Below are 94,465 nucleotides of genomic sequence, written 5' to 3' on the forward strand. Positions count from 1 at the left end.
GGCTGCGATCTTTTGATCTTGATCTTAAAAACAAATCAAAAGATCGCAGCCTGCGGCAGCTCCTACAGGGAAAGTTGGTATACGCAGAATAGCCATTGTCTGGCTTGCCAGCGATGGCGTGAGCTCAGGCACTATCACTCCCGGGATTCAACCCCCAACTCATCCCACACCGATTCGGCCAGATGGAACGTCGCATTCGCCGCCGGAATCCCGCAATAGATCGCGCTCTGCATGATCACTTCCTTGATCTCGCTCCGGCTCACGCCGTTATTGGCGGCGGCGCGCAAATGAAGTTTCAGCTCACCTTCGCGGTTCATGCCGATCAGCATGGCGATGGTGATCAGGCTGCGGGTATGCCGAGGCAAACCCGGGCGTGTCCAGATATCGCCCCAGGCGTGGCGGGTGATCATCTCCTGGAATTCCGAGTTGAACTCGGTCAGTGTGGTCAGGCTGCGATCGACATGGGCATCGCCCAACACCGCGCGGCGTACCTGCATGCCATCGTCGTAACGTTGTTTCTCGTCCACAAAAACTTCCTCACTTAGCCTGCAAAAACGCCAACACACGATCACTGAAATCAGCGCCGGCTTGCACGTTGGACAAATGCGCCGCATAGAACTCGGCATACTCGGCGCCGTGCACATGCTCCTGAATGAAATGCCCGCCGGACGGCGGTGTCACTGCATCTTCAGTGCCGGCGATCACCAGCAACGGCACGTTGATCGAGGACAACTGCTCGCGGAAATCCGCATCACGTACCGCCGCGCAATTGGCCGCGTAGCCTTCAGGATGAGTGGCCGCGAGCATGTCGGTAATCTGCTTGGCCGCGGCCGGATGGGCCTGCGAAAAATCCGGCGTAAACCAACGCGCAATCGATGCGTCACGCAGGGCAACCATGGCTGCCGCGCCGTCGCGCAGCACGGTTTCGATGCGCGGGTTCCACACCGATGGATCGCCGATTTTCGCTGCGGTGTTGCACACAATCAGCTTGTTCAGACGCTCGCCGGCATTGATCCCCAGCCACTGGCCGATCAAGCCGCCCATCGACAGTCCGCAAAAATGCGCGCGCTCGATGTGCAGCGCATCCAGCAACCCAAGCACGTCATGGCCCAATTGCTCGATGCTGTAAGGCCCCGGCGTTACCAGCGATTGGCCGTGGCCACGGGTGTCGAAACGCAGCACGCGAAAGTGCTCGGTAAACGCCGGCATTTGCGCGTCCCACATGTGCAGATCGGTGCCCAGCGAGTTGGACAGCACCAGCACCGGCGCATCGACCGGGCCTTCCAATTGATAGTGCAGTTCGCCATCGGCGAGTTGAACGAAAGCCACAGCCCTCTCCTTCAGACAGTCAACGCGTTGTGTTCGGCCACCGCTCGCTCGACCCAGACTTGCGCCTGGCCGAGGTAATGGGCGGGGTTCAAAAGATGATCCAGTTCAGCGGCGCTAAGCTCGGCGGTGACTTTCGGCTCGTCACCGAGTACGGCACGCAAGTGGCGCTGTTCGGCCACCGCACGTTTGCAGCATTGTTCGAGCAGGTGATGCGCGGTGTCGCGGCCGACCCGTTGCGCGAGGACGATGCTCACTGCTTCGGCCAGCACCAGCCCTTGGGTCAATTCGAGATTGCGCGCCATGCGTGCGGCGTCGACTTCCAAACCGTCGGCCAATAATCGCGCCTGTTGCAGCGATCCCGAAACGAGGCAGCATATTTCCGGCAGGGTTTCCCATTCGGCATGCCACAGGCCGAGGCTGCGTTCGTGCTCTTGTGGCATCGCACTGAACAATGTCGACACCAGCCCCGGCACGCGCGTCGCCGCGCCGATCAACACTGCCGCGCCCACCGGATTACGTTTGTGCGGCATGGTCGAGGAACCGCCCTTGCCCGGTGCCGACGGTTCGAAGACTTCCGCCGCTTCGGTCTGCATCAACAAACTGATGTCGCGACCCAGCTTACCGAGGCTCCCGGCGATCAAACCAAGCGCCGCGCCAAACTCGACGATGCGATCACGCTGGGTGTGCCATGGCTGTTCCGGCAGGGTCAGTTGCAGTTCCTCAGCCAAGGCCTGAGCGATCGGCAATGCCTGCTCGCCCAGCGCCGCGAGGGTGCCCGACGCGCCGCCGAATTGCAGCACCAGCAGACGCGGCTTGAGTTCGCGCAGACGCTGACGGCTGCGAGTCACAGCCCCCAGCCATCCGGCGATTTTCATGCCTAGGGTCACCGGTGTCGCGTGTTGCAACCAGGTGCGCCCGGCCAGCGGCGTAGCCGCATGACGCTGCGCTTGAGCGGCGAGTGAATCGGCGAGTTGCGCCAATTCCCCTTCGATCAAACCCAGCGCCTGACGCAATTGCAGAACCAGCCCGGAATCCATCACATCCTGACTGGTTGCGCCCAAATGCACATAACGCTCGGCCTCGGCATCGGTGGCAGCAATCTGCTTGCCCAGCGCCTTGACCAGCGGAATTGCCGAATTACCGGCTGTGGCAATTGCCTCGCCCAGCGCCGCGAAGTCGTACAGCTCAGCGCTGCACGCGCTGGCTATCGGAACGACAGCGGACGCTGGAATCAGTCCGACCCGAGCCTCGGCCCGGGCCAGCGCTGCTTCGAAGTCGAGCATTGCCTGGACGCGGCCCTGATCGCAGAACACCTCGCGCATATCGCGGGCAGTGAAGTAGGCATCAAACAATTGATTGCCCGGTCGCTGAGTCATAAACAGTCCTTGCCGGCGCGGGCCATGGCGACCCGCGCGCATCGGTTTAGAGATCGTGGTGCAAATATTTCGCCTGTTTCGGCAGACGCAGACTGAACAGGAACGCCACCGCCATCATCAGCGTGACGTACCAGTAAAAGGCGTTTTCCATGCCGCCGGCCTTCAGGCTCAGGGCAACGAATTCCGCCGAACCGCCGAAGATCGCGTTGGCCACCGCATAAGCCAGGCCCACGCCAAGGGCGCGGACTTCAGGCGGGAACATTTCGGCTTTCACCAGGCCGCTGATCGAGGTGTAGAAACTGACAATGGCCAGCGCAATGGTGATCAGTACAAAAGCCAGAAACGGACTGCTGACGCCCTTCAGGCTGAGCAGGATCGGCACGGTGAACAGCGTACCGAGCGCGCCGAACCAGAGCATCGAGCTACGTCGGCCGATCTTGTCGGCGAGCATGCCGAACAGCGGTTGCATGCACATATACAAGAACAGCGCGCCGGTCATGATGTAGCTGGCGGTCTTGGCGTGCATGCCGGCAGTGTTCACCAGATATTTCTGCATGTACGTGGTGAAGGTGTAGAAAATCAGCGAGCCACCGGCGGTATAACCCAGCACAGTGATAAACGCGGCTTTGTGATCGCGAAACAGCGCACGGATGCTGCCGGCATCCTTGTTCTCGCGCATTTCCTTGCTGGTGGTTTCTTTCAGCGAACGACGCAGGAACAGCGAAATCAACGCCGCCACCGCACCGACCACGAACGGAATCCGCCAGCCGTAGGCGCGCAGGTCATCTTCGGTGAGGAACTGCTGAAGCACCACCACCAAGGACACCGCCAGCAATTGCCCGCCAATCAACGTCACGTACTGGAACGAGGCGAAGAACCCGCGCTGGCCCTTGAGCGCAACTTCACTCATGTAAGTCGCAGTGGTGCCGTATTCGCCACCCACCGACAAACCTTGCAGCAGACGTGCGAACAGCAACAGCACCGGCGCCCAGACGCCGATGTCCTTGTAGGTCGGCAGACAGGCGATCAGCAATGAGCCGAAGCACATCATCAGAATCGAAATCAGCATCGAGTTTTTGCGCCCGTGCTTATCCGCCACGCGCCCGAAGATCCAGCCACCAATCGGTCGCATCAGAAACCCGGCAGCGAATACACCGGCGGTGTTGACCAGTTGTACCGTCGGGTTGTCGGAAGGGAAAAACGCCGGGGCAAAATAGATCGCGCAGAAGGCGTAGACGTAGAAGTCGAACCATTCGACGAGGTTGCCGGACGAAGCGCCGACAATGGCAAAGATGCGCTTACTGCGCTCTTCGCCGGTGTAATGGGCTGTGGTGGTTGTCATTGTTTTTCACTCGATAGGGACAGTGAGAGTCTAGACACACTTTGCAACAGTCCCGTTCCACAGGTACATCAGCAATGATCGTTCCCACGCAGAGCGTGGGAACGATCAGTAGACAGCGATCAATAATCGAAGAAAACCGTCTCGGCATCTGTGCCCTGCAGGATCACATTCCACTGGTACACACCCGACGCATCGGGCTTTGCCAGCAACGTCGTGCGGCGCTCGGCCGGCACACACTCCAGCAGCGAGTCATTCACGTTCGCCGGCTCGCCGTCAAAATAGATCCGCGTCAACAAGTGCTTCACCAACCCGCGAGCAAACACCAACACCACCAGATGCGGCGCCTGGGTCGAGCCCTTCAAACCCTCGACCGTGCCTGGCTTGATCGTGGTGAAACGGAAACGCCCTTCGGCATCCACCGGCACCCGACCAAAACCTTCGAAGTGCGGGTCCAACGGTTTGTCCTGCTCGTCTTCCGGATGGTCGTATTTGCCGGCGGCGTTGGCTTGCCAGACTTCGAGCATGGCGTCATTAACCACATCGCCGTTGCCATCGACGACTTGTCCGGTGATCGCCACACGCTCGCCGAGGGTCAGCTCATTGGCGAGGTTTTCACGGTTCAGCCAGGTCAGACCGATGTGGTAGTAAGGCCCGACGGTGTGGGACGTGGTCGCATTCAGGGTCATCTTATTTCTCCATCGGCGTGGCATCACGGCCGCGCAGCACGATGTCCCAACGGTAACCGAGGGCGTAGGACGGAATGGTTTTTTCCAGATCGAAAGCAGCGATCAGGCGTTCCTTGGCGGACGTATCCGGTACGCAGTTGTAGATCGGGTCGTAGGCCAGCAACGGGTCACCGGGGAAATACATCTGCGTCACCAAGCGGGTCAGTATGCTCGGCCCGAACAGCGAGAAATGGATGTGCGCCGGGCGCCAGGCGTTGTGGTGGTTACCCCACGGATAGGCGCCGGGCTTGATGGTCTGGAACTGATACCAGCCATCGGCGTCGGTCACGGTGCGACCGGTGCCGGTGAAGTTCGGGTCCAGCGGCGCATCGTGCAGGTCGCGCGGGTGGTTGTAGCGGCCGGCGGCGTTGGCCTGCCAGATTTCTACGAGAATCCCCGGCACCGGCAGGCCGTTTTCGTCGAGCACACGGCCGTGGATGATGATCCGCTCGCCCTGTGGTTCGCCGTCATGCTGGGCGGTCAGGTCGTTGTCCTTTTCGGCCACACGCTCGGCGCCGATGGTCGGGCCGGTGATTTCCGACAGCGAGTGGGGCAGAAACACCAACGGCTTGGAGGGCGAGCGCAAATTGGTGGATTGATACGTCGGGTGCAGGTACTCAGGCTGGGTGCCTTCCTGCGGACGACGGTAGCCAGGCTTGTCAGTCATTTCGCTTTCCTCTGTTCTTATTCGTCACGGCTTGCGTCAGACGCGTTCGATGGCCAAGGCAAGTCCTTGGCCGACACCGACGCACATGGTCGCCAGACCTTTCTTGCCACCGGTCTTTTCCAGCTGATGCAGCGCGGTCAGCACCAGGCGCGCACCGCTCATGCCCAACGGGTGACCCAAGGCAATCGCGCCGCCATTCGGGTTGACCTGCGCGGCGTCGTCCGCCAAGCCCAGTTCCCGCAGCACCGCCAAACCCTGGCTGGCAAACGCTTCGTTGAGTTCGATCACATCGAAATCGCTGACCGCCACACCTAGACGCTCGATCAGTTTACGCACCGCTGGCACCGGGCCGATGCCCATTACCCGTGGCGCGACACCGGCACTGGCCATGCCCAGCACTTTGGCGCGGGCGGTCAAACCGTGTTTTTTCACCGCTTCGGCCGAGGCCAGAATCAGCGCGGCGGCGCCGTCGTTCACGCCCGAGGCATTGCCGGCGGTGACAGTCTTGTCCGGGCCGTTGACCGGTTTCAGTTTGGTCAGCGCTTCGATCGTTGTGTCTGCGCGCGGGTGTTCATCCTGGCTGACCACCGTTTCGCCCTTCTTGTGGGCGATCCGTACTTCGACGATTTCTTCAGCGAAGTAGCCAGCGGCCTGCGCGGCGGCTGTCCGTTGCTGACTGCGCAGGGCGAAAGCGTCCTGATCCTCGCGGGAAACTTCGTAATCGTCAGCGACGTTGTCGGCGGTCTGCGGCATCGCGTCGACGCCGTACTGGGCTTTCATCAACGGGTTGATGAAGCGCCAGCCGATGGTGGTGTCTTCCAGTTTCATATTGCGTGAGAACGCTGCATCAGCCTTGCCCATCACGAACGGTGCGCGGGACATCGACTCGACGCCGCCGGCAATCGCCAGCTCCATCTCGCCGCTGGCGATGGCGCGAAACGCCGTGCCGATCGCATCCATGCCCGAAGCGCAGAGGCGATTGAGGGTCACGCCGGGCACGGTTTCCGGCAGGCCTGCCAGCAGCAGCGCCATGCGTGCGACGTTGCGGTTGTCTTCGCCAGCCTGGTTGGCGCAGCCGAGGAACACCTCGTCGATTGCACTCCAGTCCACCGACGGGTTGCGTTCCATCAGCGCCTTGATCGGCACAGCGGCCAGATCGTCGGCGCGAACGGCGGACAAACCACCGCCGAAACGGCCGATGGGGGTACGAATCGCATCGCAGATATAAACGTCACGCATCATGCTTCTCCCGGTGCCTGACCGTGCGCCGCAGCGGTGCGCGCTTCGAGATCACGCAACGCAGTCAGCTCGACCTCGGTCGGCTCGGCGGTTTGTTCAACATTGTCGGCAAAGCGGATCGCCCAACCGGTGGCGGCAACCACTTGCTCGCGAGTCACGCCCGGGTGCAGTGCGGTGACCACGAATTCGTGAGTGCCCTCCTCCGGTTCCATGATGCACAGGTCGGTGATGATGCCGACCGGACCGGCGCCCGGCAGGCCCAGACGCTTGCGCGAATCGCCGCCCTCGCCATGACCGACCGAGGTGATGAAATCGAGCTTGTCGACAAACGAGCGCGCCGACTGTTTAAGGATGATCAGTACACTCTTCGCCGAGCCGGCAATCTCCGGCGCGCCGCCGGCTCCCGGCAGACGCACTTTCGGCGAATGGTAATCGCCGACCACAGTGGTGTTGATGTTGCCGAAACGGTCGACCTGCGCCGCGCCGAGAAAACCGACGTCGATGCGTCCGCCCTGCAACCAGTAGCGAAAAATCTCACCGGTCGGCACGACGGTGTCAGCGGTTTCCGCCAACTCGCCGTCACCGATGGACAGCGGCAGCACGCTTGGTTTGGCGCCAATCGGGCCGGATTCGTAAATCAGCACCACGTCCGGCGATGAAGTCAGGCGCGCGAGGTTGGCGGCTTTCGACGGCAGGCCGATGCCGACGAAGCACACCGAGCCGTTCTTCAGGCGACGGGCTGCGGCGACGGTCATCATTTCATTAGTGGTGTAAGTCATTACTTGGCCTCCGAAGCAGCGGCCAACTTGGCCTGGAACTCGCTGAAATCAGCGCAGCCATGGATGTATTCGTTGATCCACGCGGTAAACGTCTCACGGTCGCGGGCAATCGGGTCCCACGCCTGATAGAAACGATTGTCACGCTCGGTGTAACCGTGGGCGTAGGAAGGATGCGCGCCGCCCGGGACGTGACAGACCGCGCTCAAGGCCCAGGTCGGCAGCACGCAGGCGTTCATCGGTGCGTTGAGGTTGTCGACGATTTCCTCGACGGTAACGATGCAGCGTTTGGCAGCCAGTGCGGCTTCTTTCTGCACGCCGAGAATGCCCCACAGCAACACGTTGCCTTGGCGGTCGGCTTTCTGCGCGTGGATCACAGTGACGTCCGGGCGCACCGACGGCACCGCCGCCAGCACTTCTCCGGTGAACGGGCAGGTGACGGATTTGATCAGCGGGTTGACCTTCGGCAGGTCGGAGCCGGCGTAGGCGCGCAGCACAGCGAACGGCAGGCCAGAAGCGCCGGCGACGTAGGCATTGGCCAGGTCGGCGTGGCTGTGTTCTTCGATTTCCAGCGGGTGCGGCCATTGTTTCTCGACAGCATCGCGCAGACGATGCAGCGAACCCACACCCGGATTGCCACCCCAAGAGAAGATCAGCTTGCGCGCACAGCCGGCGCCGATCAGTTGGTCGTAGATCAGGTCAGGCGTCATCCGCACCAGGGTCAGATCTTTCTTGCCCTGACGAATGATCTCATGACCCGCCGCCGTAGGGATCAGGTGAGTGAAGCCTTCGAGCGCAACGGTGTCGCCGTCGTTGACGAATTGCTTCACCGCGTCGTGCAGCGAAAGGATCTCAGCCATGGAGCGGGCTCCCGTTTTTGTAGTGGATCGCCAGTGATAAAAAAGGCGCGAGGTTCAGCGCCGGAGTCACTGCAGATTAAGCCTGGGAAATTTGCCAAACAATCCGATAATCGACTCAGTGTTCGTTTATCGAACGGATTGTTACCCACCTATCTTTGTGTGTTGGCTGCGATCTTTTCAATCTACAGCGCGATATCAAGTCGCATCCGCATGACTCACCATGCCTTTGATCACCACCGCCGTGGTCGCCAACGCTGCCGGAATCACCAGCGCCGTCAACACCTGCTCGAAATTCCAGCCCAACCCCAGCAGCGTCGCGCCCATCCACGCGCCGAGAATCGCGCCGAAACGGCCAATCCCCAGCATCCATGAGACGCCGGTTGCCCGACCCTGCGTCGGATAGAACCGCGCCGCCAACGAAGGCATCGCCGATTGCGCACCGTTCACGCACATCCCCGCCACCAACACCAAGGTCGCCAGCAATGTGATGTTGCCCAGGCTCTGCCCCACCGCGTAGGCAAAAAACCCGGCCAGCAGATAGAAAATGCCGATGACCTTGTGCGGATTGAAGCGATCCATCGCCCATCCCACACCGACCGCACTCAATACCCCGCCGAACTGGAACAATGCGCCGATAAACGCGGCCTGTTCCATGCTCGCGCCGCTGTCACGCATCAGCGTCGGCAGCCAACTGGTCAGCAGGTACACAATCACCAGGCCCATGAAGTACGTCAGCCACAGCAGCAGCGTGCCGGCGCTGTAGGTGCCGGAAAAGATCACTGCGAACACGTTACGCGCCTTGACGGTTTTCTGTTCCGGGACGCTGAAACTCGAAGCCTGCGCGACCACCACCGGATCAATCGGCGCCAGTGTCTTGCGGACTTTGTCAGTGCCACGGTTACGGACTACAAGGTAGCGCGCCGATTCCGGCAGCCAGAACAGCAGCACCACGGCGAGGATCAAAGGCAAAATGCCGCCGATCAGCAACAGGCTGTGCCAGCCGAACGCCGGGATCAACTTGGCGGAAATGAACCCGCCACCGGCCATGCCAAGGTTGAAACCACAGAACATGCTGGTCACCAGAAGCGACTTCTTGCGCTCCGGAGTGTATTCCGACAGCAGCGTCGTCGCGTTCGGCATCCCCGCGCCCAGACCGATGCCGGTCAAAAAGCGCAGCACCAGCAATTGTTCAACGTTGGTGCTGTACGCCGATGCCAGGCTGAAAGCGCCGAACAGTACTACCGCACCCACCAGTACGACTTTGCGCCCGAAGCGGTCAGCCAGAGGCCCGGAACCGAGTGCGCCGAAGACCATGCCGATCAGCGCGGCACTCATCACCGGGCCAAGGCTGGCGCGGTCGATGCCCCAATCCTGCGACAGCGCCGGGGCAATGAAGCCCATCGCTGCGGTGTCGAGGCCATCAAGAAACACAATCAGGAAACACAGGATCACCACCCGCCACTGATAGCGCGAGATCGGTTGGGCGTTGATAAAGGACTGCACGTCGAGGCAGTTACCTACAGCGGACTGAGGCTGGTTCATTGTTTTTATTCCACGCAAAAAACGCAGTCGAACGGCGACCGGCCAAGGAGCGGCACGGTGACAAGAATAGAAGGTTGCAATCAGGCGTTGCGGGGAACCCGGCAACAGGAACTGGGGCGGCGACAGTCGGGGAACGTGCGCATGGGGAGTTGCCTCTTGTCATTATTATGGGAGTCGGCAGTCCGGCTGACGCTTTCGCTCAGCGCCGGATGACGCTGCCGCGACATTAATGATCCGAGGGTTTTAGCGTCAATTCGATAAACGCAACACTGTGCGTTTATCGAACAGCTTCATCAGGCAAACAACTGCGCGCTGAGGTCGCGGCTGGCACTGAGCAGGCCCGGCAGAAAGCGCTGCTCCAGCTCGGTGCGGCTGACTCGGCCGGCGTGGGTGCTGACGTTGAGCGCGGCCACCACTTGCCCCGAGGCGTCGTAGACCGGCACGGCAATCGAGCGCAGGCCTTGCTCCAGTTCCTGATCGACAATGCACCAACCCTGCTGCCGCACTTCCTGCAGACATTCGAGCAGTGCGTCGGGGGTGTGAATCGTGCGGCTGGTCTTGGCGACCAGTTCGGCGTGATCGAGGTATTCGCGTAGCGTCGTGTCGTCCAGCGCGGCCAGCAGAATCCGCCCCATCGACGTGCAATAGGCCGGCAAACGTCCGCCCACCGAGAGATCCACGGAGATCAGTCGCTGAGTCGTCGCCGATCGGGCGATATAGAGAATGTCGTCGCCCTCAAGCGTGGCCATGTTGCAAGCTTCGTGCAGTTGCTCACTCATGCGGTCGAGGTAGGGCTGCGCGGAAACGGCCAACGGCGTCGAGGATAAATAGGCATGGCCAAGGGTCAGCACTTTCGGCAGCAGCGAATACGTGCGGCCATCGGTGGTGGCGTAGCCGAGTTTGATCAAGGTGTGCAGGCACCGGCGCACCGCAGCGCGGGGAATTTCCGTACGGTGGCTGATCTGGGCGATGGTCAAATGCCTTTTGCGCTCCTGAAATGCCTGCACCACCGCCAGGCCACGGGCCAGCGAGGTCATGAAATCCGGATCGCCTGTCAGCGCCTGGATCCGTTTGGCCGGCGAAGCGACGATCGGCGGCGCCACGGAGGTGAAGGAGTTGCGCATTTGGTCGTTCATTTCAGGTCCTTTATCCGGCTCGGATCACGGGCTATACAATCGGCTCACAGGGAGATGCACAAGGGCAAGGCCAACAACATTGGGCGATTATCGAACCGTCGACCGATAATCGCAATCGAGCACACAGCGCAGGTTCGGCCGCGTGAGCGGTTTGCGCAACTTTGAACGCACACTGAATCAGCGTTTTTAGTTGTTCGACTTAATGGCGCCAAAAACAGATCGCTTGGCAAATAACGGTTTGCCCGTGAGGCAACTACCGATAAAAGTTGTCAGTAACATAACGATCACACATCCAGAACCTTTTTTAACTTGGCAAAGATAGTCATTCCCGAATCGACCGCTATAATGCACCTCAGTGGGACCACCGTTCTTTACTTGCCGTGGTCGCCACCCGCTGACGCGATGTCCATCGCCGACAGCCCGGCCAGCGCCTGACGCGAATGACTCATGCAACGCCAGCGCTCGCTGAAACAGGAAGCTGATGCTACGTCAGTTTTAATCTGGTGCCGTAGCCCGCCTGCAACATGGAAGTCTTGATCGCCCTGCCGATTACATCAATGCCTGTTCAGGTATTGGCACTCGACGGACCCGCTCAATCGATTTGTTGCCGTGCGTTTCACCAGACATTTAACTCAACTCAAACAGGTAGCACTGTGACGAAAGACGAACTGCGCGCGGAACTTGAGCGCCAGGAACAACGTTACAAGGAAGTTTACGGCGGGGAAGTCACCACCTACGCCGCTCAGCCAGAACCGGAACGCAAGGCATGGCGTAAACGCCCCACCGTTCAGGATCAGGTCTTCAAGCAAGAAATTGAAAAGATCGAAAAGGAACTCAAAGCCGAAGAGCCATGAGCCACGGGTTTTGATCATTTCCAAGGCAGCCGTGCGCACCGTTACAAACGCGGTGTATCGACGATGCCATGCGCGCCCGCTACCCGCGGGCAGCGGCTATCTCCCCGTCCTGAACGCTAATGGGGAGCTTCAGAAAGGTTTCAAAGATATTTCAGACAAGCGTTTGAGCCTCCGATCTCCACGGAAAAGGGTGCGCTTCCGAATACTTTTTCATTGAAATCAACAGGTTGAAAAACCCTGCGCGACACTGGGTTTTAACGCGCTGCAACAAATTAAATCGAAGAAGAATGTTACCGATGAGCAGGGAGGGCATCGATTTCGAGACTTTTCTGGCATAATCGCGCCCCCTTACGACCGGGTCAGAAAACCTTCATGATCGATTTATTCAGCGGACTGGATGCTTGGGTGCTTGTGAGCCTCTTGCTCGCCCTGACGTTTGTCCTCGCCTTCGAGTTCATCAATGGATTTCATGACACCGCTAACGCGGTAGCCACTGTTATCTACACCAAAGCCATGCCGCCTCACCTGGCGGTGTTCTTCTCCGGTGTGTTCAATTTCCTCGGCGTGCTGCTGGGTGGCGTTGGCGTGGCGTATGCCATTGTCCACTTGCTGCCGGTTGAGCTGCTGATCAATGTGAACACCGGCCATGGCCTGGCGATGGTGTTCTCGTTGCTCGCCGCGGCAATCGCCTGGAACCTTGGCACCTGGTACTTCGGTATCCCGGCGTCCAGTTCCCATACCCTGATCGGCTCGATCCTCGGTGTTGGCCTGGCCAACGCCCTGATCAACGACATACCGTTGGCCGACGGCGTGAACTGGCAGAAAGCGATCGACATCGGCGCCTCGCTGGTGTTCTCGCCGATGGCTGGTTTCCTGATCGCCGCACTGATACTGATCGGCCTGAAATGGTGGCGGCCGCTGTCGAAGATGCACAAGACGCCGGAACAGCGCCGCAAGATCGACGACAAGAAGCACCCGCCGTTCTGGAACCGCCTCGTCTTGGTGATCTCGGCCATGGCCGTCAGCTTCGTGCACGGCTCCAACGATGGTCAGAAAGGTATCGGCCTGATCATGCTGGTGCTGATCGGTATCGTCCCTGCGCAGTTCGTACTCGACCTGAACAGCACGACCTACCAGATCGAACGTACCCGCGATGCGACCCTGCATCTGAGCCAGTTCTACCAGCGCAACGCCGACTCCCTCGGTGAGTTCCTGGCCCTGGGCAAGAGCGTAGAAGGCGATCTGCCGGAGAAATTCCGCTGCAACCCGCAGCAGACCGAACCGACCATCTCCGCCCTGCTCCACACCCTCAAAGGTGTAGCGGACTACCATTCGCTGTCGTCGGAAAGCCGCATTGAAGTGCGTCGCTACCTGCTGTGCCTGGACGACACCGCGAAGAAAGTCGGCAAGTTGCCTGGCCTGGAACCCCGTGAAAAGGCTGACCTGGACAAGCTGCGCAAAGACCTGACCACCACCACCGAATACGCGCCGTTCTGGGTGATTCTGGCGGTTGCACTGGCCTTGGGCCTGGGCACCATGGTTGGCTGGAAACGCGTGGTACTGACCATCGGCGAGAAGATCGGCAAGCAAGGCATGACCTACTCCCAGGGCATGTCGGCGCAGATCACCACCGCCACCCTGATCGGCATGGCCAACATCTTCAGCCTGCCGGTGTCCACCACCCACGTCCTCTCCTCGGGCGTGGCCGGCACCATGGTCGCCAACAAAAGCGGCCTGCAAGGCGGCACGGTGAAAACCATCCTGCTGGCCTGGGTACTGACCCTGCCGGCGACCGTGGCACTGTCGGCCGGGTTGTTCTGGCTGGCGTCGAAGGCGCTGGGTAGCTGATAGATAGCTGGAAATGAAAAAGGCGCGATTCGAGAGGATCGCGCCTTTTTTTTTTTGGATTTTGGGATTGGGATTGGGATTGGGATTGGGATTGGGATTGGGATTGGGGGCATATCCGTTGCTGCGGGTGTTGCCGCTGGCGGTTTCGCTCTTACAGCGACTCACTTTTCCAAACGCCGAAAAGTAAGCAAAAGGCTTTGCCCCCGGCGTACGGCACTTCGCTAAGGCTCAGTGTTCCCTCGCTACGGTGTCCATCCGGGGGCATCGCTTCCGGTTTGCTTCGCTGCACCTCCTTTCGATGGATGCGGCTTCGCCGCACGGCGCTGCGCGCCTACCCCCCGGATGAACACCTACGCTCGGCCTGCCGATGGGCTGAAGATCAAAAGCCAAAGCCAAAGCCAAAGCAGATCAAAAGATCGCAGCCTTCGGCAGCTCCTACAATTGGAATGGGTGCACCTGCCAGAGATTGGTCGGCTGTCAGGCTGGCTCCCACAGTTTAGATCTGCGTGCGCCCCACGCGGCGAAGCCGCCCCACTCATCACAATGAGCGCAAGCTCGAGTACCGCTCTTGATCTCAGAGCCCGTCGGCAGGCTGAGTGGAGGGGTTGATCCGGGGGTGGGAGCGCAGCGACCGTTTGGCGAAGCCAAACACATCGAAAGGAGGTGCAGCGAAGCAAACCGGAAGCGATGCCCCCGGATCAATTCCGGAGCGAAGGAACCCCGAGCCTCAGCGAGGGGCCGAACGTCAGGGTAAAGACTTTTTGGTTACTTTTTCGGCGCCTGGAAAAAGTGACCCGCCGTAAGGGCGGAACCACAAGACGCCATCACCCAAAAAACGGATATACACACAAACCGAAAGGCAAAAAAAAGGGCAACCGAAGTCGCCCAAAATGCCTTGCGTGCCCATCAATCCAGAAGAACTACTTCTTGCGCTTATTCGCATCCTTCCAGATAAAAAATCCAAACCCTGCAAAAAACAGAACCATGAGACCAACCGTCAGAACCCCGGCAAACACCACGTTATCGAAAAACATGACTGTGGCCTCCTGGCCCCTGCTCTGCTGCGATGGGGCTAAGTTAACCAATCACGCAGGCGCAGAAATTGACCAGGATCAAGTCCGGTCAACACAGCAAGCAAAGGCGGGAAAATAACTGACCTGCATCAACGGATGCAGGGGGAGATCAACGCTTTTTCGGTTTGTTTTTCGACTTTTTCTTGGCTTTTCCTAACGGCATGGCCTGTTCGAAGGCATTGCGCACTTCGTTCAGACGCTTCTCGTTGAGGTCATGCACACGCTTGGCGCGTTCGGTACTGAGGTCGATCAGTTTGTCGTCTTGGCTCATGGCGTTCGGTGCATCACTTGAGGAAATCACAACTGCCACAACATGGGCAGGACTGCGCCAATAATGCAGCCTGGCGCCTGCGCTGACCAGTCGGCACACCTCAAATCTCGATATCGACCCACAAGCCCTGACGCGGCTGATCTTCCATCAGCGGCACCACCGGCACCGTGTTGTCTGCATTGAGTGCCGTACCCGGCACGGCGAGGTGTTCCTCAGGGTCTTCATCGGCTTCGCGGCGCCGACGATCACGCTCCTGCTGACGACGCTGTTCTTCGCGCAGCAGCAGCCCGTCCTCTTCAGGATCGCGTTTTTGCAGATCGATCGTGCTTTCGTTGGAGCTTTCCTGCACCGGTACCACCGGAGGAATGTCCGGCCGCTGGCGGATCGGATCCTGCTGGGAAGTGATCGGCACGGCGCTCAGGGGGAGCATCGGTGGCAGCATATAAAGGGTCTCCTGTGAGCAGGCTATCGGCTTGGACGTGGACGGCTTGAGCCGCCGGTCGCAAACTTGTGACCGGGTTGGCACTCACTGGTGCCCTGCTCCCGCGCAAATCCGACGCATGACCTAATCTTCCCTTTGCAGTTAAAAGCCGGCCACGGCTCCTAATCCTTTGGCCTCGGGGCCTCATTCCGTTAAGATAGCCCGCTTTTTCAAGGTGGGAGTCAGGCAGCATGGCGCAGCAGTATCAACCGGGGCAACGCTGGATCAGTGACAGCGAAGCAGAGCTTGGTTTAGGCACCGTTCTGGCACAGGACGGCCGCTTGTTGACCGTGCTTTACCCGGCCACTGGCGAAACCCGCCAGTACGCGCTACGGAATGCGCCCCTGACCCGCGTGCGGTTCTCGCCGGGTGACAGCATTACCCACTTCGAAGGCTGGAAGATGACCGTGCAGCAAGTCGACGATGTCGACGGGCTGATGGTCTATCACGGTCTCAACGGGCAGAACGAAGCCGTCACCTTGCCGGAAACCCAGCTGTCGAACTTCATTCAGTTCCGCCTGGCCAGCGACCGTCTGTTCGCCGGTCAGATCGACCCGCTGGCGTGGTTCTCCCTGCGCTACAACACTCTCGAACACACCAGCCGCCAGTTGCAATCTTCGCTCTGGGGCCTGGGTGGCGTGCGTGCGCAACCGATCGCTCACCAGTTGCACATTGCCCGTGAAGTCGCTGACCGTATCGCGCCGCGGGTTTTGCTGGCGGACGAAGTGGGTCTGGGTAAAACCATCGAAGCCGGTCTGGTCATCCATCGCCAACTGCTGTCGGGCCGCGCCAATCGCGTGCTGATCCTGGTGCCGGAAAACCTCCAGCACCAGTGGCTGGTGGAAATGCGCCGCCGCTTCAATCTGCAGGTCGCGCTGTTCGACGAAGAACGCTTTATCGAAAGCGATGCCGCCAACCCGTTCGAAGACACTCAACTCGCGCTGGTTGCGCTGGAATGGCTGGTCGACGACGAAAAGGCCCAGGACGCATTGTTCGCCGCTGGCTGGGACTTGATGGTGGTCGACGAAGCGCACCACTTGGTCTGGCACGAAGAAAAGGCCAGCCCCGAGTATTCGCTGGTCGAACAACTGGCCGAAGTGATTCCGGGCGTGCTGCTGCTCACCGCCACCCCGGAACAACTTGGTCAGGACAGCCACTTCGCCCGTCTGCGCCTGCTCGATCCAAACCGTTTCCATGACCTGGCCGCCTTCCGCGCCGAGAGCGAAAACTATCGCCCGGTGGCCGAAGCCGTTCAGGAGCTGCTGGACAAAGGGCGCCTGTCGCCTGAAGCACACAAGACCATTCACGGTTTCCTCGGCAACGAAGGCGAAGCCCTGTTGACCGCGGTCAACGATGGCGACACCGAAGCCAGCGCCCGCCTCGTGCGTGAACTGCTCGACCGCCACGGCACCGGCCGCGTGCTGTTCCGTAACACCCGCGCCGCTGTGCAGGGTTTCCCGGAACGCAAACTGCATCCGTACCCGCTGCCATGCCCGGACGAATATCTGGAACTGCCGCTGGGCGACCATGCCGAGCTGTACCCGGAAGTCAGCTTCCAGGCCCAGCCGGACGCCAGCGAAGAAGAGCGCTGGTGGAAATTCGATCCGCGCGTCGAGTGGCTGATCGATCAGCTGAAAATGCTCAAACGCACCAAAGTGCTGGTGATCTGCGCTCACGCCGAAACCGCGATGGACCTGGAAGACGCCCTGCGCGTGCGCTCCGGCATCCCGGCCACGGTGTTCCACGAAGGCATGAACATCCTTGAGCGTGACCGCGCCGCCGCTTACTTCGCCGACGAAGAGTTTGGCGCGCAAGTACTGATCTGCTCGGAAATCGGCAGTGAAGGTCGCAACTTCCAGTTCGCGCATCACTTGGTGCTGTTCGATCTGCCGTCGCACCCGGACCTGCTTGAGCAGCGTATCGGTCGTCTCGACCGGATCGGCCAGAAACACATCATCGAACTGCACGTGCCATACCTGGAAACCAGCCCGCAAGAGCGTCTGTTCCAGTGGTACCACGAAGCGCTTAACGCCTTCCTCAACACTTGCCCGACCGGCAACGCCTTGCAGCATCAGTTCGGCCCGCGCCTGCTGCCGCTGCTTGAAGAAGCCGACGACAGCGAGTGGCAAGCGCTGATCGACGAAGCGCGCACCGAGCGCGAGCGTCTGGAAGAAGAGCTGCACACCGGTCGCGACCGTCTGCTGGAACTCAACTCCGGCGGCTCGGGTGAAGGCGATCAACTGGTCGAGGACATCCTGGAGCAAGACGATCAGTTCGCCCTGCCGATCTACATGGAAACCCTGTTCGACGCGTTCGGCATCGACAGCGAAGACCATTCGGAAAACGCCCTGATCCTCAAGCCGAGCGAAAAAATGCTCGACGCCAGCTTCCCGCTGGGCGATGACGAAGGTGTGACCATCACTTACGACCGCAACCAGGCGCTGTCGCGCGAAGACATGCAGTTCATCACCTGGGAACACCCGATGGTGCAGGGCGGCATGGATCTGGTGCTGTCCGGTTCGATGGGCAACACCGCCGTCGCGCTGATCAAGAACAAGGCGCTGAAGCCGGGCACCGTGCTGCTGGAGCTGCTTTACGTCAGCGAAGTGGTTGCCCCGCGCTCACTGCAATTGGGCCGTTACCTGCCGCCGGCGGCCCTGCGCTGCCTGCTCGATGCCAACGGCAACGACCTGTCGGCCCGCGTCTCGTTCGAAACCCTCAACGATCAACTGGAAAGCGTGCCGCGCGCCAGCGCCAACAAGTTTATTCAGGCCCAGCGCGATCAACTGACGCCACGGATCAATGCTGGTGAAGACAAGATCGCCCCGCGTCACGCCGAGCGCGTGGCCGAGGCCCGTCGCCGTCTGGCAGCCGACACCGACGAAGAACTGGCGCGCCTGACCGCGTTGCAAGCGGTCAACCCAACCGTGCGTGACAGCGAACTGGTTGCCTTGCGTGAACAGCGTGAGCAGGGTCTGGCGCTGCTGGATAAAGCGGCACTGCGACTGGAAGCGATTCGGGTGTTGGTGGCGGGTTAACGTTCCCCCTGCTGCACCGCTAAAAAAGAAGGCCCGCAGCGATGCGGGCCTTTTTGTTTGCCTGTTATTTATCCGGTGATGCTACTGGCCCTTTCGCGAGCAGGCTCGCGAAGGCGGTTATGCAGTCGCCGCAGCCACCTCTGGCTCAACCACCGCCACCAACCCCTCCTTCATCCGCTTCGCATCCTGCACAAAACACCGCGACGCCAGAAACAGAAACACCATGGTCAGAAACAGCGCCACCGGGATCAGGTACATCGCATCATGCAGCCCGACCGCCTTGAACGCCTCGGTCATCTGCTCGCCCCCCGCTGCAATCATCGCCGACTTGGCGAAGTGATCGGACAAACCACCCACCACCACCGGCCCCAGGCCACCGCCCAGCAGATACAAGCCGGCAAAGAACAAGGCCATCGCCGTGGCGCGCAGACGCGGTTCGACCACGTCCTGAATCGCCGTGTACACGCAGGTGTAGAAGTTATAGGCAAATAGCCAGCCGAGGCTGAACACCGCGACAAACACACCGATCTCGATACGCCCGGCATGCAGCGCCCACGCCGTGCACACCGTCGAGACAATCAGGCTGAATGCGGCAAACAGCAGCCGCCCATTGGCCACACGCTGGTGGATCTTGTCGGCGATCCAGCCACCCAGAGTCAAACCGACCAGCCCGGTGACGCCGACAATCACACCGGTCGCCACCGCCGCCTCCTGCAATGGCATCAGGAAATAGCGCTGCAGCATCGGCACCAGAAACGAATTGCAGGCATAAGTCGCGAAGTTGAAACACAACCCCGCCATCACCAGCCACAGGAACGTCGGCACGGCGAGAATCCGACGGATCGGCTTGTCGACCTTCTCTTGCGAGACCTGCACGGTTTCCGCCGCACCGCGCTTGGGCTCTTTGATGAAAAACATAAAGATCGCGAGGAACAGGCCCGGTACGGCGGCGATAAAGAACGGTGCGCGCCAACTGTCGAAAGCCTTGACCATCCAACCGATGGTGAAGAACGCCAGCAACAGCCCCAGCGGCAGCCCCAACATGAAAATGCCCATGGCCCGCGCCCGACGGTGCGCCGGGAACAAGTCGCCAATCAGCGAGTTGGCCGCCGGCGCATAACTGGCCTCACCGATGCCGATCCCCATGCGTACGATGAGGAAACTCCAGAAACTGCCCACCAGCCCGTTGACGGCGGTCAGCGCGCTCCAGGTCGCCAGACCCCAGCCCATCAGTTTGCTGCGTGAGCCGGTGTCGGCCATGCGCCCCAAGGGCAAACCGGCAATCGCGTAGACAATGGTGAATGCGGTGCCGACGATCCCCAGTTGAAAGTCGCTGAGGTGCCATTCCATGCGGATCGGCTCGATGATGATCGCCGGGATGGTGCGGTCGAAAAAATTGAACAGGTTGGCGAGAAACAGCAGGAACAGAATGCGCCAGGCATTCGCCGCTTGGGTCGAGTTCTGCATGGGTCCGTCTCTTTATTGTTATAGGGCTTCACTGCCAACGCATCCGAGCCCGGAACCTGCAATCTAGTCAGCCAGACAGGGGCTGTCTGTGATCATTCGTCTGCCTGATATCGGGCCATGGCACTGTAACGAAACGTAAGCCCTTGATAAGTCTGTAATCCCCCGAAAACCGGGGCTTTTGCGGCAAAACCTTGCCACAAAAAAATAGTTTCGCGCCCCCCTTCCCAAGTCCGTGGCGAAGCCTAGAATGGCCGCCGGATCCGTCCGGATCTCCCGATCAATCCCTTTGATGCCCTCGCCCATGTCCGAAGTCAGTCCGTGTCTGAATTGCGGTGCCTGCTGTTCCCATTTTCGCGTGTCTTTTTTTTGGGGTGAGTGCTCATCTTCCGGGGGGACGGTGCCCGATGAACTGGTTACACAAATCAGCCCCAGTCGGGTGGCAATGAACGGCACCGACTGCAAATCGCCGCGTTGCACGGCATTGGTCGGCGAAGTCGGGAGTACAGTGCACTGCTCGATTTATGAAAAACGTTCCAGTCCCTGCCGGGAATTCGAAGCTTCCTGGGAGAACGGCGAACAGAATGTCGATTGCGATAAGGCCCGCGCCCGTTTTGGTTTGCCGCCCCTGCAATCGGACTGGGCTGAAATCCCTTTCGATAAAAGCGCCTGACATTTAGCACCAATCGCTATGACGCTAATGACGAAATCGTTAGCGCCAATGTGCCACTACCCCTTGCACCCCGGAAACGGCCTCTATACTCCTGTCATTCGCCTGCGTTAACCGCGCGGTTAGGACGACTTCAGAGACGGGGCATGCTATGGAGTGGCTTGGTTTGCAGTTTGTTACCGAGCTGCCGGAGAGCGGGCAGGTCATTCTTGATTGCACACATAATCCCTTGCTGGTGCTGGTGGCCTATCTGGTGGCCTGCGCCGCGAGTTTCGCTACGCTCGATATGGCCGAGCGGGTCGGTCACGCCGAAGACCTTGGTTCGCAACGCCTATGGCGCTGGATTGGCGCGACCTGCCTGGCCGGCGGAATCTGGGCCATGCACTTTATTGGCATGCTCGCTTTCCAGGCGCCGATCGAAATCCATTACGACCTGCCGATCACCCTGTTCTCCCTGCTGATCGCCCTGCTCGCCTCGTGGCTGGCGATGCACACGCTGAGCGAGGCACAGCCGAGTCTGGTGCTTTACCTGAAAACCGCTGTGGTCATCGGCCTCGGTATCGCCGGCATGCATTACGTCGGCATGGCCGCCATGGAGTCGAGCGCCACCGCCTACTACCAACCGACCTTGTTTGCGCTGTCGATCGCCATCGCCATCGGCGCCAGTTTCGCCGCGTTATGGGTCGCAGGCTACTTGCGCGAAGGCAGTGGCCTGGCTCATCAGATGCTCAAGTACAGCGCCGCACTGATTCTCGGTGCGGGCATTTTCAGCATGCACTTCACCGGGATGGCCGCACTGCAATTGGTGTTACCGGAAGGCAGCGCACCGGACCTGTCGGCCGAAACCAGCCATTTGCAACTGGGCCTGACAGTGGCGCTGATCATCCTGCTGATTCTCGGCAGCGCGATCAGCGCGGCGCTGGCCGACAAGAAACTGCAGAGCAAGGAACACGATCTGCGCCGGGTCAACGCCCTGCTCAGCCAACTCGATCAGGCGCGCATGTCATTGCAACAAGTGGCCAACTACGACGCCCTGACCAATCTGATCAACCGCCGCGGCTTCAACCAGATCTTCGCCGAGAAACTAAGCCAGAAAACCACCGAGGGCGGCATGCTCGCGGTCATGTTTCTCGACATCGACCACTTCAAACGCATCAACGACAGCCTCGGCCACGATGCCGGCGACGCCCTGCTCAAGGTCATTGCCAATCACATCAAAAGCTCTGTGCGCAGCCATGAAGACGTCGTCGCGCGTTTTGGCGGCGACGAGTTCTGCATCCTGATCGGCCTGCGCGATCGCGAAGAGGCGCGCACCATGGCCCAGCGCATCATGCTGAAGATGAAGGAGCCGATAGAACTGGCCGGACGCCGGATGGTGATGACCACCAGCATCGGCATCAGCCTGTTTCCCGAAGACGGCACCACCTGCGAAGAACTGCTCAAGCACGCGGATCTGGCCCTGTATCAATCCAAAGGTGCCGGGCGCAATGGCCTGCACTTTTTCAATTCCAACCTGAAAAACCGCGCGACTCTGGAACTGCAACTCGAAGAAGAACTGCGCCACGCCCTGCGCGAAGAAAACGGTCTGATGCTGTATTACCAACCGATCTTCGAACTGAAAACCGGTCGGGTCACCAAGTTAGAGGCGCTGATCCGCTGGCAACATCCGCTTCACGGACTACTGACGCCGGATCGTTTCATCAGCATTGCCGAAAACAATGGTCTCATCGCCGAACTGGACAACTGGGTGCTGCGCCGGGCCTGCCGGGACCTTGGCGAACTGTCGAACCACGGCTGCGAAGAGCTGAAAATCGCCTGGAACTGCTCACCGCTGAATCTGGCCCGGGAAGAGTTGGCTGACGAAATCGAAAGTGCGCTGCGCACCGCCGGCGTCGCGCCGGAACGGCTGGAACTGGAAGTCACCGAAAACGCCCTGATGGGTAACATTGCCAACACTCTGGTGCTGCTGCGGCAGATTCGCGCCCTCGGTGTGTCACTGTCGATCGACGACTTCGGTACCGGCTATTCGTCGCTGGCCTACCTCAAGCGCCTGCCGCTCAACACCCTGAAGATCGACCGCTCGTTCATCCTGGACATTCCCAAAGCCACGGCGGATATGGAGATCGTCCAGGCAATCATCGTCATGGCCCACACCCTGCATTTGCAGGTGGTCACTGAAGGTGTGGAAAGCCTGGAGCAATACGAATTCCTTGAGCGTTCCGGCTGCGACTTCATCCAGGGTTACCTGCTCAGCCGTCCGGTGCCGCTGGACGAACTGCGCCCGGTGCTGGAAGAAATCAATCAGCGTAAACATTCACATGCGGTCAATCCGTTGATTCTGGCGCGCGGTACATTTGCACCAGTGTCGCTGGATCCTTCGCCAAAAAGCCCTGGGCCCCATGCAGGCGCATCAGTTGTGCGGCCAATCCGCTGATCGGCGTCGCCGAGCCTTGCTCGCGGGAGAATTTCACCGCTGTGTCGAGATCTTTGAGTAGCGTGCGTACGTGCCATTTGATCGGTTCGAAACGGCTTTCGGCCATTTGCGGAGCGAGGATCTGCAACGGTTTCGAATCGGCAAAACCGCCGGCCAGCGCTTCGGCGATCAGACTCGCATCGACACCCGCCTGCTCGGCCAGCGCCACCACTTCGGCAATCACCAACGCATTGCAGGCAACTATCATCTGGTTGCAGGCCTTGGTCACTTGCCCGGCGCCAATGCCGCCCATGTGCGTAACGCGTTGACCGAGATTGAGCAACACCGGGCGCACGCGCTCAAGGTCGGCTGCATCGCCCCCGACCATGATCGCCAGACTGCCGGCCTCGGCACCGACCACGCCGCCGGAAACCGGTGAATCCATCCAACTCATACCGGTTTCACTTTTCAGCTGCGCCGCCATCTCACGAGTAGCCGTCGGTTCAAGACTGGAAAAATCCACCAGCAACTGACCGCCCTTCGCACCTTCGGCAACACCGGCCGGGCCGAACACCACTTCGCGCACCACCGCCGTATCGGCCAGGCACATCATCACCACGTCGGCGTGCTTGCACAGCTCGGAGGGGCTCGCCACCTGCCGGGCACCGGCCTCGACCAGTGGCGCGCACTTCGCCGGGTTACGGTTCCACACGGTCAACGGATAACCCGCGGCCAACAGGCGCCGGCACATCGGCAAGCCCATCAGACCGATTCCGGCGAATCCCAACGATGGTAGCGTTGACATCATTTTGCCTCTTTTCGATTAAAGATCGCCGAATAATGGCCGATTCATCAACGATCAGGAAAGGATTCCCCCAAGCGACAGTCAGGCCAAGTCCCTGACGCTCGGGCCTAATTCGCGCAAAAAAGACGCGAGATCTTATTCCGTGAGGTTCGCTGACATCAGTCACCGAGCCAACCAGTCCAGGTATATGGCGCAAAATGACTTCTAAAAATAATCCCGCCACTGCGGTATCCGATCTGACCCTGAGCCCCGCTGCGAACAGCCCGTCACCGTCGAAGCCATTGCACCCCTCGCGTCCGCTGGGTACCCAGCAATACCTGTACTTCACCGAAACCAACACCGATCGCATCCTCGACAACCTCGATGGCCTGCGTGATCTGGTGTTCCCGCGTCCGCCGCACCTGGAAGGCGATAACGAACAGCACAACGATCAGGAATTCCCGTCGGTGTGCCTGATCGGCCTCGGTCGCTGCGGCTCCAACATCGCCCTCGACGTGGCGGAGTTGGTGTACAACGCGCGCAAGTTCTACCTCAACGAATTCAATAACGAAGATCGGGCAGCCGACCGGCGCCTGGCCGACAAGGGTTACAGCCCGGCACAGTGGATCAAGAACAACCTGCGGATCGGCCCGAACAAGTCGACCAAACCGGTGTTTCTGGTCGAGCCGCTGGTGATGCTCGGCGACCTAGACAAAGACATCGCCGGGCGTATCCGTTTCTCGCGCAAGGGTGAGAAAAGCGGTTTCCTGCGCGACTACAGCAAAATGAAGATCATGGACTTGTCCGAAGTCCACGCCGGTGGCGCCGGTAACGCACCGATCCTCGGCCAGTACCTGGCGAAGATCATCCTCAACAAGGACACCCAGCGTTTTTCCAGCCCCGACTGGAAAATGATCCACTCGTACCTGATCGACAGCTGCGGCATCAAGGCCAACCAGTCGCGTCTGTACTTCTCGATCTTCAGTGCCGGCGGCGGTACCGGTTCGGGCATGGCCTCGGAATTTGGTCTGGCCCAGCAGCACTCGTACATGAACAAGACGTTCGACACCAAGCCGATGGACGAACATGACGGCAAGAGCGGTCATTCGTTCGTGTTCGAACCGATCTTCACCAGCGGCATCTGCGTGCTGCCGAACATTTCCGACCACCGCAGCGAAATGTCCGAGGCGCTGCACATCAACGCCGGTCGCCTGCTGTGCAAATACCTCTCGGAAGAATGGGATTTCTCCTACAACTTCGCCAACGAAGACAGCAGCGAAGCCAGCGTCATGGGGCGTATCCGCCCGTGGAACGCAATGATGCTGATCTCCAACGACATCATGCGTTACGCCGAAGAGAGCGACGACGGCAACATCCAGAACATTGATGTCAATGCGATGGAGAAGCACGCCAACCAGTACATCTCGCAGCAGATCTTCAACATTCTGACGGCGCAGGCGGTCACCACCGACTACGACCAGAACTACTTCCGTCGCGCCGGCATCGACATCGGCGAAACCATTCGCCTGGACGCCAACGACCTGTTCATGAGCCTGGCCGGACCGGTGGCGATTGCCTACGCCGAATCGGTAGTGCCGGAAACGCCGCCGCCGAGCAGCGACAAGTTCAAGGTGTTCGATAAAGAGCCGCAGCGCCTGAACATCGACGATTTGTTCTTCCGCTCGATCGACCTGCCGCACTTCAACAAAGTGACCCAGGCCATCGAAGGCATCAGCCTGTTGCCAATCGAGTCCAAGCGCTATCGCGCCTCGCTTGAGCAGTACAAGAATTCCGGTTACGACGCCGCCGCCCTGCACGATCTGCATTTCTTCAAGAACTGCTCGTCGGTGGTCTCGATCGTTTCGCTGCCCAAAGACTACAAGTTGTCGTACATGGACCTGAACCGGTTGAAGACACACCTCAACAGCCTGTTCCCCAACACCACGCTCAAGCGCTATGCACTGGTGATCGGCGCCTCGGCCAACCTGTCGCTGACCACATTGATTGCGAAGAGCCCGTGCCTGTCGGACGACTTCCTGACCTTGATCGTCGCGTTCATCAAGCGCTGCTTCGCGAAGACCCCGTACCGTTTCGACGAGACGCTGGACAATTCGATCCTCGATTTCATCATCAACGAGGACTTCGACGAAGAACGCATTGATGATCTGCTCAACGAATTCGAAAACCCGGCGAAGATTCTCGACACCAACTGGTACGCGATCAAACCGATGTACGAGAAGAAGTACCGCGAGCTGATCAACGACAAAGAGAAGTTTGTCTCGATCAACGACATTCGCCTGTCGCGCGATTGCGTGAAGAAGTCGATCAAGTACCTGCGCGAGATCTATCGTCACCGGATTGGCAAGACCAAGGTTATTTCGCTGAATAACCATACCGGGAAGACGTTTTCGGTCTGACATTAAGACCGAGTCGCCCCAATCGCGAGCAGGCTCGCTCCCACAGGGGATTTGTGAACACCGCAGATCCAATGTGGGAGCGAGCCTGCTCGCGAAGAGGCCAACGAATTCCCTGAAAATTTCAGCCTTTCCAACATCCAGAAACAATTAAGCAGCCGTTAGGCTGCTTACTAAACTGTTCCCGTTACGTTTACGTCACCGTGAGCCACCCTCGCTTGTGGCGTTTCTCTACGGCAACGTGCCATCACGCTACTCGGCTACCCACTTTTCAACGATGATGACGCGCACTACAAAGGTGCAAGCCGTCAGACCTGCGCCCTTTCCTGGATCAGAATCCACGGCGAAACCACCACCGCCCACAGCTGCGGATCACGTTCAAAAAGATCCAGCGCCCGCGTTTCAGACAGCTTGGCGACCTTGTCTTCGGCCAGCCAGGCAGCGACTTTCTCGCCCTCATCCGACGCCACGGCCTCGGCAGCGGCGATCAAATCAAGGTCAGGGTCGACCCACAATAGGGCACCCTTGGCGAAGAACGGCTCCAGCTCTTTCCAGGTAATAGATGCGGTTTCACCAAGCAGCTTGGCATAGAGGGTGCTAGGTTCTTGATTCATGGGAACTGTCCGGAAAAGAAATCGACGCGAATGATAACGTCGGTGATCCGCCAGAAAAACCCGGTTGCAAATGGCTTTACCGAACGAAAAGAGCAGGAACGCCAGGGAATGCTGCTGATTGGGATATATGCCCACGAACGCCACGCCGCAATTCTGTCTTTTTCATTCAAAAATGCGACACCCCCAAGTTTTGCCCCTCGGCGCCCGCTTCCCAGGCTGACAACCGGCGCTCTACACTGTACCGGTACAGTTGCCGGGGGCATTTCCGGAGGGTATCGCAAAGATATCTGACCCGGTTCTGCTGCTACGGCGCCAGAACTCAAAAAAATTACAACAGTAAGAGTGGAGCACTATGACTAAGGCTACTAAGCAGATTTCCAAACTGTTTGCCGCTATGGTTCTGGCCGGGGTTGCCAGCCATTCGTTCGCAGCTGACACCATCAAAATCGGTATCGCCGGTCCAAAAACCGGTCCTGTAGCCCAGTACGGCGACATGCAGTTCAGTGGCGCGAAAATGGCCATCGAGCAGATCAACGCCAAGGGCGGCGTCGACGGCAAGAAACTCGAAGCCGTTGAATACGACGATGCCTGCGATCCGAAACAAGCGGTAGCTGTTGCGAACAAGGTCGTCAACGACGGCGTCAAGTTCGTGGTCGGTCACCTGTGCTCCAGCTCTACCCAACCTGCTTCGGACATCTACGAAGACGAAGGCGTGATCATGATCACCCCGGCTGCCACCAGCCCGGACATCACCGCCCGTGGTTACAAAATGATCTTCCGTACTATCGGTCTGGACAGCGCCCAGGGCCCTGCCGCCGGTAACTACATTGCCGATCACGTCAAACCGAAAATCGTAGGCGTCCTGCACGACAAGCAGCAGTACGGTGAAGGTATCGCCACCGCCGTCAAATCGACCCTTGAGAAGAAAGGCACCAAAGTTGCCGTATTCGAAGGCGTCAACGCTGGCGACAAAGACTTCTCGGCCATCATTGCCAAGCTCAAGCAAGCCAACGTCGACTTCGTTTACTACGGCGGCTACCACCCTGAGCTGGGTCTGATCCTGCGCCAGGCTCAGGAAAAAGGCCTGAAAGCCAAGTTCATGGGTCCGGAAGGCGTGGGTAACGACTCGATCACCCAGATCGCCAAAGACGCTGCCGAAGGCCTGCTGGTGACCCTGCCGAAATCCTTCGACCAGGACCCTTCCAACATTGCCCTGGCTGATGCATTCAAAGCGAAGAAAGAAGACCCGAGCGGCCCGTTCGTGTTCCCGGCCTACTCGGCCGTGACCCTGATCGCCGAAGGCATCAAGGCTGCCAAGTCCGAAGACCCGGCCAAAGTGGCAGACGCCATTCACGCCGGCACCTTCAAGACCCCGACTGGCGACCTGAGCTACGACGCCAAGGGCGACTTGAAAGACTTCAAATTCGTAGTCTACGAGTGGCACAACGGCAAACCTAAGACTGAAGTTTCGCCTCAGTAAGGCATTGTCGAACTGACTGCCAATAAAGCCCACGGCGTGCCGTGGGCTTTGTTTTACGAATGTATAGGGCCGCGCTGGCGTGATCCGCCAGTCTCCCCACCTGAAAATCTCAAAACCGTCATCAGCGGTTCGCTGGCAAAACCCGGATTCGAAGTGGATAAAGATCCACGGGGCCGGGCGGGAAAATGACTCCACCAGTGAAATGCGTATCAGGTTTTTAGGAGCGCTGTAATGCCTGACATCTATCACTTCTTCCAACAGCTGGTTAACGGCCTGAACGTTGGCAGCATGTATGCCCTGATCGCCATCGGCTACACGATGGTTTACGGCATCATTGGAATGATCAACTTCGCCCACGGCGAGGTGTACATGATCGGCTCCTACGTGGCGTTCATCGCCATCGCCGGGCTGACCATGATGGGACTCGACAGTGTCCCGCTGTTGATGACGGCGGCGTTCATCGCCAGCATCGTCGTGACCAGCTCCTACGGTTACAGCATCGAACGCATTGCCTACCGCCCTTTGCGCGGCAGCAACCGTCTGATCCCGCTGATTTCCGCCATCGGTATGTCGATCTTCCTGCAGAACACGGTTCTGCTGGCGCAAGACTCCAAGGACAAAGCTATCCCCAACCTGATTCCGGGCAACATTGCCTTCGGCCCAGGTGGCGCACAAGAAGTGCTGATTTCCTACATGCAAATCGTGGTGTTCGTGGTGACCCTGATCGCCATGCTCGGCCTGACATTGTTCATCTCCCGCTCTCGTCTGGGCCGCGCCTGCCGCGCCTGCGCCGAAGACATCAAGATGGCCAACCTGCTGGGTATTAACACCAACAACATCATCGCCCTGACCTTCGTCATTGGTGCTGCGCTGGCGGCCGTCGCGGCCGTACTGCTGAGCATGCAATACGGGGTGATCAACCCGAACGCCGGTTTCCTTGTCGGCCTCAAAGCCTTTACCGCTGCGGTACTCGGCGGCATCGGCAGCATCCCCGGCGCCATGCTCGGCGGGCTGGTGCTTGGGGTGGCGGAAGCCTTCGGTGCCGATATCTTCGGCGACCAGTACAAGGACGTCGTGGCTTTCGGCTTGTTGGTTCTGGTGCTGTTGTTCCGTCCGACCGGCATTCTGGGCCGTCCGGAGGTTGAGAAAGTATGACTAGGAATCTTAAACAGGCACTGTTCAGTGCTTTGCTGGTGTGGGCCGTGGCCTACCCGGTACTGGGTCTGAAACTGACCATCGTCGGCATCAATCTGGAAGTGCACAACACCAGCCCCGCTGTTCTGGCGACCATCGCCATCTGCTCGGTACTGATGTTTTTGCGCGTGCTGTTCAACCAGCAGATCAGCAAGGCCTGGCGTTCGTCGCCGGGCATGCCGCTGATCCCGGCCAAGGCCAGCAACTTCCTGACCCTGCCGACCACCCAGCGCTATTTCATCATTGGGCTGATCCTGCTTGCGCTGGTGTGGCCGTTCTTCGGTTCCCGTGGCGCGGTGGACATCGCCACGCTGATCCTGATCTACGTGATGCTCGGCCTGGGCCTGAACATCGTCGTCGGTCTGGCCGGTCTGCTCGACCTGGGTTACGTCGGCTTTTACGCCGTCGGCGCCTACAGCTACGCGCTGCTGTCGCACTACTACGGCCTGAGCTTCTGGATCTGCCTGCCGATTGCCGGCCTGATGGCGGCGACGTTCGGCTTCCTGCTGGGCTTCCCGGTGTTGCGACTGCGCGGTGACTATCTGGCGATCGTGACCCTCGGCTTCGGCGAGATCATCCGTCTGTTCCTGCGTAACCTGACGGACATCACCGGTGGCCCGAACGGTATCAGCAACATCGAGAAACCGACGTTCTTCGGTCTGACCTTCGAACGTAAAGCCGCAGAAGGGATGCAAACCTTCCACGAGTATTTCGGCTTGCAGTACAACTCGATCAACAAGGTGATCTTCCTCTACCTCGTTGCCCTGTTGCTGGCGCTGGCGGCACTGTTCGTCATCAACCGTCTGCTGCGCATGCCGATCGGCCGTGCGTGGGAAGCGCTGCGTGAAGACGAAATCGCTTGCCGCGCGCTGGGTCTTAACCCAACCGTGATCAAGCTTTCCGCGTTCACCCTCGGTGCTGCATTCGCCGGTTTTGCCGGCAGCTTCTTCGCGGCCCGTCAGGGTCTGGTGACGCCGGAATCCTTCACCTTCATCGAGTCGGCGATCATCCTCGCCATCGTCGTATTGGGTGGCATGGGCTCGCAGCTCGGCGTGATTCTCGCGGCCGTGGTGATGATCCTGTTGCCGGAAATGATGCGTGAGTTCAGCGAGTACCGCATGTTGATGTTCGGTGCCCTGATGGTGTTGATGATGATCTGGCGTCCACAAGGTCTGCTGCCGATGCAACGCCCTCACATGGAGTTGCGAAAATGAGCCGCGAGATTCTTAAGGTCGAAAACCTGAGCATGCGCTTCGGCGGCTTGCTGGCGGTCAATGGCGTGGCCCTGACCGTGAAGGAAAAACAGGTGGTTGCGCTGATCGGGCCGAACGGCGCGGGCAAGACCACGGTGTTCAACTGCCTGACCGGTTTCTATCAGCCAACCGGCGGCAGCATCCTTTTGGACGGCGAGCCGATTCAGGGCCTGCCGGGCCACAAGATCGCGCTCAAAGGCGTAGTGCGCACCTTTCAGAACGTGCGGTTGTTCAAGGACATGACGGCGGTCGAAAACCTGTTGATCGCCCAGCACCGTCACCTGAACACCAACTTCCTGTCCGGCCTGTTCAAGACCCCGGCGTTCCGCAAAAGCGAGCGCGAGGCGATGGAATTTGCCGAGTACTGGCTGGAGAAGGTCAACCTCAAGGAGTTCGCCAACCGTACTGCCGGCACCCTGGCATACGGTCAGCAACGTCGTCTGGAAATCGCCCGCTGCATGATGACCCGTCCACGGATCCTGATGCTCGACGAACCGGCCGCCGGCCTCAATCCGAAGGAAACCGAAGACCTCAAAGCGCTGATCGGCATGCTGCGTGAAGAGCACAACGTCACCGTGCTGCTGATCGAACACGACATGAAACTTGTCATGAGCATTTCCGACCACATCGTCGTAATCAACCAGGGCACGCCTCTGGCCGACGGCACGCCGGAACAGATCCGCGACAATCCTGAAGTGATCAAAGCCTACCTGGGGGAAGCGTAAATGCTGCAGTTCGAAAACGTTTCCACCTTCTACGGCAAGATCCAGGCCCTGCACAGCGTCAACGTCGAAGTCCGTCAGGGCGAGATCGTGACCCTGATCGGCGCCAACGGTGCCGGCAAGTCCACGCTGCTGATGACGCTGTGCGGTTCGCCGCAGGCGCACAGCGGCAGCATCCGTTACATGGGTGAAGAACTGGTCGGCCAGGACTCGTCGCAGATCATGCGCAAAAGCATCGCTGTGGTGCCGGAAGGCCGTCGGGTATTTGCCCGTCTGACCGTCGAAGAAAACCTGTCCATGGGCGGCTTCTTCACCGACAAGGGCGACTATCAGGAACAGATGGACAAGGTTCTCGGACTTTTCCCACGCCTGAAAGAACGCTTCAGTCAGCGCGGCGGCACCATGTCCGGCGGCGAACAGCAAATGCTCGCCATCGGCCGCGCGCTGATGAGCAAGCCGAAATTGCTGCTGCTCGACGAGCCGTCGCTGGGCCTGGCACCGATCATCATCCAGCAGATCTTCGACATCATCGAACAACTGCGCAAGGACGGTGTGACCGTGTTCCTGGTCGAGCAAAACGCCAACCAGGCGCTGAAAATCGCTGACCGTGCGTACGTTCTGGAGAACGGCCGCGTGGTGATGCAAGGCACCGGTGAAGCGCTGCTGACCGACCCGAAAGTGCGCGAGGCGTACCTCGGTGGTTGAGCGATTGCGGTAAATAAAAAACGGCCTTCGGGCCGTTTTTTTGTGCCCGAAAAAGCCCCCTTTAGGAGCTGCCGAAGGCTGCGATCTTTTGATGGTTAAAAAACAAGATTAAAAGATCGCAGCCTTCGGCAGCTCCTACGCTGGAGGATATTTCTGAAAAAACTTTCAGCCCGGCTGTAACGCATCGCCATGCCGTTTCTCTAGAGGGACAAGCAAGCGCACTTCGCTTGTAAAACCCAAGTTCAAATCGGAGAAACATCATGACTGCTACCACCCGCACCCTGTCCGCTACCGCCCTGGTTCTGGCCCTTGGTTCTGCCCTGAGCATCGCAGCCGTTTCCACCGTTCACGCTGCCGACGCCAACATGGAAAAATGCTTCGGTGTGGCCATGAAAGGCAAGAACGATTGCGCTGCAGGCGCAGGCACCACCTGTGCCGGCACCGCAAAAATGGACTATCAGGCCAACGCCTGGAAACTCGTTCCGAAAGGCACCTGCGCCACCACCGAAAGCAAAACCTCGCCGACCGGTTTCGGTCAAATGGAAGCGTTCAAAGCCAAGTCCTGATCAGTCGGCTGCCTGAGTGACGATCATGTTCACACCTAACGACCATGCCCACTCCTGCACTCAGGCAGCCCGCTCAGGGCTCCCGCCCCGTGCCGGGTTGGGGCTCAAGACCGGGCACTTGCGTGAAGTGCTCGGCTCATTACCGGACATCGGCTTCTTCGAAGTCCACGCCGAAAACTACATGGTGGCCGGCGGCCCGTTTCATCATTTTCTGAGATTGATTCGCGAGCAGTATCCGCTGTCGCTGCATGGCGTCGGATTGTCCATCGGGGCTGAAGGGCCGCTGGACGTTCAACACCTGCAACGCCTGAAGGATCTGACCGAGCGTTATCAACCCCACTCCTTTTCCGAACACCTGGCCTGGTCCAGCCACGGCCCGGTGTTCCTCAATGACCTGCTGCCACTGGCCTATGACGCGCCGACGCTGAACCGCGTCTGCGAACATATCGATCAGGTGCAGAACGCCATCAAGCGGCCAATGCTCCTGGAAAATCCGGCGACCTATCTGGCCTTTCAGCGTTCAACCCTCGACGAGGCTGACTTCATTGCCGAAGTCATTCGCCGCAGCGGCTGCGGTTTGCTGCTGGACGTCAATAACGTCTACGTGTCGTGCATCAATCATCAGCGCGATCCATTGGCCTATCTCGATGCCTTGCCATTGCACACCGTCGGTGAGATTCATCTGGCCGGTTTTGCCGAAGATTGCGACAGCCTCGGCGACCGTTTGCTGATCGACGATCACGGCGCGCCGATCGATCAAGCAGTCTGGCATTTGTACCGGCAAGTGCTGGAGCGCATCGGCCCGGTGGCGACGTTGATCGAGCGTGACAATCAGGTGCCGGCATTCGACGTCTTAATGGCAGAGGCGCAGCAGGCCGAAGTGCTGTTGAAGTGCGCGGGGGATCGATCATGAGCTCTCAAGCCGCGTTCACGGCAGCGTTGCTCAATGTGCAGTTGCCCTGCCCCGAAGGCCTTTACAGCGCCAACGGTGCCGATCCCGCCAGCCGTTTCGCGGTGTATCGCAACAACGTGCAGAGTTCGCTGATCAACGCACTGGGCGACAGTTATCCGGTGGTTGCGCAGTTGGTTGGCGAGGAATTCTTCCGAGCCATGGCGGCTGTGTTCGTACAAAGTCAGCCACCACAAAGTCCGTTGATGAGCCTTTACGGCGAAGGGTTTGCGGACTTCATCGCTGCGTTTGAACCGGCCTCAAGCGTGCCGTATCTGGCCGACGTGGCACGCCTTGAGCAGTTACGCACCCTCGCCTATCACGCCGCCGACGCAAACCCGATCCCGCCGGAACAGATCGCCGCTGCGCTGAGTGACCCGCAAGCCCTGAGCGAACTTGGCTTCGAACTTCATCCGTCCCTGTACCTGCTCGACTCAGGCTATGCCGTGGTTGCGATCTGGGCCGCACACCAGCGAGAGGCGACGCTGGAAGGCATCGAACTCAATCGTGGACAGCAGGCATTGGTGTTGCGCAATGGCCTCGATGTCGAGGTGTTTGCCCTGGATAACGGCGCCGGCGTTTTCATCCGCCATTTGCTCGGTGGGCGGCCGCTATTGGCAGCCGCAGAAAACAGCCCGCCGTTCGATCTCAGCCAGACCCTGGCCTTGCTGATCGCTCATAACGCCATCACCCATCTGAATTTCAAGGAATTGCCATGAATACGCTGATCACCCGCGCCATCTCGCTGCTGGAGAAAATCCCCCACAGCCTGATTGCCTTTATCGCGCGTTTTTCGATTGCCGCGGTGTTCTGGAAGTCCGGGCAGACCAAGGTTGAAGGCCTGGCCATCGACCTGTTCGACGGCAACTTTGAGTTGGGCTGGCCGCGTCTGGCCGATTCGACGATTCCGTTGTTCACCAGCGAATACCACGTGCCGCTGCTGTCGCCGGAAATCGCCGCGTACATGGCCGCGTTCGCCGAGCACTTTTTCCCGATTCTGATTCTGGTTGGCTTCGCCACACGATTTTCGGCGCTGGCGTTGCTGGGGATGACCCTGACCATTCAGTTGTTTGTGTATCCGGATGCCTACCCGACACACGGCACTTGGGCAGCGGTGCTGCTGTATCTGATGACGACCGGACCGGGGAAATTGTCGATCGATCATCTGATCGCCAAGCGCTACCGCTAAAGCCGATCCAGCGCCTCGCCGCTGCGTTTGAACCAACCCATCAGATAGTCCGCCAATACCTGAGTGCGTTTCGGTAATCCACCCTGATACGGATGCACCAGATACATCGGCATGCGCCGGGTCTGGTAATCGCGCAGGAGCCAGCGCAAGCGCCCGTCCGCCAATTCCGCTTGCAGCAGGTACGAAGGCAATCGAGCGATGCCGGCACCGGTCAGCGCTGCTTTCTTGAGCAGGTTGTAATGATTGCTGGCGAACGGCCCCGAGACGCGTACCCGTAACAATTCGTGCTGCTGGTGATACAGCCATTCCTCGCGACCGCTGTAGTGGCTGTTGAGCAAACAACGGTGCTCGGTCAACGCCTGCGGCGTCAGCGGCTCGCCGAAGCGCTCGAGATAGGCCGGGCTGGCGCAGGTCATTTCCTGCCAGGCCAGCAGCGGTTTGGCCACCAGCCGCTCATCGTTGGCCACCTCGCTGCGGATCGCCAGATCAAAGCCGTCCCGGGACAGATCGCGATAGCTGTTATTCAGCTCCAGCTCGATCTGCACCTCTGGATACTTTTGCGAAAACTCCAGCAGCAGACCATCGAAGAAGGTTTCCCCCAGCGAAACCGGAACCGTCATACGTACCGGCCCGGCTATATCGTCCTTCAATCGAGCCAACGCCTGACGCGCCCTTTCCACTTGGACTACAAGGGCCTGGGCCTGCGGCAATAACGCCGCGCCCGCTGCGGTCAGGCTTAAACGCCGGGTCGTGCGTTGCAGCAGCACCACGGAAAAGCGCACTTCGAGCTGGCTGATCCGCTTGGACAACTGGCCCTTGCTGCACCCGAGCTGCTGCGCCGCCAGGGTGAAACTGCCGGCCTCGATCAACACTGCGAACGCGGCCAGATCATCCATCTCGCTCATGGATTGTTTCCATTTGAAAACCAAAGGTTGCCCATTAGCGCGCTTATCCAAAGAAAAAACCACTCTAGACTCAAACCTCGTTCAATCACTTGAGGCACAGCACAATGAAAATTCTGTTGATAGGCGCGGGCGGCACCATTGGTTCGGCTGTGGACAAGGAACTGTCGCAACGCCACGAAGTTATTCGTATCGGCCGCAACAGCGGCGATTTGCAGGTGGATATCAGCGACAGCGGGTCGATCCGAAAACTGTTCGAACAAACCGGCAAGTTCGACGCACTGGTCTGCGCCGCCGGCAACGTGACCTTCGCACCGTTGGGTGAAATGAACGAAGACAGCTTCGCCCTGGGCTTGAAAGACAAGCTGATGGGCCAGGTCAACCTATTGCTGATCGGTCGCGAGTTTGCCAACGACGGTGCTTCGTTCACCTTCACTACCGGCGTGCTCAGCCACGATCCGATCCGCAGCGGCGCCTCGGCTGCAATGGTCAACGGCGCCCTCGACAGTTTTGTTCGCGCGGCCGCCATCGAACTGCCACGCGGTTTGCGCGTGAACTCGATCAGCCCGACCGTTTTGCTGGAAGCCATGGGCAGCTACGCCCCGTACTTCCGTGGCTACAAGCCGGTTCCTGCGGCGGATGTCGCGTTGGCCTACGCCAAAAGTATCGAAGGCCTGCAAACCGGTCAGACTTTTCACGTCGGCTAAACCCTTGTGATGAACGGTCAGCCTGCGTAACGTGGCGGCACTTGTCTGGAGAGCCGAAGATGCGTGTTGCCCGTTCGTTAGTCCTTGTTGCCCTGCTGCCGTTGTTTGCCGCCTGCCAGTTGTTCGATGGCCCGCGAGAAAGTGCCTCGCACGTGGGGCAGACGCGGATGCAGGGGCAACTGACCGCTGCCGACGGCAAACTGGTGTTCCAGCCGTGTCAGGATCAACGCCAATACGTGGTCAACGACATTGGCGGCACCAGCGTCTTGCAAGAGGCCGCGACCCTGGCCGATGACCAGGGCAAGTTGTTCGCCGACGTGCGCGGCAAGATCGCCGGTGACCGCCTCGATCTTGCCCAGCTGTATCGGGTCGAACGTTCGGGCACCGCGTGTGATGATCCGAATTTCAAGCTGCTGATTCTGCGCGCCGCCGGCCATGGCCCTGAGTGGAACGTCAAGGTCAGCGGCAAAGGCATGGTCATCGACCGCGACGGCCAGCCCCCGCTCGCCGTCCCATACGTTGAAGAGCAATTGGGCGACGGTCGCTTCAATCTCAGCAGCGAAGCCAACAACCAGCGCATCGAATTGTGGGTCGCGCCGCAACGTTGCGTCGACAGCAGCACCGGCAGCGTGCAGCACATGAGCACCGAACTGCGCATCGACGGCCAGGTGCAGCGTGGCTGCGGGTATTTCGGCGGCTCGCGTAACGACTGATCGTTTTACCCTCACCGGATCCGGTCTTTGCGGCTTATAATCGCGGCCTTCAAACGCCCTGGCGCAGTTGTGCGCCCCGCGAACCCGGATCCTCGCCATGTTACGAATCACTGAACTCAAGCTGCCAATCGACCATCCCGAAGAAGACCTGCGCGTTGCCATCGTGCAACGTCTGGGCATCGCCAGCGATGACTTGCTCGATTTCACCTTGTTCAAGCGCAGCTACGATGCGCGCAAAAAGTCCTCCGAACTGTGCTTCATCTACACCATCGACCTCACCGTACGCGACGAGGCCAAAGTGTTGGGCAAGTTCGCCGACGACCGTAACGTCAACGTGGCGCCGGATGTCAGCTACAAATTCGTAGGCGAAGCACCAAGCGACCTGAGCCAGCGCCCTATCGTCGTCGGATTCGGCCCGTGCGGGATCTTTGCCGGCCTGTTGCTGGCACAGATGGGCTTCAAGCCGATCGTCCTCGAACGTGGCACCGAAGTGCGTCAGCGCACCAAGGACACCTGGGGTCTGTGGCGTAAAAGCGTGCTCAACCCCGAGTCCAACGTGCAGTTCGGCGAAGGCGGTGCGGGCACGTTCTCCGACGGCAAACTGTACAGCCAGATCAAGGATCCGAAGTTCCTTGGCCGCAAAGTCCTGCACGAGTTCGTCAAGGCCGGCGCACCGGAAGAAATCCTCTACGTCAGCAAGCCGCACATCGGTACGTTCCGTCTGACCGGCATGGTTGAAAACATGCGCGAACAGATCCGAGATTTGGGCGGCGAAGTGCGCTTCCAGGAGCGCGTCAGTGATGTGTTGATCGAAGACGGCCAACTGGTCGGGGTCCAACTGGCCAGCGGCGAGACTCTGCATTCGAAACACGTGGTTCTGGCCCTCGGCCATAGCGCCCGCGACACCTTCCGCATGCTCCACAGCCGTGGCGTGTTCATGGAAGCCAAGCCGTTCTCGGTGGGTTTCCGCATCGAACACCCGCAGTCGCTGATCGACCGTGCGCGTCTGGGCAAATACGCCGGCCACCCCAAGTTGGGAGCCGCCGACTACAAACTGGTGCACCACGCCAAGAACGGCCGTTCGGTCTACAGTTTCTGCATGTGCCCGGGCGGCACCGTTGTCGCCGCGACGTCCGAGCCGAACCGTGTGGTCACCAATGGCATGAGCCAGTACTCGCGTAACGAGCGCAATGCCAACTCCGGCATCGTCGTCGGCATCACCCCGGAAGTAGATTATCCGGGCGGCCCGCTGGCCGGGATCGAGTTGCAGGAGCGTCTGGAATCCCACGCCTTTATCCTCGGCGGCAGCGACTACAAGGCCCCGGCGCAACTGGTTGGCGACTTCATCAACGACATTCCTTCGACCGAACTGGGTGAAGTCGAGCCGTCCTACAAACCGGGTGTGGCGCTGGGCGATCTGGCCCTGGCGTTACCGGATTTTGCGATTGAAGCGATTCGTGAAGCGCTGCCGGCGTTCGAGAAGCAGATTCGCGGCTACTCGCTGCACGATGCGGTGTTGACCGGGATCGAAACGCGCACGTCTTCGCCGCTACGCATTACTCGTAATGAGTCGCTGCAGAGCATGAACGTGAAGGGTCTGTTCCCGGCCGGTGAAGGCGCGGGTTATGCGGGCGGGATTCTGTCGGCTGGGGTTGATGGTATTCGGATTGCCGAGGCTGTAGCGCGCGACATCCTGGGTATAACCGACTGACACAAAACCCTATAGGAGTGAGCCTGCTCGCGATAGCGGTAATCCAGTCAACATTTCTGTTGAATGTTATTACGCCATCGCGAGCAGGCTCACTCCTACATTTAATTTCGGTGTGTCAGATATTGGCGCGCAGCACCGAAGTCGGCAGCATCTCTCCCCGCTCGGCACTCGCCGCCACAGCCTCGATCAATCCGCTCAACTCATAGCCCTGCGCCTTGAGCCAGTCCTGATCGTAATAGGTGTCGGCATAACGCTCGCCGCCATCGCACAGAATCGCCACGATCGACCCCGACTCCCCCGCCGCTTTCATCTGCTGCGCCGCCATCAATGCGCCAATCAGGTTGGTGCCGCTCGAACCGCCAACATGTCGACCGAGCCGCTGCGCAAGATAATGCATGGCTGCCAGTGACAGAGCGTCCGGCACCTTGACCATCGCATCGATTACCTTCGGCAGGAACGACGCTTCCACTCTTGGCCGGCCAATGCCTTCGATCCGCGAACCGCAATCCAGACGCAAACTGGCGTCGCCGGTCTGGTAGTAATCGAAGAACACCGAACGCTCGGCATCAGCGCACAACACGCGGGTGCAGTGCTGGCGATAGCGCACGTAACGACCGAGGGTCGCGGTGGTGCCGCCGGTGCCGGGGCTGGAAATCAGCCAGCTCGGTTCGGGATGTTTCTCGTAGCGCATCTGCTGGAAGATCGACTCGGCGATGTTGTTGTTCGCCCGCCAGTCGGTCGCCCGTTCGGCATAGGTGAACTGGTCGATGAAATGACCGCCATGCTCTCGAGCCAGACGCTCGGATTCGGCATAAATCTGCGTCGGATCTTTTACCAGATGGCTCTGGCCACCGTAGAAGGCAATCTGGGCAATCTTCTCTTTCGACGTGGTCGCCGGCATCACCGCAATGAACGGCAGCCCCAGCATCCGCGCGAAATACGCTTCGGAAATCGCCGTCGAACCGCTGGACGCCTCGATTACCGGCGCGCCGGGCTTGAGCCAGCCGTTACACAGCGCATAGAGAAACAGCGAACGGGCCAGTCGATGCTTGAGGCTGCCGGTCGGATGACTGGATTCGTCCTTGAAGTACAACTCGATGCCCGCAAAACCCGGCAGCGGCAAGGGGATCAGATGGGTGTCGGCGCTGCGCTGAAAATCCGCTTCGATGATACGGATGGCTTCGCGGGCCCACTGTCGATTGTCGCTCATGGTCATGGTTCTCGTTGAATCGGGCAGGAGATTGGCCTCCTGAAAAGGCTCATCCGTCAGCTTAGGAAAACACCTACATCGCGCACAGATACAGCTGAGTCTCAATATGTCCGGCAACTGCTAGGCTCAGCGTGGTTCGGGGTAAAGGCGTTGTAACGACATATAACAAAAAAGAATATAACTTTTGTTTTAACAACTAACCGTACGGGTTAGGGTGTCCCACCTTTTTGACTCATCGATGGAGAGCGACCTTGCCTCTGCGTAGCACTTTCACGCGTTTCTTTCAGTTGGAAGCTGCCAGCGGTCTGTTATTGATCGCCGCGGCCATCCTCGCTTTGATTATCAACAACTCGCCATTGTCGTGGCTGTACACCGGTTTGCTCGACACCCCGGTGGTAGCGCAGATCGGCGCGTTGAAAATCGCCAAACCCCTTTTGCTGTGGATCAATGACGGCCTGATGGCCTTGTTCTTCCTGTTGATCGGCCTGGAGGTCAAGCGCGAAGTGCTCGACGGCCAGTTGTCGAAGCCGTCGCAGATCGTCCTGCCGGGTGCGGCCGCTGTCGGCGGCATGCTGGTGCCGGCGCTGATCTACTGGTTCCTCAATCGCGACAATCCGGCCGCCCTGAGCGGCTGGGCAATCCCTACCGCCACCGACATCGCCTTTGCCCTCGGCGTACTGGCCCTGCTCGGCAAGCGTGTGCCGGTGTCGCTGAAGCTGTTCCTGATGACCCTGGCGATCATCGATGACCTCGGCGCCATCGTGATCATTGCGATTTTCTACTCCGGCGAACTCTCGACCCTGTCGCTGGGCCTCGCGGCCGCTTGCATTGCGGCGCTGGTGGCGATGAACCGGCTCGGCGTGGTCAAGCTCGGGCCATACATGATCATCGGCTTGATCCTGTGGGTTTGCGTACTGAAGAGCGGCGTCCATGCAACGCTGGCCGGTGTGACCCTGGCCTTCTGCATCCCGCTACGGACGAAAAACGCCGAGCCTTCGCCGTTGCTGACGCTGGAACACGCGCTTCATCCATGGGTCGCCTACGGCATCCTGCCGCTGTTCGCCTTCGCCAACGCCGGCCTGTCGCTGAGCGGCGTCACCGTCGAAAGCTTCACACACCATGTACCGATGGGTATTGCGGTCGGCCTGCTACTGGGCAAGACCGTTGGTGTGTTCGGCCTCACTTGGCTGGCCGTGAAGATCGGCATCGCCGCCCTGCCCCAAGGCGCCAACTGGGGTCAGGTGCTGGGCGTGGCGATTCTCTGCGGCATAGGGTTCACCATGAGCCTGTTTGTCGGCTCTCTGGCCTTTGTTCCGGGTGCAAGTGAATACGCGGGCATGGACCGGATGGGTATTCTGACGGGGTCGATTCTGGCGGCGCTGATCGGGTATGCGGTGACGGCGGCGGCGAGTCGTCGAAACACGGCACTTCCTGTTTGATAGAACATCTGTGGCGAGGGAGCTTGCTCCCTCGCCACAAGTTTCCTGAGTTCCTGTTACAGCGAACAATCCCCACGCCTTTAGAGACTCGTCCTACAGCCACCATTTTCCTGCTTCGTTAACGTTGCGCAGCCCTTTGCGAAGGGCTGTCGATGGATGAACGAAAGGACGATCAGTGGCTCGCAACAAGGACGATCCCCGGGTTCCGAACCCACCGCAAGGCGACGGACATCACGTCACCTACCGCTACATGACGGCCACTGAACTGGCCGAGCGCGAAGCCAGACAAAACGCTTACGACGCCATGCTGGCGCGGCAGGAGGCGTTTGAGCGCAATCGTGAGGTTGCAGCCAAAAAGCCTGATCCAGTGCGCGCCGGATGCGTGTTCGCCAAGTCCTGCAAGTTGCCGGACGCGATCATTGATTACTCCAATCCTTCGGGGATGGTGCCGACCGATAGTTTGAAAGACTACGGCGACCTGATTCTGCTCGGTGCTCGCGAAGCTGATGAGACCGGTGGATTTCATCTCAAGAAAATCGGTGCAACTGCCATCCCGGCAGGGTTTGGCAGTTTTGCATTGGCGGGGTCGGCTTTCGAAGCACTGCCCGCAATTGTATCCAGCGCAGTCATTACGCCATTGGTGGGCCTGGTGGCGCTGTTCATGCCATCAAACCTTGACGACAGTGCGCTATATACCGAGGAGCAATTGCGCAGACTTGAACAGGCGCGAACTCGTGTTCGGTTGAGAGTCGAGCAACAGGCTGATGGAAGCTTGAAGGGCTATGGTTTCTACACTGGCAAGAATCGCGATTGGGAAATGGTCGATGTCGTTCAGTTCACCGCGCGCGGTGACCGGTTCGTCGCCGACCTGAGTGAAGGCACCGAACTGCTCTGGACGCCTGCAGTGGATGGCTCAGACATCCTCGGTATTCCAGCGCTTGAGGCTGCACCGCAAGCACCGCATATCTGGGTTTATCCACCGACGAAAGCGGCGGATGGAATTCTGGTGAATCCGGTTTATCCGCCGGAGTACCGGGATTTCATTTTGGTTTTTCCGGTGAGTTCGGGGGTAAAACCGTTATACGTTGTACTGAACACAGCACGCAAAGGCTTGGCACCTGCTGGCCATAGCTACCATAAACCGCCGACTACAGAGCAAATCACCGCATTTCCAGACTTGAAAAAAGTTAAAGACAAAAATCCCGTTCAGGGCGGAGGTGGACTTCGCAAGCGCTGGACAGATGCCAAAGGAAAGAAAATCTACGAATGGGATTCAAGGCATGGAGAGTTAGAAATGTACCGAAGTGATGGAACTCACCTGGGAGCCTTCGATCCCTACACAGGTGAGCAACGCGAAGGGCCTATAAAAGAAAGAAGCATCAAAAAAAGATATCTGTGAGGAAGAGATGGGACTGGAACTGAGATTGGAGTGGTACGACACAGCAACCCTGCAATTCCAAGGCGAGGAGTCGTCAAAAGATCTGGGGGATGATGAATCAGTATTGAATGCCTTGGGCATTCCGGTGGAGGGCAACATCAATAATGGCAGCTTCAACGTCGTCGAAAAGTGGGTTGCTACTATTCAGCCGTACTTTCAACATCAAATCGCCCTGAGTAACAACGACTATCAAATTTCGTTTGACTACAGTTAATACCGACAATCAGGCTGATTGACCTTAATGCGCTACCTTTCGATCACCGGTTTTTTCCCTGATGAAGTTCAGGACGACTCCTTGCAGTTCGAGCTGGATATCACCGGTCGTGAGATGAATGAGAAAATTGCCCAACTCATAGAGTCCAAGCCCCTGAGCAAACTGGAACCCGGTGAGTTGTTGTTGAATCAGGATCAAGTAACGGCGTTGGAAGAACTTCTGAATGTCAGATTCCCGAAGGGTCTGGAGTATTTTATGGGCGTCTGTGCCGAGCAGTGAGTTAGTGAATTGAAAATGAAAAACCCCGACCAGTCACCTGATCGGGGTTTTCTTTTGCCGCTCGTTCCCGCTTAGTGCGAAACGCGGCTGGTCCCGCCAACGGTCGAAATCCGCACACGCTCACCAACGCGGAACACTTCATTCTCCTGAACCTGCTGCACATAGGCGCGCATGCTGCCGTCGTCTTCGCGCACGGTGATTTCCACACCTTGGGTACGCGTCAGGCCTTCTTCGGTCGCCGAGCCGATCAGACCACCCGCCACCGCACCGATCACAGCAGCGACGATGCTGCCTTTACCGCCACCGATGGCGCTGCCGCCGACACCGCCGACCACTGCGCCTGCTGCGCCGCCGATCGGGGTCTTGGTGCCTTCGATTTTCACCGGACGCAGGGATTCGATGGTACCCATGCGAATCGTCTGCACGCGACGCGCTTCGTCACGGGAGTAGGAGTCACCGGTCAGGCTCGATTGGCAGCCGGTAAGCAACATCGCCATCGTGGAAAAGGAAGCAACCAGCAGAACAGACTTACGCATAGCATCAACTCCAAAGGACAGGTATTCATTAAACTCCGCAGCTTGACGCCTGTCACGGCGCAGCTCGGATAAAATTGCTTTCATTCAGGCCCGGTACAGGCGCCCTTCGAACTCACCCAACATTAGCGCCAAATTCCATTTCTTGCGCCGCCGACCCAAGGATTTTCATGGATTACTTCATCATTGTCGTCACCACCGTCGCCGGTCTGTACTTCCATGGGTGGCTGTACGTACGGATCAAACGCTGGATGGATCGCGATCTTGCGTTGTCGCTGGCCGGCAAGGATGAAGGCAAACGCGCTTTTATGCTTGAACAATTGGCCCACGCACATTCGCAGAAGATCAAGCGTCGGGACCTGCCGAAGTGGCTTGAGGCCGCTGCGGCAGGGTATCCCGCTCGGTAGACTGCTTAAGGTGCCAGACGTTCAAGAATCCAGTCGGCGCCCTGCAAACGGTAGTTGAGGCGATCGTGCAGACGGCTCGGACGGCCCTGCCAGAATTCGATGCGCTCGGGCAGCAATCGGTAACCGCCCCAATGTTCCGGACAATCCGGCTGAGTATCGCTGAAGCGTTGCTCGGTCGCCTTGAGCAAATCCTCCAGTTCCCCGCGCCCGTTGATCACCCGGCTCTGCGGTGATGCCCAGGCACCGAGGCGGCTGCCCAGTGGACGCACCTGGTAATACGCATCGGATTCTTGCGTGGTGACCTTCACCACCCGCCCTTCGATGCGCACCTGGCGCTCCAGGGTCGGCCAGAAGAAGGTCATGGCGGCAAACGGATTGGCCGCCAGATGCTGGCCCTTGGCGCTGTCGTAATTGGTGAAGAAGGTGAAACCCTGCTCGTCCAGGCCCTTGAGCAGCAGAATGCGGCAATGCGGACGCCCCTCCGCATCGACCGTGGCCAGGGTCAAGGCGTTGGCTTCCACCGGCGCCTGCTCGGTTTTCACCGCGTCGGCGAACCATTGGTGGAACAGCGCAAACGGCTCGGCCGGGGCTTGTGCCTCGGTCAAACCGTCCCGGGTGTAATCACGACGCATATCTGCCAGAGCCTGGGTCATGGCGCATTCCTTTTCGTTAGCGGATCACTTCTTGGTGGCATCGGTCGCGGCGACTTTCTTGTCGGTCGCGGCGGCTTTGGCTGGAGCGGTTTTCTTCGCTGGAGCCTTCGCCGGTGCCTTTTTGGCTGGAGCCTTGGCGGCGGCTTTCTTCGCCGGGGCTTTCTTGGTGGCCGGTACAGCAGCTTTTTTCGCGGCTGGCGCCGGGGTTACCGGTTTGGCCACTGGCTTGGCGTCCTGCGCAGCAACCAGGGTCACTGGCTTCGGCGCTGGCATGTTGTATTTGCTCAGCAGCGCAACCATGGTGTTCTGCGGAGTCACCAGCATTTCAACGCGACGGTTGAGGGCACGACCTTCAACGCTGTCGTTGGCGGCACGTGGCGCTTCAGAACCCATGCCGCGCAGCATCAGGCGATCACGCTGCAAGCCGCTGAGACGGAAGATCGCCGCAATGGCTTGAGCACGTTCCTGACTCAATTTGATGTTGGCCGGCGCAGCGCCGCTGGAGTCGCTGTGACCGAGTACCAGAACGGCGGTTTTCGGGTCGGCTTCGAGGATTTTCGCCACGCGGGTAAACGGGCCAAGCGTGACTGGCAGCAGCATCGCCGGACGATCCGGGTTGAATGAGCCTTCGACCGGCGCGGTGACGACTAGCACATTGTCGCGGCGCTCGAGTTGCAGATTGCTGTCCTGAATGGCAGTACGCAGGCGCGGCTCGTAGTCGTCAAGCCAAGCCTGAGTGACTTTCGGATCCGGCATCGGCACCACTTTGGCGGTGTCCTGATCCTTGCCGCCAAACGGCCACCACCACTTGCCGCCCTTGTCAGCCTCGGCTTTGGCCACGGCGACCGGTTTGGCTTCAGGCTTCACTTCAGGCTTGGCATCTGCCTTGGCGGTCGAATCGTCGGAGCCGAACGGCCAATACCATGGGTTGCTGCTTTCAGTTTTGGCAACCGGCGCAGTAGCAGCAGGCTTCAACGGTGCTGGGGCCTGTGCCGGCTCTTTGGCCGCCACTTTGTCGGAAGAACCAAACGGCCACCAACTGCCGCCGTCCGCATCATTTTTAGGAGTCTGTGCACAACCGGTGATCGCAACACACAGGGCCAGGGCGAGTGTCTTTTTAGATGACATTGAAAATCCACAAAATGAAGTAATGAAAAATCAGAGCACTTTCGCCCGGATAAACTGTCGGTTTGAATCGAAAAACCTTTCGAGGTTCCGGCCCTGGAACCTCTGATGACGCTTTACAGACAAGTGGCAAGCACCCGCGCGAGCTTTTGCGCGCGCGGATCCATCAAGACGTACGGCCCAAGGGTATTTGTCACAAAACCAAACGCGACATCATGCTCAGGGTCAGCAAAACCGATCGAGCCGCCCGCGCCCGGATGCCCGAACGCACGCGGGCCGAGGCCGTAGGTGGCATTCGGTACGTCGGGTTGATCAAGCATGCAGCCCAGACCGAAACGGGTGCGAGTCAGCAGGGTCTTGTCCTCGCCGATACTGTGTTCGCGGGTCAGTTCTTCAAGCATGTCGCTTTCGAGCAGGCTGCCGTCGAGCAAACCGGCGTAGAACCCGGCCAGACTCCTTGCATTGCCGTGGCCATTGGCCGCCGGCTGCTGCATGCGCCGCCATTCCGGTTTGTTCGTGCTGGTCAGCACCGACGGTGGATTGGTAAAGGCGCGGGTGGTCATGGCGGTCGGCTCGCGCATCGTCACTTGCAGCAGACGCTGAGCGGCGGCGTCGCCGGCATTGCCCTTGCCGCGGGCGATGTGCGCCACACGATGGAATTCTTCGTCCGCCAGACCGACGTGAAAATCCAGACCCAATGGTTTGGCGACACGGGCAACGATCGATTCACCCGGCCCGCGACCATCGGCACGACGGAGCAGTTCGCCGATCAACCAACCGTAAGTGATCGCGGCATAGCCGTGACCGGTGCCCGGCGCCCACCAGGGTGCTTCGGCCGCGAGGGCGTCGACCATGGTTTGCCATTCATAGAGCGCTTCGGGGGCCAGCAGCTCGCGCAAAGCCGGCAGGCCGGCCTGATGGCAGAGCAATTGGCGCAGGGTAACGGACTCTTTGCCAGCGGCGGCGAACTCCGGCCAGTAGCGGGCAACGGGAGCATCCAGGTGCAACTTGCCTTCGGCGACCAATTGCAGAGCCGTGACGGCGGTAAAGGTTTTGGTGCAGGAGAACAGGTTGGCGATGGTGTCGCTGTGCCAGGCCTCGGCGCCGTCCTTGTCGGCGGTGCCGGACCAGAGGTCGAGGACGGTTTCTCCGCCGACCTTGATGCACAAAGCTGCGCCGCGTTCCTGGGGATCGTCGAACAGTGCGGCGAATGCCTCGCGCACCGCATCGAATTGAAGCTCGTAATGTCCCTGAATCTGCACCCGCAACTCCCCCGCGAAAACGCTCTACAAAGTGGCCCGCATTGTTCCAGCCCTTGAGGGTTTTGGGAACAGCTGTGGGCTAGGCGGTCGGATCAAAAGCAAGATCAAAAGATCGCAGCCTGCGGCGGCTCCTACAGAGAAGCGCGTCCCATGCAGGAGCTGCCGAAGGCTGCGATCTTTAGCGCATCACGCCTTAATGACCATTGCCCGAATGCCCACCGGCATGGCCATCGCCCTGCCCCGGGCCTTTGCCGGCCTCACCTTTCCTGCCGCCTTCGGCTTCATGGACCGCTGCGGCTTTCTCCGCCTGTTTGCCAAGTTGATCAACCGCCTGCAAATTGCTCTTGCGTACCGTCTCGACAAAGCCCTGATACGGCAGATCCGTCACCCCGACCAAACCGAAGTGGCCGTTCTCGCCATCCTGTAGACGCCCGGTCACCGGTTGGTCCAGATACTGGAACCAGTGCACGCCGACAATCGACGGCTCGCTCAGCGCCTGTTTGAGGAAGTTGGCGTACGCCGCACCGCGATCCTCTTCCTTGGCCAGTTGCGTCACGCCGCCCCAGAACGGGCCGCGATCAGCAGAGCCGAAGTTGAACTCGGTAATCAGCACCGGTTTGTCCATAGCGTTCAATGCGGCGAAGTCATAGCCGTCTTGCGGCTTGAGGGTGTACATGTTGAAGCTCAGCACATCGCAATACTGCGCGCAGGAGGCCACGGCTTCCGGGGTGCTGATGGCAAAACGGCCGCCGAGCAGCAGTTGATTCGGCGCGTGCCATTTCAGCGAGTCGGAGATGGTCTTGAAGTAGGTATCGGCGAAGACCTTCTGGAAGTATTTGAAGTCAGCCTCGATTTCCGGGTGCTCCGGATTCGGCAGCGGTGGCACGAAGCCCGGATCTTCCATCAATTCCCACGCCGGCAGGTCAATACCCCAGGCCTTCGACAGCCCCGCCTGGTTGCGGTACTTGTCGCGCAATTGCTTGAGGAACGCGCGTTTGGCCGGCACGTCGGTAGTCATTTTCAGGGTGCCGTAAGCCAGTGCGTAGCGCGATTGCGGATCGTTGCCCGCGCCCGCCCAGGCCAATTCGTTGTCGGCGAAGTAACCGATCAGCCAAGGATCGTCGCGGTGATCGCGGGCCGCGATGGCCACGGCGCGCTCGGTGGCCATGGCGAAACGCGGGTCGAACGGGTCAGGCATGGCGCCCCACCAGTCGTTGCCGGTACTGATGCTGGCGTAATCGCCGACGATCGCCAGCGGCAAGGTGTAGGGCACGCGTTCCGCGTCGCTCAGCGAGTCAGCACTCCAGTTGCCGACCGTGTTGAAGCCCCAGGCTTGCAGACGATCAAGGGCGTGGCTAGCCCACTTCTGCTCATCGACCGTGGCGGTGCACGGAGTAGTGACGGGTTGATCAGCGGCTTTTTCAGCCGTCGTCGCCACGGCGTCGGTTTTCGCCGCTTCGGCGACACCGGCCTTCGGTTCGCTTGACTGTGCCGCAGGCTCGGCGGCTTTCACTGCGGTTTCTTCAACTGCGCCAGCCTTGGCCGCTTCAGCGACCCCGGCCTTGCTGTCGCTATCCGGTTTGCAGGGCTCGCCGTAAACCCGCTGCAGGTTAGCGCCGTAGAAGTCATACCAGCGCCCATTGCCGTAGCCTCGGCCCTGATCGGCGCCGTTGCCGCCACGGTTGTCGCCCTCGCCAAAGTGACTGGCGAGCGGTTCGTCGGGTTTTGGCAGGGACTCGAACATCCACTCGCGCCCGGCCACGTAGGTCTGGTTGACGTCGGGGGTGACGGTGTTGACGCCAAGGGAATAGAACGGATGCCCCTCAGGCGTGACCAGATACCAACGGCCATCACGTTTTTCGGTGCGGAAGAAACCGCTGGCCTTGAACGCCGGGCCTTTGCTCCAGCCGCCGAACTTGTCCAGCGAGGACTTTTCGCGCTCGGCCAGCCAGGTTTTCAGCTGTTGCTGGTCCTTGGCGGCGGCGGATTTGAGTTGTTCGTCACTGGCAATTTTTTCCGGCCATTTGCTGCGGGTCGATTGCCCGTAAGCGTCAACCAGATTGCCGTACACCGCTTGCGTGACCGCCTCACCGTCCTGCACACCAAAGCGCTCGAGCAGCAAACTCTGGGCAACTTTCGGCTGTTCCATCGACAGGCTCACCGATACCACTTGGCTGCGATCGATTTCGCCGGTGCTGCTGGCGAGCAGAATCCGCTGGCCATCAACGGTCATTGGCATCGGTGGCCCGGCTTTCATGCCCTTGCTAAGCGGCGTAGTCGCCACCAACGGCACCAGCAAGGTTTGCGCAGGGCCGGCCGGCAGGTCGACGCGGCTGGTCAATGTCTGGCCATTGTTGCTCTGGATCTGCACGTAGACCGTCACGGCCCAGTTCATTGCGCTCTGAATGCGCAGGCTCATCATGCCGGACTGCGACCAGTCCCAGGCGCCGGTTTGCGGGGTCAGGCGCAAGGTCGGGCGGGCCGCCGGGTTGAAAGTCACGCGTCGCAGCACTTCACCTTCCGGGGTTTGCTCGGCGTTGGCTTGCGGCAGGTCGGCGTTTTCAGTGGCGATTTTCACCACGTCGGCGGGACGGACAAAGTTGAACAGTGTTTGCGGCGCAGCAGGCGCCGCCAGCAACGGGGCAGCGAAGATCAAGGCAAACACGGCAGGCAACGAACGGCGGATCATAAGAACGGAGTTCTCCCTAACGACCAACAATGGCCAATGGAAAAGCGATAACAGAGAGATAGACAACAAAGTGGGCAAAACTGCCCACCTATGTCTCAGGAAATTTCACGACGGAAAGGAGGCAACGCATTGAGGATCGCCTTGCCATAGCGCTGGGTGACCAGACGCCGGTCGAGCAAGGTGATGGTGCCGCGATCTTCTTCAGTGCGCAGCAGACGACCGCAGGCCTGAACCAGTTTCAGCGAGGCATCGGGCACGGAGATTTCCATGAACGGATTGCCGCCCCGGGCTTCGATCCACTCCGAGAGCGCCGCCTCAACCGGATCGTCCGGCACCGAGAACGGAATCTTGGCAATCACCACGTGTTCGCAGTACGCGCCGGGCAAGTCCACGCCTTCGGCGAAACTGGCCAGACCGAACAGCACGCTGGAATCGCCGCCATCGACACGAGCCTTGTGTTTGTTCAGGGTTTCCTGTTTCGACAGGTTGCCTTGAATGAACACTTGCTTGCGCCAGTCGCGGTCGAGGCCGTCGAATACGTCCTGCATCTGCTTGCGCGAAGAGAACAACACCAGCGTGCCGCGCGAGCCTTCCACCAGATCCGGCAACTCGCGAATGATCGCGGCCGTGTGAGCGGCGGCGTCGCGTGGATCGGCCTTCAGATCCGGCACCCGCAATACGCCAGCGTCGGCATGGTGGAACGGGCTCGGCACCACGGCGGTGACGGCTTTTTTCGGCAGGCCGGCGCGCATGCGGAAACGGTCGAAAGTGCCGAGCGCGGTCAGGGTTGCCGAAGTCACCAGACAACCGTACGCCACGTTCCACAGGCTGCGGCGCAAGGTTTCAGCCGCGAGGATCGGGCTGGCGTTGACCTCGATGTCGAACAGCGAACCGCTCTCCGCCAGGGTCAGCCAGCGGGCCATCGGCGGGCTGTCTTCCGGGTCTTCGGCGGTGAACGCCGTCCACAGTTCCCAGTTGCCCGACGCACGGGACAACAGGCTGCCGAACAGCGGATACCACTCTTCGGCCTGGTTGCTGGCGATGCCGATGTTGACCTCGCCATCCATGCCTTCCTTGAGCAGGTCGGTCAGACGGGTGAACAAATCGTTGAGACGGGAGAAGCCTTTTTTCAGCTCGATGCCCATTTCGCGCATGTGCTCGGGAATCACCCCACCGACAAAGCGATGGCGTGGCCGTTCGCGACCTTCGACGTCTTCACCGGGTTTGAAATCGGCGATCTGCTCACAGGCGCTGAACATGAACTGCTGCTGGGTCTTGATCTCCCGCGCCAGTTCCGGCACCTGCTCGATCAATTTGCCGAGATCGCCCGGCAGCGGATGCTGAGCCAGCAGTTTGGTGAGGTTCTTGGCGGTGGTTTCCAGCCAGTCGGCGGTGGAACGCAGGCGCGTGTAGTGAGCGAAGTGGCCGATCGCCTTGTCCGGCAGGTGATGGCCTTCGTCGAACACGTAAAGGGTATCGCGCGGATCCGGCAGCACGGCACCCCCGCCCAATGCGAGGTCAGCCAGAACCATGTCGTGGTTGGTGACGATCACGTCAACCTTGCCCATGCCTTCACGGGCTTTGTAGAAGGCGCACTGGCCAAAGTTCGGGCAATGGCGGTTGGTGCACTGGCTGTGATCGGTGGTCAGCCGCGCCCAGTCGGCGTCTTCCAGAGCATTGGGCCAACTGTCGCGGTCGCCGTCCCATTTATTGCCGGCGAGCTTCTCGATCATGCTGGTGAAGAGCTTCTGACTGGCCTCATCGACCTCGATCTTGAAGCCTTCTTCTTCGAACAGCTGGGCAGTGGCGGTCTGCGCGTGGCCTTCCTGCAACAGCATGTCGAGCTTGGACAGGCACATGTAACGGCCACGGCCCTTGGCCAGGGCAAAGCTGAAGTTCAGCCCGCTGTTGCGCATCAGGTCGGGCAAATCCTTGTAGACGATCTGCTCTTGCAGGGCCACGGTCGCGGTGGCGATGACCAGACGTTTGCCGGCCAGTTTCGCCGTCGGAATTGCCGCGAGGCTGTACGCCACGGTCTTGCCGGTACCGGTGCCGGCTTCCACCGCAACAATTGCGGGGTCGCCACTGCGCCGGCCTTCGTCGTCGGTATCGATATCACCGAGGACTTTGGCGATTTCAGCGATCATCAGGCGCTGGCCGTAACGCGGCTTGAGGCTCTTGGCCTCTAGAAAACGCGAGTAGGCGCCCTGGATCGTGGTTTTGAGTTCAGTGCTGATCATGGATTGTCGGGCGCAAAAAACGCTGGATAAATTTTCAGTGGTTTCGGATGGCGGCTATCATACCCCGCTAATTAATCCCGCGCAGAACGGAGTGCCCCAATGACACCTTTTAGCCTCGTTTATCCGCTGCATGTCCTGTCCGCTCTGGTCTGGGTCGGCGGCATGTTTTTCGCCTGGATGGTCTTGCGTCCGGCGGCTGTGAAGGCTTTGGACGGCCCTGCCCGGCTGACCTTGTGGGTGGAAGTGTTTCAAGGTTTTTTCCGCTGGGTCTGGGTCGCGGTGATTCTGTTGCCGATCAGTGGTGTGGGTATGTTGCATTTGCAGCAGGTCGGGTTTGAGACCGCGCCAAAGTATGTGCAAGTGATGATCGGGCTGTATGTGGTGATGACGGCGCTGTTTATCCGGATTCAGGGGTTGATGCTGCCGGAGTTGCGTAAGGCGGTTGAAGCGAACGACTGGCCGGCGGGTGCGGCGGTGCTTGGGCGGATTCGCCGGGTGGTGGGGATTAATTTGATTGTCGGGTTGGTGCTGGTGGCGATTGCCGCGGCGAGGCCGATGATTTGAAGATCGGGGATTAGATCAAAAGCCCCTCACCCTAGCCCTCTCCCGGAGGGAGAGGGGACTGAGTGGGGGATATTGAAGAGCTACGCCGACTTGAAAGATTGGCTTTGAATCCATAATCGACTCGGTTTTTCAGGTCGATGGATAGCGTGAGTCACCTCGGTCGGCCCCCTCTCCCTCCGGGAGAGGGCTGGGCGGGCGGCGTTCCGATGAGGGTCTGCTTTTACAAGCGCTGCACCGTCACAGCCCCCGCCGCCCCCACTGGCCCAGGCTGACCATCAGCCCCTGCCTTGCCATTCTTGCCACCATCGGCGCGATACACCAGGCAGCCCTTGGACTTGCCGCCCTTGCCTGCCTTGCCGCCAACACCCGCCGGGCCGCCAGCACCGCCGGCGACGTTGACCTTGATTTGCTCAACCGGGAAGTCGCGCGGCACTTCCAGCCGCACCAGCGCACCTGGAGCGCCCGGTTGACCGTCGCTGCCGTCACTGCCATCCGCACCGTGCCCGGCAGAGCCATAGGTGCAGCCCGGATCTTCACCGTTGCCCCCGTCGAGACCGACAAAACCCGGTGCACCGGTACCGCCACGGGCATCGACCAACAGTTGCGGCGCGTTCAGTGCCTTGAATTGCAGATTCAGATTGCGCCCGGCACGGGCGGCTTTTTCGTAGGTGCCCGGCGCACCGCGCGCGGTGATCTGACTGCCTTCGCTCAAATCTGCACGAATGACCTTCATCTCCAAAGCCTGTTCACCCGGAACGATGGCGATGCGTGCTTCATGACCGAGGCGCAATTCGCCGACACTCAGTTCGGTCACGTTGGCCGGAACCAGCAAGGTGCCATAATCGGCCACTTCCAGTCGTTCGAGCTGCAAGGTGCCGGCGGTGTTGGGCAGACGCATCAGGGAATTGGTTTCGACGCTGACCACCTGGGCGCAGGCCAAAGGGCTGATAAAAGCAGCGAGCAGACACAATTTACGCATGGGAAGAAGCCTCCGGAGCGGCCGGGGCCGGGATGGTTTGCAGATGGAATACGCCGAACAGCAGGATGCGGCCACGATCACGCCAAGGGTGCGGGCGCCCCTTGAGGCTGCGATTGCACAGCAGCACTTCGAACACATGGATCAGCAACAGCAGAGCGCCGGCCAGATTGACCAGCAGATGCAGCGGATGTACGAACGGCACCAGCTGATTGGCCAGTACCACGCAGCAGAACAGCAGGGTCAATAACCGCCCCAGCCCCCAGAACACTTTCATACGCTCCCCCGTGTTGCGAATTATTCTTTGGGCGCACAGTAACGGCTTCTGCGGGGGATAAGCCAGAGGGAAAAATGAAAAATCTTCGCCGAGCCGCTAAATGGCTGCCGGATCGACGATGATCGCCCCGGCAGCTCTAGCTCGCGGACTACAGACACCTCCTAACGATTGATGTGCAGCTCCACGCGACGGTTTTGCGCGCGCCCCTCGTCGGTTGCGTTATCGGCCACCGGCTCACTCTCGCCTCGTCCTTCACTGGTCAGTTTGTTCGGTGCCAGCCCCTGACTCAGCAAATAAGCCGCGACACTGCTGGCGCGCCGTTCCGACAATGCCTGGTTATAAGCATCCGAGCCTTTGCTGTCGGTATGACCGATGACCTTGATGCTGACCACGTCGGCATTGCGCAATTTGTCCATCAGCGTATCAAGTTGGGCTCTCGCGGCGGGCGTCAGGTCGGACTTGTCGAAATCGAACAGTACGTTGCCGGCATCGCTCAACGTGATGACTTCGGTTTGCGGGGCCGGTTCGACCGGTTTCTCAACAACCGGATATTGCGGCAGCGGGCAACCACGGTGATCGACCGGGGTATTGGCCGGAGTATCGGGGCAACGGTCGCGGCGGTCGAACACGCCGTCGTCGTCTTCATCGCCGTCCTGGGCATAACAGATCAGTCCGCCGGTAAGGATCCCCAGCGCAGCGCCGCCACCGGCCCAGCCAGCACTTTCAATAGCGCCGAGGCCGCCACCGACCAGCCCGCCGATAAGGCTGCAGATCGGCCACGTACGTTGATTGAGGGGTGCAGTGCCATCGCTGTGAGTGGCGCAACCGGTGAGCAAGCTGCCAAGCAGCAGCACCGGCAAGACGGACCTTGAGAAAACAGTCATTGTGAAAGCTCCTGTGTCACCGGCCCATACCGGTTACACAGGAGTAAAGACCCGCATCCGCGACTGCACAAGCCGCGGATGCAAGAGGGCTAGCGGTTGATTTTGATTTCGGTACGACGGTTCTGCGCACGGCCGTCGGCGGTTTTGTTGTCCGCGACTGGCTGGCTTTCACCGGCGCCGGTCACCGAAACGAAGCTGCTTTGCGGTACGCCGCTCTCCACCAGGTACTTGACCACCGAGTGCGCACGACGATCCGACAGTTTCTGGTTGTAGGCATCGCTGCCCACGCTATCGGTATGACCGGTCACGGTCAGTTGCGCGGTCGAGGACTCCTGTTTCAGGCGCGTAGCGACCTTGTCGAGCACCAGTTTGTCAGGGCCGGTCAGCGTGGCTTTGTCGAACTGGAAGTGAACATCGCGAATGACAATGGTTTCTTCCTTGACCACGACAGCTTCTTCAACCACGGGTGCAGGCGCTGGTGGAGGGCAACCGTCAGCATCGACCTGAACGCCTTTTGGCGTGCCCGGGCACTTGTCGCGACTGTCCGGCACACCATCGCCGTCTTCATCGCCATCACCGTGCACCCAGCAATAGGCCGCTGCCGTACCGCCGATAAGTAACGCACCATATCCGGCCCATGCCGAACTCTCGGTAGCGCCAAGACCGGCACCGACGACACCACCGACCGCCGCACAGGTCGGCCAGTCGGTTTTCTGCAAACCTGCGCAACCAGTCAACACACTGGTTAGCAGAACCAAGGGTAATGCTGTCCGAACTATGCTCATCTAGTTTTCTCCTGAGGGATCGGCTTAAAACCGATTCAGGGAGTAAAGACCGGAGTTTTAATCTCCGCCAGCAATAGGCCATTGCTGTTTGCGACCGTGTTCACAGGACTTTGGCGCATTTGCTGCAAACCTGCGTGGTCGGGCTCTTTGCCGCCGCAGTCAGGCAGGCTAGTCTTGGCGGTCTGATTGAGGAGCTTCGATGAACGTCGCCATTTCTTCCCGCACGCCGCAACAGGCGTTGGCCGCTTTGCTGGACCGTTACGCCCCGGCGCGTCTGCTGTTGATCGGCGCCAGCGAATTTCCGGCGCTGACTGCTTTTAAAGAAGCGCATCCGGACACCATCGTCGCCCACGCCGCGCCCGGTGCCTTGCCTGCCGAACTGGCGGCGCAACGTTTCGATCTGGCGCTGGTGGTCGATTGCCTGGAACATTTGCCCAAGCGTGACGGCCTGAATCTGTTGGGCGGGATCCGCAACCTCAACGCCAGTCGCATTGCGGTGCTGGCTGATCTGTCGGCCAGCGGCTGGCAGGAAACCGATTTTTACTCGCTGGCGCTGCAAGCCAGCGAACGCTTCCAACGCGACGATCAAGTGCTGACCCTGTTCACCTATGATCTGCTTGACTACAAACAAGTCCCCGACTGGCTCAATTCAAGGTTCTGGGCCAATCCGGAAAACTTCGGGAAATACTGGTGGTAATGCAATGAGTACAGCCATTTGCCCTTGCGGCAGCGGCAATCTGCTGGATGCCTGCTGCGGTCACTATCACGAAGGCCTGCCGGCGCCGTGCGCGGAAGCCTTGATGCGTTCGCGCTACAGCGCTTATGTGCTGGGGCTGATCGACTATCTGGTGGCGACCACCCTGCCCGCTCAGCAAGCGGGGCTGGATCGCCAATCGATCAGTGCCTGGAGCGCGCAAAGCACCTGGCTCGGCCTCGACGTCGAAAGCTCGGAAGTCTTCGGCGGCCAGCCGGAACATGCCTTCGTCACCTTCACCGCGCGCTGGCACGACAGCCAGGGCGAACACAGCCACCGCGAACGCTCTTCATTTGTGCAGAACGCCGGGCGCTGGTACTTCATCGACCCAACTGTGCAATTGAAGCTGGGTCGCAATGACAGTTGCCCGTGCGCAAGCGGGCAGAAGTTCAAGAAGTGCTGTTCGGGGTATTTCGGCGCGTAAAGACAGCGGCAACTAGACTGGAGCACAAAGGGAGTCACTCGATGCTCGGTCAACGCCACACACTGCGATTGTTTGTTCTGATGCTGATGCTGAAACTCGGCGGCTGCGCGTCGTGGTTCAGCGATGACCGCGTCGACCCCGCCGTGCACCTGGTAAAAGTCGAAGTGGTGCGCGCCAAGTTGCTTGAGCAGAAGTTCATCCTGCACTTTCGCATCGACAATCCAAACGACAGCGACTTGACCGTGCGCGGCCTGGAATACCGCATTCATCTGGCCGACATGCTGCTGGCTGAGGGCGAGCATGAACACTGGTTTACCGTCGGCCCCAAACGCAGCGCGTACTTCAAGGTGCCGATCCGCACCAATTTATGGCCGAAGGTGAAGGACGTGGTGAAAATGCTGAAAAAACCGGACCAGCAGATCCCCTATCGTTTGCAGGGCGAAATGGAAACCGGTTTATTCATCGCTCACTACGTGCACCTTGAGCGCAATGGCGTGATAATCCCCGCCGATTTAATTCCGGAGCAACACCGATGACTCAGCAACCTCATGTCCATGGCCCTGACTGCAACCACGATCATGATCATGACCATCACCACGATCATGACCATGGCCACGTCCACGGCCCGAACTGCGGCCACGCTCACCAGGAACCGGTGCGCAATGCCTTGAAAGACGTCGGCCGCAACGACCCTTGCCCATGCGGCAACGGCAAGAAATTCAAGAAGTGCCACGGGGCTTGATGCTTCGGGCGAAGATCATCATCGCCTGATCAATCGCCTTCGCGAGCAGGCTCGCTCCTACAGGTTAATCAGCGTCTGTCACATATTTTGTGTACATCGCGATCCTTGTGGGAGCTGGCTTGCCAGCTCCCACAGAGTTCTCAGGCGACGGCCAGAATCTGTCCGGCACTGACCACCGTCGCATACTCCCCATGCAGATTCCCCAGCGACATCCCGTGCACCTCTTCGGCTGAACGCGGCGTGCCGAAATAATCGGTCTTGTCGAAGGTGAAGCACGCATCCTCCGCGACCCACGTATCAAACCCCAGATTGCCCGCCGTGCGCGCCGTGGATTCCACCGAGTTGTTCGTGGCCACGCCAACGATGATCAACTGCCCGATCACGGCCTGCCGCAACCGTGCTTCCAGTTCAGTGGCACAAAACGCATCCGGCACCTGTTTCTGAATCAGCCACTCGCTGTCCTGCGGCAAAAACCTCTCCTGAAATCCCACCCCGGATTGCTCCGGCCAGAACACCGAATCCGGCGAACGTGACAAGTGCTGCACATGAATCACCGGCCGCCCGCTGCGGCGCCAAAGCGCCAGCAGATCAAGGATTCGTTCTTCAGCCTGCGGATTGTTCCTGCGCCCCAATCGCGGCTGCAGGATGCCTTTTTGCTGGTCGATGATGATCAGTGCAGCGTTGGCCTGCAGCTCCATAGAGGTCTTCTCGCAAGGGTCATTTGATTGGCCGCACTTCAACATCCCTCCCTTCACCTAAGCAAGTCATGAAACGATCATCGATCAGTGGCAAGAAATAACCACTCGCCCCGCTTGCGCGGCCACCTCCCGCTCACTAACGTAGCGGCTTTATTGCGCCCCCAGCCTCGACACCCCCGCAGGAGCTTTGCCATGGCCTCGCCAGCCCTTACACATTTTCTTCCCCGGTTCGGCGTTGCCGCAGCAGTGACCAGTGTTTTGAGCCTGTCCGGTTGCCAGACCTGGAACGCTCAGGACACCCTCCCTCCCAACTCCGGCGTGCAACCGCTCAAAGGGCTGGCGCAGAACGTTTCGGTACGCCGCAATGCCATGGGCATGCCGTTGATCGAAAGCAACAGCTTCCACGACGCGCTGTTCGCCCTCGGCTATGTCCACGCCAGCGACCGCATCAACCAGATGGTCACCCTGCGCCTGCTCGCTCAGGGCCGTCTGGCGGAAATCTCCGGCGCCTCGATGCTCGACGCCGACCGCTACATGCGCGCGGTCAATCTGAAAAAAAGCGCCGCCGAGCTCTACAAGGCCTCGTCGCCGCGGCTCAAGCGATTCTTCGAAGTCTATGCGCGCGGCGTCAACGCCTACCTGTTCCGCTATGCCGACAAACTGCCGGGCGACCTCGCTGCCAGCGGCTACAAGCCGGAATATTGGAAGCCGGAAGATTCCGCGCTGATTTTCGCCCTACTGAACTTCAGCCAATCGGCCAACCTGCCGGAAGAAATCTCGTCACTGGTGCTCGCGCAAACCGTGACCACCGACAAACTCGCCTGGCTGACCCCCTCCGCCCCGGACGAAAATCTGCCGCTGGCCGAAGCCGACAAGCTGCAAGGCCTCAAGCTCATCGGGCAAATCCCCGGTCTGAGCGAACTGAGCAGCGCCAGCCAGCAACTGTCGACGCTAAACCTGCTCGGCACCCCCTCTTCGAACAACTGGGCGATTGCCCCGCAACGCAGCCGCAGCGGCAAAAGCCTGCTGGCCAGCGACAGCCATGGTCCATTGGCCGCGCCGTCGCTCTGGAGCTTCGTGCAGATTCGCGCGCCTAAATATCAGGCTGCCGGCGTGACCGTAGCCGGTTTGCCGATGGTGCTGGGTGGTTTCAACGGCAAAGTGGCGTGGAGCATGACCAGCGTGCTCGGCGACAACCAGGACCTGTTCCTGGAAAAAATCCGTCGTCAGGGCAGCACGCTTTCCTACGAAGTAAATGGCAAATGGCAGCCTGTAGGCGTGCGCAACGAAACCTATTTCGTCAAAGGCCAGCGGCCGATTCGCGAAGCGGTGTACGAAACCCGCCACGGCGCGTTGCTCAACAGCGCCCAGGCTGCCGCACAAGGCAACGGTTATGGCCTGGCCTTGCAGACGCCGAGCTTCACCGACGACAAAACCCTGGACGCATTTTTTGATCTGAGTCGTGCGCAGAACGTTGAGCGCGCTTCGGACGCGAGCCGGGAAATCCGCGCCATCGCGCTGAATCTGGTATTCGCCGACGCCAGCAATATCGGCTGGCAAGTCACCGGCCGCTTCCCCAACCGTCGCGAAGGCGAAGGCCTGCTGCCGTCGCCGGGCTGGGAAGGTCGTTACGACTGGGACGGTTATGCCGACCCGATGCTGCACCCATACGATCAGGACCCGGCGCAAGGCTGGCTCGGCACCGCCAACCAGCGCGTGATTCCTCACGGTTACGGCATGCAACTGTCGAACTCCTGGGCCGCGCCGGAACGTGGTGAGCGTCTTGCTGAACTCGCTGGCAGCGGCAAGCACGACAGTCGCAGCGTCATCGCCATGCAATACGACCAGACCACCACGTTCGCCGCCAAGCTGAAGAAAGTGTTCGAAGCGCCGGGCATGAAACAACCGCTGAAACAGGCGATCGACGCCCTGCCGGAAACCGATCGCAGCAAAGCCCGCGAGGCGTTCACCCGATTGATGGCGTTTGACGGCAAACTCAGCCCGACCTCGGCGGATGCGGCGATTTATGAACTGTTCCTGCAAGAAAGCATGAAGCAGATCTTCCTCGACGAACTAGGCCCAGAGTCCAGCACGGCGTGGAAAGCGTTTATCGCCAACGGTGATTTATCCTACGCCGCGCAAGCCGATCATCTGCTGGGGCGCGAGGACAGTCCGTTCTGGGATGACCTGCGCACGCCGCAGAAAGAGGACAAAGCGGTGATTCTCGCCCGCAGCTTCGCGGCAGCGATTGCGGCTGGCGACAGCCAGTTGGGTGGCGATCACAAAGCCTGGCAATGGGGCAAATTGCACAGCTACGTGTGGAAGAACGCCAATGGCCAGACTGTTCGTGGGCCGCTGGCGGCTGGCGGCGATCACACCACACTGAACACCTCGGCGTTTACCTGGGGCCAGGACTTCACCACCACGCGTGCGCCGTCGATGCGTTTTATCGTCGACTTCGGTCAGGCCGAACCGCTGATGGGGCAGAACGGTGCGGGGCAATCGGGTAATCCGGTCAGCCCGAACTACCTCAATGGCATTGATCAGTGGCTCAAGGGTCAGTACATCGGGTTGCCGATGCAGCCGCAGAACTTTGATCGGGTGTATGGCAAGACGCGCCTGACTCTCACCCCCGGCAAATAAACGCAGATTCCCTTGTAGGAGTGAGCCTGCTCGCGATAGCGGTCTGACAGTCAAAATTGATGTGTCAGGCACACCGCTATCGCGAGCAGGCTCACTCCTGCACTGCTTTGTGTCGTCCTGAAAAAAATCCATAGAACTTCTGACCCCGCCCAAACCTCATAGCTAACAAGCCCCCCATTTCTGGTAACGACATGGACCTTGTTATCGCCCGCCCCGAAGGTTTGTACTGCCCCGCCGGGGATTTTTATATCGATCCGTGGCGGCCGGTGGAGCGTTCGGTGATTACCCATGCCCATGGCGATCACGCCCGCACCGGCAATCAGCATTATCTGGCCAGCAGCGCCAGCGAAGGGATTCTGCGTGCGCGTCTGGGTCAGGACATCAACCTGCAAACCCTCGCCTACGGCCAACGCCTCACCCACCATGGCGTCACCCTGAGTTTCCATCCAGCCGGGCACGTGCTCGGTTCGGCCCAGGTGCGTCTGGAATACGGCGGCGAAGTCTGGGTTGCCTCAGGCGATTACAAGATCGAGCCGGACGGCACCTGCGCACCGTTCGAACCGGTGCGCTGCCACACCTTTATCACCGAATCGACCTTCGGCCTGCCGATCTACCGCTGGCAGCCGCAAGCGCAGGTGTTCAGCGAGATCAACGAGTGGTGGAAAGCCAATATCGCCGTGGGCAAGGCCAGCGTGTTGTTCTGTTACTCGTTCGGCAAGGCTCAGCGCATTCTCCACGGCATCGATGAAACCCTCGGCCCGATCCTCAGCCACGGCGCGGTCGAGCCGTTGAACCGGGTTTATCGCGAAGCAGGGGTGTATCTGCCGCCGACGATCTACGCCGGTGACGTGAAAAAAAGCGATCCGATCATGCGCCAGGCCCTGGTCATCGCCCCGCCATCGGCAGGGGGCAGCACCTGGATGCGGCGTTTCGGCGACTTCAGCGACGGGTTCGCCAGCGGCTGGATGCGTTTGCGCGGCACCCGCCGGCGGCGCGGGGTCGATCGCGGTTTCGTGCTGTCCGATCACGCCGACTGGCCGGGTCTGCTTTGGGCGATCAACCAGACCGGCGCCGAACGAGTGATGGTCACCCACGGCTCGATCGGTGTGCTCGTGCGGCATCTGCGCGAACAAGGCCTCGATGCCAAAGGCTTCAACACTGAATACGGCGATGACGAAGAAGAAAACATCGCCTCCGCACCGACCGTCGCCGAGATGCCAGCATGAAGGCCTTCGCCGAGTTGTACGCAGAACTCGACGCCACCACGTCCAGCAACGCCAAACTGGCAGCGATGCAGGCTTATTTCGCTCAGGCCGAACCGCAGGATGCGGCATGGGCGGTGTACTTTTTGTCCGGTGGTCGACCACGGCAACTGGTGCCGGTGCGGATCCTGCGTGAACTGGCAGTCGAGGTGTCCGGGCTGACGCCATGGCTGTTCGAGGAAAGCTATCAAGCGGTCGGCGATCTGGCGGAAACCATTTCGCTGGTGCTGCCGGAAAATCCGCACAGCTCCGACGCCGGCCTGGCTGAATGGATCGAGGACAGACTGCTGCCATTGCGCGGTGAAACACCGGAGTTCCTGTCACGGCAACTGCCAGCACTTTGGGCGCTGCTGGATCGACCAAGCCTGATGCTGTGTATCAAGCTAATCACCGGCAGCTTTCGCGTCGGTGTGTCGAAACTGTTGGTCACCCGGGCACTGGCCTCGATGGCCGGGCTCGACAGCAAGCGCGTAGCCCAGCGTCTGGTGGGCTACACCGACCTGTCCAACCGGCCGAACGCCGCCAGCTATCTGAAGTTGATTGCGCCAGAGTCTGCTGACGAGCACTCCCAGCGCGGAGGCCAGCCGTACCCGTTTTTCCTCGCGCACGCCTTGGCGCAACCGGTCGAGGAGTTTGAAGCATTGATCGGCCCGGCAAGCAATTGGCAGGTGGAGTGGAAGTGGGATGGCATCCGCACGCAAGTGGTCAAGCGTGACGGGAAGTTGTGGGTGTGGTCGCGGGGTGAAGAACTGGTTACCGAACGTTTTCCCGAACTTGATGTGCTGGTGCACGGTTTGCCCGATGGCACGGTGATCGACGGTGAAATCGTGGTGTGGAAAAGCACCCACCCACTGACTGAAGACGCCTTTGATCCGCAGTCGCCGGAACCGCCAGCGGTGCAACCGTTCGCCCTGCTGCAACAACGGATCGGCCGCAAAACCCTCGACAAGAAAATCCTCGAAGAAGTACCGGTGGTGGTGCTCGCCTACGACTTGCTGGAATGGCAGGGCGAAGACTGGCGCAACGAGCCGCAGGCCAAGCGGCGCGCGCAGTTGGAAGACGTCATCGCCCGCTGCAACAGTCCGGTGCTGCTGGCTTCCCCGGTGCTGACCGGTACGGATTGGTTCGACCTCGCCCGCCAGCGCGAAGCCTCCCGACGCCTGGGCGTCGAGGGCATGATGCTCAAGGCCCGCGACTCGCTGTACGGAGTCGGTCGCACCAAAGATATGGGCGTTTGGTGGAAGTGGAAGGTCGATCCGTTCAGCGTCGATGCCGTATTGATTTACGCGCAACGCGGGCATGGCCGTCGCGCCAGTCTGTACAGCGATTACACCTTCGCCGTTTGGGATGGCCCGCCCGAGTCCAGCGAGCGTGCGCTGGTGCCGTTCGCCAAAGCCTATTCGGGTCTGACTGACGAGGAAATGCGCCAGGTCGACAGCATCGTGCGCAAGACCACTGTGGAAAAGTTCGGCCCTGTCAGCAGTGTCAAGCCGAGCCTGGTGTTCGAACTGGGTTTCGAAGGCATCGCCCTGTCACGGCGGCACAAGAGCGGGATTGCCGTGCGCTTTCCGAGGATGCTGCGCTGGCGGCAGGATAAAACCGTGGAAGAGGCGGACAGTCTGGCGACACTTCAAGATCTGCTCGCCTGACCTGATCGTTGCCACGCTCAAAAAGAGTGCGCGCAATTTCCCCCGCCCATTTCCGTGCACCATTCCCTTCCCCATCGCCCTCCCCGCACCTTTTAAAACGCTTGTTCGGGACTCTGGTTCGGAAATTGCTACTTTCTATAGGTCGTACGCGTTCCAGTAACAATAATTCTGCGCCACAAGCGCTCATATTGGTTCTTAGGGATTGAATAATGAAAAAAGCATTGCTGACCCTTTCTGCACTGGCGTTGTGCATGGCCGCTGGCTCCGCGCTGGCCAAGGAATACAAAGAGCTGCGCTTTGGCGTTGACCCTTCGTATGCACCGTTTGAGTCGAAAGCGGCCGACGGCAACCTGGTGGGCTTCGACATCGACCTGGGCAACGCGATCTGCGCCGAACTGAAGGTCAAGTGCAAGTGGGTCGAAAGTGACTTCGACGGCATGATTCCGGGCCTCAAAGCCAATAAATTCGACGGTGTGATCTCGTCGATGACCGTGACCCCAGCCCGCGAAAAAGTCATCGACTTCTCCAGCGAGCTGTTCTCCGGCCCGACCGCTTACGTGTTCAAGAAAGGCTCGGGTATCACCGCAGACGTCGCGTCTTTGAAAGGAAAAACCGTCGGCTACGAGCAAGGCACCATTCAGGAAGCCTACGCCAAAGCCGTGCTGGACAAGGCCGGCGTGAAAACCCAGGCCTATCAGAACCAGGATCAGGTGTATTCCGACCTGACCTCCGGCCGTCTCGACGCTGGCATTCAGGACATGCTGCAAGCCGAATTGGGCTTCTTGAAGTCGCCAAAGGGCGTCGACTATGAAGTCAGCAAGCCGGTCGACAGCGAATTGCTGCCGGCCAAAACCGCTGTCGGTATTAAGAAAGGTAACACTGAGCTGAAAGCGCTTTTGGATAAAGGTATCAAAGCGTTACACGATGATGGCACCTACGCCACCATCCAGAAGAAACACTTTGGCGATCTGAATCTGTACAGCGGCAAATAATGCCCCGGCGCCCATCCTCGATGGGCGCCTTTTCCATCCGCTCAGGTTGCTGATTTATGTTCGAAAACCTCCTGCAAAATCTGGGGCTATCCGCCTTCAGCCTCAAGGGTTTCGGCCCGTTGCTGCTGGAAGGCACCTGGATGACCATCAAATTATCGGCGTTGTCGCTGCTGGTGGCCGTGTTGCTCGGCCTGCTCGGCGCCAGTGCCAAGCTGTCAAAAGTCAAAATGGTGCGCCTGCCTGCCCAGGTCTACACCACGTTGATTCGCGGGGTGCCGGATCTGGTGCTGATGCTGTTGATCTTCTACAGCCTGCAAACCTGGCTGACCTCGCTCACCGATTACATGGAATGGGAATACATCGAGATCGACCCGTTCAGCGCCGGGGTGCTGACCCTGGGCTTCATTTATGGCGCGTACTTCACCGAAACTTTCCGTGGCGCGATCCTCTCGGTGCCGCGCGGTCAGGTTGAAGCCGCTACGGCATATGGCCTCAAACGCGGCCAGCGCTTTCGCTTCGTGGTGTTCCCGCAAATGATGCGCTTCGCCCTGCCAGGCATCGGCAACAACTGGATGGTGATGCTCAAGGCCACCGCGCTGGTGTCGATCATCGGTCTGGCCGACCTGGTCAAAGCCGCGCAAGACGCCGGTAAAAGCACCTATCAACTGTTTTACTTCCTGGTTCTCGCCGCGTTGATCTATCTGCTGATCACCAGTGCCTCGAACATCATCCTGCGCTGGCTCGAACGCCGCTACGCCGCCGGTGCCCGGGAGGCCGTACGATGATCGAACTCTTGCAGGAATACTGGAAAGCCTTCCTTTATACCGACGGCAATAACATCACCGGGCTGGCGATGACGATGTGGCTGCTCAGCGCCTCGATCTTCATTGGCTTCCTCGTGTCGATACCGTTGTCGATTGCCCGTGTGTCGTCGCACTTTTACGTGCGCTGGCCGGTGCAGTTCTACACCTACCTGTTCCGCGGTACGCCGCTGTATATCCAACTGCTGATTTGCTACACCGGCATCTACAGCCTCGCCGCCGTGCGCGCGCAGCCGATTCTCGACAGTTTCTTTCGCGATGCGATGAACTGCACGATCCTCGCCTTTGCCCTGAACACCTGTGCCTACACCACGGAGATTTTCGCCGGGGCGATCCGCAGCATGAACCACGGCGAAGTCGAAGCGGCCAAGGCTTACGGTCTGACGGGCTGGAAGCTGTATGCCTACGTGATCATGCCTTCGGCCTTACGCCGTTCGTTGCCTTACTACAGCAACGAAGTGATCCTGATGCTGCACTCGACCACCGTGGCCTTCACCGCGACCATCCCCGACATCCTGAAAGTCGCCCGGGACGCCAACTCGGCGACCTTCCTGACCTTTCAATCGTTCGGCATTGCCGCGCTGATCTACCTGGCCATTACCTTTGCGCTGGTCGGCCTGTTCCGCCTCGCCGAACGCCGATGGCTGGCCTTCCTCGGGCCGACTCACTAGGAACCTTGTAATGCGACACCAGATCCATGACCTGCTGGCCCCACTGCCAGGGACCGCACGACAGATCCACAGCTTCCACTTCGGCCCGCAGCAGGCCAAAGGCAAGATCTACATCCAGTCGTCACTGCACGCCGACGAATTGCCCGGCATGCTCGTCGCCTGGCACCTCAAGCAGCGCTTGGCGGAGCTGGAAGCCGCCGGGCGCCTGCGCAGCGAAATCGTGCTGGTGCCGGTGGCCAACCCGGTCGGCCTCGAGCAAGTGCTGATGGACGTGCCGCTGGGCCGCTACGAACTGGAGAGCGGGCAGAACTTCAACCGCTGGTTTGTCGATCTGAGCGAAGAAATCGGCAACGACATCGAGGGCAAGCTCGGCGATGACCCGCAGGGTAATCTCGAACTTATACGCGTCAGCCTGCGCAACGCCCTCGCCCGTCAGACCGCCAGCACGCAACTGCAATCCCAGCGCCTGACCCTGCAACGGCTGGCCTGCGACGCGGACATGGTGCTGGACCTGCATTGCGATTTCGAATCGGTGGTTCACCTCTACACCACGCCCGAAGCGTGGCCGCAGGTCGAGCCGCTGGCGCGTTACATCGAGTCGCAGGCCAGTCTGTTGGCCACCGATTCCGGCGGGCAGTCGTTCGATGAATGTTTCACGCTGCTGTGGTGGCAACTCAAGGAGCGTTTCGGCGAACACTTCGAGATTCCGCTGGGCAGTTTCTCGGTGACCGTCGAGTTGCGCGGCCAGGGCGATGTCAATCACCCGATGGCCAGCCGCGACTGTCAGGCATTGATCGATTATCTGATCCAGTTCGATGCGATCGTCGGCGAGACCCGACCACAGCCGCCATTGGCCTTCCCTGCCACGCCGCTGGCCGGGGTGGAACCGGTGACCACGCCGGTCGGCGGCTTACTGGTCTACACCGCCACGGCGGGGCAATACCTGGAGGCCGGGCAACAGGTTGCCGAAATCATCGATCCGATCAACAACCGGGTCACGCCTGTTCATTGCACCACGGCCGGCCTGATGTATGCCCGCTCGCTGCGGCGCATGGCCACCGCCGGCATGGTGATCGCCCAAGTCGCGGGCGCCGAAGCCTATCGCAGCGGCTACCTACTTTCGCCTTGAGGATGTCTGTCCCATGTACAAACTGACCGTTGAAGGCCTGCACAAAAGCTATGGCGACCATCAGGTGCTCAAAGGCGTTTCGCTCAAGGCCAAGACCGGCGACGTGATCAGCCTGATCGGCGCCAGCGGCTCGGGCAAAAGCACCTTTTTGCGCTGCATCAACTTTCTCGAACAACCCAACGACGGCGCCATGAGCCTGGATGGCCAAACGATCCGCATGGTCACCGACCGCCACGGCATGCACGTCGCCGACCCGGACGAACTGCAACGCCTGCGCACGCGACTGGCGATGGTGTTCCAGCATTTCAACCTGTGGAGCCACATGACCGTGCTGGAAAACATCACCATGGCCCCGCGCCGGGTGCTGGGTTGCAGCAAACAGGAAGCCGAGGATCGCGCTCGGCGCTATCTGGACAAGGTCGGTCTGCCGGCCCGCGTGGCGGATCAGTACCCGGCGTTTCTCTCCGGCGGTCAGCAGCAACGCGTGGCGATTGCCCGGGCGCTGGCGATGGAGCCGGAAGTCATGCTGTTCGATGAACCGACGTCGGCGCTGGACCCGGAGTTGGTGGGTGAAGTGTTGCGCGTGATTCAGGGCCTGGCCGAGGAAGGCCGGACGATGATCATGGTGACTCACGAAATGAGCTTCGCGCGCAAAGTCTCCAGCCAGGTGTTGTTTCTGCACCAAGGGCTGGTCGAAGAGGAAGGCGCGCCTGAAGAGGTACTCGGCAATCCGAAGAGCGAACGCCTGCGGCAGTTCCTCAGCGGCAACCTCAAGTAACCTGCACACATAAAACCTGTGGGGCCGAGCCTGCTCGCGAAAGCGGTCGGTCAGTCAACGATGATGTTGAATGTGACAACGTCTTCGCGAGCAGGCTCGCTCCCACAAGGATATTCATCTACTGACGAAATTAAACTTGTTAGCGGGCACTGCGGTCATTGGAAGAACACCTCTAGAGCGCGCGCAGCAGGCATGGCGAAATCCCCCGACCTCGCAAAAACCTGGTTCAGCGCTCGCGGCTGGAAGCCGTTCGCTTTTCAGAAACAGGTATGGGCCGCCGTCAAAAATGGCGAGTCTGGATTGCTGCACGCCAGCACCGGCGCCGGTAAAACCTATGCGGTGTGGTTTGCCGCACTCAATCGTTTCGCCAAATCAGCGCCAATCGTAGAAACATCGCGTAAACGCAAACCGCCGGCCGAACCACTGACTGTGTTGTGGATCACGCCCATGCGCGCCCTCGCCGCCGACACCGCGCGCGCCTTGCAAACCCCTGTCGATGATTTGCAGATCCCGTGGAGCATCGGCCTGCGCACCGGTGACACCAACAGCAGCGAACGCGCGCGCCAGAGTCGACGCCTGCCAACTGCGCTGATCACCACCCCGGAAAGCCTGACCCTGCTGCTCGCTCGCGCCGATGCGCACGCAGCGCTGTCGACCCTGCGCATGATCGTAGTGGACGAATGGCACGAATTGCTTGGCAACAAACGCGGTGTGCAACTGCAACTGGCCCTCGCCCGTCTGCGCCATTGGCAACCCGACCTGATCGTCTGGGGCGTATCCGCCACGCTCGGTAATCAATCCCACGCCGAACAGGTGCTGATCCCACAAGGCGGAGGCATTAGCGTTCAGGGCCAGAGCGAAAAATCCTTGAAGGTCGACACCCTGCTCCCACCGACCATCGAACGTTTTCCATGGGCCGGACACATCGGTCTGAAGATGCTGCCGCAGGTGGTCACCGAACTCGATGCCTGCGCCAGTAGCCTGGTGTTCACCAACACCCGGGCGCAGTCGGAAATCTGGTATCAGGCGTTGCTTGAGGCGCGCCCGGACTGGGCCGGGCTGATCGCCTTGCACCACAGTTCGCTGTCCCGTGACACCCGCGATTGGGTCGAACAGGCATTGAAGGACGGTCAGCTTAAAGCCGTCGTGTGTACGTCGAGTCTCGACCTAGGGGTGGATTTCCTGCCGGTGGAGCGCGTGCTGCAAATCGGTTCGGCCAAAGGTGTCGCGCGCCTGATGCAGCGCGCCGGACGTTCGGGGCATGCGCCCGGGCGCACCTCGCGGGTGACGTTGGTGCCGACTCACAGCCTCGAGTTGATCGAAGCGGCTGCCGCTAAAGACGCCGTGGCGCAACGGCGCATCGAACCGCGCCTGTCGCCACACAAACCGCTGGATGTGCTGGTGCAACATCTGGTCAGCATGGCGCTGGGCGGCGGATTCTTACCCGATGAGCTGTACGAAGAGGTCCGCGGTGCTTGGGCTTATCGTGACCTGACACCTGAGGATTGGGCCTGGGCGCTGGCTTTCGTACGCCATGGCGGAATGTCTCTGACAGCCTATCCGGATTACCGCCGGGTCGAACCGGACGAGCACGGCGTCTGGCGCGTGCCCGATGCGCGCCTGGCCAGGCGCCACCGCATGAGCATCGGCACCATCGTCAGCGATGCAAGCATCCAGTTGAAATTCTGGAGCAAGGGCGGTGGTGGCAAACAGTTGGGCAGTGTCGAGGAAGGTTTTATCGCGCGGCTTAAACCGGGGGATGGTTTTCTCTTCGCCGGACGTTTGCTGGAGTTGGTGCGCGTGGAAAACATGACGGCCTACGTCAAACGCAGCACCGCTAAAAAAGCCGCCGTACCGCGCTGGAATGGCGGGCGCATGCCGCTCTCCAACGAGTTGGCCGAGGCGGTGGTGGCGCGCTTTACCGCCGCCGCGCGGGGTGAGTTCGTTGGGCCGGAAATGCAGGCGTTGCGGCCATTGCTGGAAACGCAGGCCCGCTGGTCTGGCCTGCCCACCACCGACAGCCTACTGGCCGAGGTGCTGAAATCCCGCGAAGGCTGGCACCTTTTCCTTTATCCGTTTGCCGGGCGTCAGGTGCATTTGGGGCTGGCCAGCCTGCTCGCGTGGCGGGTCAGTCAGCGTCAACCGGTGACATTTTCGATCGCGGTCAACGATTACGGTCTGGAGCTGCTCAGCGCGACGCCGGTGGACTGGTCGCAACAACTCGATACCGAACTGCTCAGCCCCGATCATCTGTTGCGGGACGTCCTGGCCAGTCTCAACGCCGGCGAGCTGGCCCTGCGACGCTTTAGGGAAATTGCCCGGATTGCCGGACTGGTGTTCGCCGGTTACCCCGGCGCGCCGAAAAGTACCCGGCAAGTGCAGGCCTCCAGCGGCTTGTTCTTTGAAGTGTTCAAACAATATGACGCCGACAACCTGCTGCTGGCGCAGGCCGGGGAAGAAGTCCTACGCGAAGAACTGGATATTCGGCGCCTGGAACAGACACTGGCGCACATCAATCAGATGACACTAGAGGTACATCAGATCAAACGTCCTACACCCTTGGGGTTTCCGCTACTGGTGGAACGCATGCGCGAGAGCATGAGTTCGGAAAAACTTGCTGACCGGATAAGACGGATGGTCGGTGATCTGGAGAAATCTGCAGACAAGGGCAAGCGCACATGAACGCGCCCTACCCGGTGCGTCTGGCTGGCGAGGAACTCTGGCTGCTGCCGGAGAAAGCCCTGTATTGGCCGGAACAGCAGGCGCTGCTGATCGCCGACGTGCATTTCGGCAAGGCGGCCGCCTATCGCAGCCTCGGGCAACCCGTCCCGCAAGGCACGACGGCGAGCAATGTCGCGGTGATTGATCGGCTGCTGGCGAAACTGCCCTGCCGACAACTGATATTTCTAGGCGACTTCCTGCATGGGCCTGGCTCGCATGCAGCGGGCACTTTAAGCGCGCTGGCTGAATGGCGGTCACGCCACGCTGATCTGCCGATGACGCTGATTCGCGGCAATCACGACAAACGCGCAGGCGACCCACCGGCGTCGCTGAACATCCGCGTGGTGCCGGAACCGCTGCTGCTCGGGCCGTTCGCCTTGCAGCATGAACCCGATCCCCATCCCGAAAGGCACGTGCTGGCCGGGCATGTGCACCCGGTTTATCGGCTGCATGGCAAGGGGCGACAGAGTTTGCGCCTCGCATGCTTCAGGCTGGGTGAACGCATCAGTGTGATGCCGGCATTCGGCGCCTTCACCGGCGGCTATCCGGTCGAGCGCGACGAGTCCTGTAGGATCTTTGTCATTGGTGACAACGAAATATGGCCAGTCAGTTGAAGTCTTGCCGGACTTCAACTGACTGGCCATTCATTTCCCATCGGGATCAGGCAACTGGCGCCGGTGGTGGCTCGTCGGGAAGGGTCGGCTCGCCCGGCTCGGTCGGTTGTTCATTGGGGGTATCGGGATCAGGCTGGCCAGGAATTCCGCCGGCCATGCTGATGGGCGGGTGTGCCAACAAGGACCAGGCTAAAACGCCAATCTGATTGGGTTCAAGCCTTGCCAGTTCGGCACTGATATGCGGATCGATCTTCATAGGGCACTCCTCGGCGAAGGCCCGTTTCAGCAGACGCAAAAACGGGCAGTACACCCCATAGAGTGTCTGCCCGCCAAAGAATTCCCGACAATTGCCGGATGAACCAATCAGGTACGCGGCAGAGTTACGCCACGCTGGCCCTGGTACTTGCCGCCGCGATCCTTGTAGGAAACTTCACATTCCTCGTCGGATTCGAGGAACAGCATCTGCGCCACGCCTTCGTTGGCGTAGATTTTCGCCGGCAGGTTGGTGGTGTTGGAGAACTCCAGAGTCACGTGACCTTCCCACTCAGGCTCAAGCGGAGTGACGTTAACGATGATGCCGCAACGCGCGTAGGTGCTTTTACCCAGGCAGATGGTCAGTACATTGCGCGGAATACGGAAATATTCGACGGTACTGGCCAGGGCGAAGGAGTTCGGCGGAATGATGCACACGTCGCTATGGATGTCGACGAAGCTGCCGGCGTCGAAGTTTTTCGGGTCGACAATGGCCGAATTGATGTTGGTGAACACCTTGAAGTGGTTGGTGCAACGCACGTCGTAGCCGTAGCTCGACACACCGTAGGAGATCACCCGGCTGTCGTCGCTGCCGCGCACCTGGCGCTCGACGAACGGTTCGATCATGCCGTGTTCCTGCGCCATGCGGCGAATCCACTTGTCCGATTTGATGCTCATGGCGGGTGTCCTGAATAGCGAGGTGGAAAAATTCTGTCCGGCATCTTACCGGTCGCGCCGCCGGGTTCAAAGTGCGCGCTGCAATTCTCGCCGAACACCCATGAAATACGGACTTTGGCGACGAACCGTCACACCGCCGATCCCGAAAACAGAGAAACCTTCGCAAGAAGCATTGGCACTTCTCGGAAAAAGGGTTAAGGTGGCGTCACTGTGTTGCTTGTGTCACTGAGAATCTCTACACGATATGTTGAATTTCGATCCAACCATCTACAAGAATTTTTCCTGCTCTTTGCACTCAGTCTCGGCCAGGGTTCTTCCTGAGTCGCAGTTATCTTTGTTCAAGGAGTTACACCATGTCTAATCGCCAAACCGGTACCGTTAAGTGGTTCAACGATGAAAAAGGCTTCGGCTTCATCACCCCACAATCCGGTGACGATCTGTTCGTTCACTTCAAAGCTATCCAATCCGACGGCTTCAAAAGCCTGAAAGAAGGCCAACAGGTTTCTTTCATCGCTACCCGCGGTCAGAAAGGCATGCAAGCTGAAGAAGTACAAGTTATCTAACTTGTAGCTTCTTTAGAAAAGAGCCCCGCCCTCAAAGCGGGGCTTTTTTGTGGGCGTCTGTTTTTAAGGCGCTAAAAAAAACGCAGCCTGATCAGGCTGCGTTTTTTATTGAAGCCGCTACCGGCCTTACCAGGCCACGCCAAACCCTGCGGTGTAACGGGTTTTGTTCAAATCGGCATCGTTGGTGCCGCTGATGATGTCCCGCTCGGCTTTCAGATTCAGCGACGCCCAGTCGGTGACCTTGTAGCGCAGGCCCAATTCAGCATCCAGCGCGTAGTCCGCCACACCGGACAATGGCTTGCCGACTTCGCCATTGGTGAAGAACTCGACCTTCTTGCCGATCAGGTAGCGGTTGTAGTCCCACTTCATCGCAACGGAATAGAAGTTGTCCTTGCTGCCATCTTTGTATTCATAGTCGGTACGGTTCAACAGCGAGCCGAGCGAGAACGCACCCAATTCGTCATCCCAAAACTGGTAACCCGGACCTGTACCGACGACTCGCTGACGGGCCAACTCTTCAACGTGGTCGCGCTTGTAATTCAGGCGCCCTTGCCAGAACCACTTATCCGTCAGGAAGCGGTCGAGTGCGTACTCGGCGCGCCAGTTGTCGGTGGTAGTCACTTCATCCTGCACTTCGCGGTTGTATTCGCCCTCGGCGGTGTGCCGCCAGCGACCGTGGCGCGCCGTAGTCTTGAAGCCGACGTCGTAATCGTCGGTGTCTTTTTCTGCGCGCTGATAATCCAGCGCCAGATCGACATTACCCTTCCACACCAGATCCTCGACCACCGGTTTCGGCTTGAGGATTTGCTGGATGCTCGCCAGCTCTACGGTTTTCGGCGCTTCACCGTTGGCCAGCGTGACCTTGCCGTCATCGGCAGCGGTCAACGATTTGGCTTTCTCGCCATTATAGGCATCCTGCTTGACCAGCAATTCCTGGTCACTTTCCAGGGTCTTGACCTCTTTCCAGTCGATCGAGACAGCGCCGGCGTACTGGGTCTGAACCAACAGTTTGCCGCCATCGAACACGGTAATTTTGCCGCTCAACTTGTCACCGTTCTTCAACCAGACGGTGTCGGCAAGCAGGGGCGTGGACGCACTGAAAACAGCAAGGCACAGCAAGGTTCTGGAAAACATAAGCGAGTCGGGGGCTCAAGTTTGCGAAAAAGAACGGCATTATCCGTAGGAATAAGACCATGACAAGGACTGACCGGACTATTTCTATTGAGTTCATTTCTCAATTGACCGATGAGGGATTACGCTTAAGCCATCCATCCGCTCCTGTTCAGGAACCGCGTACGTGACAGACCCGAACCACGATGGCGAGAGCGAAGCGCAAATCCGACGCACGGCGCTCTACTCGACCCTCGCTCAAGTGCCCGAAGGCAAGGTCGTCAGCTATGGTCAATTGGCTGACCTTGCCGGGTTGGGACGCGCTGCCCGCTGGGTCGGGCGGACCTTGAGTCAATTGCCCGGCGACACCAAACTGCCCTGGCACCGTGTATTGGGCGCCGGCGGGCGAATCAGCCTGCCGGTGGGCAGTCCATCGGGTGATGAACAACGGGCGCGTTTGCGCATGGAAGGCATCACCGTCCTGAACAATCGTGTGGATATTCAGCGCCATGGCTGGCGTCCGGTAGAGCACAGCGGTTAGAGTGCGCGCTTTGTTTTCGCAATCTTGAGGCAGACTTCAGCCCATGCCCCGTAAAACCTGGCGCGCCGCGCTCGCCGCCTATGCCAGTCCTTCGACGCTCGTGCTGTTGTTGCTCGGTTTCGCCGCCGGCCTGCCGTACATGCTGGTGTTTTCAACGCTTTCGGTCTGGCTGCGTGAAGCAGGTGTGGCCCGTGAAACCATCGGCTACGCCAGCCTCATCGGCCTGGCTTACGCGTTCAAATGGGTCTGGTCACCGCTGCTCGATCAATGGCGCTTGCCGTTGCTGGGCAAGCTCGGCCGTCGCCGCTCGTGGCTGGTGCTCTCGCAAGCACTGGTGATTCTCGGCTTGATCGGTATGGGTTTCTGCGATCCGCAGAAGCACCTGTCCTGGCTGATCGCCATCGCCGTCGTCGTTGCGTTCGCCTCCGCCACCCAAGACATCGCGGTAGACGCCTATCGCCTGGAAATCGCCGACGACAGCCGCCAGGCCGCACTCGCCGCCAGTTACATGTCCGGCTACCGCATCGCCGCGCTGCTCGCCACCGCTGGCGCGTTGTTTTTCGCCGAAGGTTTCGGCTCTACCGGTTTCAACTATCAACACTCAGCCTGGGCCGGCACTTACGCGCTGTTCGGCGCACTGATGATTCCTGCGCTGCTCACTACCCTGCTGATGCGCGAGCCGCCTGTGCCGTTGCGCACCCAATTGCAAGCGGGCCGCTATACCTTCATGCATCAATTGATGTCGGTATTCGTACTGATCGTGCTGCTGGTGTCCGTGCCGGCGATGTTCACCCAGCTCTACAACACCGATTTCGCCAGCGTGTTGTTCGAAGGCGTCAGCCCGCTCGACCTGCTGCTGGAAGACCGCGCCTTCCTGCGCGCCATTCTTTATACCTTGCTCACCTGGATGTGCCTGTCGGCCATGGGTCGCCGCGGGCTGGCGCCGGTCCTGACGCCGGTCAACGACTTCATCCTGCGCTACCGCTGGCAGGCGCTATTGCTGCTCGGGCTGATCGCCACCTATCGGATGTCGGACACGGTCATGGGCGTGATGGCCAACGTGTTCTACATCGACCAGGGGTTCACCAAGGACCAGATTGCCAGCGTCAGCAAGATCTTCGGCCTGATCATGACCCTCGTCGGTGCGGGCATGGGCGGGCTGCTGATCGTGCGCTTCGGCATCCTGCCGATCCTGTTTATTGGCGGCGTGACATCGGCGGGCACTAACCTGCTGTTTCTGATGCTGGCTGACATGGGGCCGAACCTGAAGATGCTGGTGGTGACCATTTCCCTCGACAACTTCAGCTCGGGACTGGCGACTTCGGCGTTCGTTGCCTACCTGTCGAGCCTGACCAACCTTAAGTTCTCCGCGACCCAGTACGCCCTGCTCAGCTCGATCATGCTCCTGCTGCCGCGCCTGATCGGCGGCTATTCCGGGGTGATGGTGGAGAAGTTCGGTTACCACAACTTCTTCCTGATCACCGCCATGCTCGGTGTGCCGACGCTATTGCTGATCGCCCTGCACTGGCTCCAGGAAAGCCGCCGCGAAGGCCCTACACCAACGCCTGAGCCTGTGCCGACGCCGCTTGTGGAAGAATCGTAAGACGTTTCGCCAAGGGCGGGAAGAATCCCGCCCTTGTGTCCCTCCGCCGGCCGCACTTCTGTACGTCAGCAAAACTCGCCGGTACACTGCTCCGTCATTTCCAGTCATAGCAACCGACAACGGCCAACCATGCGCACCAGTCAATTTTTGCTCGCCACACAGAAAGAAACGCCTTCCGACGCGGTCGTAATCAGCCACCAGCTGATGCTGCGCGCCGGCATGATCCGCAAACTCGCCTCAGGTCTTTACACCTGGCTGCCCATGGGCCTGCGAGTGATGCGCAAGGTTGAAGCCATCGTTCGTGAAGAAATGAACGCTGCCGGCTCTCTGGAAGTGTTGATGCCGAGCACCCAACCGGCCGAGCTGTGGCAGGAATCGGGACGCTGGGAAGAATACGGCCCTGAGCTGCTGCGCATCAAAGACCGCCACGGTCGCGACTTCTGCGCAGGCCCGACCCACGAAGAAGTGATCACCGATCTGATGCGCAACGAGTTGAGCAGCTACAAACAGCTGCCCATCAACCTGTACCAGATCCAGACCAAATTCCGTGACGAAATCCGCCCACGCTTCGGTTTGATGCGCGGCCGCGAATTCATCATGAAGGACGCGTACTCGTTCCACGCCGATCAGGCTTCGCTGCAGGTCACCTACGACCGCATGCATCAGGCGTACTGCAACGTGTTCACCCGTATGGGCCTGAAATTCCGCCCGGTTGAAGCCGACAACGGCTCTATCGGCGGCGCCGGTTCCCACGAATTCCACGTACTGGCCGAGTCCGGCGAAGACGATATCGCCTTCAGCAACGGCTCCGACTACGCAGCGAACATCGAAAAGGCCGAAGCTGTGCCACGGGAAACTTCCCGCCCAGCACCGGCCGAAGAGCTGCGTCTGGTCGACACTCCGGACACCAAGACCATCGCCGCGCTGGTGGAAAAATTCAGTCTGCCGATTGAAAAGACCATCAAGACCCTGATCGTGCACGCGGAAGAAGAAGGCAAGCTGATTGCCCTGATCATCCGTGGCGACCACGAACTGAACGAAATCAAGGCAGCCCAGCAACCAGGCGTGGCCAGCCCGCTGGTCATGGCGTCCGATGCCGAACTGCGTGACGCCATTGGCGCCGGCGCTGGTTCCCTCGGGCCGCTCAACCTGCCGCTGCCAATCATCATCGACCGCTCGGTCGAACTGATGAGCGACTTCGGCATCGGCGCGAACATCGACGACAAGCACTACTTCGGCGTGAACTGGGAGCGCGATCTGCCGGTTCCGACCGTGGCTGACCTGCGCAACGTGGTTGCCGGCGACCCAAGCCCGGACGGCAAAGGCACGCTGGAAATCAAACGTGGCATCGAAGTCGGGCACATCTTCCAGCTGGGCAACAAGTACAGCAAGGCGATGAAGTGCGAAGTGCTGGGCGAAAACGGCAAGCCAGTGACCCTGGAAATGGGCTGCTACGGCATTGGCGTGTCCCGCGTGGTGGCTGCCGCGATCGAGCAGAACAACGATGCGAACGGCATCATCTGGAGCGACACCCTGGCGCCGTTCCAGATTGCTCTGGTACCACTGCGTTACGAAACCGAGCAGGTTCGCGAAGCCACCGACAAACTGTACGCAGAACTGACTGCGGCCGGTTTCGAAGTGCTGCTGGATGATCGCGACAAGAAAACCAGCCCGGGCATCAAGTTCGCGGACATGGAGCTGATCGGCATTCCACACCGGATCGTGGTCAGCGACCGTGGCCTCGCCGAAGGCAACCTGGAATACAAGAGCCGTACCGAAGGCGAGGCGCAAGCGCTGCCGGTGGCTGACGTATTGTCCTTCCTTCAGGCTCGTATCCGCCGCTGAAACCAGATAGAGACGTCATGTTCAAGCGAAACACCTTGGGCCTCGGAGGCACCGCCCTGTGCGGTGCCCTGCTGGTCAGCGGCTGTGCCAATCACATGTCACAGCGCAGCGAGCACGAAGAGCGTGTCGAGCGAAAGTTGCTCGATCACACTTTGCAGATCGATGTCGGTGAGCCCAAGGAACTTGAGCTCCCGCAGCGACGCGTGAAGATCAACGAGCAGAAGACATTCGAAGTCACCGAATTCGAAGTCACCCGCCGTTACGACCGCTACACGCCTTACCAACCCTGGCGGGAAGTCTACGAGATTCCGCTGGGCGCGGTGGCGGTGGTCGGTGGCGTCGGCGCGAACGTGGTTAACGTCTTTGCGCTCGGCAATTTGCCGGACAGCGTGACCAAGGACTGGCTGAGCTACGGTTTTGCCGGGCTCAATCCGTTCATGAACGTGCAGTCCAACGGTCGTGCGCAACAGAATCTGGCCGGCATCGATGAAATCCAGCGCGACAAGCGCACGGAGTATTCGAGCCTGCCGTGGAGCGAGCGACCGGTGCAAGTCAAGGCCGGCAAGCAGACATTCGACATGACCACCGACCGTAACGGCGTGCTGCGTCTTAACCTGCTCGACAGCCCGTTTGCCGAAAATGATCTCAATCATGTCGGCAAATTGCAGATCAGTGTCGAAGACGCCAAGGATGAAGTTCAATCTGACTCAACCCTGATGATCAGCAGCCACCTGCGGGGCAAGTTGCTGGAAGCTCACGGGCTGATTTACGACGATCTGGAAGACGACGAAGTGAGCCAATGGGTACACCGGGTCAAACGCCTGTCGGAATTGGGTCTGGAAGAAGAAGCCAGCGAGCTGGAACAAAGCCTGATCGAACTGACGCGTAACGATCCAGAGTTGCAGGCTGAGTTTCTCAAGTCGCTGACCAAGGATGCGGGGCGGTTGGTGGCGGATCCGGGACCGAATTAAGCTCTGTTAAAAGATCGTCCTGTCGGACGATCTTTTGCTTTTAAGGGTTCAACGCTCAAACAACTCCATCTGCTCAAACCCGCCACGCAAATCCTCCAGCCTCACCCCAACCCCAAGCAATCGCACCGGTTTACCTCCGCGATTGAACGCCTGCGTCAGCATCAACTGATAACTGCCCAGATCCCGACCTGCCCCGGCCTGCTCCAATGTGGTCTGGGTAAAATCGTGGAATTTCACTTTGACGAACGGCTTACCCGGCCGATAGCTGCTGTCGATCCGCGCCATGCGGGTTTTCAGGGTTTCCAGCAGCTCCGGCAATTTGTCCAGGCAACTGCGCAGGTCCGGCAGATCGACATCGTAGGTATTTTCCACACTGATCGACTGACGGCGACTGTCGTTGTGCACCAGCCGATCATCGATCCCACGCGCCAGACTCCAGAGGCGCTCGCCAAAACTACCGAATTCACGCACCAGCGCCAGCTTGTCCCACTCACGTAACTGCATGCAGTCGACGATACCGAGCTTGCCCAACTTGTCCGCGGTGACCTTGCCGACGCCGTGCAGCTTGTTCACCGGCAAACCGCTGACGAAATCCTCGACTTGATCCGGTGTGATCACGAACAAGCCGTTGGGCTTTTTCCAGTCGCTGGCGATCTTCGCCAGAAACTTGTTCGGCGCCACGCCAGCAGAAACCGTGATGTGCAACTGATTGGAGACCCGGCGACGAATATCCTGGGCAATGCGCGTGGCACTGCCGCCAAAATGCGCGCTGTCCGACACGTCCAGATAGGCCTCATCCAGCGACAGCGGCTCGATCAGGTCGGTGTAATCAGCAAAGATCGTGTGAATTTCCTTTGAGGCTTCGCGATAGGCATCCATACGCGGTTTGACAATGGTCAGATCCGGGCACAACTTCAAAGCATGCCCGGATGCCATTGCCGAGCGCACGCCATAGGCACGCGCCTCGTAATTACAGGTGGCGATCACCCCACGCCGATCCGCCGAACCACCCACCGCCAACGGCTTGCCGGCCAGACGCAGGTCATCGCGCATCTCGATGGCGGCGTAGAAACAGTCACAGTCGATGTGGATGATTTTTCGCTGAGTCATGTCAGAAAAGGAAACGTGGCGAGCCGGATCGGCAGTATCTCACTGACACCTGTATATAGCACCAGTGGTGCTGAATGTTCTTTTATGACTGTAGGAATCGTCCTGTGAATTTATTTTCTCAATCGAAAAGCGACCTTCAATAGAGCTGAAAGCCTTGCCCCACCTGCCCTGCGGCTTCTTTCAAGTACCGACAAAGAGCGCTAACCGATTGAACCTCAACAGTTTTATCCGGATTGAAGGTTGACAGCCCAGCGATCCTCTGTAGAATGCCGACACACAGACGCGGGATGGAGCAGTCTGGTAGCTCGTCGGGCTCATAACCCGAAGGTCGTCGGTTCAAATCCGGCTCCCGCAACCAAACATCAAAAAAGGCTACTCGAAAGAGTGGCCTTTTTTGTGCGCGCTTGTTTTTCAGGTTCAGACCTCTTCACCCAGAGAATAGCCAAACAGGAACTCGTTTCATTTCCGAAACTTAACGCGTTACCTGCGACCGTTTGACGCGATTCCACACTTATTTGACCCTTTACGGGATTAGCGGTTGACACCTCGCCGTTCGCCTGTAGAATGCCGCCACACAGACGCGGGATGGAGCAGTCTGGTAGCTCGTCGGGCTCATAACCCGAAGGTCGTCGGTTCAAATCCGGCTCCCGCAACCAAACATCAAAAAAGGCTACTCGAAAGAGTGGCCTTTTTTGTATCTGTGGAAAAAGTCCTTTCGCAACAATGATCTGTCACTGTGCAGTGAATCGTCCAGGATCTTCAGAACCGCCGTGTTGCGACTATGCTTCGAGTCGCGGGCAAGAGGTCTGCAATCCATGACTGCCCTCGCCGATACCTGGTGAGAGGCGTAGTATTTTGTGATTATTTTTTTCTACAGGGATTGGTAACTTGGCTGGATACCTCCATCCTGTCGCGCACAATCCAAGAGGTGATTGATGCGCGCCAACTCGTCTGATCCACAAGACACCGTCACAGCGAAGCAACCGATCAAACCCGAGCGCCTGCGCTTGCTGGATCGGTTAAGCAAATACCGTCAACCGATCGGTCTGGCGGTCACTCTGCTGTTGTTTGCCATTGCCCTGATTGCCTGTCGCCACTTGCTCGCCGAACTCGATCTCGATGCTTTGCACGACTCGATTCTCGACGTACCGAAACCCGCCCTGCTCGGCGCATTCGGCGCGACCGTGGTCGGCTTCATTATTCTGCTCGGCTATGAATGGTCGGCCAGCCGCTATGCTGGCGTGACATTGCCACCGCGCACGCTGGCCCTCGGCGGCTTCACGGCGTTTGCGATTGGCAACGCGATCGGTCTGTCACTGCTGTCCGGCGGTTCGGTGCGCTACCGTTTATATGCACGACTGGGTCTGGGAGCGTCGGAAGTCGCGCACATGACCTTATTCGCCAGCCTGTCGCTGGGCTGTGCCCTGCCGCCACTGGCTGCTCTAGCGACGTTGAGCGACCTGCCCGCTGCATCTCAGGCACTCGGCCTCTCGGAAGGCTTGCTCGGCACTGTTGCCGTTACCGTGCTGCTGCTCGGCGCCATCCTGATGATAGGCATCTATCGCCGTCGCCTGCCGGAACAACCCTACCCCGATAACCTGCTGGTCAAGGCCGGACGCCGCACCCTGCGCCTGCCGGGTCGACGCCTGACCTTCCTGCAACTGGTGATCACCGCCCTCGATGTCGCGGCGGCCGCCACCGTGCTTTATCTGTTGCTGCCAGAAGCCCCGCCCTTCGGCGCGTTTTTGCTGGTGTACCTGCTGGCGCTGGCCGCTGGCGTACTCAGCCATGTACCGGGTGGCGTTGGCGTGTTCGAAGCGATCCTGCTCGCCGCATTCGCCGACAAGCTCGGCGCTGCGCCACTGGCCGCTGCATTGCTGCTGTATCGCCTGATCTATGTCGTGCTGCCGCTGCTGGTGGCTTGCGTACTGCTGCTGATCAACGAAGGCCAGCGCCTGTTTCAGACCCAGACCATGCGCGCGGCGTCCGGTCTGGCTGCGCCGATTCTGGCGGTACTGGTGTTCCTGTCCGGTGTGGTGCTGCTGTTTTCCGGTGCTACTCCTGAAATCGATACGCGTCTGGAGCACATCGGCTTTCTGATCCCACATCGCTTGGTCGACGCCTCGCACTTCGGCGCCAGCCTGATCGGCGTGCTCTGCCTGATGCTGGCGCAGGGCCTGCGCCGTCGCTTGTCGGCCGCGTGGATGCTGACCACCATTCTGCTGCTGGTTGGCGCCCTGCTCTCCCTGCTCAAGGGTTTCGACTGGGAAGAAGCCTGTTTGATGACCCTCACTGCCGCGCTGCTGGGGGTATTCCGTCGCTCGTTCTATCGTCCGAGCCGTCTGACTGAGTTGCCGTTTTCGCCGCTGTATCTGGTGGCCAGCCTGTGCGTGCTCGGTGCTTCGGCCTGGCTGCTGCTGTTCGCCTATCAAGACGTGCCGTACAGCCATCAATTGTGGTGGCAGTTCACCCTCGACGCTGATGCCCCGCGCGGCCTGCGCTCGCTGCTCGGCGCCGCCGTGCTGTTGCTGGTGATTGCCCTGACCTGGCTGCTGCGCACTGCGCGCCCGGTCATTCATTTGCCGACCCCGGACGAACTCGACCGCGCGGCGAAGATCCTGATGGCGTCGTCGCAACCCGACGGCGGTCTCGCGCTGACCGGTGACAAGGCGTTGCTGTTTCACCAGAACGACGAAGCGTTCCTGATGTACGCCCGCCGTGGCCGCAGTCTGGTGGCGCTGTACGACCCGATAGGCCCCGGCCAGCAACGCGCCGAGATGATCTGGCAGTTCCGCGACCTGTGCGATATCCATCACGCTCGCCCTGTGTTCTATCAAGTACGCGCGGAGAACCTGCCGTACTACATGGACATCGGCCTGACCGCGATCAAACTCGGCGAGGAAGCCCGGGTCGATCTGCATCGCTTTGACCTGGAAGCCAAGGGCAAGGAGATGAAGGATCTGCGTTACACCTGGAACCGTGGCACCCGTGACGGCCTGTCGCTGGAAATTCACGAGCCGGGTCAGGCGCCGATGGATGAGCTCAAGGTGATTTCCGATGCCTGGCTGACCGGCAAGAACGTGCGCGAGAAAGGCTTCTCCCTCGGCCGCTTCAGCGACAATTACTTGAAGCATTTCCGCATTGCGGTGATTCGCTTCGAGGGGCGCCCGGTGGCGTTCGCCAACCTGCTCGAGACCTACAGCCATGATCTGGCCAGTCTCGACCTGATGCGCGCACACCCGGACGCCCCCAAACTGACCATGGAATTCATGATGGTCGGCCTGATTCAACACTATAAGAGTCACGGATACGCGCGCTTCAGCCTGGGCATGGTGCCGTTGTCGGGGTTGCAACCCCGGCGTGGTGCACCGCTGACCCAACGTCTGGGCTCGATGGTTTTCCGCCGTGGTGAGCAGCTGTACAACTTCCAAGGCTTGCGCCGCTTCAAAGACAAGTTCCAGCCTGACTGGGAACCCCGTTATATGGCCGTGCCCGCCGGACTCGATCCGCTGGTGGCGCTGGCCGACACTGCTGCCCTGATCGCGGGCGGCTTGACTGGATTGGTGAAACGCTGATGATTCAACGCTCCCTGAAGTACATCCTGGCCGCACTGATCGTGCTGGCCGTGATTGCCGGCGGCGGTTTCTGGTACCTCAAACGCCCGGCACCGGAACCGACCATCGAACAGCTGACTCCGGCCGATGGCCCGGCCATGACCCGTGTGATTCCCGGCACCAAGCCGAAGTCTCAGGTGCTGGTAGCCGTCAATGACGATCAGAAGCTCAGTGAAAAGCAACTGACCACCCTGAGCCGCAGCGCCTCGGCGCAAATCGTTCAGGTAATTCTGCCCAAGGACTGCCTGCTGCAAAGCCGCGCTCTGCAAACCGGTCTGCGCGAACTGAACGGCCCGGCCACGCTGGTCAGCGGTATCGGCCCCGGCGCGGTGCTGGCCTGGCGCTGGTTGGCCGAGCAAAAGGACGACAAGGCCCAAGCGATTTCCGTGGACCTGGCACTGGAAAAAGGTGGCTGCACGCACCTGCTGCCTAAATCCGCCACCCACGGTCACTGGCTGGCGGCATGGAACGACAACCCGGACGACGCCAGCGCAGGTTTCGTGCGTGATCAACCGAACGCCGAAACCAGCATCAGCGACTACGATATCAACCTGCCGCAAGTGCTGAACAACGAGCTGCGCAAGATCCTCGTCGGCGGTGACAAGGCCAACGGCGGTCTGGCGATACCGGTGGTTGAAGTACCTGCCGGTCAGGCCAAGGACACCGTGACCCTGTTCCTTTCCGGTGACGGTGGCTGGCGTGACCTCGACCGCGACGTAGCGGGTGAAATGGCCAAGATCGGCTACCCGGTCGTCGGCATCGACACCCTGCGCTACTACTGGCAGCACAAGAGCCCGGAGCAAAGCGCCCTGGACCTGACCGAACTGATGCAACACTACCGGCAGAAATGGGGCACCAAGCGCTTCATCCTCACCGGTTACTCGTTCGGTGCCGACGTTCTGCCAGCGATCTACAACCGCCTGCCGGACACCGAGCAGCAACGCGTCGACGCCATCATCTTGCTAGCCTTCGCCCGCACCGGCAGCTTCGAAATCGAAGTCGAAGGCTGGCTCGGCAACGCCGGCAAAGAAGCCGCCACCGGCCCGGAAATGGCCAAGCTGCCACCGGCCAAGGTCGTGTGCATCTACGGCGAAGAAGAAACCGATGAGAGCGGCTGCACCGACAAGACTGCGGTGGGTGAGGCGGTGAAACTGCCTGGCGGTCATCACTTCGACGAGAACTACCCGGCACTGGCCAAGCGCTTGGTGGATCTGATCGAGAAGCGTCAGGCGGCGAGTCAGGTGGCTGAAGAGTGATCTGAAGCGCACCCACAAAAAGCCCCCGCCATCTCACGATGTCGGGGGCTTTTTACATTCAGATAATCACCCCATTCCCCTGTAGGAGTGAGCCTGCTCGCGATAGCGGAGTATCAGTCACTGATTTGCAAGCTGACACTCTGCTATCGCGAGCAGGCTCACTCCTACAGGGAATTGCGTGTCAGGCGTTTAGTTTCGTTTACTTCTCGTCTCGCAATATCGGATGACGCCGACAGACCTTGTAGGCAAACTCCGAATCGCGTGTTGCGGCGCCTTGCTGCCCTGTTGTGCTGTTTTTTGACGGGATACTCTCCAGACGTCGCTGACCCATTCAGCGATCGGGCTTGGTAACCCGGTGGAATAAGGCGCAACAGCGCACCCGACACGACTCAGGCGTTATCCCGTCCGAGCCCCTGTGTTATGGCAGCTGTGTGTGGGACGCTTTCGAGCGTGCCGGTTTCCTTGGTTCCCCGGTTTACCAACCTGCGCACAGCTGCCACCCATTCGCTTGGTATCGGATGCGGCAGCTCTCGAAATCAAGGGAATTGAACATGAGCAATCAATCTGATCTGAAAACAATCGGCTTCACCCCCTTCCTCTACAACTCCGATCAAGCGTATTTCAACGTTCGCTCCGGCATCCCGATCATCGATGCCTTGTCCCAATCCTCCGATCTGCTGTACCTCGCCAAATCCTTCGCCGAGGATGCCGCCTACACCAAAGACACCGACCGCCACGCCTGGGCCGCGCATTATCTGACAGTGATGGGCAAAGCCTTGATTGATGACGTGATACAAGCACTGATCCCACGACCTGCGCGGACGAAGACCGAGTCTGAAGAAGATTTCCCTGAAAGCCTGTAAAGGCAACCGAGACAAAAAAGCCCCCGCAGCCTTTAAGGCTACGGGGGCGCTTGATCTTGCTCAATCCTCACTTGATTACAAGCGGCGCTCTGCGGCGTCGTAGACTTCTTCGTCACGTCGAGCACCGACTGCAACGATCAACACCTGAATGGCTATACCATCGACGCGGTAGACGATTCGTGTGTCCCCCGTTCGAATCCTTCTACAACCCGCAAGGCTGGCTCGAAGGGGTTTACCACTCTAATCCGGCTCGCCGTTGATGATCCGTTCCTCGATAACATCAAGTATCCGGTTGGCAGCCGCCGATCCCAGTTGATCCAGATCTCCTTGGACCTCCGGATGATAAATTACTCCCCAAACCATCCAGCGCTCCTTTAATCCTTCTTGGCATACCTTGCCCGCATAGCGTCATGGCTGACTGCTCTGGTTTGATCAAAATTGCTCAGACGCTCACGAGCTGCCGCCTCGATGCGAAGCTCCTCAAGCTCATCCAGCATTTCCTGGTAGGCCTGCACATTGATAATGACCGCTGCCGGTTGATTGTCCTTGAAGATAACCAGACGCTCAGTGGCACGACTGGAAATCTCCTTGAGCCTCGCACTGAAGCTCCTGACCATGGCAGTCACGGAAATAGCCTGGTCAGCACGTTCTAATAATGCCGTCATAATCACCTCTTGCTCAGTTGCTGCAGCGCAGAATAATGCACAGAGTATTGCGTTGAATTAAACACCCTGCAACTTTGTATTTCTTTTGACTGACCAAATGAAAATCCGCCGGGCGCCCACAAAAAAGCCCCCGCCAGCCGCAAGGCTGACGGGGGCTTTTCAGTTGAGGCGGGGTTACATCTCCACCTGCGTCCCCAACTCAATCACCCGGTTCAGCGGCAGATTGAAGAACCGCAAGTTGCCATTGGCATTCTTCAACATGAACGCAAACAACGCTTCACGCCAACGCGCCATACCCTCGAGCTTCGAGGCGATGACCGTTTCACGGCTGAGGAAGTAAGTCGTGCGCATCGGGCTGAAGTCCAGATCATCCAGATGGCATAGCTTCAGCGCCTGCGGCACGTCCGGCTCGTCGGTGAAGCCGAAGTGCAGGATCACCCGGAAGAACCCCTCACCGTGCGCTTCCACTTCGAAACGACGTGATGGCGGCACGCGTGGGATGTCTTCGTAGACCACGGTCAGCAACACCACTTGCTCGTGCAGCACCTGGTTGTGCAGAAGGTTGTGCAACAGCGCGTGGGGCACGGCGTCGGAGCGCGCGGTGAGGAACACGGCGGTGCCCTGCACGCGGTGCGGTGGTTGCACGCGGATGCTGCTGATAAAGATCGGCAACGGTAGCGCGCCTTCGTCGAGACGATCGACCAGCAGTTCCTTGCCGCGCTTCCAAGTGGTCATCAGGACAAACAGCACAATACCCGCCAACACCGGGAAGGCACCGCCCTGGATGATCTTCGGTACGTTGGCAGCAAAGAACAAACCATCGACCAACAGGAACCCTAGCAGAATCGGCACCGCCAACAGCGGCGGCCATTTCCATAGCAGCAGGATCACCGCCGACACCAGGATGCTGGTGATCAGCATCGTACCGGTCACGGCCACACCGTAAGCAGACGCCAGCGCGCCCGAGGATTCGAAGCCGATGACCAGCAGGATCACGCCCACCATCAGCGCCCAGTTCACCGCGCCGATGTAAATCTGGCCCTGTTCGGCACTGGACGTGTGCTGAATGTGCATGCGCGGAATGTAGCCGAGCTGGATGGCCTGACGAGTCAACGAGAACGCGCCGGAAATCACCGCCTGCGAAGCAATGACCGTGGCCAGGGTCGACAACACCACCAACGGCACCAGTGCCCAGTTCGGCGCCAGCAGGTAGAACGGGTTACGCGCCGCTTCCGGGTTTTCCAGCAGCAAGGCGCCCTGACCGAAATAGTTCAGCACCAGGGCCGGCAGCACCAGAATCAGCCAGGCGCGGGCGATAGGCTTGCGACCGAAATGGCCCATGTCGGCATACAGCGCTTCGGCACCGGTCAGCGCCAGCACCACCGCGCCGAGGATCGCTACGCCCATGCCAGGATGTACGATGAAGAAACGCACGCCCCAGATCGGGTTCAATGCACTCAGCACTTCAGGGTGTTTGACGATACCGCTGACACCCAAAGTGCCCAGCACCAGAAACCACGCCACCATCACTGGGCCGAACAGCTTGCCGATGCGATCGGTGCCGTGCTTCTGAATCAGGAACAAGGCCACCAGTACGATCAACGAAAGTGGCACTACCCACCGCTCGAGCCCGTCGAAAGCCAGTTCCAGGCCTTCAACCGCCGACAGGACGGAAATGGCTGGCGTAATCATGCTATCGCCGTAAAACAGCGCTGCACCGATCAGCCCCAGAATCACCAGCACCGTTTGCAGTTTCGGGTAGCGGCTGGATGCACGTCGCGCCAGAGCGGTCAGCGCCATGATCCCCCCTTCCCCCTGGTTGTCAGCGCGCAGTACGAACAACACGTACTTGATAGTGACGACCCAAATCAGCGACCAGAAAATCAACGACAGAATCCCGAAGACTCCATCGTGATTGACCGGCACACCATAATGACCGGCGAAGACTTCTTTGAGGGTGTACAGCGGGCTAGTGCCGATGTCGCCGTAAACCACCCCGACCGCGGCGACCAGCATGCCGATCGGCTTTGCCGTCGAATGCTCGGCGCCCGCCGCCTGACTACTTGCCTGAACCATCCAACACTCCTACTTCTCAGAACCGGCTTCTTGGAATGAAGCACTATGCTTTGTGGTGCAGCATGCGCTGTTTTACCTGCTGTTACAGACGTTTTGTTGACTGTAAATAATCGGTAAAGCTCAACGGCGCGAAGCATAGCGCAGCACTCGTCGCATTTCCCGGCATAAAGCTGGTCAAGTGCGCTCCTCGCCGCTAGAATTGCGCACTTTTTGATCAGAGGCGCGCCCTAAGCGCCCATCCGTCGGCTTTCCCACACGGCAAGCGACGTCACAAAATACCGAGGTTAGACATGTCCACCACTCCTGCGCCGGCCAATCCAAAGGTTGGCTTCGTATCTCTGGGTTGCCCGAAAGCACTGGTCGACTCCGAGCGCATCCTGACCCAGCTGCGCATGGAAGGCTATGACGTGGTGTCCACCTATCAGGACGCCGACGTCGTGGTGGTCAACACCTGCGGCTTCATCGACTCGGCCAAGGCTGAATCTTTGGAAGTGATCGGCGAAGCGATCAAGGAAAACGGCAAGGTTATCGTCACCGGCTGCATGGGCGTGGAAGAAGGCAACATCCGCAACGTGCACCCGAGCGTGCTGGCCGTGACCGGTCCGCAGCAGTACGAGCAAGTGGTCAACGCTGTGCACGACGTCGTGCCGCCACGCAAAGACCACAACCCGCTGATCGACCTGGTGCCACCGCAAGGCATCAAGCTGACCCCGCGTCACTACGCCTATCTGAAGATTTCCGAAGGCTGCAACCACAGCTGCAGCTTCTGCATCATCCCGTCGATGCGCGGCAAACTGGTCAGCCGTCCAGTGGGTGATGTGCTCGACGAGGCCCAGCGCCTGGTCAAATCCGGCGTCAAAGAGCTGCTGGTGATCTCCCAGGACACCAGCGCCTACGGCGTCGATGTGAAATACCGCACCGGTTTCTGGAACGGCGCGCCGGTGAAAACCCGCATGACCGAACTCTGCGAAGCGCTGAGCACCTTGGGCGTCTGGGTCCGTCTGCACTACGTTTACCCGTACCCGCACGTTGACGAGCTGATCCCGCTGATGGCCGCCGGCAAGATCCTGCCGTACCTGGACATCCCGTTCCAGCACGCCAGCCCGAAAGTGCTGAAGTCGATGAAACGCCCAGCGTTCGAAGACAAGACCCTGGCGCGCATCAAGAACTGGCGCGAAATCTGCCCGGATCTGATCATCCGTTCGACCTTCATCGTCGGCTTCCCGGGCGAAACCGAAGAAGACTTCCAGTACCTGCTCAACTGGCTGACCGAAGCCCAACTCGACCGCGTCGGCTGCTTCCAGTACTCGCCGGTTGATGGCGCACCGGCCAATGACCTCGATCTGGACATCGTGCCGGACGACGTCAAGCAAGTCCGTTGGGACCGCTTCATGGCGCACCAGCAAGCGATCAGCTCGGCGCGCCTGCAAATGCGCATCGGCCGTGAAATCGAAGTGCTGGTGGACGAAGTCGACGAGCAAGGCGCGGTCGGCCGCTGCTTCTTCGACGCCCCGGAAATCGACGGCAACGTGTTCATCGACAACGGCAGTAACCTCAAGCCGGGCGACAAGGTCTGGTGCAAGGTGACTGACGCTGACGAATACGATCTGTGGGCTGAGCAGATCTGAGCATCACCCAGTACCTGTGGGAGTGAGCCTGCTCGCGAATGCGGTGGGTCAGTTGCTGAAATTGTTGACTGAACCAACGCCTTCGCGAGCAGGCTCGCTCCCACAAGGGGAATAGTGTTGTATTGAAAAGCCCCGCTCTTTTTACGAGATGCGGGGCTTTTTTACGTCTATCGTTTGCTGAGGGAAGGATCCTCATCAAACCGGGCATAAGAGGCACACAGGCATGCGTCACCATTCGGTCATCCACACGCCGAAACTCAGCGATTATCAGGAACTGACCCGGGTCTGGGAGGCCTCGGTCCGCGCTACCCATGATTTTCTGCCGGACAGCTATATCGAATTGCTGCGCAATCTGGTGCTGACCCGCTACCTCGACTCCGTGATGCTGATCTGCACCAAGGATCGCGAGCAACGCATCACCGGTTTCGCCGGTGTGGCGGCGGGCAAGATTGAAATGCTCTTTATCGATCCCGACCATCGCGGCCAGGGTCTGGGCAAAAAGCTGTTGAATTACGCCATGCAGCATCTGAACGCCGATGAACTGGACGTCAACGAGCAGAACCCGCAGGCGCTGGGGTTTTACTTCAAGCAAGGGTTTGAGGTGATTGGTCGCTCGGAAGTGGATGGCATGGGCCAGCCGTATCCGTTGCTGCACATGCGCTTGCGCCAAAACCAGCAGCGCTCGGGCAATGGCTGATACACCACAGCTCCCGCATGATTTCACTGCCTGCAAATGGAACCGGGCTTAACCGGCGCCACACAGGTACAATGCCCACCCCTTTTTTGTTACGGCCCTGTCATGACTGACCCGATTCGCCTCTCCAAACGCCTCATCGAACTGGTGGGTTGCTCCCGCCGCGAGGCCGAGCTGTTCATTGAGGGCGGCTGGGTTACCGTGGACGGCGAAGTCATCGACGAGCCGCAATTCAAGGTCGGCGACCAGAAGGTCGAGCTCGACAAGGACGCCAAGGCTACTGCGCCGGAGCCGGTGACCATCCTGCTCAACGTGCCGGCGGGCATGGATGCGGACAGCGCGATGCAAACCCTGAGTGCCGAAACCCTCAGCGAAGAGCACCGTTTCAGCAAACGCCCGTTGCGGGGCCACTTCCTGCGCCTGACCGCCAGCACTGATCTGCAGGCCAAGGCCAGCGGCCTGTTGGTATTCACTCAGGACTGGAAGATTCTGCGCAAGCTCACCGCCGACTCAGCCAAGATCGAGCAGGAATACATCGTTGAAGTCGAAGGTGACATGGTCGCCCACGGCCTCAACCGCTTGCAGCACGGCCTGACTCACAAGGGCAAGGAGCTGCCGCCGGTCAAGGCCAGCTGGCAGAACGAAAACCGCCTGCGCTTCGCCATGAAGAACCCGCAGCCGGGCATCATCGCCCAGTTCTGCGAAGCGGTAGGCCTGAAGGTTATCGGCATCCGCCGCATCCGTATCGGCGGCGTCTCGATCGGCAAAGTCCCGGTCGGCCAATGGCGCTACCTGTCCGGCAAAGAGAAGTTCTAAGACTTCCACTGCCGCCACATATTTCGGCATTGCCCCCGCGCGATGCCCACAACGCCTATCAGGATTACTCACATGATTCATAACGACGTATTGCGCAGCGTGCGCTACATGCTCGACATCAGCGACAAGAAGGTTGTCGAGATCATCAAACTCGGCGGCATGGAGGTGACCCTCGCCGACGTGATCACCTGGCTCGACAAGAAAGAAGAAGACGAAGAAGGCTTCGTGCGCTGCCCGGACGAAGTCATCGCGCACTTCCTCGATGGCCTGGTGATCTTCAAGCGTGGCAAGGACGAAAGCCGTCCGCCGCAGCCGATCGAACTGCCGGTGACCAACAACATCATCCTGAAAAAGCTGCGCGTGGCCTTCGAACTGAAAGAAGACGACATGCACGCGATCCTCAAGGCTGCCGAGTTCCCGGTGTCCAAGCCAGAGCTGAGCGCACTGTTCCGCAAGGTCGGCCACACCAACTACCGTCCGTGCGGCGACCAGTTGCTGCGCAACTTCCTCAAGGGCCTGACCCTGCGCGTTCGCGCCGCCTGATATTGCTTCCAGCGGTGGCGACTGACCGTCGCCGCCGCTGCGCATGACCGCTCATTCCCTTCGAAAATAGTGGCTCCGCTTTTCGCGGCTGGCGACTAGGGTGTATTGATCCCTAGCCCTCAGGATTCGCCATGCACCCGTACTTTTCTCTGCAAGGCCGCACCGCTCTGGTAACCGGCGGCACCCGTGGTATCGGCAAAATGATCGCCAAGGCCTTTGTCGAGGCCGGCGCCCGTGTGTTCGTCTGCTCTCGGGACGCCGAAGCCTGTCATCAAACGGCGGAAGAGCTCAGTGCCCTGGGCACTTGCCACGGCGTGGCGGCGAATCTGGCGACTGAAGAAGGCGTACAGGAACTGGCCGCGAGGCTGGGCGAGCAGATCACCCATCTGGATATTTTGGTGAACAACGCCGGCACCACTTGGGGCGCGCCGCTGGAAAGCTACCCGGTCAAGGGCTGGGAAAAAGTCATGCAGCTCAACGTGACGTCGGTGTTCAGTTGCATTCAGCAGTTCCTGCCGCTGCTGCGCAAAGCAGGGTCGGCGGCGAATCCGGCGCGGATCATCAATATCGGTTCGGTGGCGGGTATTTCGTCTTTCGGCGAGCAGGCATATGCCTATGGGCCGAGCAAAGCCGCGCTGCATCAACTGTCGCGGATTCTCGCGCGGGAACTGGTGAGCCAACACATCAACGTTAACGTGATCGCTCCAGGGCGGTTTCCAAGCAAGATGACCCAGCATATTGGTAATGATCAGCAGGCATTGGCCGAGGACACGGCACTGATTCCGATGAAGCGTTGGGGACGTGAGGAGGAGATGGCGGCGTTGGCGATCAGTCTGGCGAGTACGGCTGGGGCGTACATGACGGGAAATATCATTCCGCTGGATGGTGGGTTCAGCCTCTGAGATCGGCGGCGCGGCCATCGCTGGCAAGTCACCACCGCACTCGGGTTATCATGCCCGCCCTGATTCCCGCCTCGACTGCAAACCATGACTTACAGCGTCTCCCCCATCGGCTTCGTGCGCTCCTGCTTCAAGGAGAAGTTTGCCATCCCTCGCCAACCGCAACTGGCCCCCGCTGCCCGGGGCGTGCTGGAACTGGTGGCGCCGTTCGATCAGGGTGACGCGGTGCAGGGTCTGGAACAGGTCAGCCACGTCTGGCTGCTGTTCCTTTTCCATCAGGCGCTGGAAGAAAAACCTCGCCTGAAAGTCCGCCCTCCCCGACTCGGTGGCAACAAGTCCATGGGCGTCTTCGCCACCCGGGCCACCCACCGCCCGAATGGCATCGGCCAATCCGTGGTGAAACTCGACAAGGTCGAAGCCAATCGCCTGTTCATCTCCGGCATCGACTTGCTCGACGGCACGCCGATTCTCGACATCAAACCCTACGTGCCCTACGCCGACATCATCACCAGCGCCTCCAACAGCATCGCCAGCGCTGCGCCGCAGTTGATTGACGTGCAGTGGACGGACGCAGCGTTGCAACAGGCGCACACCCACGCTCAGCGCCTTGCCGAGCCACTGGTGGAGTTGATCGAGCAATGTCTGGCCCAGGATCCGCGCCCGGCGTATCAGACCCCGGCGCCGGAACGTGAATATGGCGCACAGTTCTGGGATCTGGATGTGCGCTGGCACTATCCGACCCCTGAACAGATTCGCGTCCTCGAAGTCATCCCCGCCAGCGCCTAAACCCGCGCCCAATGTAGGAGCTGCCGCAGGCTGCGATCTTTTGATTTTGCTCTTCAAAAGCAAGATCAAAAG

Annotated in this window: 88 protein-coding genes, 2 tRNA genes and 1 pseudogene; 54 read left to right on the forward strand and 37 right to left on the reverse strand. The window is 59.7% G+C overall.

Going from position 1 to position 94,465, the window contains the following annotated elements:
• Positions 1 to 134 precede the first annotated feature (134 nt).
• The 11 genes from pcaC to pcaR form a co-directional block, all read right to left on the reverse strand.
• Complete coding sequence (gene pcaC / locus IAI51_RS16410) at positions 135 to 527, reverse strand: 4-carboxymuconolactone decarboxylase (protein ID WP_187679425.1); 393 nt, start codon at positions 525 to 527, stop codon at positions 135 to 137.
• A gap of 10 nt (positions 528 to 537) precedes the next feature.
• Positions 538 to 1,329 carry a 3-oxoadipate enol-lactonase gene (pcaD, locus tag IAI51_RS16415; protein ID WP_187679426.1) on the reverse strand — a complete coding sequence of 264 codons (792 nt, stop codon included), beginning with the start codon at positions 1,327 to 1,329 and terminating at the stop codon, positions 538 to 540.
• Positions 1,330 to 1,340: 11 nt separating this feature from the next.
• Entirely contained in the window at positions 1,341 to 2,705 is a 1,365-nt protein-coding gene (locus IAI51_RS16420) for a 3-carboxy-cis,cis-muconate cycloisomerase (protein ID WP_187679427.1), read from the reverse strand.
• Between the two features lie 46 nt (positions 2,706 to 2,751).
• On the reverse strand, positions 2,752 to 4,047 hold the full coding sequence (locus IAI51_RS16425; protein ID WP_187679428.1) for an MFS family transporter: 1,296 nt from the start codon (positions 4,045 to 4,047) through the stop codon (positions 2,752 to 2,754).
• Positions 4,048 to 4,166: 119 nt separating this feature from the next.
• Positions 4,167 to 4,733 carry a protocatechuate 3,4-dioxygenase subunit alpha gene (gene pcaG, locus IAI51_RS16430; RefSeq protein ID WP_187679429.1) on the reverse strand — a complete coding sequence of 189 codons (567 nt, stop codon included), beginning with the start codon at positions 4,731 to 4,733 and terminating at the stop codon, positions 4,167 to 4,169.
• 1 nt (position 4,734) lies between these two features.
• The gene (gene pcaH / locus IAI51_RS16435; RefSeq protein ID WP_187679430.1) at positions 4,735 to 5,439 is read right to left on the reverse strand and encodes a protocatechuate 3,4-dioxygenase subunit beta; all 705 of its coding nucleotides are present in this window, start codon (positions 5,437 to 5,439) and stop codon (positions 4,735 to 4,737) included.
• A gap of 36 nt (positions 5,440 to 5,475) precedes the next feature.
• On the reverse strand, positions 5,476 to 6,681 hold the full coding sequence (gene pcaF / locus IAI51_RS16440; RefSeq protein ID WP_187679431.1) for a 3-oxoadipyl-CoA thiolase: 1,206 nt from the start codon (positions 6,679 to 6,681) through the stop codon (positions 5,476 to 5,478).
• Complete coding sequence (locus IAI51_RS16445) at positions 6,678 to 7,457, reverse strand: CoA-transferase subunit beta (protein WP_187679432.1); 780 nt, start codon at positions 7,455 to 7,457, stop codon at positions 6,678 to 6,680. Before IAI51_RS16445 ends, pcaF begins: the two co-directional genes overlap by 4 nt.
• The gene (locus IAI51_RS16450; protein ID WP_103307044.1) at positions 7,457 to 8,314 is read right to left on the reverse strand and encodes a CoA transferase subunit A; all 858 of its coding nucleotides are present in this window, start codon (positions 8,312 to 8,314) and stop codon (positions 7,457 to 7,459) included. The genes IAI51_RS16445 and IAI51_RS16450 overlap by 1 nt, the downstream gene beginning before the upstream one ends.
• Before the next feature lie 195 nt (positions 8,315 to 8,509).
• Positions 8,510 to 9,856, reverse strand: coding sequence for an MFS transporter (locus tag IAI51_RS16455; RefSeq protein WP_187679433.1), 1,347 nt, complete (start codon positions 9,854 to 9,856; stop codon positions 8,510 to 8,512).
• A 293-nt stretch (positions 9,857 to 10,149) separates the two neighbouring features.
• On the reverse strand, positions 10,150 to 10,992 hold the full coding sequence (gene pcaR, locus IAI51_RS16460) for a pca regulon transcriptional regulator PcaR (protein ID WP_187679434.1): 843 nt from the start codon (positions 10,990 to 10,992) through the stop codon (positions 10,150 to 10,152).
• Between the two features lie 653 nt (positions 10,993 to 11,645).
• On the opposite strand from pcaR, the gene IAI51_RS16465 reads away from it, so the two are divergent.
• On the forward strand, positions 11,646 to 11,846 hold the full coding sequence (locus tag IAI51_RS16465; protein WP_008080067.1) for a hypothetical protein: 201 nt from the start codon (positions 11,646 to 11,648) through the stop codon (positions 11,844 to 11,846).
• 372 nt (positions 11,847 to 12,218) lie between these two features.
• Positions 12,219 to 13,694 (forward strand): inorganic phosphate transporter, encoded by a 1,476-nt coding sequence (locus IAI51_RS16470; protein WP_187679435.1) that lies wholly within the window; start codon positions 12,219 to 12,221, stop codon positions 13,692 to 13,694.
• 920 nt (positions 13,695 to 14,614) lie between these two features.
• Here IAI51_RS16470 and ccoM read toward each other — a convergent pair.
• From ccoM to IAI51_RS16480, 3 genes are all read right to left on the reverse strand, one after another.
• On the reverse strand, positions 14,615 to 14,728 hold the full coding sequence (gene ccoM / locus IAI51_RS28065) for a cytochrome c oxidase subunit CcoM (protein WP_003222396.1): 114 nt from the start codon (positions 14,726 to 14,728) through the stop codon (positions 14,615 to 14,617).
• Between the two features lie 148 nt (positions 14,729 to 14,876).
• A complete protein-coding gene (locus IAI51_RS16475; RefSeq protein WP_187679436.1) occupies positions 14,877 to 15,038 on the reverse strand; it encodes a hypothetical protein in 162 nt (53 codons plus the stop codon).
• 100 nt (positions 15,039 to 15,138) lie between these two features.
• Positions 15,139 to 15,480, reverse strand: coding sequence for an aspartate-semialdehyde dehydrogenase (locus IAI51_RS16480; RefSeq protein WP_187679437.1), 342 nt, complete (start codon positions 15,478 to 15,480; stop codon positions 15,139 to 15,141).
• Between the two features lie 230 nt (positions 15,481 to 15,710).
• On the opposite strand from IAI51_RS16480, the gene rapA reads away from it, so the two are divergent.
• Entirely contained in the window at positions 15,711 to 18,557 is a 2,847-nt protein-coding gene (gene rapA, locus IAI51_RS16485) for an RNA polymerase-associated protein RapA (RefSeq protein ID WP_187679438.1), read from the forward strand.
• Positions 18,558 to 18,674: 117 nt separating this feature from the next.
• Here the strand turns inward: rapA and IAI51_RS16490 are convergent, their stop codons facing one another.
• The gene (locus tag IAI51_RS16490) at positions 18,675 to 20,024 is read right to left on the reverse strand and encodes a spinster family MFS transporter (RefSeq protein ID WP_187679439.1); all 1,350 of its coding nucleotides are present in this window, start codon (positions 20,022 to 20,024) and stop codon (positions 18,675 to 18,677) included.
• A gap of 301 nt (positions 20,025 to 20,325) precedes the next feature.
• Between IAI51_RS16490 and IAI51_RS16495 the strand changes: the two genes are divergently transcribed.
• Together IAI51_RS16495 and IAI51_RS16500 are read left to right on the forward strand one after the other, a co-directional pair.
• Positions 20,326 to 20,694 carry a YkgJ family cysteine cluster protein gene (locus tag IAI51_RS16495; protein ID WP_095188967.1) on the forward strand — a complete coding sequence of 123 codons (369 nt, stop codon included), beginning with the start codon at positions 20,326 to 20,328 and terminating at the stop codon, positions 20,692 to 20,694.
• Positions 20,695 to 20,842: 148 nt separating this feature from the next.
• The gene (locus IAI51_RS16500) at positions 20,843 to 23,125 is read left to right on the forward strand and encodes a putative bifunctional diguanylate cyclase/phosphodiesterase (protein WP_187679440.1); all 2,283 of its coding nucleotides are present in this window, start codon (positions 20,843 to 20,845) and stop codon (positions 23,123 to 23,125) included.
• Here the strand turns inward: IAI51_RS16500 and IAI51_RS16505 are convergent.
• Entirely contained in the window at positions 23,016 to 23,912 is an 897-nt protein-coding gene (locus tag IAI51_RS16505; protein ID WP_187679441.1) for an NAD(P)-dependent oxidoreductase, read from the reverse strand. The two genes, IAI51_RS16500 and IAI51_RS16505, sit on opposite strands and share 110 nt — an antisense overlap.
• Positions 23,913 to 24,106: 194 nt before the next feature.
• Between IAI51_RS16505 and IAI51_RS16510 the strand changes: the two genes are divergently transcribed.
• The gene (locus IAI51_RS16510; RefSeq protein WP_187679442.1) at positions 24,107 to 26,305 is read left to right on the forward strand and encodes a hypothetical protein; all 2,199 of its coding nucleotides are present in this window, start codon (positions 24,107 to 24,109) and stop codon (positions 26,303 to 26,305) included.
• 305 nt (positions 26,306 to 26,610) lie between these two features.
• On the opposite strand, the gene IAI51_RS16515 is transcribed toward IAI51_RS16510, so the two are convergent.
• Entirely contained in the window at positions 26,611 to 26,916 is a 306-nt protein-coding gene (locus IAI51_RS16515) for a DUF2288 domain-containing protein (RefSeq protein ID WP_187679443.1), read from the reverse strand.
• A 352-nt stretch (positions 26,917 to 27,268) separates the two neighbouring features.
• Between IAI51_RS16515 and IAI51_RS16520 the strand changes: the two genes are divergently transcribed.
• The 9 genes from IAI51_RS16520 to IAI51_RS16560 all read left to right on the forward strand — a co-directional run bounded on the left by IAI51_RS16520 (position 27,269) and on the right by IAI51_RS16560 (position 34,974).
• Positions 27,269 to 28,396, forward strand: coding sequence for a branched-chain amino acid ABC transporter substrate-binding protein (locus IAI51_RS16520; protein ID WP_187679444.1), 1,128 nt, complete (start codon positions 27,269 to 27,271; stop codon positions 28,394 to 28,396).
• A 231-nt stretch (positions 28,397 to 28,627) separates the two neighbouring features.
• On the forward strand, positions 28,628 to 29,551 hold the full coding sequence (livH, locus tag IAI51_RS16525) for a high-affinity branched-chain amino acid ABC transporter permease LivH (protein ID WP_007918526.1): 924 nt from the start codon (positions 28,628 to 28,630) through the stop codon (positions 29,549 to 29,551).
• On the forward strand, positions 29,548 to 30,804 hold the full coding sequence (locus tag IAI51_RS16530; RefSeq protein WP_187679445.1) for a high-affinity branched-chain amino acid ABC transporter permease LivM: 1,257 nt from the start codon (positions 29,548 to 29,550) through the stop codon (positions 30,802 to 30,804). The genes livH and IAI51_RS16530 overlap by 4 nt, the downstream gene beginning before the upstream one ends.
• Positions 30,801 to 31,568 carry a high-affinity branched-chain amino acid ABC transporter ATP-binding protein LivG gene (gene livG / locus IAI51_RS16535; protein ID WP_187679446.1) on the forward strand — a complete coding sequence of 256 codons (768 nt, stop codon included), beginning with the start codon at positions 30,801 to 30,803 and terminating at the stop codon, positions 31,566 to 31,568. The genes IAI51_RS16530 and livG overlap by 4 nt, the downstream gene beginning before the upstream one ends.
• Complete coding sequence (locus IAI51_RS16540) at positions 31,569 to 32,270, forward strand: ABC transporter ATP-binding protein (RefSeq protein WP_187679447.1); 702 nt, start codon at positions 31,569 to 31,571, stop codon at positions 32,268 to 32,270.
• 260 nt (positions 32,271 to 32,530) lie between these two features.
• Complete coding sequence (locus IAI51_RS16545) at positions 32,531 to 32,836, forward strand: DUF2282 domain-containing protein (RefSeq protein WP_187679448.1); 306 nt, start codon at positions 32,531 to 32,533, stop codon at positions 32,834 to 32,836.
• A gap of 25 nt (positions 32,837 to 32,861) precedes the next feature.
• Positions 32,862 to 33,749: a DUF692 domain-containing protein gene (locus IAI51_RS16550; RefSeq protein WP_187679449.1), complete on the forward strand. Its 888-nt coding sequence runs from the start codon at positions 32,862 to 32,864 to the stop codon at positions 33,747 to 33,749.
• On the forward strand, positions 33,746 to 34,504 hold the full coding sequence (locus IAI51_RS16555) for a DUF2063 domain-containing protein (protein ID WP_187679450.1): 759 nt from the start codon (positions 33,746 to 33,748) through the stop codon (positions 34,502 to 34,504). Before IAI51_RS16550 ends, IAI51_RS16555 begins: the two co-directional genes overlap by 4 nt.
• The gene (locus tag IAI51_RS16560; protein WP_187679451.1) at positions 34,501 to 34,974 is read left to right on the forward strand and encodes a DoxX family protein; all 474 of its coding nucleotides are present in this window, start codon (positions 34,501 to 34,503) and stop codon (positions 34,972 to 34,974) included. Before IAI51_RS16555 ends, IAI51_RS16560 begins: the two co-directional genes overlap by 4 nt.
• Here the strand turns inward: IAI51_RS16560 and IAI51_RS16565 are convergent.
• On the reverse strand, positions 34,971 to 35,879 hold the full coding sequence (locus tag IAI51_RS16565; RefSeq protein WP_187679452.1) for a LysR family transcriptional regulator: 909 nt from the start codon (positions 35,877 to 35,879) through the stop codon (positions 34,971 to 34,973). The genes IAI51_RS16560 and IAI51_RS16565 overlap by 4 nt on opposite strands.
• Positions 35,880 to 35,983: 104 nt before the next feature.
• Between IAI51_RS16565 and IAI51_RS16570 the strand changes: the two genes are divergently transcribed.
• The 3 genes from IAI51_RS16570 to IAI51_RS16580 all read left to right on the forward strand — a co-directional run bounded on the left by IAI51_RS16570 (position 35,984) and on the right by IAI51_RS16580 (position 39,007).
• A complete protein-coding gene (locus tag IAI51_RS16570; protein ID WP_187679453.1) occupies positions 35,984 to 36,583 on the forward strand; it encodes a short chain dehydrogenase in 600 nt (199 codons plus the stop codon).
• Between the two features lie 59 nt (positions 36,584 to 36,642).
• Entirely contained in the window at positions 36,643 to 37,296 is a 654-nt protein-coding gene (locus IAI51_RS16575) for a COG3650 family protein (protein WP_187679454.1), read from the forward strand.
• 97 nt (positions 37,297 to 37,393) lie between these two features.
• Entirely contained in the window at positions 37,394 to 39,007 is a 1,614-nt protein-coding gene (locus IAI51_RS16580) for an NAD(P)/FAD-dependent oxidoreductase (protein WP_187679455.1), read from the forward strand.
• 115 nt (positions 39,008 to 39,122) lie between these two features.
• Here the strand turns inward: IAI51_RS16580 and IAI51_RS16585 are convergent, their stop codons facing one another.
• Positions 39,123 to 40,217: a PLP-dependent cysteine synthase family protein gene (locus tag IAI51_RS16585; protein WP_410458009.1), complete on the reverse strand. Its 1,095-nt coding sequence runs from the start codon at positions 40,215 to 40,217 to the stop codon at positions 39,123 to 39,125.
• 251 nt (positions 40,218 to 40,468) lie between these two features.
• On the opposite strand from IAI51_RS16585, the gene nhaA reads away from it, so the two are divergent.
• The 4 genes from nhaA to IAI51_RS16605 all read left to right on the forward strand — a co-directional run bounded on the left by nhaA (position 40,469) and on the right by IAI51_RS16605 (position 43,587).
• The gene (nhaA, locus tag IAI51_RS16590; RefSeq protein WP_187679457.1) at positions 40,469 to 41,656 is read left to right on the forward strand and encodes a Na+/H+ antiporter NhaA; all 1,188 of its coding nucleotides are present in this window, start codon (positions 40,469 to 40,471) and stop codon (positions 41,654 to 41,656) included.
• A gap of 175 nt (positions 41,657 to 41,831) precedes the next feature.
• Positions 41,832 to 43,055 (forward strand): colicin E3/pyocin S6 family cytotoxin, encoded by a 1,224-nt coding sequence (locus IAI51_RS16595; RefSeq protein ID WP_187679458.1) that lies wholly within the window; start codon positions 41,832 to 41,834, stop codon positions 43,053 to 43,055.
• Between the two features lie 7 nt (positions 43,056 to 43,062).
• Positions 43,063 to 43,308, forward strand: a complete 246-nt coding sequence (locus IAI51_RS16600; protein ID WP_187679459.1) for a colicin E3-like toxin immunity protein — start codon at positions 43,063 to 43,065, stop codon at positions 43,306 to 43,308.
• A gap of 27 nt (positions 43,309 to 43,335) precedes the next feature.
• Positions 43,336 to 43,587 (forward strand): pyocin S6 family toxin immunity protein, encoded by a 252-nt coding sequence (locus tag IAI51_RS16605; RefSeq protein ID WP_187679460.1) that lies wholly within the window; start codon positions 43,336 to 43,338, stop codon positions 43,585 to 43,587.
• Between the two features lie 71 nt (positions 43,588 to 43,658).
• On the opposite strand, the gene IAI51_RS16610 is transcribed toward IAI51_RS16605, so the two are convergent.
• Complete coding sequence (locus IAI51_RS16610; protein WP_007969461.1) at positions 43,659 to 44,123, reverse strand: glycine zipper 2TM domain-containing protein; 465 nt, start codon at positions 44,121 to 44,123, stop codon at positions 43,659 to 43,661.
• A 167-nt stretch (positions 44,124 to 44,290) separates the two neighbouring features.
• Between IAI51_RS16610 and IAI51_RS16615 the strand changes: the two genes are divergently transcribed.
• On the forward strand, positions 44,291 to 44,527 hold the full coding sequence (locus tag IAI51_RS16615; protein WP_187679461.1) for a hypothetical protein: 237 nt from the start codon (positions 44,291 to 44,293) through the stop codon (positions 44,525 to 44,527).
• Between the two features lie 5 nt (positions 44,528 to 44,532).
• Here the strand turns inward: IAI51_RS16615 and pdxH are convergent, their stop codons facing one another.
• From pdxH to dinG, 5 genes are all read right to left on the reverse strand, one after another.
• Positions 44,533 to 45,180 carry a pyridoxamine 5'-phosphate oxidase gene (gene pdxH, locus IAI51_RS16620; protein WP_187679462.1) on the reverse strand — a complete coding sequence of 216 codons (648 nt, stop codon included), beginning with the start codon at positions 45,178 to 45,180 and terminating at the stop codon, positions 44,533 to 44,535.
• Between the two features lie 24 nt (positions 45,181 to 45,204).
• Positions 45,205 to 46,308 (reverse strand): OmpA family protein, encoded by a 1,104-nt coding sequence (locus tag IAI51_RS16625; RefSeq protein ID WP_187679463.1) that lies wholly within the window; start codon positions 46,306 to 46,308, stop codon positions 45,205 to 45,207.
• Between the two features lie 113 nt (positions 46,309 to 46,421).
• Positions 46,422 to 47,567, reverse strand: a complete 1,146-nt coding sequence (locus IAI51_RS16630) for a serine hydrolase domain-containing protein (RefSeq protein WP_187679464.1) — start codon at positions 47,565 to 47,567, stop codon at positions 46,422 to 46,424.
• Between the two features lie 193 nt (positions 47,568 to 47,760).
• On the reverse strand, positions 47,761 to 50,256 hold the full coding sequence (locus IAI51_RS16635) for a beta-galactosidase (RefSeq protein WP_187679465.1): 2,496 nt from the start codon (positions 50,254 to 50,256) through the stop codon (positions 47,761 to 47,763).
• A gap of 95 nt (positions 50,257 to 50,351) precedes the next feature.
• Positions 50,352 to 52,496: an ATP-dependent DNA helicase DinG gene (gene dinG / locus IAI51_RS16640; protein WP_187679466.1), complete on the reverse strand. Its 2,145-nt coding sequence runs from the start codon at positions 52,494 to 52,496 to the stop codon at positions 50,352 to 50,354.
• Between the two features lie 99 nt (positions 52,497 to 52,595).
• On the opposite strand from dinG, the gene IAI51_RS16645 reads away from it, so the two are divergent.
• Positions 52,596 to 53,060 carry a DUF2269 family protein gene (locus IAI51_RS16645; RefSeq protein ID WP_187679467.1) on the forward strand — a complete coding sequence of 155 codons (465 nt, stop codon included), beginning with the start codon at positions 52,596 to 52,598 and terminating at the stop codon, positions 53,058 to 53,060.
• A 220-nt stretch (positions 53,061 to 53,280) separates the two neighbouring features.
• On the opposite strand, the gene IAI51_RS16650 is transcribed toward IAI51_RS16645, so the two are convergent.
• The 4 genes from IAI51_RS16650 to IAI51_RS16665 form a co-directional block, all read right to left on the reverse strand.
• Positions 53,281 to 54,039 carry a collagen-like protein gene (locus tag IAI51_RS16650; protein ID WP_187679468.1) on the reverse strand — a complete coding sequence of 253 codons (759 nt, stop codon included), beginning with the start codon at positions 54,037 to 54,039 and terminating at the stop codon, positions 53,281 to 53,283.
• Positions 54,032 to 54,313 carry a DUF1145 domain-containing protein gene (locus IAI51_RS16655; RefSeq protein ID WP_187679469.1) on the reverse strand — a complete coding sequence of 94 codons (282 nt, stop codon included), beginning with the start codon at positions 54,311 to 54,313 and terminating at the stop codon, positions 54,032 to 54,034. Before IAI51_RS16655 ends, IAI51_RS16650 begins: the two co-directional genes overlap by 8 nt.
• A 161-nt stretch (positions 54,314 to 54,474) precedes the next feature.
• A complete protein-coding gene (locus IAI51_RS16660; RefSeq protein ID WP_187679470.1) occupies positions 54,475 to 55,197 on the reverse strand; it encodes an OmpA family protein in 723 nt (240 codons plus the stop codon).
• 89 nt (positions 55,198 to 55,286) lie between these two features.
• The gene (locus IAI51_RS16665) at positions 55,287 to 55,982 is read right to left on the reverse strand and encodes an OmpA family protein (RefSeq protein ID WP_187679471.1); all 696 of its coding nucleotides are present in this window, start codon (positions 55,980 to 55,982) and stop codon (positions 55,287 to 55,289) included.
• Between the two features lie 199 nt (positions 55,983 to 56,181).
• Here IAI51_RS16665 and IAI51_RS16670 point away from each other — a divergent pair, with 199 nt between their 5' ends.
• The 4 genes from IAI51_RS16670 to IAI51_RS16685 are packed head-to-tail and all read left to right on the forward strand — an operon-like array spanning position 56,182 to position 57,902.
• Positions 56,182 to 56,679 carry a DUF6231 family protein gene (locus tag IAI51_RS16670; protein ID WP_187679472.1) on the forward strand — a complete coding sequence of 166 codons (498 nt, stop codon included), beginning with the start codon at positions 56,182 to 56,184 and terminating at the stop codon, positions 56,677 to 56,679.
• Between the two features lie 4 nt (positions 56,680 to 56,683).
• Entirely contained in the window at positions 56,684 to 57,160 is a 477-nt protein-coding gene (locus IAI51_RS16675; protein WP_187679473.1) for a YchJ family protein, read from the forward strand.
• Between the two features lie 41 nt (positions 57,161 to 57,201).
• The gene (locus IAI51_RS16680; RefSeq protein WP_187679474.1) at positions 57,202 to 57,696 is read left to right on the forward strand and encodes an LEA type 2 family protein; all 495 of its coding nucleotides are present in this window, start codon (positions 57,202 to 57,204) and stop codon (positions 57,694 to 57,696) included.
• Positions 57,693 to 57,902, forward strand: coding sequence for an SEC-C metal-binding domain-containing protein (locus IAI51_RS16685; protein ID WP_008083915.1), 210 nt, complete (start codon positions 57,693 to 57,695; stop codon positions 57,900 to 57,902). Before IAI51_RS16680 ends, IAI51_RS16685 begins: the two co-directional genes overlap by 4 nt.
• A 140-nt stretch (positions 57,903 to 58,042) precedes the next feature.
• Here the strand turns inward: IAI51_RS16685 and IAI51_RS16690 are convergent, their stop codons facing one another.
• The gene (locus IAI51_RS16690) at positions 58,043 to 58,600 is read right to left on the reverse strand and encodes a cysteine hydrolase family protein (protein ID WP_187679475.1); all 558 of its coding nucleotides are present in this window, start codon (positions 58,598 to 58,600) and stop codon (positions 58,043 to 58,045) included.
• A 192-nt stretch (positions 58,601 to 58,792) separates the two neighbouring features.
• Here IAI51_RS16690 and IAI51_RS16695 point away from each other — a divergent pair, with 192 nt between their 5' ends.
• From IAI51_RS16695 to pdeM, 10 genes are all read left to right on the forward strand, one after another.
• Positions 58,793 to 61,243, forward strand: coding sequence for a penicillin acylase family protein (locus IAI51_RS16695; protein ID WP_187679476.1), 2,451 nt, complete (start codon positions 58,793 to 58,795; stop codon positions 61,241 to 61,243).
• Between the two features lie 191 nt (positions 61,244 to 61,434).
• Complete coding sequence (locus IAI51_RS16700) at positions 61,435 to 62,469, forward strand: ligase-associated DNA damage response exonuclease (RefSeq protein ID WP_187679477.1); 1,035 nt, start codon at positions 61,435 to 61,437, stop codon at positions 62,467 to 62,469.
• Positions 62,466 to 64,154 carry an ATP-dependent DNA ligase gene (locus tag IAI51_RS16705; RefSeq protein WP_187679478.1) on the forward strand — a complete coding sequence of 563 codons (1,689 nt, stop codon included), beginning with the start codon at positions 62,466 to 62,468 and terminating at the stop codon, positions 64,152 to 64,154. The genes IAI51_RS16700 and IAI51_RS16705 overlap by 4 nt, the downstream gene beginning before the upstream one ends.
• Positions 64,155 to 64,363: 209 nt before the next feature.
• Positions 64,364 to 65,146, forward strand: coding sequence for a transporter substrate-binding domain-containing protein (locus IAI51_RS16710; protein ID WP_187679479.1), 783 nt, complete (start codon positions 64,364 to 64,366; stop codon positions 65,144 to 65,146).
• A gap of 56 nt (positions 65,147 to 65,202) precedes the next feature.
• Entirely contained in the window at positions 65,203 to 65,931 is a 729-nt protein-coding gene (locus tag IAI51_RS16715; protein ID WP_187679480.1) for an ABC transporter permease, read from the forward strand.
• Positions 65,928 to 66,638, forward strand: a complete 711-nt coding sequence (locus tag IAI51_RS16720) for an ABC transporter permease (protein WP_187679481.1) — start codon at positions 65,928 to 65,930, stop codon at positions 66,636 to 66,638. The genes IAI51_RS16715 and IAI51_RS16720 overlap by 4 nt, the downstream gene beginning before the upstream one ends.
• A gap of 10 nt (positions 66,639 to 66,648) precedes the next feature.
• Positions 66,649 to 67,767: a succinylglutamate desuccinylase/aspartoacylase family protein gene (locus IAI51_RS16725; RefSeq protein ID WP_187679482.1), complete on the forward strand. Its 1,119-nt coding sequence runs from the start codon at positions 66,649 to 66,651 to the stop codon at positions 67,765 to 67,767.
• Between the two features lie 13 nt (positions 67,768 to 67,780).
• Complete coding sequence (locus tag IAI51_RS16730) at positions 67,781 to 68,545, forward strand: ABC transporter ATP-binding protein (protein WP_187679483.1); 765 nt, start codon at positions 67,781 to 67,783, stop codon at positions 68,543 to 68,545.
• 192 nt (positions 68,546 to 68,737) lie between these two features.
• Positions 68,738 to 71,227 carry a ligase-associated DNA damage response DEXH box helicase gene (locus IAI51_RS16735; RefSeq protein WP_187679484.1) on the forward strand — a complete coding sequence of 830 codons (2,490 nt, stop codon included), beginning with the start codon at positions 68,738 to 68,740 and terminating at the stop codon, positions 71,225 to 71,227.
• Positions 71,224 to 71,880 (forward strand): ligase-associated DNA damage response endonuclease PdeM, encoded by a 657-nt coding sequence (gene pdeM / locus IAI51_RS16740; protein WP_187679485.1) that lies wholly within the window; start codon positions 71,224 to 71,226, stop codon positions 71,878 to 71,880. The genes IAI51_RS16735 and pdeM overlap by 4 nt, the downstream gene beginning before the upstream one ends.
• Positions 71,881 to 71,926: 46 nt before the next feature.
• Here the strand turns inward: pdeM and IAI51_RS16745 are convergent, their stop codons facing one another.
• Both IAI51_RS16745 and dcd read right to left on the reverse strand, forming a co-directional pair.
• Positions 71,927 to 72,136, reverse strand: coding sequence for a hypothetical protein (locus IAI51_RS16745; RefSeq protein ID WP_042557949.1), 210 nt, complete (start codon positions 72,134 to 72,136; stop codon positions 71,927 to 71,929).
• Positions 72,137 to 72,243: 107 nt separating this feature from the next.
• Positions 72,244 to 72,810: a dCTP deaminase gene (dcd, locus tag IAI51_RS16750; RefSeq protein WP_007904652.1), complete on the reverse strand. Its 567-nt coding sequence runs from the start codon at positions 72,808 to 72,810 to the stop codon at positions 72,244 to 72,246.
• A gap of 353 nt (positions 72,811 to 73,163) precedes the next feature.
• Between dcd and IAI51_RS16755 the strand changes: the two genes are divergently transcribed.
• On the forward strand, positions 73,164 to 73,373 hold the full coding sequence (locus IAI51_RS16755; RefSeq protein ID WP_002554837.1) for a cold-shock protein: 210 nt from the start codon (positions 73,164 to 73,166) through the stop codon (positions 73,371 to 73,373).
• A 126-nt stretch (positions 73,374 to 73,499) separates the two neighbouring features.
• Here the strand turns inward: IAI51_RS16755 and IAI51_RS16760 are convergent, their stop codons facing one another.
• A complete protein-coding gene (locus IAI51_RS16760) occupies positions 73,500 to 74,507 on the reverse strand; it encodes a DUF481 domain-containing protein (RefSeq protein WP_187679486.1) in 1,008 nt (335 codons plus the stop codon).
• Positions 74,508 to 74,670: 163 nt separating this feature from the next.
• Here IAI51_RS16760 and IAI51_RS16765 point away from each other — a divergent pair, with 163 nt between their 5' ends.
• From IAI51_RS16765 to IAI51_RS16780, 4 genes are all read left to right on the forward strand, one after another.
• The gene (locus tag IAI51_RS16765) at positions 74,671 to 75,024 is read left to right on the forward strand and encodes an MGMT family protein (protein WP_187679487.1); all 354 of its coding nucleotides are present in this window, start codon (positions 74,671 to 74,673) and stop codon (positions 75,022 to 75,024) included.
• A gap of 43 nt (positions 75,025 to 75,067) precedes the next feature.
• Positions 75,068 to 76,627, forward strand: a complete 1,560-nt coding sequence (locus IAI51_RS16770; protein WP_187679488.1) for an AmpG family muropeptide MFS transporter — start codon at positions 75,068 to 75,070, stop codon at positions 76,625 to 76,627.
• 129 nt (positions 76,628 to 76,756) lie between these two features.
• On the forward strand, positions 76,757 to 78,472 hold the full coding sequence (locus IAI51_RS16775) for a proline--tRNA ligase (protein ID WP_187679489.1): 1,716 nt from the start codon (positions 76,757 to 76,759) through the stop codon (positions 78,470 to 78,472).
• A gap of 17 nt (positions 78,473 to 78,489) precedes the next feature.
• Complete coding sequence (locus IAI51_RS16780; RefSeq protein ID WP_187679490.1) at positions 78,490 to 79,443, forward strand: hypothetical protein; 954 nt, start codon at positions 78,490 to 78,492, stop codon at positions 79,441 to 79,443.
• 48 nt (positions 79,444 to 79,491) lie between these two features.
• Here IAI51_RS16780 and dinB read toward each other — a convergent pair whose 3' ends face one another.
• On the reverse strand, positions 79,492 to 80,553 hold the full coding sequence (gene dinB / locus IAI51_RS16785; protein ID WP_187679491.1) for a DNA polymerase IV: 1,062 nt from the start codon (positions 80,551 to 80,553) through the stop codon (positions 79,492 to 79,494).
• 281 nt (positions 80,554 to 80,834) lie between these two features.
• Here dinB and IAI51_RS16790 point away from each other — a divergent pair.
• The 5 genes from IAI51_RS16790 to IAI51_RS16810 all read left to right on the forward strand — a co-directional run bounded on the left by IAI51_RS16790 (position 80,835) and on the right by IAI51_RS16810 (position 86,286).
• Positions 80,835 to 80,911 (forward strand) — tRNA-Met (locus tag IAI51_RS16790).
• 221 nt (positions 80,912 to 81,132) lie between these two features.
• Positions 81,133 to 81,209 (forward strand) — tRNA-Met (locus tag IAI51_RS16795).
• 279 nt (positions 81,210 to 81,488) lie between these two features.
• A complete protein-coding gene (mprF, locus tag IAI51_RS16800) occupies positions 81,489 to 84,128 on the forward strand; it encodes a bifunctional lysylphosphatidylglycerol flippase/synthetase MprF (RefSeq protein ID WP_187679492.1) in 2,640 nt (879 codons plus the stop codon).
• The gene (locus IAI51_RS16805; RefSeq protein ID WP_187679493.1) at positions 84,128 to 85,423 is read left to right on the forward strand and encodes a virulence factor family protein; all 1,296 of its coding nucleotides are present in this window, start codon (positions 84,128 to 84,130) and stop codon (positions 85,421 to 85,423) included. The genes mprF and IAI51_RS16805 overlap by 1 nt, the downstream gene beginning before the upstream one ends.
• Positions 85,424 to 85,974: 551 nt before the next feature.
• Positions 85,975 to 86,286: a DUF3077 domain-containing protein gene (locus IAI51_RS16810; protein ID WP_187679494.1), complete on the forward strand. Its 312-nt coding sequence runs from the start codon at positions 85,975 to 85,977 to the stop codon at positions 86,284 to 86,286.
• Positions 86,287 to 86,361: 75 nt separating this feature from the next.
• Here the strand turns inward: IAI51_RS16810 and IAI51_RS28070 are convergent.
• The 3 genes and pseudogenes from IAI51_RS28070 to IAI51_RS16820 form a co-directional block, all read right to left on the reverse strand.
• Positions 86,362 to 86,649, reverse strand: a pseudogene (locus IAI51_RS28070) (type II toxin-antitoxin system RelE family toxin).
• Positions 86,650 to 86,660: 11 nt separating this feature from the next.
• Positions 86,661 to 86,951, reverse strand: a complete 291-nt coding sequence (locus IAI51_RS16815) for a type II toxin-antitoxin system Phd/YefM family antitoxin (protein WP_187679495.1) — start codon at positions 86,949 to 86,951, stop codon at positions 86,661 to 86,663.
• A gap of 174 nt (positions 86,952 to 87,125) precedes the next feature.
• Entirely contained in the window at positions 87,126 to 89,027 is a 1,902-nt protein-coding gene (locus IAI51_RS16820) for a potassium transporter Kup (RefSeq protein WP_187679496.1), read from the reverse strand.
• A gap of 290 nt (positions 89,028 to 89,317) precedes the next feature.
• Between IAI51_RS16820 and rimO the strand changes: the two genes are divergently transcribed.
• From rimO to tsaA, 6 genes are all read left to right on the forward strand, one after another.
• Positions 89,318 to 90,655: a 30S ribosomal protein S12 methylthiotransferase RimO gene (rimO, locus tag IAI51_RS16825; RefSeq protein WP_187679497.1), complete on the forward strand. Its 1,338-nt coding sequence runs from the start codon at positions 89,318 to 89,320 to the stop codon at positions 90,653 to 90,655.
• Positions 90,656 to 90,878: 223 nt separating this feature from the next.
• Complete coding sequence (locus IAI51_RS16830; RefSeq protein WP_187679498.1) at positions 90,879 to 91,352, forward strand: GNAT family N-acetyltransferase; 474 nt, start codon at positions 90,879 to 90,881, stop codon at positions 91,350 to 91,352.
• Positions 91,353 to 91,454: 102 nt separating this feature from the next.
• A complete protein-coding gene (locus IAI51_RS16835) occupies positions 91,455 to 92,165 on the forward strand; it encodes an rRNA pseudouridine synthase (RefSeq protein WP_187679499.1) in 711 nt (236 codons plus the stop codon).
• Positions 92,166 to 92,237: 72 nt separating this feature from the next.
• Positions 92,238 to 92,708 (forward strand): DUF1456 family protein, encoded by a 471-nt coding sequence (locus IAI51_RS16840; RefSeq protein ID WP_187679500.1) that lies wholly within the window; start codon positions 92,238 to 92,240, stop codon positions 92,706 to 92,708.
• Between the two features lie 131 nt (positions 92,709 to 92,839).
• Positions 92,840 to 93,610, forward strand: a complete 771-nt coding sequence (locus IAI51_RS16845) for an SDR family oxidoreductase (RefSeq protein ID WP_187679501.1) — start codon at positions 92,840 to 92,842, stop codon at positions 93,608 to 93,610.
• Between the two features lie 84 nt (positions 93,611 to 93,694).
• A complete protein-coding gene (gene tsaA, locus IAI51_RS16850; protein ID WP_187679502.1) occupies positions 93,695 to 94,393 on the forward strand; it encodes a tRNA (N6-threonylcarbamoyladenosine(37)-N6)-methyltransferase TrmO in 699 nt (232 codons plus the stop codon).
• The last annotated feature ends 72 nt before the right edge of the window (positions 94,394 to 94,465 follow it).

The organism is Pseudomonas sp. N40(2020), assembly GCF_014472415.1.
Lineage (GTDB): Bacteria > Pseudomonadota > Gammaproteobacteria > Pseudomonadales > Pseudomonadaceae > Aquipseudomonas.

What these genes read in the sequence shown, in the direction of transcription:
- IAI51_RS16420 (WP_187679427.1), bottom strand. Translation starts at nt 2,705, where the DNA reads ATGACTCAGCGACCGGGCAATCAATTGTTTGATGCCTACTTCACTGCC.
- IAI51_RS16425 (WP_187679428.1), bottom strand. Translation starts at nt 4,047, where the DNA reads ATGACAACCACCACAGCCCATTACACCGGCGAAGAGCGCAGTAAGCGC.
- pcaG (WP_187679429.1), bottom strand. Translation starts at nt 4,733, where the DNA reads ATGACCCTGAATGCGACCACGTCCCACACCGTCGGGCCTTACTACCAC.
- pcaH (WP_187679430.1), bottom strand. Translation starts at nt 5,439, where the DNA reads ATGACTGACAAGCCTGGCTACCGTCGTCCGCAGGAAGGCACCCAGCCT.
- pcaF (WP_187679431.1), bottom strand. Translation starts at nt 6,681, where the DNA reads ATGATGCGTGACGTTTATATCTGCGATGCGATTCGTACCCCCATCGGC.
- IAI51_RS16445 (WP_187679432.1), bottom strand. Translation starts at nt 7,457, where the DNA reads ATGACTTACACCACTAATGAAATGATGACCGTCGCCGCAGCCCGTCGC.
- IAI51_RS16450 (WP_103307044.1), bottom strand. Translation starts at nt 8,314, where the DNA reads ATGGCTGAGATCCTTTCGCTGCACGACGCGGTGAAGCAATTCGTCAAC.
- IAI51_RS16455 (WP_187679433.1), bottom strand. Translation starts at nt 9,856, where the DNA reads ATGAACCAGCCTCAGTCCGCTGTAGGTAACTGCCTCGACGTGCAGTCC.
- pcaR (WP_187679434.1), bottom strand. Translation starts at nt 10,992, where the DNA reads ATGAACGACCAAATGCGCAACTCCTTCACCTCCGTGGCGCCGCCGATC.
- IAI51_RS16470 (WP_187679435.1), top strand. Translation starts at nt 12,219, where the DNA reads ATGATCGATTTATTCAGCGGACTGGATGCTTGGGTGCTTGTGAGCCTC.
- ccoM (WP_003222396.1), bottom strand. Translation starts at nt 14,728, where the DNA reads ATGTTTTTCGATAACGTGGTGTTTGCCGGGGTTCTGACGGTTGGTCTC.
- IAI51_RS16475 (WP_187679436.1), bottom strand. Translation starts at nt 15,038, where the DNA reads ATGAGCCAAGACGACAAACTGATCGACCTCAGTACCGAACGCGCCAAG.
- IAI51_RS16480 (WP_187679437.1), bottom strand. Translation starts at nt 15,480, where the DNA reads ATGCTGCCACCGATGCTCCCCCTGAGCGCCGTGCCGATCACTTCCCAG.
- rapA (WP_187679438.1), top strand. Translation starts at nt 15,711, where the DNA reads ATGGCGCAGCAGTATCAACCGGGGCAACGCTGGATCAGTGACAGCGAA.
- IAI51_RS16490 (WP_187679439.1), bottom strand. Translation starts at nt 20,024, where the DNA reads ATGCAGAACTCGACCCAAGCGGCGAATGCCTGGCGCATTCTGTTCCTG.
- IAI51_RS16495 (WP_095188967.1), top strand. Translation starts at nt 20,326, where the DNA reads ATGTCCGAAGTCAGTCCGTGTCTGAATTGCGGTGCCTGCTGTTCCCAT.
- IAI51_RS16500 (WP_187679440.1), top strand. Translation starts at nt 20,843, where the DNA reads ATGGAGTGGCTTGGTTTGCAGTTTGTTACCGAGCTGCCGGAGAGCGGG.
- IAI51_RS16505 (WP_187679441.1), bottom strand. Translation starts at nt 23,912, where the DNA reads ATGATGTCAACGCTACCATCGTTGGGATTCGCCGGAATCGGTCTGATG.
- IAI51_RS16510 (WP_187679442.1), top strand. Translation starts at nt 24,107, where the DNA reads ATGACTTCTAAAAATAATCCCGCCACTGCGGTATCCGATCTGACCCTG.
- IAI51_RS16515 (WP_187679443.1), bottom strand. Translation starts at nt 26,916, where the DNA reads ATGAATCAAGAACCTAGCACCCTCTATGCCAAGCTGCTTGGTGAAACC.
- IAI51_RS16520 (WP_187679444.1), top strand. Translation starts at nt 27,269, where the DNA reads ATGACTAAGGCTACTAAGCAGATTTCCAAACTGTTTGCCGCTATGGTT.
- livH (WP_007918526.1), top strand. Translation starts at nt 28,628, where the DNA reads ATGCCTGACATCTATCACTTCTTCCAACAGCTGGTTAACGGCCTGAAC.
- IAI51_RS16530 (WP_187679445.1), top strand. Translation starts at nt 29,548, where the DNA reads ATGACTAGGAATCTTAAACAGGCACTGTTCAGTGCTTTGCTGGTGTGG.
- livG (WP_187679446.1), top strand. Translation starts at nt 30,801, where the DNA reads ATGAGCCGCGAGATTCTTAAGGTCGAAAACCTGAGCATGCGCTTCGGC.
- IAI51_RS16540 (WP_187679447.1), top strand. Translation starts at nt 31,569, where the DNA reads ATGCTGCAGTTCGAAAACGTTTCCACCTTCTACGGCAAGATCCAGGCC.
- IAI51_RS16545 (WP_187679448.1), top strand. Translation starts at nt 32,531, where the DNA reads ATGACTGCTACCACCCGCACCCTGTCCGCTACCGCCCTGGTTCTGGCC.
- IAI51_RS16550 (WP_187679449.1), top strand. Translation starts at nt 32,862, where the DNA reads ATGTTCACACCTAACGACCATGCCCACTCCTGCACTCAGGCAGCCCGC.
- IAI51_RS16555 (WP_187679450.1), top strand. Translation starts at nt 33,746, where the DNA reads ATGAGCTCTCAAGCCGCGTTCACGGCAGCGTTGCTCAATGTGCAGTTG.
- IAI51_RS16560 (WP_187679451.1), top strand. Translation starts at nt 34,501, where the DNA reads ATGAATACGCTGATCACCCGCGCCATCTCGCTGCTGGAGAAAATCCCC.
- IAI51_RS16565 (WP_187679452.1), bottom strand. Translation starts at nt 35,879, where the DNA reads ATGAGCGAGATGGATGATCTGGCCGCGTTCGCAGTGTTGATCGAGGCC.
- IAI51_RS16570 (WP_187679453.1), top strand. Translation starts at nt 35,984, where the DNA reads ATGAAAATTCTGTTGATAGGCGCGGGCGGCACCATTGGTTCGGCTGTG.
- IAI51_RS16575 (WP_187679454.1), top strand. Translation starts at nt 36,643, where the DNA reads ATGCGTGTTGCCCGTTCGTTAGTCCTTGTTGCCCTGCTGCCGTTGTTT.
- IAI51_RS16580 (WP_187679455.1), top strand. Translation starts at nt 37,394, where the DNA reads ATGTTACGAATCACTGAACTCAAGCTGCCAATCGACCATCCCGAAGAA.
- IAI51_RS16585 (WP_410458009.1), bottom strand. Translation starts at nt 40,217, where the DNA reads ATGAGCGACAATCGACAGTGGGCCCGCGAAGCCATCCGTATCATCGAA.
- IAI51_RS16600 (WP_187679459.1), top strand. Translation starts at nt 43,063, where the DNA reads ATGGGACTGGAACTGAGATTGGAGTGGTACGACACAGCAACCCTGCAA.
- IAI51_RS16605 (WP_187679460.1), top strand. Translation starts at nt 43,336, where the DNA reads ATGCGCTACCTTTCGATCACCGGTTTTTTCCCTGATGAAGTTCAGGAC.
- IAI51_RS16610 (WP_007969461.1), bottom strand. Translation starts at nt 44,123, where the DNA reads ATGCGTAAGTCTGTTCTGCTGGTTGCTTCCTTTTCCACGATGGCGATG.
- IAI51_RS16615 (WP_187679461.1), top strand. Translation starts at nt 44,291, where the DNA reads ATGGATTACTTCATCATTGTCGTCACCACCGTCGCCGGTCTGTACTTC.
- pdxH (WP_187679462.1), bottom strand. Translation starts at nt 45,180, where the DNA reads ATGACCCAGGCTCTGGCAGATATGCGTCGTGATTACACCCGGGACGGT.
- IAI51_RS16625 (WP_187679463.1), bottom strand. Translation starts at nt 46,308, where the DNA reads ATGTCATCTAAAAAGACACTCGCCCTGGCCCTGTGTGTTGCGATCACC.
- IAI51_RS16635 (WP_187679465.1), bottom strand. Translation starts at nt 50,256, where the DNA reads ATGATCCGCCGTTCGTTGCCTGCCGTGTTTGCCTTGATCTTCGCTGCC.
- dinG (WP_187679466.1), bottom strand. Translation starts at nt 52,496, where the DNA reads ATGATCAGCACTGAACTCAAAACCACGATCCAGGGCGCCTACTCGCGT.
- IAI51_RS16645 (WP_187679467.1), top strand. Translation starts at nt 52,596, where the DNA reads ATGACACCTTTTAGCCTCGTTTATCCGCTGCATGTCCTGTCCGCTCTG.
- IAI51_RS16650 (WP_187679468.1), bottom strand. Translation starts at nt 54,039, where the DNA reads ATGCGTAAATTGTGTCTGCTCGCTGCTTTTATCAGCCCTTTGGCCTGC.
- IAI51_RS16655 (WP_187679469.1), bottom strand. Translation starts at nt 54,313, where the DNA reads ATGAAAGTGTTCTGGGGGCTGGGGCGGTTATTGACCCTGCTGTTCTGC.
- IAI51_RS16660 (WP_187679470.1), bottom strand. Translation starts at nt 55,197, where the DNA reads ATGACTGTTTTCTCAAGGTCCGTCTTGCCGGTGCTGCTGCTTGGCAGC.
- IAI51_RS16665 (WP_187679471.1), bottom strand. Translation starts at nt 55,982, where the DNA reads ATGAGCATAGTTCGGACAGCATTACCCTTGGTTCTGCTAACCAGTGTG.
- IAI51_RS16670 (WP_187679472.1), top strand. Translation starts at nt 56,182, where the DNA reads ATGAACGTCGCCATTTCTTCCCGCACGCCGCAACAGGCGTTGGCCGCT.
- IAI51_RS16675 (WP_187679473.1), top strand. Translation starts at nt 56,684, where the DNA reads ATGAGTACAGCCATTTGCCCTTGCGGCAGCGGCAATCTGCTGGATGCC.
- IAI51_RS16680 (WP_187679474.1), top strand. Translation starts at nt 57,202, where the DNA reads ATGCTCGGTCAACGCCACACACTGCGATTGTTTGTTCTGATGCTGATG.
- IAI51_RS16685 (WP_008083915.1), top strand. Translation starts at nt 57,693, where the DNA reads ATGACTCAGCAACCTCATGTCCATGGCCCTGACTGCAACCACGATCAT.
- IAI51_RS16690 (WP_187679475.1), bottom strand. Translation starts at nt 58,600, where the DNA reads ATGGAGCTGCAGGCCAACGCTGCACTGATCATCATCGACCAGCAAAAA.
- IAI51_RS16695 (WP_187679476.1), top strand. Translation starts at nt 58,793, where the DNA reads ATGGCCTCGCCAGCCCTTACACATTTTCTTCCCCGGTTCGGCGTTGCC.
- IAI51_RS16700 (WP_187679477.1), top strand. Translation starts at nt 61,435, where the DNA reads ATGGACCTTGTTATCGCCCGCCCCGAAGGTTTGTACTGCCCCGCCGGG.
- IAI51_RS16705 (WP_187679478.1), top strand. Translation starts at nt 62,466, where the DNA reads ATGAAGGCCTTCGCCGAGTTGTACGCAGAACTCGACGCCACCACGTCC.
- IAI51_RS16710 (WP_187679479.1), top strand. Translation starts at nt 64,364, where the DNA reads ATGAAAAAAGCATTGCTGACCCTTTCTGCACTGGCGTTGTGCATGGCC.
- IAI51_RS16715 (WP_187679480.1), top strand. Translation starts at nt 65,203, where the DNA reads ATGTTCGAAAACCTCCTGCAAAATCTGGGGCTATCCGCCTTCAGCCTC.
- IAI51_RS16720 (WP_187679481.1), top strand. Translation starts at nt 65,928, where the DNA reads ATGATCGAACTCTTGCAGGAATACTGGAAAGCCTTCCTTTATACCGAC.
- IAI51_RS16725 (WP_187679482.1), top strand. Translation starts at nt 66,649, where the DNA reads ATGCGACACCAGATCCATGACCTGCTGGCCCCACTGCCAGGGACCGCA.
- IAI51_RS16730 (WP_187679483.1), top strand. Translation starts at nt 67,781, where the DNA reads ATGTACAAACTGACCGTTGAAGGCCTGCACAAAAGCTATGGCGACCAT.
- IAI51_RS16735 (WP_187679484.1), top strand. Translation starts at nt 68,738, where the DNA reads ATGGCGAAATCCCCCGACCTCGCAAAAACCTGGTTCAGCGCTCGCGGC.
- pdeM (WP_187679485.1), top strand. Translation starts at nt 71,224, where the DNA reads ATGAACGCGCCCTACCCGGTGCGTCTGGCTGGCGAGGAACTCTGGCTG.
- IAI51_RS16745 (WP_042557949.1), bottom strand. Translation starts at nt 72,136, where the DNA reads ATGAAGATCGATCCGCATATCAGTGCCGAACTGGCAAGGCTTGAACCC.
- dcd (WP_007904652.1), bottom strand. Translation starts at nt 72,810, where the DNA reads ATGAGCATCAAATCGGACAAGTGGATTCGCCGCATGGCGCAGGAACAC.
- IAI51_RS16755 (WP_002554837.1), top strand. Translation starts at nt 73,164, where the DNA reads ATGTCTAATCGCCAAACCGGTACCGTTAAGTGGTTCAACGATGAAAAA.
- IAI51_RS16760 (WP_187679486.1), bottom strand. Translation starts at nt 74,507, where the DNA reads ATGTTTTCCAGAACCTTGCTGTGCCTTGCTGTTTTCAGTGCGTCCACG.
- IAI51_RS16770 (WP_187679488.1), top strand. Translation starts at nt 75,068, where the DNA reads ATGCCCCGTAAAACCTGGCGCGCCGCGCTCGCCGCCTATGCCAGTCCT.
- IAI51_RS16775 (WP_187679489.1), top strand. Translation starts at nt 76,757, where the DNA reads ATGCGCACCAGTCAATTTTTGCTCGCCACACAGAAAGAAACGCCTTCC.
- IAI51_RS16780 (WP_187679490.1), top strand. Translation starts at nt 78,490, where the DNA reads ATGTTCAAGCGAAACACCTTGGGCCTCGGAGGCACCGCCCTGTGCGGT.
- dinB (WP_187679491.1), bottom strand. Translation starts at nt 80,553, where the DNA reads ATGACTCAGCGAAAAATCATCCACATCGACTGTGACTGTTTCTACGCC.
- mprF (WP_187679492.1), top strand. Translation starts at nt 81,489, where the DNA reads ATGCGCGCCAACTCGTCTGATCCACAAGACACCGTCACAGCGAAGCAA.
- IAI51_RS16805 (WP_187679493.1), top strand. Translation starts at nt 84,128, where the DNA reads ATGATTCAACGCTCCCTGAAGTACATCCTGGCCGCACTGATCGTGCTG.
- IAI51_RS16810 (WP_187679494.1), top strand. Translation starts at nt 85,975, where the DNA reads ATGAGCAATCAATCTGATCTGAAAACAATCGGCTTCACCCCCTTCCTC.
- IAI51_RS16815 (WP_187679495.1), bottom strand. Translation starts at nt 86,951, where the DNA reads ATGACGGCATTATTAGAACGTGCTGACCAGGCTATTTCCGTGACTGCC.
- IAI51_RS16820 (WP_187679496.1), bottom strand. Translation starts at nt 89,027, where the DNA reads ATGGTTCAGGCAAGTAGTCAGGCGGCGGGCGCCGAGCATTCGACGGCA.
- rimO (WP_187679497.1), top strand. Translation starts at nt 89,318, where the DNA reads ATGTCCACCACTCCTGCGCCGGCCAATCCAAAGGTTGGCTTCGTATCT.
- IAI51_RS16830 (WP_187679498.1), top strand. Translation starts at nt 90,879, where the DNA reads ATGCGTCACCATTCGGTCATCCACACGCCGAAACTCAGCGATTATCAG.
- IAI51_RS16835 (WP_187679499.1), top strand. Translation starts at nt 91,455, where the DNA reads ATGACTGACCCGATTCGCCTCTCCAAACGCCTCATCGAACTGGTGGGT.
- IAI51_RS16840 (WP_187679500.1), top strand. Translation starts at nt 92,238, where the DNA reads ATGATTCATAACGACGTATTGCGCAGCGTGCGCTACATGCTCGACATC.
- IAI51_RS16845 (WP_187679501.1), top strand. Translation starts at nt 92,840, where the DNA reads ATGCACCCGTACTTTTCTCTGCAAGGCCGCACCGCTCTGGTAACCGGC.
- tsaA (WP_187679502.1), top strand. Translation starts at nt 93,695, where the DNA reads ATGACTTACAGCGTCTCCCCCATCGGCTTCGTGCGCTCCTGCTTCAAG.